Source organism: Staphylococcus sp. EG-SA-15 (genome assembly GCF_017151895.1).
In the GTDB taxonomy this organism is placed as follows: domain Bacteria; phylum Bacillota; class Bacilli; order Staphylococcales; family Staphylococcaceae; genus Staphylococcus; species Staphylococcus aureus.
The window spans coordinates 1-115,343 of sequence record NZ_JACVZN010000001.1 but is presented as its reverse complement, the minus strand read 5'-3'; the positions used below and the strand labels follow the sequence as shown (position 1 = coordinate 115,343).

General features: G+C 31.5%; 105 protein-coding genes, 2 tRNA genes, 1 pseudogene and 1 riboswitch. Of the genes and pseudogenes, 71 read left to right on the top strand and 37 right to left on the bottom strand.

From position 1 onward, the window contains the following. Positions 1-45 precede the first annotated feature (45 nt). The 3 genes from IDG64_RS00530 to IDG64_RS00520 all read right to left on the bottom strand — a co-directional run bounded on the left by IDG64_RS00530 (position 46) and on the right by IDG64_RS00520 (position 3,791). Complete coding sequence (locus tag IDG64_RS00530; RefSeq protein WP_000185316.1) at positions 46-975, bottom strand: glycerophosphodiester phosphodiesterase; 930 nt, start codon at positions 973-975, stop codon at positions 46-48. A 241-nt stretch (positions 976-1,216) separates the two neighbouring features. Further along, on the bottom strand, positions 1,217-2,596 hold the full coding sequence (gene argH / locus IDG64_RS00525) for an argininosuccinate lyase (protein WP_000066059.1): 1,380 nt from the start codon (positions 2,594-2,596) through the stop codon (positions 1,217-1,219). Next, positions 2,586-3,791, bottom strand: coding sequence for an argininosuccinate synthase (locus IDG64_RS00520; RefSeq protein WP_000660042.1), 1,206 nt, complete (start codon positions 3,789-3,791; stop codon positions 2,586-2,588). The genes argH and IDG64_RS00520 overlap by 11 nt, the downstream gene beginning before the upstream one ends. Before the next feature lie 350 nt (positions 3,792-4,141). On the opposite strand from IDG64_RS00520, the gene IDG64_RS00515 reads away from it, so the two are divergent. From IDG64_RS00515 to IDG64_RS00475, 9 genes and pseudogenes are all read left to right on the top strand, one after another. Continuing rightward, positions 4,142-5,473 (top strand): glucose-6-phosphate isomerase, encoded by a 1,332-nt coding sequence (locus IDG64_RS00515; protein WP_000148855.1) that lies wholly within the window; start codon positions 4,142-4,144, stop codon positions 5,471-5,473. A 324-nt stretch (positions 5,474-5,797) separates the two neighbouring features. After that, positions 5,798-6,373 carry a TVP38/TMEM64 family protein gene (locus IDG64_RS00510; protein WP_000007967.1) on the top strand — a complete coding sequence of 192 codons (576 nt, stop codon included), beginning with the start codon at positions 5,798-5,800 and terminating at the stop codon, positions 6,371-6,373. 4 nt (positions 6,374-6,377) lie between these two features. Beyond that, positions 6,378-6,902, top strand: coding sequence for a signal peptidase I (gene lepB / locus IDG64_RS00505; RefSeq protein WP_000758204.1), 525 nt, complete (start codon positions 6,378-6,380; stop codon positions 6,900-6,902). 15 nt (positions 6,903-6,917) lie between these two features. Further along, complete coding sequence (gene lepB, locus IDG64_RS00500; protein WP_000711893.1) at positions 6,918-7,493, top strand: signal peptidase I; 576 nt, start codon at positions 6,918-6,920, stop codon at positions 7,491-7,493. Between the two features lie 159 nt (positions 7,494-7,652). After that, entirely contained in the window at positions 7,653-11,129 is a 3,477-nt protein-coding gene (gene addB, locus IDG64_RS00495) for a helicase-exonuclease AddAB subunit AddB (RefSeq protein ID WP_000172372.1), read from the top strand. Further along, on the top strand, positions 11,130-14,783 hold the full coding sequence (gene addA / locus IDG64_RS00490; RefSeq protein WP_000154912.1) for a helicase-exonuclease AddAB subunit AddA: 3,654 nt from the start codon (positions 11,130-11,132) through the stop codon (positions 14,781-14,783). A 165-nt stretch (positions 14,784-14,948) separates the two neighbouring features. Then, complete coding sequence (locus tag IDG64_RS00485; protein WP_000670752.1) at positions 14,949-15,851, top strand: fumarylacetoacetate hydrolase family protein; 903 nt, start codon at positions 14,949-14,951, stop codon at positions 15,849-15,851. 224 nt (positions 15,852-16,075) lie between these two features. After that, positions 16,076-16,357, top strand: a pseudogene (locus tag IDG64_RS00480) (transposase); the annotation flags it as partial. A gap of 314 nt (positions 16,358-16,671) precedes the next feature. After that, positions 16,672-17,061 (top strand): YisL family protein, encoded by a 390-nt coding sequence (locus tag IDG64_RS00475; protein ID WP_000902811.1) that lies wholly within the window; start codon positions 16,672-16,674, stop codon positions 17,059-17,061. A gap of 170 nt (positions 17,062-17,231) precedes the next feature. On the opposite strand, the gene IDG64_RS00470 is transcribed toward IDG64_RS00475, so the two are convergent. Together IDG64_RS00470 and IDG64_RS00465 are read right to left on the bottom strand one after the other, a co-directional pair. Further along, positions 17,232-18,548, bottom strand: coding sequence for a CoA-disulfide reductase (locus IDG64_RS00470; RefSeq protein WP_001124509.1), 1,317 nt, complete (start codon positions 18,546-18,548; stop codon positions 17,232-17,234). A gap of 51 nt (positions 18,549-18,599) precedes the next feature. Then, complete coding sequence (locus tag IDG64_RS00465) at positions 18,600-19,424, bottom strand: Cof-type HAD-IIB family hydrolase (protein ID WP_001182436.1); 825 nt, start codon at positions 19,422-19,424, stop codon at positions 18,600-18,602. A gap of 113 nt (positions 19,425-19,537) precedes the next feature. Between IDG64_RS00465 and IDG64_RS00460 the strand changes: the two genes are divergently transcribed. The 3 genes from IDG64_RS00460 (at position 19,538) to clpB (ending at position 25,020) form a co-directional block, all read left to right on the top strand. After that, on the top strand, positions 19,538-19,846 hold the full coding sequence (locus tag IDG64_RS00460) for a metal-sulfur cluster assembly factor (RefSeq protein WP_000390575.1): 309 nt from the start codon (positions 19,538-19,540) through the stop codon (positions 19,844-19,846). 547 nt (positions 19,847-20,393) lie between these two features. Further along, a complete protein-coding gene (locus IDG64_RS00455; protein ID WP_001044230.1) occupies positions 20,394-22,208 on the top strand; it encodes an acyltransferase family protein in 1,815 nt (604 codons plus the stop codon). Between the two features lie 202 nt (positions 22,209-22,410). Continuing rightward, positions 22,411-25,020, top strand: coding sequence for an ATP-dependent chaperone ClpB (clpB, locus tag IDG64_RS00450; RefSeq protein WP_000353947.1), 2,610 nt, complete (start codon positions 22,411-22,413; stop codon positions 25,018-25,020). Positions 25,021-25,078: 58 nt separating this feature from the next. On the opposite strand, the gene IDG64_RS00445 is transcribed toward clpB, so the two are convergent. Further along, positions 25,079-25,948, bottom strand: a complete 870-nt coding sequence (locus IDG64_RS00445; RefSeq protein ID WP_001047066.1) for a LysR family transcriptional regulator — start codon at positions 25,946-25,948, stop codon at positions 25,079-25,081. A gap of 109 nt (positions 25,949-26,057) precedes the next feature. Between IDG64_RS00445 and IDG64_RS00440 the strand changes: the two genes are divergently transcribed. The 5 genes from IDG64_RS00440 (at position 26,058) to IDG64_RS00420 (ending at position 30,183) form a co-directional block, all read left to right on the top strand. Next, on the top strand, positions 26,058-27,203 hold the full coding sequence (locus IDG64_RS00440) for a LeuA family protein (protein WP_000619363.1): 1,146 nt from the start codon (positions 26,058-26,060) through the stop codon (positions 27,201-27,203). Then, positions 27,187-27,828 carry an L-threonylcarbamoyladenylate synthase gene (locus IDG64_RS00435; protein ID WP_000404422.1) on the top strand — a complete coding sequence of 214 codons (642 nt, stop codon included), beginning with the start codon at positions 27,187-27,189 and terminating at the stop codon, positions 27,826-27,828. The genes IDG64_RS00440 and IDG64_RS00435 overlap by 17 nt, the downstream gene beginning before the upstream one ends. After that, entirely contained in the window at positions 27,821-28,939 is a 1,119-nt protein-coding gene (locus tag IDG64_RS00430; protein ID WP_001037444.1) for an MFS transporter, read from the top strand. Before IDG64_RS00435 ends, IDG64_RS00430 begins: the two co-directional genes overlap by 8 nt. Beyond that, entirely contained in the window at positions 28,923-29,438 is a 516-nt protein-coding gene (locus IDG64_RS00425) for a YbhB/YbcL family Raf kinase inhibitor-like protein (RefSeq protein ID WP_000695342.1), read from the top strand. Before IDG64_RS00430 ends, IDG64_RS00425 begins: the two co-directional genes overlap by 17 nt. Before the next feature lie 310 nt (positions 29,439-29,748). After that, entirely contained in the window at positions 29,749-30,183 is a 435-nt protein-coding gene (locus IDG64_RS00420; protein WP_000769689.1) for an MAP domain-containing protein, read from the top strand. 256 nt (positions 30,184-30,439) lie between these two features. Here the strand turns inward: IDG64_RS00420 and IDG64_RS00415 are convergent, their stop codons facing one another. Next, complete coding sequence (locus IDG64_RS00415) at positions 30,440-30,625, bottom strand: YjzD family protein (RefSeq protein ID WP_000682089.1); 186 nt, start codon at positions 30,623-30,625, stop codon at positions 30,440-30,442. A gap of 294 nt (positions 30,626-30,919) precedes the next feature. On the opposite strand from IDG64_RS00415, the gene IDG64_RS00410 reads away from it, so the two are divergent. After that, entirely contained in the window at positions 30,920-31,861 is a 942-nt protein-coding gene (locus tag IDG64_RS00410; protein ID WP_001100523.1) for a beta-ketoacyl-ACP synthase III, read from the top strand. An 11-nt stretch (positions 31,862-31,872) separates the two neighbouring features. After that, positions 31,873-33,117: a beta-ketoacyl-ACP synthase II gene (gene fabF / locus IDG64_RS00405; RefSeq protein ID WP_000081230.1), complete on the top strand. Its 1,245-nt coding sequence runs from the start codon at positions 31,873-31,875 to the stop codon at positions 33,115-33,117. 54 nt (positions 33,118-33,171) lie between these two features. Here the strand turns inward: fabF and IDG64_RS00400 are convergent, their stop codons facing one another. Continuing rightward, positions 33,172-33,543, bottom strand: a complete 372-nt coding sequence (locus IDG64_RS00400; RefSeq protein WP_000915155.1) for a DUF3899 domain-containing protein — start codon at positions 33,541-33,543, stop codon at positions 33,172-33,174. Positions 33,544-33,785: 242 nt separating this feature from the next. On the opposite strand from IDG64_RS00400, the gene opp3b reads away from it, so the two are divergent. The 10 genes from opp3b to opp4C all read left to right on the top strand — a co-directional run bounded on the left by opp3b (position 33,786) and on the right by opp4C (position 45,280). Beyond that, positions 33,786-34,712: an oligopeptide ABC transporter permease gene (gene opp3b, locus IDG64_RS00395; protein WP_000521533.1), complete on the top strand. Its 927-nt coding sequence runs from the start codon at positions 33,786-33,788 to the stop codon at positions 34,710-34,712. Next, positions 34,712-35,782: an oligopeptide ABC transporter permease gene (gene opp3C, locus IDG64_RS00390; protein WP_206171272.1), complete on the top strand. Its 1,071-nt coding sequence runs from the start codon at positions 34,712-34,714 to the stop codon at positions 35,780-35,782. Before opp3b ends, opp3C begins: the two co-directional genes overlap by 1 nt. Positions 35,783-35,797: 15 nt before the next feature. Next, positions 35,798-36,880, top strand: coding sequence for an ABC transporter ATP-binding protein (locus IDG64_RS00385; RefSeq protein ID WP_000140050.1), 1,083 nt, complete (start codon positions 35,798-35,800; stop codon positions 36,878-36,880). Continuing rightward, positions 36,870-37,811 (top strand): ABC transporter ATP-binding protein, encoded by a 942-nt coding sequence (locus IDG64_RS00380; RefSeq protein WP_000786733.1) that lies wholly within the window; start codon positions 36,870-36,872, stop codon positions 37,809-37,811. The genes IDG64_RS00385 and IDG64_RS00380 overlap by 11 nt, the downstream gene beginning before the upstream one ends. 18 nt (positions 37,812-37,829) lie before the next feature. Further along, complete coding sequence (locus tag IDG64_RS00375) at positions 37,830-39,485, top strand: peptide ABC transporter substrate-binding protein (protein WP_000197099.1); 1,656 nt, start codon at positions 37,830-37,832, stop codon at positions 39,483-39,485. Positions 39,486-39,696: 211 nt separating this feature from the next. Then, the gene (opp4A, locus tag IDG64_RS00370; protein ID WP_000517185.1) at positions 39,697-41,412 is read left to right on the top strand and encodes an oligopeptide ABC transporter substrate-binding protein; all 1,716 of its coding nucleotides are present in this window, start codon (positions 39,697-39,699) and stop codon (positions 41,410-41,412) included. 50 nt (positions 41,413-41,462) lie between these two features. Beyond that, positions 41,463-42,449, top strand: coding sequence for an ABC transporter ATP-binding protein (locus IDG64_RS00365; protein ID WP_001067042.1), 987 nt, complete (start codon positions 41,463-41,465; stop codon positions 42,447-42,449). A gap of 2 nt (positions 42,450-42,451) precedes the next feature. Further along, the gene (locus IDG64_RS00360; protein WP_000427769.1) at positions 42,452-43,432 is read left to right on the top strand and encodes an ABC transporter ATP-binding protein; all 981 of its coding nucleotides are present in this window, start codon (positions 42,452-42,454) and stop codon (positions 43,430-43,432) included. Then, the gene (opp4B, locus tag IDG64_RS00355; protein ID WP_000239820.1) at positions 43,425-44,387 is read left to right on the top strand and encodes an oligopeptide ABC transporter permease; all 963 of its coding nucleotides are present in this window, start codon (positions 43,425-43,427) and stop codon (positions 44,385-44,387) included. Before IDG64_RS00360 ends, opp4B begins: the two co-directional genes overlap by 8 nt. Before the next feature lie 11 nt (positions 44,388-44,398). Further along, the gene (gene opp4C / locus IDG64_RS00350; RefSeq protein WP_001180275.1) at positions 44,399-45,280 is read left to right on the top strand and encodes an oligopeptide ABC transporter permease; all 882 of its coding nucleotides are present in this window, start codon (positions 44,399-44,401) and stop codon (positions 45,278-45,280) included. A gap of 41 nt (positions 45,281-45,321) precedes the next feature. Here opp4C and trpS read toward each other — a convergent pair whose 3' ends face one another. Next, positions 45,322-46,311 carry a tryptophan--tRNA ligase gene (trpS, locus tag IDG64_RS00345; RefSeq protein WP_000448934.1) on the bottom strand — a complete coding sequence of 330 codons (990 nt, stop codon included), beginning with the start codon at positions 46,309-46,311 and terminating at the stop codon, positions 45,322-45,324. 294 nt (positions 46,312-46,605) lie between these two features. Here trpS and spxA point away from each other — a divergent pair, with 294 nt between their 5' ends. From spxA to pepF, 4 genes are all read left to right on the top strand, one after another. Next, positions 46,606-47,001: a transcriptional regulator SpxA gene (gene spxA, locus IDG64_RS00340; RefSeq protein WP_000258003.1), complete on the top strand. Its 396-nt coding sequence runs from the start codon at positions 46,606-46,608 to the stop codon at positions 46,999-47,001. Between the two features lie 370 nt (positions 47,002-47,371). Continuing rightward, positions 47,372-48,091, top strand: coding sequence for an adaptor protein MecA (gene mecA, locus IDG64_RS00335; protein WP_001217730.1), 720 nt, complete (start codon positions 47,372-47,374; stop codon positions 48,089-48,091). A gap of 120 nt (positions 48,092-48,211) precedes the next feature. Continuing rightward, positions 48,212-49,198 carry a competence protein CoiA gene (locus IDG64_RS00330; RefSeq protein WP_000959289.1) on the top strand — a complete coding sequence of 329 codons (987 nt, stop codon included), beginning with the start codon at positions 48,212-48,214 and terminating at the stop codon, positions 49,196-49,198. A 47-nt stretch (positions 49,199-49,245) separates the two neighbouring features. After that, positions 49,246-51,054 (top strand): oligoendopeptidase F, encoded by a 1,809-nt coding sequence (pepF, locus tag IDG64_RS00325; protein WP_000082731.1) that lies wholly within the window; start codon positions 49,246-49,248, stop codon positions 51,052-51,054. Positions 51,055-51,513: 459 nt separating this feature from the next. Here the strand turns inward: pepF and yjbH are convergent, their stop codons facing one another. From yjbH to IDG64_RS00310, 3 genes are all read right to left on the bottom strand, one after another. After that, the gene (gene yjbH / locus IDG64_RS00320; RefSeq protein WP_000896697.1) at positions 51,514-52,320 is read right to left on the bottom strand and encodes a protease adaptor protein YjbH; all 807 of its coding nucleotides are present in this window, start codon (positions 52,318-52,320) and stop codon (positions 51,514-51,516) included. Positions 52,321-52,342: 22 nt separating this feature from the next. After that, positions 52,343-52,708, bottom strand: a complete 366-nt coding sequence (locus IDG64_RS00315) for a truncated hemoglobin YjbI (protein ID WP_000214070.1) — start codon at positions 52,706-52,708, stop codon at positions 52,343-52,345. 103 nt (positions 52,709-52,811) lie between these two features. After that, the gene (locus tag IDG64_RS00310) at positions 52,812-53,405 is read right to left on the bottom strand and encodes a CYTH domain-containing protein (protein WP_000224619.1); all 594 of its coding nucleotides are present in this window, start codon (positions 53,403-53,405) and stop codon (positions 52,812-52,814) included. Between the two features lie 185 nt (positions 53,406-53,590). Between IDG64_RS00310 and IDG64_RS00305 the strand changes: the two genes are divergently transcribed. The 7 genes from IDG64_RS00305 to fabI all read left to right on the top strand — a co-directional run bounded on the left by IDG64_RS00305 (position 53,591) and on the right by fabI (position 60,575). Next, the gene (locus IDG64_RS00305) at positions 53,591-53,938 is read left to right on the top strand and encodes a UPF0738 family protein (protein WP_001242102.1); all 348 of its coding nucleotides are present in this window, start codon (positions 53,591-53,593) and stop codon (positions 53,936-53,938) included. Positions 53,939-53,954: 16 nt separating this feature from the next. After that, positions 53,955-54,590 carry a GTP diphosphokinase gene (yjbM, locus tag IDG64_RS00300; protein ID WP_001077683.1) on the top strand — a complete coding sequence of 212 codons (636 nt, stop codon included), beginning with the start codon at positions 53,955-53,957 and terminating at the stop codon, positions 54,588-54,590. 16 nt (positions 54,591-54,606) lie between these two features. Further along, positions 54,607-55,416, top strand: a complete 810-nt coding sequence (locus IDG64_RS00295) for an NAD kinase (protein WP_001270834.1) — start codon at positions 54,607-54,609, stop codon at positions 55,414-55,416. Then, entirely contained in the window at positions 55,413-56,267 is an 855-nt protein-coding gene (locus IDG64_RS00290) for an RluA family pseudouridine synthase (protein ID WP_000669940.1), read from the top strand. The genes IDG64_RS00295 and IDG64_RS00290 overlap by 4 nt, the downstream gene beginning before the upstream one ends. Before the next feature lie 20 nt (positions 56,268-56,287). After that, positions 56,288-57,673: a magnesium transporter gene (gene mgtE, locus IDG64_RS00285; protein WP_000062417.1), complete on the top strand. Its 1,386-nt coding sequence runs from the start codon at positions 56,288-56,290 to the stop codon at positions 57,671-57,673. 9 nt (positions 57,674-57,682) lie between these two features. Further along, complete coding sequence (locus tag IDG64_RS00280; protein WP_000395153.1) at positions 57,683-59,527, top strand: monovalent cation:proton antiporter family protein; 1,845 nt, start codon at positions 57,683-57,685, stop codon at positions 59,525-59,527. A 277-nt stretch (positions 59,528-59,804) separates the two neighbouring features. Next, the gene (fabI, locus tag IDG64_RS00275; RefSeq protein ID WP_000933195.1) at positions 59,805-60,575 is read left to right on the top strand and encodes an enoyl-ACP reductase FabI; all 771 of its coding nucleotides are present in this window, start codon (positions 59,805-59,807) and stop codon (positions 60,573-60,575) included. 194 nt (positions 60,576-60,769) lie between these two features. Here fabI and cozEa read toward each other — a convergent pair whose 3' ends face one another. Continuing rightward, on the bottom strand, positions 60,770-61,855 hold the full coding sequence (gene cozEa / locus IDG64_RS00270; RefSeq protein ID WP_000933105.1) for a lipoteichoic acid biosynthesis protein CozEa: 1,086 nt from the start codon (positions 61,853-61,855) through the stop codon (positions 60,770-60,772). A gap of 341 nt (positions 61,856-62,196) precedes the next feature. Between cozEa and IDG64_RS00265 the strand changes: the two genes are divergently transcribed. The 3 genes from IDG64_RS00265 (at position 62,197) to IDG64_RS00255 (ending at position 65,370) form a co-directional block, all read left to right on the top strand. Then, complete coding sequence (locus tag IDG64_RS00265; protein ID WP_000570688.1) at positions 62,197-63,765, top strand: alanine/glycine:cation symporter family protein; 1,569 nt, start codon at positions 62,197-62,199, stop codon at positions 63,763-63,765. Between the two features lie 143 nt (positions 63,766-63,908). Continuing rightward, entirely contained in the window at positions 63,909-64,667 is a 759-nt protein-coding gene (locus IDG64_RS00260) for an esterase family protein (protein ID WP_000889184.1), read from the top strand. 193 nt (positions 64,668-64,860) lie between these two features. After that, on the top strand, positions 64,861-65,370 hold the full coding sequence (locus IDG64_RS00255) for a YjcG family protein (protein ID WP_000600392.1): 510 nt from the start codon (positions 64,861-64,863) through the stop codon (positions 65,368-65,370). Between the two features lie 112 nt (positions 65,371-65,482). Here IDG64_RS00255 and ltaA read toward each other — a convergent pair whose 3' ends face one another. Together ltaA and IDG64_RS00245 are read right to left on the bottom strand one after the other, a co-directional pair. Then, complete coding sequence (gene ltaA, locus IDG64_RS00250) at positions 65,483-66,673, bottom strand: lipoteichoic acid biosynthesis MFS flippase LtaA (RefSeq protein WP_001154233.1); 1,191 nt, start codon at positions 66,671-66,673, stop codon at positions 65,483-65,485. Then, positions 66,651-67,826: a diglucosyl diacylglycerol synthase gene (locus IDG64_RS00245; protein WP_000258650.1), complete on the bottom strand. Its 1,176-nt coding sequence runs from the start codon at positions 67,824-67,826 to the stop codon at positions 66,651-66,653. Before IDG64_RS00245 ends, ltaA begins: the two co-directional genes overlap by 23 nt. 432 nt (positions 67,827-68,258) lie before the next feature. On the opposite strand from IDG64_RS00245, the gene IDG64_RS00240 reads away from it, so the two are divergent. The 7 genes from IDG64_RS00240 (at position 68,259) to IDG64_RS00210 (ending at position 78,219) form a co-directional block, all read left to right on the top strand. Then, on the top strand, positions 68,259-69,743 hold the full coding sequence (locus IDG64_RS00240) for a UDP-N-acetylmuramoyl-L-alanyl-D-glutamate--L-lysine ligase (protein WP_000340119.1): 1,485 nt from the start codon (positions 68,259-68,261) through the stop codon (positions 69,741-69,743). Further along, positions 69,733-69,984 carry a YueH family protein gene (locus IDG64_RS00235; protein ID WP_000608862.1) on the top strand — a complete coding sequence of 84 codons (252 nt, stop codon included), beginning with the start codon at positions 69,733-69,735 and terminating at the stop codon, positions 69,982-69,984. Before IDG64_RS00240 ends, IDG64_RS00235 begins: the two co-directional genes overlap by 11 nt. After that, the gene (locus IDG64_RS00230) at positions 69,984-71,546 is read left to right on the top strand and encodes a peptide chain release factor 3 (RefSeq protein ID WP_001049951.1); all 1,563 of its coding nucleotides are present in this window, start codon (positions 69,984-69,986) and stop codon (positions 71,544-71,546) included. The genes IDG64_RS00235 and IDG64_RS00230 overlap by 1 nt, the downstream gene beginning before the upstream one ends. Before the next feature lie 119 nt (positions 71,547-71,665). Then, a riboswitch (yybP-ykoY riboswitch) is annotated at positions 71,666-71,773 on the top strand. Between the two features lie 74 nt (positions 71,774-71,847). Continuing rightward, positions 71,848-72,651 (top strand): TerC family protein, encoded by an 804-nt coding sequence (locus IDG64_RS00225; RefSeq protein ID WP_000928413.1) that lies wholly within the window; start codon positions 71,848-71,850, stop codon positions 72,649-72,651. Between the two features lie 218 nt (positions 72,652-72,869). Further along, positions 72,870-75,194: a S1C family serine protease gene (locus tag IDG64_RS00220; RefSeq protein WP_016169326.1), complete on the top strand. Its 2,325-nt coding sequence runs from the start codon at positions 72,870-72,872 to the stop codon at positions 75,192-75,194. Between the two features lie 16 nt (positions 75,195-75,210). Beyond that, positions 75,211-76,569, top strand: a complete 1,359-nt coding sequence (locus tag IDG64_RS00215; RefSeq protein WP_000021864.1) for a TrkH family potassium uptake protein — start codon at positions 75,211-75,213, stop codon at positions 76,567-76,569. Positions 76,570-76,707: 138 nt separating this feature from the next. Further along, positions 76,708-78,219: a bifunctional metallophosphatase/5'-nucleotidase gene (locus tag IDG64_RS00210; RefSeq protein WP_000414178.1), complete on the top strand. Its 1,512-nt coding sequence runs from the start codon at positions 76,708-76,710 to the stop codon at positions 78,217-78,219. A 179-nt stretch (positions 78,220-78,398) separates the two neighbouring features. Here the strand turns inward: IDG64_RS00210 and IDG64_RS00205 are convergent. The 3 genes from IDG64_RS00205 to IDG64_RS00195 form a co-directional block, all read right to left on the bottom strand. After that, positions 78,399-78,487, bottom strand: a tRNA-Ser gene (locus IDG64_RS00205). A 2-nt stretch (positions 78,488-78,489) separates the two neighbouring features. Then, positions 78,490-78,564, bottom strand: a tRNA-Asn gene (locus IDG64_RS00200). Positions 78,565-78,705: 141 nt separating this feature from the next. Further along, complete coding sequence (locus IDG64_RS00195) at positions 78,706-79,275, bottom strand: competence protein ComK (protein ID WP_000287265.1); 570 nt, start codon at positions 79,273-79,275, stop codon at positions 78,706-78,708. 209 nt (positions 79,276-79,484) lie between these two features. On the opposite strand from IDG64_RS00195, the gene IDG64_RS00190 reads away from it, so the two are divergent. Beyond that, on the top strand, positions 79,485-79,703 hold the full coding sequence (locus IDG64_RS00190) for an IDEAL domain-containing protein (protein ID WP_000876826.1): 219 nt from the start codon (positions 79,485-79,487) through the stop codon (positions 79,701-79,703). An 80-nt stretch (positions 79,704-79,783) separates the two neighbouring features. Here IDG64_RS00190 and lplA read toward each other — a convergent pair whose 3' ends face one another. After that, complete coding sequence (gene lplA, locus IDG64_RS00185; protein WP_000668820.1) at positions 79,784-80,770, bottom strand: lipoate--protein ligase; 987 nt, start codon at positions 80,768-80,770, stop codon at positions 79,784-79,786. Positions 80,771-80,968: 198 nt separating this feature from the next. Between lplA and IDG64_RS00180 the strand changes: the two genes are divergently transcribed. From IDG64_RS00180 to IDG64_RS00145, 8 genes are all read left to right on the top strand, one after another. Continuing rightward, positions 80,969-81,145: a YkvS family protein gene (locus tag IDG64_RS00180; protein ID WP_000214898.1), complete on the top strand. Its 177-nt coding sequence runs from the start codon at positions 80,969-80,971 to the stop codon at positions 81,143-81,145. 14 nt (positions 81,146-81,159) lie between these two features. Then, positions 81,160-81,762, top strand: a complete 603-nt coding sequence (locus IDG64_RS00175) for a CPBP family glutamic-type intramembrane protease (protein WP_001033865.1) — start codon at positions 81,160-81,162, stop codon at positions 81,760-81,762. A 300-nt stretch (positions 81,763-82,062) separates the two neighbouring features. After that, positions 82,063-82,140, top strand: a complete 78-nt coding sequence (locus tag IDG64_RS15575; protein WP_099112139.1) for a putative holin-like toxin — start codon at positions 82,063-82,065, stop codon at positions 82,138-82,140. A 538-nt stretch (positions 82,141-82,678) separates the two neighbouring features. Further along, entirely contained in the window at positions 82,679-82,780 is a 102-nt protein-coding gene (locus IDG64_RS00165) for a hypothetical protein (protein ID WP_001790623.1), read from the top strand. Positions 82,781-82,789: 9 nt separating this feature from the next. Next, complete coding sequence (locus tag IDG64_RS00160; RefSeq protein ID WP_001790097.1) at positions 82,790-83,062, top strand: lactococcin 972 family bacteriocin; 273 nt, start codon at positions 82,790-82,792, stop codon at positions 83,060-83,062. Between the two features lie 43 nt (positions 83,063-83,105). Continuing rightward, positions 83,106-85,070, top strand: coding sequence for a bacteriocin-associated integral membrane family protein (locus IDG64_RS00155; protein ID WP_000870806.1), 1,965 nt, complete (start codon positions 83,106-83,108; stop codon positions 85,068-85,070). Positions 85,071-85,072: 2 nt separating this feature from the next. Further along, positions 85,073-85,393, top strand: coding sequence for a YxeA family protein (locus IDG64_RS00150; RefSeq protein WP_000668623.1), 321 nt, complete (start codon positions 85,073-85,075; stop codon positions 85,391-85,393). After that, positions 85,390-86,031: an ABC transporter ATP-binding protein gene (locus IDG64_RS00145; RefSeq protein WP_000571178.1), complete on the top strand. Its 642-nt coding sequence runs from the start codon at positions 85,390-85,392 to the stop codon at positions 86,029-86,031. The genes IDG64_RS00150 and IDG64_RS00145 overlap by 4 nt, the downstream gene beginning before the upstream one ends. Positions 86,032-86,118: 87 nt before the next feature. On the opposite strand, the gene IDG64_RS00140 is transcribed toward IDG64_RS00145, so the two are convergent. Continuing rightward, positions 86,119-86,385 (bottom strand): hypothetical protein, encoded by a 267-nt coding sequence (locus tag IDG64_RS00140; RefSeq protein WP_012840518.1) that lies wholly within the window; start codon positions 86,383-86,385, stop codon positions 86,119-86,121. 302 nt (positions 86,386-86,687) lie between these two features. On the opposite strand from IDG64_RS00140, the gene IDG64_RS00135 reads away from it, so the two are divergent. Further along, positions 86,688-86,975: a hypothetical protein gene (locus IDG64_RS00135; protein WP_000410720.1), complete on the top strand. Its 288-nt coding sequence runs from the start codon at positions 86,688-86,690 to the stop codon at positions 86,973-86,975. 5 nt (positions 86,976-86,980) lie between these two features. Then, positions 86,981-88,462 (top strand): glycosyltransferase, encoded by a 1,482-nt coding sequence (locus IDG64_RS00130; protein WP_000719182.1) that lies wholly within the window; start codon positions 86,981-86,983, stop codon positions 88,460-88,462. Between the two features lie 88 nt (positions 88,463-88,550). On the opposite strand, the gene IDG64_RS00125 is transcribed toward IDG64_RS00130, so the two are convergent. Further along, positions 88,551-88,907 (bottom strand): DoxX family protein, encoded by a 357-nt coding sequence (locus tag IDG64_RS00125; RefSeq protein ID WP_000766009.1) that lies wholly within the window; start codon positions 88,905-88,907, stop codon positions 88,551-88,553. Between the two features lie 487 nt (positions 88,908-89,394). Here IDG64_RS00125 and IDG64_RS00120 point away from each other — a divergent pair, with 487 nt between their 5' ends. Continuing rightward, positions 89,395-90,354, top strand: a complete 960-nt coding sequence (locus IDG64_RS00120) for an ABC transporter substrate-binding protein (protein WP_001081347.1) — start codon at positions 89,395-89,397, stop codon at positions 90,352-90,354. 45 nt (positions 90,355-90,399) lie between these two features. Here IDG64_RS00120 and IDG64_RS00115 read toward each other — a convergent pair whose 3' ends face one another. Both IDG64_RS00115 and IDG64_RS00110 read right to left on the bottom strand, forming a co-directional pair. Further along, entirely contained in the window at positions 90,400-90,531 is a 132-nt protein-coding gene (locus IDG64_RS00115) for an SAR1012 family small protein (protein ID WP_020978112.1), read from the bottom strand. Between the two features lie 63 nt (positions 90,532-90,594). Further along, positions 90,595-90,810 carry a TM2 domain-containing protein gene (locus IDG64_RS00110; protein WP_000867357.1) on the bottom strand — a complete coding sequence of 72 codons (216 nt, stop codon included), beginning with the start codon at positions 90,808-90,810 and terminating at the stop codon, positions 90,595-90,597. Between the two features lie 164 nt (positions 90,811-90,974). Here IDG64_RS00110 and IDG64_RS00105 point away from each other — a divergent pair, with 164 nt between their 5' ends. Next, entirely contained in the window at positions 90,975-91,526 is a 552-nt protein-coding gene (locus tag IDG64_RS00105; RefSeq protein WP_000620949.1) for a GNAT family N-acetyltransferase, read from the top strand. A gap of 51 nt (positions 91,527-91,577) precedes the next feature. Here IDG64_RS00105 and IDG64_RS00100 read toward each other — a convergent pair whose 3' ends face one another. Further along, positions 91,578-92,516: a 1,4-dihydroxy-2-naphthoate polyprenyltransferase gene (locus IDG64_RS00100; RefSeq protein ID WP_000070966.1), complete on the bottom strand. Its 939-nt coding sequence runs from the start codon at positions 92,514-92,516 to the stop codon at positions 91,578-91,580. A gap of 150 nt (positions 92,517-92,666) precedes the next feature. Here IDG64_RS00100 and IDG64_RS15100 point away from each other — a divergent pair, with 150 nt between their 5' ends. From IDG64_RS15100 to menB, 5 genes are read left to right on the top strand one after another with little or no spacing between them, the layout of a single operon-like run. Then, complete coding sequence (locus tag IDG64_RS15100; RefSeq protein WP_001791731.1) at positions 92,667-92,771, top strand: hypothetical protein; 105 nt, start codon at positions 92,667-92,669, stop codon at positions 92,769-92,771. Beyond that, positions 92,725-94,059, top strand: coding sequence for an isochorismate synthase (locus IDG64_RS00095; protein ID WP_223223665.1), 1,335 nt, complete (start codon positions 92,725-92,727; stop codon positions 94,057-94,059). The genes IDG64_RS15100 and IDG64_RS00095 overlap by 47 nt, the downstream gene beginning before the upstream one ends. Beyond that, a complete protein-coding gene (gene menD / locus IDG64_RS00090; RefSeq protein ID WP_000526687.1) occupies positions 94,046-95,719 on the top strand; it encodes a 2-succinyl-5-enolpyruvyl-6-hydroxy-3-cyclohexene-1-carboxylic-acid synthase in 1,674 nt (557 codons plus the stop codon). The genes IDG64_RS00095 and menD overlap by 14 nt, the downstream gene beginning before the upstream one ends. Continuing rightward, entirely contained in the window at positions 95,706-96,509 is an 804-nt protein-coding gene (menH, locus tag IDG64_RS00085) for a 2-succinyl-6-hydroxy-2,4-cyclohexadiene-1-carboxylate synthase (protein WP_000150199.1), read from the top strand. The genes menD and menH overlap by 14 nt, the downstream gene beginning before the upstream one ends. Further along, positions 96,502-97,323 (top strand): 1,4-dihydroxy-2-naphthoyl-CoA synthase, encoded by an 822-nt coding sequence (gene menB, locus IDG64_RS00080; protein WP_000184947.1) that lies wholly within the window; start codon positions 96,502-96,504, stop codon positions 97,321-97,323. The genes menH and menB overlap by 8 nt, the downstream gene beginning before the upstream one ends. A gap of 238 nt (positions 97,324-97,561) precedes the next feature. Here the strand turns inward: menB and sspC are convergent, their stop codons facing one another. The 5 genes from sspC to IDG64_RS00055 form a co-directional block, all read right to left on the bottom strand. Continuing rightward, positions 97,562-97,891, bottom strand: coding sequence for a staphostatin B (gene sspC / locus IDG64_RS00075; protein WP_000284457.1), 330 nt, complete (start codon positions 97,889-97,891; stop codon positions 97,562-97,564). 37 nt (positions 97,892-97,928) lie between these two features. Beyond that, on the bottom strand, positions 97,929-99,110 hold the full coding sequence (sspB, locus tag IDG64_RS00070) for a cysteine protease staphopain B (RefSeq protein WP_001088782.1): 1,182 nt from the start codon (positions 99,108-99,110) through the stop codon (positions 97,929-97,931). An 81-nt stretch (positions 99,111-99,191) separates the two neighbouring features. Continuing rightward, positions 99,192-100,202 (bottom strand): Glu-specific serine endopeptidase SspA, encoded by a 1,011-nt coding sequence (gene sspA, locus IDG64_RS00065; RefSeq protein WP_000676542.1) that lies wholly within the window; start codon positions 100,200-100,202, stop codon positions 99,192-99,194. Positions 100,203-100,729: 527 nt separating this feature from the next. Continuing rightward, the gene (locus IDG64_RS00060) at positions 100,730-101,884 is read right to left on the bottom strand and encodes an aminotransferase class I/II-fold pyridoxal phosphate-dependent enzyme (RefSeq protein ID WP_000777577.1); all 1,155 of its coding nucleotides are present in this window, start codon (positions 101,882-101,884) and stop codon (positions 100,730-100,732) included. A 195-nt stretch (positions 101,885-102,079) separates the two neighbouring features. After that, entirely contained in the window at positions 102,080-103,090 is a 1,011-nt protein-coding gene (locus tag IDG64_RS00055; RefSeq protein ID WP_000202439.1) for an acyltransferase family protein, read from the bottom strand. 152 nt (positions 103,091-103,242) lie between these two features. Here IDG64_RS00055 and IDG64_RS00050 point away from each other — a divergent pair, with 152 nt between their 5' ends. Then, positions 103,243-103,662 (top strand): MarR family transcriptional regulator, encoded by a 420-nt coding sequence (locus IDG64_RS00050; RefSeq protein ID WP_000278015.1) that lies wholly within the window; start codon positions 103,243-103,245, stop codon positions 103,660-103,662. Positions 103,663-103,712: 50 nt separating this feature from the next. Next, the gene (locus IDG64_RS00045) at positions 103,713-103,799 is read left to right on the top strand and encodes a hypothetical protein (protein ID WP_001803994.1); all 87 of its coding nucleotides are present in this window, start codon (positions 103,713-103,715) and stop codon (positions 103,797-103,799) included. Between the two features lie 69 nt (positions 103,800-103,868). Here the strand turns inward: IDG64_RS00045 and atl are convergent, their stop codons facing one another. The 4 genes from atl to IDG64_RS00025 form a co-directional block, all read right to left on the bottom strand. Then, a complete protein-coding gene (atl, locus tag IDG64_RS00040) occupies positions 103,869-107,639 on the bottom strand; it encodes a bifunctional autolysin (protein WP_001074563.1) in 3,771 nt (1,256 codons plus the stop codon). A gap of 227 nt (positions 107,640-107,866) precedes the next feature. Then, positions 107,867-108,301, bottom strand: a complete 435-nt coding sequence (locus tag IDG64_RS00035; RefSeq protein ID WP_000491986.1) for a GNAT family N-acetyltransferase — start codon at positions 108,299-108,301, stop codon at positions 107,867-107,869. 154 nt (positions 108,302-108,455) lie between these two features. Beyond that, a complete protein-coding gene (locus IDG64_RS00030; RefSeq protein ID WP_000088431.1) occupies positions 108,456-108,926 on the bottom strand; it encodes an osmotic stress response protein in 471 nt (156 codons plus the stop codon). A 47-nt stretch (positions 108,927-108,973) separates the two neighbouring features. Continuing rightward, positions 108,974-110,200 carry a polyisoprenyl-teichoic acid--peptidoglycan teichoic acid transferase gene (locus tag IDG64_RS00025; RefSeq protein ID WP_001031976.1) on the bottom strand — a complete coding sequence of 409 codons (1,227 nt, stop codon included), beginning with the start codon at positions 110,198-110,200 and terminating at the stop codon, positions 108,974-108,976. A 450-nt stretch (positions 110,201-110,650) separates the two neighbouring features. On the opposite strand from IDG64_RS00025, the gene fmtA reads away from it, so the two are divergent. Beyond that, positions 110,651-111,844 (top strand): teichoic acid D-Ala esterase FmtA, encoded by a 1,194-nt coding sequence (gene fmtA / locus IDG64_RS00020; protein WP_000671243.1) that lies wholly within the window; start codon positions 110,651-110,653, stop codon positions 111,842-111,844. A gap of 536 nt (positions 111,845-112,380) precedes the next feature. Here fmtA and qoxD read toward each other — a convergent pair. From qoxD to IDG64_RS15095, 4 genes are all read right to left on the bottom strand, one after another. After that, positions 112,381-112,659 (bottom strand): cytochrome aa3 quinol oxidase subunit IV, encoded by a 279-nt coding sequence (gene qoxD, locus IDG64_RS00015; RefSeq protein WP_001797236.1) that lies wholly within the window; start codon positions 112,657-112,659, stop codon positions 112,381-112,383. A gap of 8 nt (positions 112,660-112,667) precedes the next feature. Beyond that, positions 112,668-113,273: a cytochrome aa3 quinol oxidase subunit III gene (qoxC, locus tag IDG64_RS00010; RefSeq protein WP_000017736.1), complete on the bottom strand. Its 606-nt coding sequence runs from the start codon at positions 113,271-113,273 to the stop codon at positions 112,668-112,670. After that, positions 113,263-115,251: a cytochrome aa3 quinol oxidase subunit I gene (gene qoxB / locus IDG64_RS00005; RefSeq protein WP_001010762.1), complete on the bottom strand. Its 1,989-nt coding sequence runs from the start codon at positions 115,249-115,251 to the stop codon at positions 113,263-113,265. The genes qoxC and qoxB overlap by 11 nt, the downstream gene beginning before the upstream one ends. Continuing rightward, a partial coding sequence (locus tag IDG64_RS15095; protein WP_241012139.1) for a hypothetical protein occupies positions 115,251-115,343 on the bottom strand: 93 nt, incomplete at its 5' end. The genes IDG64_RS15095 and qoxB, both read right to left, overlap by 1 nt.

Sequence of the window (115,343 nt, the reverse complement as noted above, 5' to 3'; positions counted from 1 at the left end):
AGTAATAGCTATATTTTTGTATTTATGTTTTCTAGTTTAACAATACTACTTAATTACTTCTTTATATTTATCAGCGAAATTTGTAAAGACACCATCAACGCCATATTTATTTAATCGTAACATATCAGCTTGTTCATTCACTGTATAAGGATGTACTATAAATCCTAAGTCTTTTAAATGATGGGTATTTTGTTCAGTTAAATCTGTATAATCTGGACCTAATCCAATCGCATAAGAGCGTATCTCTTTTAAGCGTTGGTCGTTAAATTGTTGTAGTTCACCTTTATCAACTAATTTTACTAATGGCACATTCTTATTTTGACGATGAATTTTCTTTAAACTTTCGTCAGAAAATGATTGAATCATTACATGTCCATTTTTAAATTTATTGTTATTTAAAAGGTGATGCTTTTTCAATGAAGCTAATAATTGTTCTTCCATTCCTGGGTATACATCAGGTGACTTTGTTTCAATATAATAGTTTGCATTCGGACCATAACGTTCTAAAATTTCATCTAAAGTGGGTACTTTAGCATTTTTATAACTTGCTCTTGCGTATTTTGGATATTTTTTATTAAACCAACTTCCTGCATCTAACTGTTTTAATTCATCAAGGGTATAATCCTCAACTTTACCGTGTCCATTTGTTGTACGGTTAACAGTTTCATCATGCATAGCAACTAAATGGCCATCTTTGGTACGTTGTAAATCAATTTCGATATACGATGCTTTTAACTCATTATGACTCTTATCATATGCTTGAAACGTATGCTCGGGTGCATAGCCACTTGCGCCACGATGAGCGATAGTAGTGAATCGCTCATTCGTTAAATTTGTATGCCATTGAATAGCCTGAGGTTTATTTGCAATTTGATTTGTTTGTTCAGCGCCAGCAGTAGGTACTGATAAAAATCCCATAGTAAAAACAGCAGAAGCAGCCATAAATTTAGTGAAGCTTTTCGAAGAGTTAGTCATAGTCTTTATCCTTTCATCTCTTTATTTGTAGTCTAACAATTTTAAAATACTACAAAAACCTGCTTGTGAAAACGCTTTACACATTTCTTTTACAATTTATAACATTTCTGTAATATAAATTTAAAAGAATTATCAAACATTTTAGGAATCTTAAAAATGTGATGTTCAATAAGACGAAGAGAGCATTAAAATACCCACAATGTAATTTTCATAGACATTGTGGGTAGGTAGATTAACGTATTTATTGTGATAGTAATTGTTTAGCAACATCAAGTTGTTGTTTGACCGATGATTGACCTGTTGAACCGTAACTTTGACGTCGTTTTAAACAATTTTCAGGCTGCAAATAATCGTAAATATCGGCATCAATACTAGAATGATGTTGTTGATATGTTGCTAAAGGAACATCTAATAAATAATGACCTTGTTGTATACATTCTAAGACGATTTTTCCTACAATTTCATGTGCAGTTCTAAATGGAATATTTTTAGTTACTAAATAATCTGCTAGTTCCGTTGCATTTGAAAAATCTTCTTTAACAGTTTGATTGAGTCGTTCTTTATTAACTGTCATCGTTTGAATCATACCTTCGAAAATACGTAAAGAACCTTTAATTGTATGGACAGCATCGAATAAACCTTCTTTATCTTCCTGCATATCTTTGTTATATGCTAGAGGTAATCCTTTTAAAGTCATAAGCATGCTCATTAAATGACCAGTCGTTCGACCAACTTTACCTCTAATTAATTCTGCCATATCAGGATTTTTCTTTTGTGGCATAATAGATGAGCCAGTTGAAAATGCATCTGATAATGTAATGAATTTAGCTTCGTCTGTGGACCAGAAAATAATTTCCTCTGCAAAGCGTGATAAGTGAACCATCGTTAAAGAAATATTATGCAATGTTTCAATAATATAGTCTCTGTCACTAACAGCATCTAGGCTATTCTCATAGAGACTGCCAAAGTTCAACAATGCTGTTGTCTCGTGTCTATCGATAGGGTATGTGGTACCACTTAAGGCTGCTGCACCTAAAGGATTAATATCGATTCGTTTTAAACTATCTTCAAATCGTTGTTGGTCTCGTTGTAACATCCAAAAATAAGTCATAATATGATGTGCAAATGAAATTGGCTGTGCACGCTGTAAATGAGTATAACCAGGCATAATTGTATCAACATTATTGGAAGCGATGTCTACAATTACACTTTGTAACGACTTAATTAATGCGATGATATCTTGCACTTGTTTCTTAGTGTACAAGTGCATGTCTGTTGCAACTTGATCGTTTCTACTGCGTCCAGTATGCAACTTACCACCAGCATCACCAATACGTTTAATTAATTCATGTTCAATATTTAAATGAATATCTTCTAATGATGCACTAAATTGAATTTGATCTTGATGATAATCATGTTGAATAGATTTTAGTCCTTGTATAATTTGTTCGCTGTCTTGTTGACTAATAATGCCTTGATTCGCAAGCATAGTTGCATGTGCAATGCTGCCTTCGATATCTTGATCTATGAGCGTTTGATCAAAAGTAATGGATGCGTTAAAGTCGTCAACCCACTCTTCAGGTTGTACTTCAAATCTACCGCCCCAAGCTTTATTGCTCATTGCTATAGCCTCCATGCAACATCGCATTTACTTGAGTAGGTAAACCATAGATATCGATAAAGCCAACAGCAGCGTCTTGATTAAATGCATCTTCTTTTGTATAAGTTGCTAATTTTTCATCATATAATGTGTAAGGTGATTTTCTACCATTTACGATGGCATTACCTTTGAATAATTTAATTCTGACATCACCACTTACGTATTGCTGAGTACTATCAATAAATAATTTTAAGCTATCAGTTAAAGGTGAGAACCAAAGTCCATTGTATAGTTGTTCAGCAAATTGCTTCTCGATGATTGGTTTAAAGTGTGCGACATCTTTCGTTAACGTAATCGTTTCTAATGCTTTATGCGCTTTTAAAATAACTTCTGCAGCAGGTGCCTCATAAATTTCTCTTGATTTGATACCTACAAGTCTATTTTCTACATGGTCAATTCTTCCGATACCATGCTTACCAGCTAATGCATTCAACGTTAAAATTAAATCGTCTAATTCATATGTTTTGCCATCAATTTGAACTGGGATGCCTTTATCAAACGTTAAAATGATTTCATCAGCATCATCTGGTGTTTCTTCTAAAGCATTTGTTAGATCGAACGCATCCTCTGGTGGCGCAGCATAAGGATCTTCTAAAATACCACATTCATTCGCTCTGCCCCATAGATTTTGATCGATAGAATAAGGTGAATCATGGTTGATTGATACAGGGATATTATGTTTAATTGCATAATCGATTTCTTCTTCACGACTCCATGCCCACTCACGTACAGGTGCGAATGCTTTCAATGATGGGTTTAATGCTTTAATGGCAACTTCGAAACGTACTTGGTCATTCCCTTTACCAGTACAACCATGTGCAATACCTACTGAATTTGTTTTCTCAGCAATCTCTACTAATTTTTTAGCGATTAATGGTCTTGATAAAGCTGAAACTAATGGATATGCATTTTCATACATTAAATTTCCTTTGATTGCATAACTTACATACTCATCACTAAATTCTTTTGTTGCATCAATAATATGACATTCAACTGCTCCCATATCTAAAGCTTTTTTATAAACGATGTCTAAATCTTTACCTTCACCAACATCTAGGCAACAAGCTACAACGTCGTATCCTTTGTCGATAAGCCATTGAACGGCCACACTTGTATCTAGTCCTCCTGAATATGCTAAAACAATTTTCTCTTTCATAAAATTCACCTCATTGTAGTTATCTGAATATTTCGTATGAACACATGATAGCAAACTTTTAATGAAAATAAAACCATTATTTTACATATTTATTCATAAAATACGATAGAGATAGTTAGAGTTGTAAGTATAAATGCTTATTTATCAATGTTTAAAAGTATTTTAAAAAACATGCAAATTGTATAAAAAATGTTTGAGTGTTTGACGCCAGTTTGAAATGTTTGTTGAAAAATAGGTGTGAAACGTCACATAAATATCAATTTTATTGATTAAGTACAAACTTGTGAATTGAATCGCAAACGTAAACTTAGTAAAATTAAGATATTAAATGAAACAGGAGGCTTTTATAGATGACTCATATTCAATTAGATTTTAGTAAAACGTTAGAATTTTTCGGTGAACACGAATTAAAACAACAACAAGAAATTGTTAAATCAATTCACAAAACAATTCATGAAGGTACTGGTGCAGGTAGTGACTTCTTAGGCTGGGTTGATTTACCAGTTGATTACGACAAAGAAGAATTTTCAAGAATTGTTGAAGCATCAAAACGCATTAAAGAAAATTCTGATGTTTTAGTAGTCATCGGTATTGGTGGTTCTTACTTAGGTGCACGTGCAGCAATCGAAATGTTAACGTCATCATTTAGAAACAGCAATGAATACCCTGAAATTGTATTTGTTGGTAATCACTTATCATCAACATATACGAAAGAGTTAGTTGATTATTTAGCAGACAAAGATTTCTCTGTAAACGTTATTTCTAAATCTGGTACAACTACAGAACCAGCAGTTGCATTTAGATTGTTCAAACAATTAGTTGAAGAAAGATACGGTAAAGAAGAAGCACAAAAACGTATATTTGCAACAACGGATAAAGAAAAAGGTGCTTTAAAACAGTTGGCTACAAACGAAGGTTATGAAACGTTTATCGTACCTGATGATGTAGGTGGAAGATATTCTGTTTTAACAGCAGTAGGATTATTACCAATTGCAACAGCTGGAATTAACATCGAAGCTATGATGATTGGTGCTGCAAAAGCACGTGAAGAATTATCTTCAGATAAATTAGAAGAAAACATTGCATACCAATATGCGACAATTCGAAACATTTTATATGCAAAAGGTTATACAACAGAAATGTTGATTAACTATGAACCATCTATGCAATACTTTAATGAATGGTGGAAACAATTATTTGGTGAATCAGAAGGTAAAGACTTCAAAGGTATCTATCCTTCAAGTGCCAACTACACAACTGATTTACATTCTTTAGGTCAATATGTACAAGAAGGCCGTCGCTTCTTATTCGAAACAGTTGTAAAAGTAAATCATCCTAAATATGATATTACTATTGAAAAAGATAGTGATGATCTAGACGGATTAAATTATTTAGCTGGTAAAACAATCGACGAAGTTAACACAAAAGCATTCGAAGGTACATTATTAGCGCATACTGATGGTGGTGTTCCTAACATGGTAGTGAACATTCCACAATTAGATGAAGAAACTTTCGGTTACGTCGTATACTTCTTCGAACTTGCTTGTGCAATGAGTGGATACCAATTAGGCGTAAATCCATTTAACCAACCTGGTGTAGAAGCATATAAACAAAACATGTTCGCATTATTAGGTAAACCTGGTTTTGAAGACTTGAAAAAAGAATTAGAAGAACGTTTATAAAATACATTACTTCAAAGATTAGTGAAGTTTGAAAAGATAGAACTAGACGTTAACTATTTAAAGCATATTTTCGAGGTTGTCATTACAAATGTAAAAATGTAATGACAACCTCGTTTTTATTTATATGCAAGAACTAGGTTACTAGCTAATGTGACAAGATGTTAAGAGAAAATTAAAGATAAAATAATATCTGCCTTACAATAATATTGTTATACTACTAGAGACTGATTTATTAGCATGATTACATGTTAATGTTTCTTTACTTAGTAATTAACTTTATAATGTAAGAATAATTATCTTCAACCAAAGAAAGGGATTGATGATTTGTCGTTTCATCAAGTAGAAGAATGGTTTGAGATATTTCGACAGTTTGGTTATTTACCTGGATTTATATTGTTATATATTAGAGCTATAATTCCAGTATTTCCTTTAGCACTCTATATTTTAATTAACATTCAAGCTTATGGACCTATTTTAGGTATATTGATTAGTTGGCTTGGATTAATTTCTGGAACATTTACAGTCTATTTGATCTGTAAACGATTGGTGAACACTGAGAGGATGCAGCGAATTAAACAACGTACTGCTGTTCAACGCTTGATTAGTTTTATTGATCGCCAAGGATTAATCCCATTGTTTATTTTACTTTGTTTTCCTTTTACGCCAAATACATTAATAAATTTTGTAGCGAGTCTATCTCATATTAGACCTAAATATTATTTCATTGTTTTGGCATCATCAAAGTTAGTTTCAACAATTATTTTAGGTTATTTAGGTAAGGAAATTACTACAATTTTAACGCATCCTTTAAGAGGGATATTAATGTTAGTTGTGTTGGTTGTATTTTGGATTGTTGGAAAAAAGTTAGAACAGCATTTTATGGGGTCGAAAAAGGAGTGACATCGTGAAAAAAGTTGTAAAATATTTGATTTCATTGATACTTGCTATTATCATTGTACTGTTCGTACAAACTTTTGTAATAGTTGGTCATGTCATTCCGAATAATGATATGTCACCAAGCCTTAACAAAGGGGATCGTGTTATTGTAAATAAAATTAAAGTTACATTTAATCAATTGAATAATGGTGATATCATTACATATAGGCGTGGTAACGAGATATATACTAGTCGAATTATTGCCAAACCTGGTCAATCAATGGCGTTTCGTCAGGGACAATTATACCGTGATGACCGACCGGTTGACGCATCTTATGCCAAGAACAGAAAAATTAAAGATTTTAGTTTGCGCAATTTTAAAGAATTAGATGGAGATATTATACCGCCTAACAATTTTGTTGTGCTAAATGATCATGATAACAATCAACATGATTCTAGACAATTTGGTTTAATTGATAAAAAGGATATTATTGGTAATATAAGTTTGAGATATTATCCTTTTTCAAAATGGACGATTCAGTTCAAATCTTAAAAAGAGGTGTCAAAATTGAAAAAAGAATTATTGGAATGGATTATTTCAATTGCTATTGCGCTAGTTATATTTGCTATAATAGGTAAATTTATTGTTACACCATATACGATTAAAGGTGAATCAATGGATCCAACTTTGAAAGATGGCGAGCGAGTAGCTGTAAACATTATTGGATATAAAACAGGTGGTTTGGAAAAAGGTAATGTAGTTGTCTTCCATGCAAACAAAAATGATGACTATGTTAAACGTGTCATCGGTGTTCCTGGCGATAAAGTAGAATATAAAAATGATACATTATATGTCAATGGTAAAAAACAAGATGAACCATATTTAAACTACAATTTAAAACATAAACAAGGTGATTACATTACTGGGACTTTCCAAGTTAAAGATTTACCGAATGCGAATCCTAAATCAAATGTCATTCCAAAAGGTAAATATTTAGTGCTTGGAGATAATCGTGAAGTAAGTAAAGATAGCCGTGCGTTTGGCCTCATTGATGAAGACCAAATTGTTGGTAAAGTTTCATTTAGATTCTGGCCATTTAGTGAATTTAAACATAATTTCAATCCTGAAAACACTAAAAATTAATATGAAACAAATAAAACATCGTTTGTCGGTTTTAATACTGATAAACGATGTTTTATTTTGTTAGTACCACAATAAAAGCTAAGTTCGAAATGAACTTATAATAAATCAATCACAATCACTTTGTGTTAAAATATGTGTCAAAGGAAGTGAGGGTTTGTCATGACATTACATGCTTATTTAGGTAGAGCGGGAACAGGTAAGTCTACGAAAATGTTAACTGAAATAAAACAAAAAATGAAACAGGATCCACTCGGCGATCCAATCATTTTAATTGCGCCAACTCAAAGTACATTTCAATTAGAACAAGCCTTTGTCAATGATCCGGAATTAAATGGTAGTTTAAGAACAGAAGTGTTGCATTTTGAACGATTAAGTCATCGTATTTTCCAAGAAGTTGGTAGTTATAGCGAACAAAAGTTATCTAAAGCTGCAACGGAAATGATGATTTATAACATTGTTCAAGAACAACAAAAGTATTTAAAACTTTATCAATCACAAGCAAAATATTATGGGTTTAGTGAAAAATTAACAGAACAAATTCAAGATTTTAAAAAATATGCAGTAACGCCTGAACATTTAGAACACTTTATTGCTGATAAAAATATGCAAACTCGAACTAAAAATAAGTTAGAGGATATTGCTTTAATATACCGTGAGTTCGAACAACGCATTCAAAACGAGTTTATTACGGGTGAGGATTCATTACAATATTTTATTGATTGTATGCCGAAATCAGAGTGGCTAAAACGTGCTGATATATATATTGATGGTTTTCACAACTTTTCAACGATTGAGTATTTAATAATCAAAGGATTAATTAAATATGCGAAGAGTGTCACAATTATATTGACGACAGATGGTAACCACGATCAATTTAGTTTATTTAGAAAACCATCGGAAGTGTTACGACATATTGAAGAAATAGCAAATGAACTCAATATTTCTATTGAACGTCAATATTTCAAGCATTTATATCGCTTCAATAATCAAGATTTAAAGCATCTTGAACAAGAATTTGATGCACTTCAAATCAATCGAGTGGCATGTCAAGGTCATATCAATATTTTAGAATCTGCGACTATGAGAGAGGAAATAAATGAAATTGCGCGACGTATCATCGTTGATATTCGTGATAAGCAATTACGATATCAAGATATTGCAATTTTATATCGTGACGAGTCTTATGCTTATTTATTTGATTCCATATTACCGCTTTATAATATTCCTTATAACATTGATACAAAGCGTTCGATGACACATCATCCGGTCATGGAAATGATTCGTTCATTGATTGAAGTTATTCAATCTAATTGGCAAGTGAATCCAATGCTACGCTTATTGAAGACTGATGTGTTAACGGCATCATATCTAAAAAGTGCATACTTAGTTGATTTACTTGAAAATTTTGTACTTGAACGTGGTATATACGGTAAACGTTGGTTAGATGATGAGCTATTTAATGTCGAACATTTTAGCAAAATGGGGCGTAAAGCGCATAAACTGACCGAAGATGAACGTAACACATTTGAACAAGTCGTTAAGTTAAAGAAAGATGTCATTGATAAAATTTTACATTTTGAAAAGCAAATGTCACAAGCGGAAACTGTAAAAGATTTTGCAACTGCTTTTTATGAAAGTATGGAATATTTCGAACTGCCAAATCAATTGATGACAGAGCGAGATGAACTTGATTTAAATGGTAATCATGAAAAGGCGGAGGAAATTGATCAAATATGGAATGGCTTAATTCAAATCCTTGATGACTTAGTTCTAGTATTTGGAGATGAACCAATGTCGATGGAACGTTTCTTAGAAGTATTTGATATTGGTTTAGAACAATTAGAATTTGTTATGATTCCGCAAACATTGGACCAAGTAAGTATTGGTACGATGGATTTGGCTAAAGTCGATAATAAGCAACATGTTTACTTAGTAGGTATGAATGATGGTACGATGCCACAACCAGTAACTGCGTCAAGCTTGATTACAGATGAAGAAAAGAAATACTTTGAACAGCAGGCTAATGTCGAGTTAAGTCCAACATCAGATATTTTACAGATGGATGAAGCATTTGTTTGTTATGTTGCTATGACTAGAGCTAAGGGAGATGTTACATTTTCTTACAGTCTAATGGGATCAAGTGGTGATGATAAGGAGATCAGCCCATTTTTAAATCAAATTCAATCATTGTTCAACCAATTGGAAATTACTAACATTCCTCAATACCATGAAGTTAACCCATTGTCACTAATGCAACATGCTAAGCAAACCAAAATTACATTATTTGAAGCATTGCGTGCTTGGTTAGATGATGAAATTGTGGCTGATAGTTGGTTAGATGCTTATCAAGTAATTAGAGATAGCGATCATTTAAATCAAGGTTTAGATTATTTAATGTCAGCATTAACGTTTGACAATGAAACTGTAAAATTAGGTGAAACGTTGTCTAAAGATTTATATGGTAAGGAAATCAATGCCAGTGTATCTCGTTTTGAAGGTTATCAACAATGCCCATTTAAACACTATGCGTCACATGGTCTGAAACTAAATGAGCGAACGAAGTATGAACTTCAAAACTTTGATTTAGGTGATATTTTCCATTCTGTTTTAAAATATATATCTGAACGTATTAATGGCGATTTTAAACAATTAGACCTGAAAAAAATAAGACAATTAACGAATGAAGCATTGGAAGAAATTTTACCTAAAGTTCAGTTTAATTTATTAAATTCTTCAGCTTACTATCGTTATTTATCAAGACGCATTGGCGCTATTATAGAAACAACACTAAGCGCATTAAAATATCAAGGCACGTATTCAAAGTTTATGCCAAAACATTTTGAGACAAGTTTTAGAAGGAAACCAAGAACAAATGACGAATTAATTGCACAAACATTAACGACAACTCAAGGTATTCCAATTAATATTAGAGGGCAAATTGATCGTATCGATACGTATACAAAGAATGATACAAGTTTTGTTAATATCATTGACTATAAATCCTCTGAAGGTAGTGCGACACTTGATTTAACGAAAGTATATTATGGTATGCAAATGCAAATGATGACATACATGGATATCGTTTTACAAAATAAACAACGCCTTGGATTAACAGATATTGTGAAACCAGGTGGATTATTATACTTCCATGTACATGAACCTAGAATTAAATTTAAATCATGGTCTGATATTGATGAAGATAAACTAGAACAAGATTTAATTAAAAAGTTTAAGCTGAGTGGTTTAGTGAATGCAGACCAAACTGTTATTGATGCATTGGATATTCGTTTAGAACCTAAATTCACTTCAGATATTGTACCAGTTGGTTTGAATAAAGATGGCTCTTTGAGTAAACGAGGCAGCCAAGTGGCAGATGAGGCAACGATTTATAAATTCATCCAACATAACAAAGAGAATTTTATAGAAACAGCTTCAAATATTATGGATGGACATACTGAAGTTGCACCATTAAAGTACAAACAAAAATTGCCATGTGCTTTTTGTAGTTATCAATCGGTATGTCATGTAGATGGCATGATTGATAGTAAGCGATATCGAACTGTAGATGAAACAATAAATCCAATTGAAGCAATTCAAAATATTAACATTAATGATGAATTTGGGGGTGAGCAATAGATGACAATTCCAGAGAAACCACAAGGCGTGATTTGGACTGACGCGCAATGGCAAAGTATTTACGCAACTGGACAAGATGTACTTGTTGCAGCCGCGGCAGGTTCAGGTAAAACAGCTGTACTAGTTGAGCGTATTATCCAAAAGATTTTACGTGATGGCATTGATGTCGATCGACTTTTAGTCGTAACGTTTACAAACTTAAGCGCACGTGAAATGAAGCATCGTGTAGACCAACGTATTCAAGAGGCATCGATTGCTGATCCTGCAAATGCACACTTGAAAAACCAACGCATCAAAATTCATCAAGCACAAATATCTACACTTCATAGTTTTTGCTTGAAATTAATTCAACAGCATTATGATGTATTAAATATTGACCCGAACTTTAGAACAAGCAGTGAAGCTGAAAATATTTTATTATTAGAACAAACGATAGATGAGGTCATAGAACAACATTACGATATCCTTGATCCTGCTTTTATTGAATTAACAGAGCAATTGTCTTCAGATAGAAGTGATGATCAGTTTCGAATGATTATTAAACAATTGTATTTCTTTAGCGTTGCAAATCCAAATCCTATAAATTGGTTGGATCAATTGGTGACACCATACGAAGAAGAAGCACAACAAGCGCAACTTATTCAACTACTAACAGACTTATCTAAAGTATTTATCACAGCTGCCTATGATGCTTTAAATAAGGCGTATGATTTGTTTAGTATGATGGATAGCGTCGATAAACATTTAGCTGTTATAGAAGATGAACGACGTTTAATGGGGCGTGTTTTAGAAGGTGGCTTTATTGATATACCTTATTTAACTGGTCACGAATTTGGCGCGCGTTTGCCTAATGTAACAGCGAAAATTAAAGAAGCAAATGAAATGATGGTCGATGCCTTAGAAGATGCTAAACTTCAATATAAAAAATATAAATCATTAATTGATAAAGTGAAGAGTGATTACTTTTCAAGAGAAGCTGATGATTTGAAAGCTGATATGCAACAATTGGCGCCACGAGTAAAGTACCTTGCGCGTATTGTGAAAGATGTTATGTCAGAATTCAATCGAAAAAAGCGTAGCAAAAATATTTTGGATTTTTCTGATTATGAACATTTTGCATTACAAATTTTAACTAATGAGGATGGTTCGCCTTCAGAAATTGCCGAATCATACCGTCAACACTTCCAAGAAATATTGGTCGATGAGTATCAAGATACGAACCGAGTTCAAGAGAAAATACTATCTTGCATCAAAACGGGTGATGAACATAATGGTAATTTATTTATGGTTGGAGATGTTAAGCAATCCATTTATAAATTTAGACAAGCTGATCCAAGTTTATTTATTGAAAAGTATCAACGCTTTACTATAGATGGAGATGGCACTGGACGTCGAATTGATTTGTCGCAAAACTTCCGTTCTCGAAAAGAAGTACTGTCAACGACTAACTATATATTCAAACATATGATGGATGAACAAGTCGGTGAAGTAAAATATGATGAAGCGGCACAGTTGTATTATGGTGCACCATATGATGAATCGGACCATCCAGTAAACTTAAAAGTGCTTGTTGAAGCGGATCAAGAACATAGTGATTTAACTGGTAGTGAACAAGAAGCGCATTTTATAGTAGAACAAGTTAAAGATATCTTAGAACATCAAAAAGTTTATGACATGAAAACAGGAAGCTATAGAAGTGCGACATACAAAGATATCGTTATTCTAGAACGCAGCTTTGGACAAGCTCGCAATTTACAACAAGCATTTAAAAATGAAGATATTCCATTCCATGTGAATAGTCGTGAAGGTTACTTTGAACAAACAGAAGTCCGCTTAGTATTATCATTTTTAAGAGCGATAGATAATCCATTACAAGATATTTATTTAGTTGGGTTAATGCGCTCCGTTATATATCAGTTCAAAGAAGACGAATTAGCTCAAATTAGAATATTGAGTCCAAATGATGACTACTTCTATCAATCGATTGTAAATTACATTAATGACGAAGCAGCAGATGCTATTTTAGTTGATAAATTAAAAATGTTTTTATCAGATATTCAAAGTTACCAACAATATAGTAAAGATCATCCGGTGTATCAGTTAATTGATAAATTTTATAATGATCATTATGTTATTCAATACTTTAGTGGACTTATTGGTGGACGTGGACGACGTGCAAACCTTTATGGTTTATTTAATAAAGCTATCGAGTTTGAGAATTCAAGTTTTAGAGGTTTATATCAATTTATTCGTTTTATCGATGAATTGATTGAAAGAGGCAAAGATTTTGGTGAGGAAAATGTAGTTGGTCCAAACGATAATGTTGTTAGAATGATGACAATTCATAGTAGTAAAGGTCTAGAGTTTCCATTTGTCATTTATTCTGGATTGTCAAAAGATTTTAATAAACGTGATTTGAAACAACCAGTTATTTTAAATCAGCAATTTGGTCTCGGAATGGATTATTTTGATGTGGATAAAGAAATGGCATTTCCATCTTTAGCTTCGGTTGCATATAAAGCTGTTGCCGAAAAAGAACTTGTGTCAGAAGAAATGCGATTAGTCTATGTAGCATTAACAAGAGCGAAAGAACAACTTTATTTAATTGGTAGAGTGAAAAATGATAAATCGTTACTAGAACTAGAGCAATTGTCTATTTCTGGTGAGCACATTGCTGTCAATGAACGATTAACTTCACCAAATCCGTTCCATCTTATTTATAGTATTTTATCTAAACATCAATCTGCGTCAATTCCAGATGATTTAAAATTTGAAAAAGATATAGCACAAGTTGAAGATAGTAGTCGTCCGAATGTAAATATTTCAATTATATACTTTGAAGATGTGTCTACAGAAACCATTTTAGATAATAATGAATATCGTTCGGTTAATCAATTAGAAACTATGCAAAATGGTAATGAGGATGTTAAAGCACAAATTAAACACCAACTTGATTATCAATATCCATATGTAAATGATACTAAAAAGCCATCAAAACAATCTGTTTCTGAATTGAAAAGGCAATATGAAACAGAAGAAAGTGGCACAAGTTACGAACGAGTAAGACAATATCGTATCGGTTTTTCAACGTATGAACGACCTAAATTTCTAAGTGAACAAGGTAAACGAAAAGCGAATGAAATTGGTACGTTAATGCATACAGTGATGCAACATTTACCATTCAAAAAAGAACGCATATCTGAAGTTGAGTTACATCAGTATATCGATGGATTAATCGATAAACATATTATCGAAGCAGATGCGAAAAAAGATATCCGTATGGATGAATTAATGACATTTATCAATAGTGAGTTATATTCGATTATTGCTGAAGCAGAGCAAGTATATCGTGAATTACCGTTTGTAGTTAACCAAGCATTAGTTGACCAATTGCCACAAGGAGATGAAGACGTCTCAATTATTCAAGGTATGATTGACTTAATCTTTGTTAAAGATGGTGTGCATTATTTTGTAGACTATAAAACCGATGCATTTAATCGTCGTCGTGGGATGACAGATGAAGAAATTGGTACACAATTAAAAAATAAATATAAGATACAGATGAAATATTATCAAAATACGCTTCAAACGATTCTTAATAAAGAAGTTAAAGGTTATTTATACTTCTTCAAATTTGGTACATTGCAACTGTAGTATTTTGATTTTCAAAAGAATAAAAAATAATTTCGATTAAGTGCAAAGCCCATGTAGCAGAATGAACACAACTCATTTTCAAAATTGTCTTACTTATTTATTTGTTATTTGATAACGAAAAAAGTTATAATGTGAATTAAGATAAAGATGAGGAGTTGAGAATGAATGAAATTCTTATCATTCAAGTATAATGACAAAACTTCATATGGCGTTAAAGTAAAACGCGAAGATGCTGTATGGGATTTAACACAAGTATTTGCTGACTTTGCAGAAGGAGATTTCCATCCTAAAACATTGTTAGCTGGTTTACAACAAAATCATACTTTAGATTTTCAAGAACAAGTACGTAAAGCAGTTGTAGCAGCAGAAGATAGCGGCAAAGCTGAAGACTATAAAATTTCATTTAATGACATTGAATTCTTACCACCAGTAACACCTCCGAATAATGTGATTGCTTTTGGTAGAAATTACAAAGATCATGCGAACGAATTAAATCATGAAGTAGAAAAATTATATGTATTTACAAAAGCAGCGTCATCTTTAACAGGAGATAATGCAACAATTCCAAATCATAAAGATATTACTGATCAATTAGATTATGAAGGTGAATTAGGTATTGTTATTGGTAAGTCTGGTGAAAAGATTCCAAAAGCATTAGCTTTAGATTATGTTTACGGCTATACAATTATTAACGATATCACTGATCGCAAAGCACAAAGTGAACAAGATCAAGCATTTTTATCAAAAAGTTTAACTGGCGGTTGCCCAATGGGTCCTTATATCGTTACTAAAGACGAACTACCATTACCTGAAAATGTAAATATTGTTACAAAAGTTAACAATGAAATTAGACAAGATGGTAACACTGGCGAAATGATTCTTAAAATTGATGAATTAATAGAAGAAATTTCAAAATATGTTGCACTACATCCGGGAGATATTATTGCAACTGGTACACCAGCAGGCGTTGGTGCAGGTATGCAACCACCTAAATTTTTACAACCAGGTGATGAAGTTAAAGTGACTATTGATAATATTGGAACACTGACAACTTATATCGCTAAATAATTATCATTTAAAAAGCGAGGCTGGGACATAAATCCCTAAAAAACAGCAGTAAGATAATTTTCAATTAGAAAATATCTTACTGCTGTTCTCTATTTATACAATACTTCGTATTGAATGGCTTCGCTTTCCTAGGGTGCCGTCTCAGCCTCGGTCTTCGACTGGCACTGCTCCCTCAGGAGTCTCGCCATTAATACTACGTATTAACATGTAATTTTACTTTGAAATACTTTAATGCCCAAATTAATCAAAAGCTTTTTGAACCAGAAACGAAAAAAATCAATAGTCAAAGAAAAATTGATGTAGAGCCTGTTTTTGGATTTGTGAAGGCTATTTTGGGTTTCACTAGAATGTCAGTTCGAGGAATAAATAAAGTTAAACGAGAGCTAGGTTTTGTATTAATGGTACTTAATATAAGGAAAATAGCAGCTCAACGAGCTGTACATTATAAAATACATATCAAAAAAGCTGATTTCTATCAAATAATTAATAGAAAACAGCTTTTTTAAATTGCCTAAGAACTTAATGTCCCAGCCTGGTTTTTTCTTGCTTTTCTAAAAAGGTGTTAAAGATAATTGTTTATAATGTTACCATTTTGAGATGAAAGTGAAATATTGATATTAAGAAGTAGTTGATTATTTTACAGCAGATGCACAATATTCTAATAAGGAATAAAATGTCATGTTCTTCCTCTCAAATATAGAAGTGTGGTAGAATATATATTCGTGTATAATCAAATCATGATTAAATTACAAGCAAGTGGGTATTAATCCCAAGAAGCTTTAATTTAATAATATAAATTATTAAAGTGGGGGGAATCAGTATGTTACATTTACATATATTAAGTTGGGTATTAGCGATTATTTTATTTATCGCTACATACTTAAACATTTCAAAAAATCAAGGTGGTACGCCATATTTCAAACCGTTGCACATGATTTTACGCTTATTTATGCTGTTGACGTTAATTTCAGGATTTTGGATATTAATTCAGTCATTTATGAATGGCGGGGCAAATCATATGTTGCTTACATTGAAAATGCTGTGTGGTGTTGCAGTAGTTGGATTGATGGAAGTGTCGATTGCTAAAAGAAAGAGACATGAACAAAGTCACACAATGTTTTGGATAACAATTGCATTAATTATCATCACAATGGTATTAGGTGTCATTCTACCGTTAGGGCCTATATCAAAATTATTCGGTATTGGCTAATTGATAAGACATATAGTATATGACATAAGGCATGGACAATTATTAGTCCAAGACCTTATGTCTTTTTTGATTCTAAAAATGTTAAACATAAAAAATGGACTGGATAGTAGTACCAGTCCAACATAATTCTAACCTAGACAATTAAGATTAGATTGAATCGCATGATTCATTTATTTAGCTTTGTAACCAATCATATTGATTAAATCTTTAGGGTGGCTATATGGTGGTGCATAAGCCACTTCAAACTCAGTTAACTCATCTACAGTTAGCTGGTTCATCATTGCCATCGATAGTACATCAATACGTTTATCTGCACCTTCTTTTCCTACTGCAGCTGCTCTTAAAATCTGACGGTTTGAAGTGTCATAATATACCCTTAAGTGTAAAGGGGAATTTCCTGGGTAATAATTCGCGTGTGCACCTTGAGTGACTTCCACCATTTTATAGTCAAATTGCTTTAGTTCATTTGGTTTAACGCCGACACTCGCAAATGTATAATCAAAGAACTTCACAATATTGTTGCCTAAGAAGCCTTTGAATTCAATAGTGTCATTTCCAGCAATTTGTTCGGCAACAATACTTGCTGCACGGTGAGCGCCCCAAGCTAAAGGAACACTAGCCGGTAGATCGACATGTCGATAATGTGATGTTGCAATATCGCCTATTGCATAAATGTTTGGAACATTTGTTTCAAATTTATCGTTTACCGGTATGAAACCTTTTCGATCAAGTTTGATATTTGAACTTTCGATAAATTTTGAATTGGGGTGAGTACCGACACCTTCAATAATCATATCGTAATGTTCAACTTTTCCTGATTTAAATGTAATTTCATTTCCATTGATAGCATCAATTTCCTCATTTAAACGGTATGGAATCTCCAGCTTATCTAATTCATCAAGTATAGGTTGATTCATGTCAGCATCCATTAATTTATTTATCTTATCAGATCGATGAATTAAAGTAGGGTGTAAACCACGTTCGTAAAGATTTTCAAGAACTTCTAATGAAACATACCCTGCACCTACAACTAATACTTTATCAACTTGATTTGCTTTGATGAATTGATCGATAGCATCAGTGTCTTCTAAATTTCTAAGTGTAAATGTAATATCACTTTCAAAGCCAAGGCTATTTGCACTTGCACCAGGGCTTAAAATGAGTTTATCGTAAGATTCTTCAAATTGTTCGTTGGTCTTTCTATTTAATACAGTTACAGTTTGTCTTTCATCATTGATTGCAATAACTTCATGATAAGTTTTTACTGTAATTTGCTTTCTATCATAAAATTTTTCAGGTGTATACGCTAAAGCATATTTTCTATCTTCAACAACTTCGCCAATGACATAAGGCAATGCACAATTAGCAAAGCTCATATCACGATCTTTTTCAAAAATAATAATGTCACTTTCTTTATCTAAACGTCGAATTTGGCTGGCACATGTTGCACCGCCAGCGACTGCTCCGACTACGACTATTTTGGGCATCGTAACTTACCTCCTATTGTTTTAAAATATTATAAAATGATTAGTTATAAATTAACAGTAATATCTAATATTTAAATTAAAGAAATCATTTAAATATCGACCAATGCCATCTTCATTATTGTTGAATGTAATATTGTTCGCTACATCTTTAAGTTCTTGCAAACCATTTTCCATAGCAACACCATGGCGGGCGTACTCAATCATTTCAATATCATTATCTTCATCACCGAATGCAATAATATTATTTCGGTCAATATTTAAAAATTGTCTAACTTGCTCAATGCCTCTTGCTTTATTAATACCAAGTTTTACAATTTCAATGACAGGGAATGGTGCGCCCCAGCGTCGATGCTCAATATGATCGGCATAAAAATGAGTAAGCATATTTTTGATTTCAGGTATTTTACTTTCTTCGGCTTCAATTAAAATTGAGGTAGGGGATTCTTTCAAGTGGACAAGTAAATTACCAGTTTGAATTCTTGGATTACCCATTGAAAAACCTTCAAATAATCTTGGATCATGATTGTTAATGAAAACATAATCTTTCACTTCTGCTATAATATTCGATACTTGATATTGTTGTAATCCTTGAATAATGTTTTGTGCGATGCCTAAATCTAAAATTTCATGGCAAGTTTTGAAGTTTTTATCTTTAGGGTGATGTACGTAAGCGCCATTAAAATTAACAATTGGTGTCGTTAAATTTAATTCATGATAATACATTTGACTTGCACGATAAGGTCTGCCAGTCGCAATCATAATTTGGTGTCCACGTTGTTGTAATTCATTTAATACTTGTTTAGTATATGATGAAATTTCTTTGTTATCGTTTAATAATGTTCCGTCTAAGTCTAGACATATTAAATGTGGTTGCATATCTCTCTCCTCATAAGTTGCTTAGTTCATATAGATACATCATAGCATTTTATTGGCGTTTTGTCGGATATTTGATATATTATGAATAATATGACATTAAAGAGGTGATATGGATGGAAGAGGCATTGAAAGATAGTATCTTAGGTGCATTAGAAATGGTAATTGACCCTGAATTAGGAATTGATATCGTTAATTTAGGTTTAGTATACAAAGTGAATGTTGATGATGAAGGCGTATGTACAGTTGATATGACTTTAACATCAATGGGATGTCCAATGGGACCTCAAATTATTGATCAAGTTAAAACAGTATTAGCAGAGATTCCTGAAATACAGGATACTGAAGTGAATATCGTATGGAGTCCACCTTGGACAAAAGATATGATGTCACGTTACGCTAAGATTGCACTTGGTGTGAGCTAACATAAACGTGCATTGCCTGTAGAATTTCTTTTAGAAATTCTCTGTGTTGGGTCCCCGCAGTCAATATAACATTGTAGAGTATAATTCATTGTGAATAAGCTCCCTTCAAAGTAGACATTGAAAAATGAAAATTTTGAAGGGAGCCTTATTTATGTTCTAGGTTCTGATTTCATTTTGAAAATTTATATCTAACTTGTTTCAAAAAATATGAATTAAGACAGTGACTTGCACTTCTAAGAGTGCGCAATTCATTTTCTAGTTGAATATTTTCTTGAAAATTTTTATAATAAATTGAATTTATATTACAGTTATATTACAATACATAATACTTCATAGTTTTTAAGTTGCCGAGTTGCATTACAAATTGGATTTCGAAGTAAGAATCATCATTGGTAATTTTTTTAATTTAACAGTATTTTAGTCAATATGATTTTGATGATGTCGTAATTCAATAATATACATATGCATTTCAATATTCTTTTAAACAGCATAACTAAATTTAATTAAGCATCTAAGAAGAACAGTTTTAAAAGGGAAGAATGCAAAAATGAACAAAACAAAGGGTTTTACAAAGTATAAGAAAATGAGATATATGCCAGGGCTCGATGGTTTGAGGGCAATCGCTGTTCTAGGAATTATTATTTACCACTTAAACAAGCAATGGTTGACAGGTGGCTTTTTAGGTGTGGATACATTTTTTGTGATCTCTGGTTATTTAATTACAAGCTTATTACTCAAAGAGTATGATGACACAGGTATCATTAAATTGAAAAGCTTTTGGATACGTCGTTTAAAACGTTTATTACCAGCAGTCATAGTTTTATTAATGGTTGTAGGGACAGCAACCTTATTATTAAAATCAGATAATATCATTAGGGTTAAACATGATATTATTGCTGCGATATTTTATGTATCAAACTGGTGGTATATAGCAAAAGATGTTAATTATTTTGAGCAATTTTCATTTATGCCATTAAAGCATTTATGGTCTTTAGCAATTGAAGAACAGTTTTACATATTTTTCCCAGTTATTTTGGTTACATTATTGTTAACAATTAAAAAGCGATACAAAATAGGATTTATTTTTTGGGGAGTATCAATAATTTCTTTAGGGTTAATGATGTTTATCTACAGTATTAATGGGGATCATTCACGAGTGTATTTTGGTACAGATACTAGATTACAGACATTGTTACTGGGTGTTATTTTAGCTTTTTTATGGCCACCGTTTAAATTGAAAAATGATCCACCTAAAGTTGTAAAATATGTTATTGATAGCATAGGTAGTTTATCATTTATAGTACTTATATTATTATTTTTCATTATTAATGATGAGACGAATTGGATATATGATGGTGGTTTCTATTTAATATCCATATTAACGTTATTTATTATTGCCAGTGTCGTTCATCCATCTACATGGATAGCGAAGATATTTTCAAATCCAGTGTTAGTATTTATCGGGAAAAGGTCTTATAGTTTATATTTATGGCATTTTGCAGTAATTAGTTTCGTACATAGTTACTATGTAGATGGACAGATACCTGTATATGTGTACTTTATAGATATAAGTTTAACAATTATATTTGCAGAGCTATCATATCGCTTTATAGAAACTCCATTTAGAAAAGAAGGTATTAAAGCTTTAAATTGGCGACCTTCTTATATACCACAATTTATAAGAATGGCAATTGTAGTAACCTTGTTAATTCCATTTATGTTGATTTTAGTAGGTGCATTCAATAAATATGGTAAAGACATTATTGGAGAAAAAGCGAATAGCTTTGATACCACTATTGAAGATAATTATTTAATGCGGATAGCACCAATTGATAACATTCACATTGATGGCTTAGTAAGTGAGAAGAAAAAGGAATCTTCCGACGTATATAATAATATTAAACCTCTTTTAATCGGTGATTCAGTAATGGTTGATATCGGTGAGTCATTTAAGTCATCAGTTCCTAAGTCTAGAATTGATGGAAAAGTAGGGCGTCAATTGTATCAAACCTTACCTTTAGTTAAAGCGAATTATTCACAATATAAAAAATCATCTGATCAAGTCGTATTAGAATTAGGTACAAATGGCGACTTTACTGTCAAACAGCTCGACGATTTACTTAATCAATTTGGAAAAGCCAAGATTTATTTAGTTAATACACGTGTTCCAAGAATTTATGAGGCAAATGTAAATCGATTATTAGCTGACGCGGCGAAACGAAAGTCCAATGTCACATTAATTGATTGGAATAAGCGATCACAAGGACATAGTGAATATTTTGCACCAGACGGTGTACATTTAGAGTACAAAGGAGTCCTAGCTTTAAAAGATGAAATATTAAAAGCACTTAAAAAGAAATAACATATGTTTAATAAGTCTAGTTAATGTGTAACGTAACATTAGCTAGATTTTTTTATTCAAAAAAATATTTACAAATATTAGGAAATTTAAGTGTAAAAGAGTTGATAAATGATTATATTGGGACTATAATATAATTAAGGTCAAAGAAAGTCAAAGTCAAAAGTGCAACTTGACCAACTCTACAAATTAGAGGTGAAATTATATGGATATAAATAAAATGACATATGCTGTTCAAAGTGCTTTACAACAAGCAGTTGAACTGAGTCAGCAACATAAATTACAAAATATAGAAATTGAGGCAATTTTAAGCGCTGCCTTAAATGAAAGTGAAAGCTTATATAAAAGTATTTTAGAACGAGCAAATATTGAGGTAGATCAATTAAACAAAGCTTATGAAGACAAACTAAACACGTATGCATCTGTAGAAGGTGACAATATACAATATGGTCAATATATTAGCCAACAAGCAAACCAATTGATAACTAAGGCTGAATCATACATGAAAGAATATGAAGATGAATATATTTCAATGGAGCATATTTTACGTTCGGCAATGGACATTGATCAAACAACAAAACATTATATAAATAATAAAGTAGAAGTTATCAAAGAAATTATTAAAAAAGTAAGAGGGGGAAATCACGTGACATCACAAAATCCAGAAGTTAATTACGAAGCATTAGCTAAATATGGCCGCGACTTAGTAGAAGAAGTTAGACAAGGTAAAATGGATCCTGTTATAGGAAGAGATGAAGAAATTCGAAATACGATTCGTATTTTAAGTCGTAAAACTAAAAACAACCCTGTGCTCATTGGTGAACCAGGTGTTGGTAAAACTGCAATTGTTGAAGGATTAGCGCAACGTATAGTTAAGAAAGATGTGCCAGAATCATTATTAGATAAAACTGTTTTTGAGTTAGATTTAAGCGCATTAGTAGCGGGCGCTAAATATCGTGGTGAATTTGAAGAGAGATTAAAAGCAGTCCTAAAAGAAGTTAAAGAGTCTGATGGTAGAATTATATTATTTATTGATGAAATCCATATGCTTGTAGGTGCTGGTAAAACAGATGGTGCCATGGATGCAGGCAACATGCTAAAACCAATGTTAGCACGAGGAGAGTTACATTGTATTGGTGCAACAACTTTAAATGAATATCGAGAATATATTGAAAAAGATTCGGCATTAGAGCGTCGTTTCCAAAAAGTAGCAGTTAGTGAGCCTGATGTTGAAGATACAATTTCAATTTTACGTGGTTTAAAAGAACGATATGAAGTGTATCATGGTGTGCGTATTCAAGATAGAGCCTTAGTTGCTGCCGCTGAATTGTCTGATCGTTACATCACTGATCGTTTTTTACCAGATAAAGCGATTGATTTAGTTGACCAAGCATGTGCAACAATTCGTACGGAAATGGGATCAAATCCAACTGAATTGGATCAAGTTAATAGACGTGTCATGCAATTAGAAATTGAAGATAGCGCACTTAAAAATGAATCTGACAATGCGAGCAAACAGAGATTACAAGAACTACAAGAAGAGCTTGCCAATGAAAAAGAGAAACAAGCAGCACTTCAATCTCGTGTAGAATCAGAAAAAGAAAAAATAGCAAATTTACAAGAAAAACGTGCGCAACTAGATGAAAGTAGACAAGCGTTGGAAGATGCACAAACAAATAACAATTTAGAAAAAGCTGCTGAACTACAATATGGAACAATTCCTCAATTGGAAAAAGAACTTAGAGAATTAGAGGATAATTTCCAAGATGAGCAAGGTGAAGATACAGATCGAATGATTCGTGAAGTTGTAACAGACGAAGAAATTGGCGATATTGTCAGCCAATGGACAGGCATACCAGTTTCAAAATTAGTTGAAACAGAACGTGAAAAATTACTTCACTTAAGTGACATCTTGCATAAACGTGTTGTAGGTCAAGATAAAGCAGTTGACCTGGTTTCAGATGCAGTAGTTAGAGCAAGAGCAGGTATTAAAGATCCAAACAGACCTATTGGTAGTTTCTTATTCCTAGGTCCAACTGGAGTAGGTAAAACTGAATTAGCTAAATCATTAGCTGCATCATTATTTGATTCTGAAAAACATATGATTCGTATTGATATGAGTGAATATATGGAAAAACATGCAGTATCAAGATTGATAGGGGCACCTCCAGGATATATTGGACATGATGAAGGGGGTCAATTAACTGAAGCGGTTCGTCGTAATCCATACTCAGTTATTTTATTAGATGAGGTTGAAAAAGCGCATACTGACGTCTTTAATGTATTATTGCAAATTTTAGATGAAGGCCGTTTAACTGATTCTAAAGGACGTAGCGTTGATTTTAAAAATACTATTATTATTATGACAAGTAATATTGGATCTCAAGTTTTATTAGAAAACGTAAAAGAGACTGGTGAAATTACAGAATCAACAGAAAAAGCTGTTATGACAAGTTTAAATGCATATTTCAAACCAGAAATTTTGAATCGTATGGATGATATCGTATTATTTAAACCATTATCTATTGATGACATGAGTATGATTGTAGATAAAATCTTAACGCAATTAAATATAAGATTATTAGAACAACGAATCTCAATTGAAGTTTCTGATGATGCTAAAGCTTGGCTAGGTCAAGAAGCTTATGAACCTCAATACGGTGCAAGACCATTAAAACGTTTTGTACAACGCCAAATTGAAACACCATTAGCACGTATGATGATTAAAGAGGGATTCCCAGAAGGTACAACGATTAAAGTTAATTTAAATTCAGACAATAACTTAACGTTTAATGTTGAAAAAATTCATGAATAAAATTGAACCAAGAATGTGATGATTAATCGCATTCTTGGTTTTTTAGATTTGAAATTTATTATAATTGTTCATTGGCAATATACTTTTTAAATGATTTAATAAACACCAATATTTCTGGGCTTTCTTTTTTGCTGTATATATATGTAAATGAAATAGGTGCTTGTAAAATTTTCGTGTTAATAACCGAAATATTGTAATCACTATTTGTTGTTATATAAAGAGGCAGGAATGATATACCTTGATTCATTTCGATTAATTTAATTGAAGTATGCACATCATTGATAGATAGAAATTGTGCTTTTTCATAAATATTTAAAATATTATTTTTAAGTGATGACCAATATTCTGGATGGTTATCACTTATTATTTTGTATTTTTCAAATAAAGATGCCTCAGTTAGAAGATGATTATTCTCTTTATTGGGAGCAATCAATACAATTTTACCTTCGCATACTTTTTCAGAATGAACTTCTCTTAGTTTAGGTTGATTTCTGCTAATCCCGATGTCATACGTATGATTATTAATATCTTTTTCAATATTTTCATTTTTGACATGAAGAGAAACATCGATAAAAGGATGCTCGTTAAAGAAAGATTTTAAAAATTTGGGCATAATGAATGTCGCGATATATGAAGACACGACAACATTTAATTTCGATTGAAACATCGTTTTTTTAAGTTGGATATGTTTGATGCCACTTTCATATTGTTCAATAAAACTTTGCGCAATTGGAAGAAATGTATGACCATCTTCAGTCAAGATAATTTGATTTTTATAAGTTTCAAATAGTTTCACATTGAGATGCTGTTCTAAATTTTTAATTTGCTTATGTATAGAAGGTATAGTGAGATTAATTTCTTCACTAGCTAATCGATAGTTTAACGTCTTCGCTAAAATGACAAATGTATAGTACCAATCTAAATTCATGAACTTACCTCTTTCAAAAAAGTTAATAATTCATTAGATAATATTTAATTTTTATTGCATAAAAATAATATTAATATTATATCAGAGGTTATCGAGGGGGTGAAGTAATATGATTCGAATTCAAGATAATACAATAAGGGATGGTATGCAACAAAGTAATGTTCGAAAAAGTCTAATTATAAAAAAAGAAGTATTGAAACAAATTAACAAGTTAAATATAAATTCTGTTGAAGTAGGCATGTGTACAACTATCGAGGATGAATTTAATATTCATCAATTCAGAGACATTTTAAGTCCTGAAAAAGAATTAGTAGTATTGACTAGGCTTAATGAAAAAGAAATAAAAAAAATAGTCAAATTGAAAATTCATAATTTAGTGGTAAAAATACTATTGCCAATATCTGACTTGCATATAAAAGAAAAGCTTAATTTTTCAAATAAATATTATATTCAGAAAATCAAAGACTGCTTGGATATATTAAAGAAAGATAAAAAAGGAGTAGATATTTGTTTTGAAGATGCAACAAGGACTTCTAGAGAAAAATTGAAAGAATACATGGAAATTATTTCAAAATATCAAGTTAGAACAGTTACATTTGCGGACACTGTAGGATGTTCGACACCATTAGAATACGGAGATATTTTTAATTACTTTGTAAAAAAATATTCTAACATAATTTTTTCTGCTCATTGTCATAACGATCTAGGGTTGGCTACTGCAAATACATTAGCTGCAATTTTAAATGGTGCAAAGCAAATAGAAACTACATTTTTGGGAATTGGTGAGAGAGCGGGTAATGCTTCTATTGAGGAAATAATTACTATTTTGACAAAAAAACAAATAGAAAGTACGGAATTCACTTTACCCGACGTATATAAAACTAGTATTAATATTTCTAAAATTCTCGATTTTCAAATATCAGAAAACAAACCTATAATTGGTGAAAATATATTTAAACATGAATCAGGAATTCATCAAGATGGTTCTAAAAAAAATATAAATATGTATCAATATTTAGTTCCTAGTGATTTAGGATTGAAAAATTCACAAGTTGTTCAGTTTCCAATAAGTAATATTTCTAGTAAGAAAATCTTGCACAATAAATTTAAATCAATAGTTAACACTGAAGAAATTGATGAAAGTATTTCTTTCTATAAACTTGTGAACAAGTTTTCACCTGAAGTAGCACCTGAAGATACAGTGGATTTACTTCAGATAATAAAAAGGAGGAGTAAAGATGGAAATTTTAAATGATTCTGTAAAAAGTTTTGAAAAACTTTATTTACAATTACAAGATGGTTTTCCAGTGATTGTTCCTACTGATACTAATTATAATTTATGTAGTTTACCTAACAACGATCTTTGTATCGATAAAATATTTGAATATAAAAAGCGATCGAAAGATAAGCCATTATCATTATTTATTGATAAGCCAGAGGATTGGAAATTGTATGGAGATAATCAAAATACGGAAATAGTTGATAAACTAGTTGAAATATTTTGGCCTGGACCATTAAATATTATTTTAAAAAATAAAACAAGCTATAATTATATGCTCAATAATTCAGATAGTATAGCTATAGGATGTGTACAAAATAAAACGATGAGAAGATTTATTTCATATATTAATTCACCTATAGCAATTACTTCAGCAAATATATCTGGAACTGCCGATGATATTTTAATAACTGAAAATGAAGCAATTAAGCACATGGGCGAAAATGTAAGATATATGCTAAGAAGTCAAAATAAAACTAACTATAAAACATCTAGTACGATTATTAAAGTGACAGATAATAAAATTGAATTATTAAGAGAAGGAGATATAAAGTTTGAAGAAATAAAAGAAAGACTAGGTACAGGTATTATTTATGAATAAGTTAATACTTGGGATTTATTTATACCGAATTTTTTCACGAGCATACTTTTATTTACCGTTTTTATTAATTTACTTTTTGATTCAAGGTTATTCCATAATACAATTAGAAATATTAATGGCGTCTTATGGCATTGCAGCATTTTTATTCTCTCTATACAAAGAGAAGTGTTTTAAAATTTGTAACTTAAAAGATTCTAATAAATTAGTTGTTAGTGAAATATTCAAAATCATCGGTTTATTGTTGTTATTATATCAAAATCAATATTTAATTTTAGTAGTGGCACAAATATTATTAGGGTTAAGTTACTCAATGATGGCGGGTGTTGATACCGCAATAATTAAAAGAAATATAACAAATGAGAAATACGTACAAAATAAGTCAAATAGCTATATGTTCCTATCATTATTAATTTCAGGGATTATAGGTAGTTATCTTTATGGAATAAATATTAAATGGCCTATAATAATGACTAGTATATTTTCAATTCTAACAATTATAATTATTCGATGCACATTAGTTGAAAATAGGGAATTAAATTTAATAGGAGAAACAAAGGGAAAGATAAAGAAATTTCTACCAGAAGAGAAGTTTTGGATATTGCATTATTCTTTTTTAAGAGCGTTAATATTAGGATTTTTTATAGGATTTATTCCAATTAATATATATAATGATTTAAAACTGAATAATTTACAATTTATTTCAGTATTAACTTGTTACACAGTTATGGGTTTTGTATCTTCACGTTATTTAACTAAATACTTGAATTATAAGTTTGTGTCAGAAATTTGTTTAGTAATATTTTTAATAATATATACATATCAAAGTTTCATAGCAGTTACTATTTCTATGATATTTTTAGGTATTTCTTCAGGGTTAACTCGTCCACAAACTATAAATAAACTTTCTAGCAGTAGTAACTTAAGAGTGATGCTTAATTATGCAGAAACGTTATATTTTATTTTTAATATCGCATTTTTACTTATGGGTGGTTACTTATATACAATAGGAACTATTCAATACTTAATATTATTTATTTCGTTATTAATTTTTATATATTTAATAATAATATTTTATTTTACAAGGAGAGAGCAACATGAAAATAAAAACTGAATTTAAAGGGAACAATATACCATATGAATACGCAGCAGGTGCAGATGTGAGTGATTCTATTAACGGGAATCCAATTAAGTCATTTCCATTTGAAGTAATTGAATTACCGGAAGGGACTAAATATCTTGCTTGGTCTTTAATTGACTATGATGCAATTCCTGTGTGTGGCTTTGCATGGATTCATTGGAGTGTTGCTAATGTAAGTGTTAGTGGCAATTCAATTTCTATAAAAGCAGATTTATCAAGAACAAAGGGTGACTATGTACAAGGTAAAAATAGCTTTACTAGTGGGTTGTTGGCTGAAGATTTTTCAGAAATAGAAAATCACTATGTAGGACCTACACCACCTGATCAAGATCATCAATATGAATTAACAGTTTATGCGTTAGATCATTCTTTAAATTTGAAGAATGGGTTCTACTTGAATGAATTTTTAAAAGAAGTAAATCAACATAAAATTGATCAAACAAGTATTAACCTTATAGGAAGAAAAATTTAATACTAAATATCTCATCAATATAAAAATGTTCAATTAAAAGTACAAAGAAACAAAGGTTTTAATTTATATATTAGGTACGGCGTTCGCTATAATGCAAAGAAGTAATTAAATTTAAGAAATGTAAACTTAGTTATTGTAATGTGAATTTATTTGAAAAAATAGAAAGTATTAACAATTATAGCTTTTACATTAATTAAAATTTATTTTTAAAAACAAGTAAACAATTTACATACTTATAATTTTTGAAACTTTTCAATTTGTGTTATATTGATTTTGTAAGATACTTTAACTCACAAAGGAGAGAGATTATATGAAATTAAAATCATTTATAACTGTAACTTTGGCACTGGGCATGATCGCAACGACTGGCGCTACTGTGGCAGGTAATGAGGTATCTGCAGCAGAAAAGGACAAACTACCGGCAACTCAAAAAGCTAAAGAAATGCAAAATGTTCCATATACAATTGCAGTAGATGGCATTATGGCTTTCAATCAATCTTACTTAAATTTACCAAAAGATAGCCAATTATCATATTTAGATTTAGGAAATAAAGTTAAAGCTTTATTATATGATGAACGCGGTGTAACACCTGAGAAGATTCGAAATGCAAAATCTGCCGTTTACACGATTACTTGGAAAGATGGTAGTAAAAAAGAAGTGGATCTTAAGAAAGATAGCTACACAGCAAACTTGTTTGATTCAAATTCAATTAAACAAATTGATATTAATGTAAAAACTAAATAAACACTTAAAATTATCAAATTCAACATGAAGCATTTAATTTTACAGTGATGATTATAATATAATTGCCTTGATACAAAGATTACTCGTAAATGACATCTTTGTATTAAGGCTTTTTCTAAATTTAAAAGTGATGGGTTAGAGGTCATTGAGCTTTAAAATATTCAAAATACAAAACATTAATGGCCAAAAATAAAAGCCGCCTTTATCTGGGCAGCTTCAATAATAAGAAAGACATATTTCATTTTATACTAAATAGTTATTGTGATGAATCTTTCGGCGGTTTAATTACTGCAGCAAAAATTGCTGTGAAAATCGTGAACAATACTGCCATGATAATTGGATTCACTACATTTAAGCTGTCTCCACCTACTAGGCTATTAAGTACAAAGTTAACCATTTGCATTAATAATAATGCCCAAAAGAATGTTACGAGGTGTTTCATGTCATTCTACCTCCACTTTAATTATATATATTTTATTTTAAGTGAAAGTTAGAAATTTGTATAGTAACATCTCATATATTTTGACCATATTATACAGTTTAAATAAATGATTTTATCTGAAAGGCTATTCTAATTTAAGCGCATTAAAACCAATTTCATATTGAAATTTGACGATAATAAAGCATTAAAATTTTATTAACTAGTCAATATTCCTACCTCTGACTTGAGTTTAAAAAGTAATCTATGTTAAATTAATACCTGGTATTAAAAATTTTATTAAGAAGGTGTTCAACTATGAACGTGGGTATTAAAGGTTTTGGTGCATATGCACCAGAAAAGATTATTGACAATGCCTATTTTGAGCAATTTTTAGATACATCTGATGAATGGATTTCTAAGATGACTGGAATTAAAGAAAGACATTGGGCAGATGACGATCAAGATACTTCAGATTTAGCATATGAAGCAAGTATAAAAGCAATCGCTGACGCTGGTATTCAGCCCGAAGATATAGATATGATAATTGTTGCCACAGCAACTGGAGATATGCCATTTCCAACTGTCGCAAATATGTTGCAAGAACGTTTAGGGACGGGCAAAGTTGCCTCTATGGATCAACTTGCAGCATGTTCTGGATTTATGTATTCAATGATTACAGCTAAACAATATGTTCAATCTGGAGATTATCATAATATTTTAGTTGTCGGTGCAGATAAATTATCTAAAATAACAGATTTAACTGACCGTTCTACTGCAGTTCTATTTGGAGATGGTGCAGGTGCGGTTATCATCGGTGAAGTTTCAGAAGGCAGAGGTATTATAAGTTATGAAATGGGTTCTGATGGCACTGGTGGTAAACATTTATATTTAGATAAAGATACTGGTAAACTGAAAATGAATGGTCGAGAAGTATTTAAATTTGCTGTTAGAATTATGGGTGATGCATCAACACGTGTAGTTGAAAAAGCGAATTTAACATCAGATGATATAGATTTATTTATTCCTCATCAAGCTAATATTAGAATTATGGAATCAGCTAGAGAACGCTTAGGTATTTCAAAAGACAAAATGAGTGTTTCTGTAAATAAATATGGAAATACTTCAGCTGCGTCAATACCTTTAAGTATCGATCAAGAATTAAAAAATGGTAAACTCAAAGATGATGATACAATTGTTCTTGTCGGATTCGGTGGCGGCCTAACTTGGGGCGCAATGACAATAAAATGGGGAAAATAGGAGGATAACGAATGAGTCAAAATAAAAGAGTAGTTATTACAGGTATGGGAGCCCTTTCTCCAATCGGTAATGATGTCAAAACAACATGGGAGAATGCTCTAAAAGGCGTAAATGGTATCGATAAAATTACACGTATCGATACTGAACCTTATAGCGTTCACTTAGCAGGAGAACTTAAAAACTTTAATATTGAAGATCATATCGACAAAAAAGAAGCGCGTCGTATGGATAGATTTACTCAATATGCAATTGTAGCAGCTAGAGAGGCTGTTAAAGATGCGCAATTAGATATCAATGATAATACTGCAGATCGAATCGGTGTATGGATTGGTTCTGGTATCGGTGGTATGGAAACATTTGAAATTGCACATAAACAATTAATGGATAAAGGCCCAAGACGTGTGAGTCCATTTTTCGTACCAATGTTAATTCCTGATATGGCAACTGGGCAAGTATCAATTGACTTAGGTGCAAAAGGACCAAATGGTGCAACAGTTACAGCATGTGCAACAGGTACAAATTCAATCGGAGAAGCATTTAAAATTGTGCAACGCGGTGATGCAGATGCAATGATTACTGGTGGTACAGAAGCACCAATTACTCATATGGCAATTGCTGGTTTCAGTGCAAGTCGAGCGCTTTCTACAAATGATGACATTGAAACAGCATGTCGTCCATTCCAAGAAGGTAGAGACGGTTTTGTTATGGGTGAAGGTGCTGGTATTTTAGTAATTGAATCTTTAGAATCAGCACAAGCTCGAGGTGCCAATATTTATGCTGAGATAGTTGGCTATGGTACTACAGGTGATGCTTATCATATTACAGCGCCAGCTCCAGAAGGTGAAGGTGGTTCTAGAGCAATGCAAGCAGCTATGGATGATGCTGGTATTGAACCTAAAGATGTACAATACTTAAATGCCCATGGTACAAGTACTCCTGTTGGTGACTTAAATGAAGTTAAAGCTATTAAAAATACATTTGGTGAAGCAGCTAAACACTTAAAAGTTAGCTCAACAAAATCAATGACTGGTCACTTACTTGGTGCAACAGGTGGAATTGAAGCAATCTTCTCAGCGCTTTCAATTAAAGACTCTAAAGTCGCCCCGACAATTCATGCGGTAACACCAGATCTAGAATGTGATTTGGATATTGTTCCAAATGAAGCGCAAGACCTTGATATTACTTATGCAATGAGTAATAGCTTAGGATTCGGTGGACATAACGCAGTATTAGTATTCAAGAAATTTGAAGCATAACTATAAAAATCTTCAGTAACGTTGTTTTAGTTACTGAAGATTTTTTCAGTTTCTTTATACTAAGATGAGCGACAGCACAATCGTCATAATAAAATATAAAATATTTATTAATAATAAGGGGATTATCCATGTAGAAACAAAGTAATGCTCTTTTTTTACCTCTTGTGGGTTGAAAAATGGATCATCAGAGATAGACTTCTTCTTTTTCGAAGATGACATTTGATACTTTAATCTTCTAAAACCATAACTTGTCGCATCAAAAATGCCTTCTTGTACAAGTAAAATCAAAAATATGCTAATAAAAATAATTAATGAAACATAAAACAATATATTTAAATATGTAATGATAGTATGGCTATTAAAAAGCCATATAATAAACGTTAATATTGGCGTTATTAGTGCCATTCCAAGCCATTTTTTCAACATTTGATCACTCCCACTTATAGAAAACTCTTACGCATAGTTTACATTAAAATCAGACATTGAGGAATGATTTTTTAATTTCTTCAGCTTTATTGAAATTCTAAAATCAATCATTCTTCATTAGTTTAAAGCAAAAAAATATTGATATATAGTAAATATTGTATATATAATATTAGTTAAGATTTCAGAAAATTTTGAAGGGAATGGAAATTTAGAAATCGGAATTTGTTAGAGGAGGGGATTAGATGGGGAAATATATTTTCAAACGATTTATTTATATGCTTATTTCTTTATTTATTATTATTACAATTACATTTTTCTTAATGAAATTAATGCCAGGTTCGCCATTTAACGATGCTAAATTAAATGCTGAACAAAAAGAAATTTTAAATGAAAAATATGGATTAAATGATCCTGTAGCTACGCAGTATTTACATTATTTAAAAAATGTTGTTACAGGCGATTTTGGTAATTCATTCCAGTATCATAATCAACCTGTGTGGGATTTGATTAAACCGAGACTACTACCTTCTTTTGAAATGGGTCTTACAGCAATGTTCATCGGTGTGATACTGGGACTTATTTTAGGTGTTGCAGCAGCTACTAAACAAAATTCTTGGGTTGACTATACAACTACAGTTATTTCAGTTATTGCTGTATCTGTACCATCTTTTGTACTTGCTGTACTTTTACAATATGTATTTGCAGTTAAATTAAGATGGTTCCCAGTAGCTGGATGGGAAGGTTTTTCGACCGCGGTATTACCGTCACTTGCATTATCTGCAGCTGTTTTAGCAACTGTCGCCAGATACATAAGAGCAGAGATGATAGAGGTATTAAGTTCAGACTATATTTTATTAGCGAGAGCTAAAGGTAATTCGACAATGCGTGTACTTTTTGGACATGCACTTAGAAATGCTTTAATTCCAATTATTACAATTATCGTTCCCATGTTAGCAAGTATTTTAACAGGCACTTTAACAATTGAAAATATTTTTGGGGTTCCTGGATTAGGGGATCAATTCGTACGTTCAATTACAACAAATGATTTCTCAGTAATCATGGCAATCACACTATTATTTAGCACACTGTTTATCGTTTCTATTTTTATTGTAGATATTTTGTACGGTGTGATAGATCCACGAATTCGTGTTCAAGGAGGTAAAAAATAATGGCTGAAAATAAAAACAATTTGTCGATTAACGACGATCATTCTAATGCAGCTATGACGCATACCTCTGACGCTATCGCATCATCTGATTTTATTATTAGAGATTTAGATTTGAATCAGGAACCTGAAATGCAACGAGAAAGCAAAAACTTTTGGCAAGATGCTTGGGCTCAGTTAAAACGAAATAAGTTAGCTGTTGTCGGTATGATAGGTTTAATTATCATTGTAACATTTGCTTTTATCGGTCCAGTTATAAATAAACATGATTATGCTGAACAAAATGTAGAACATAGAAATCTTCCGGCAAAAATACCTGTATTAGACAAAGTTCCATTTTTACCTTTTGATGGTAAAGATGCAGATGGCAAGGATGCTTATAAAGCAGCAAATGCTAAAGAAAATTATTGGTTTGGTACTGATCAGTTGGGTCGAGATTTATGGACAAGAACATGGAAAGGTGCTCAAATTTCATTGTTTATCGGTGTTGTTGCAGCGATGTTAGATATTTTTATTGGCGTTGTATATGGTGCGATTTCTGGATTCTTCGGTGGACGTGTCGATACGATTATGCAACGTATACTTGAAGTCATAGCATCTATTCCGAATTTAATTGTCGTAATTTTATTTGTATTAATTTTTGAACCATCCATTTGGACAATTATATTGGCTATGTCTATCACAGGCTGGTTAGGCATGAGCAGAGTTGTACGTGGAGAATTTTTAAAATTAAAAAATCAAGAGTTTGTCATGGCTTCGAAAACATTGGGGGCTTCAAAATTCAAATTGATATTTAAGCATATTTTACCTAATACATTAGGTGCTATCGTGGTTACATCAATGTTTACAGTACCTAGTGCTATTTTCTTCGAAGCATTTTTAAGTTTCATTGGTATAGGTGTACCCGCACCTCAAACATCGTTAGGGTCATTAGTAAATGATGGGCGAGCAATGTTATTAATTTATCCACATGAATTATTTATACCAGCAATGATTTTAAGTTTATTAATTCTATTCTTTTACTTATTTAGTGATGGATTACGTGATGCATTTGATCCGAAAATGCGTAAATAAAAGGGGGCATAGCATATGACTGAAAGAATATTAGAAGTAAATGATTTGCATGTTTCCTTTGATATTACAGCAGGGGAAGTGCAGGCAGTGAGAGGTGTAGATTTTTATTTAAACAAGGGGGAAACATTGGCAATTGTTGGTGAATCAGGTTCAGGTAAATCTGTAACAACAAAAGCAATTACAAAATTATTCCAAGGGGACACAGGAAGAATTAAAAAGGGAGAAATTTTATTTTTAGGGGAAGATTTAGCAAAAAAACCTGAAAATGAGTTAATTAAATTACGTGGCAAAGATATTTCAATGATCTTTCAAGATCCAATGACATCTTTAAACCCAACTATGCAAATTGGTAAACAAGTCATGGAACCATTAATTAAGCACAAAAATTATAGTAAAGCACAAGCTAAAAAGCGCGCATTGGAAATACTAAATCTTGTAGGTTTACCAAATGCAGAAAAAAGATTTAAAGCATATCCACATCAATTTTCAGGTGGACAAAGGCAAAGAATTGTTATTGCAACCGCATTAGCTTGTGAACCTAAAGTGCTCATTGCTGATGAACCAACGACTGCATTAGACGTAACGATGCAGGCACAAATTTTAGATTTAATGAAAGAACTACAACAAAAAATCGATACAGCAATTATTTTTATAACGCATGATTTAGGGGTTGTTGCGAATATTGCTGATAGAGTGGCAGTTATGTATGGTGGTCAAATGGTTGAAACAGGAGATGTTAACGAAATATTTTATGATCCAAAGCATCCATATACATGGGGATTATTATCGTCAATGCCTGATTTATCAACAACAAATGACACACCATTACTAGCGATTCCTGGAGCGCCACCTGATTTATTACACCCACCTAAAGGTGATGCATTTGCGAGACGTAGTCAATATGCATTAGATATTGATTTTAAAGTAGAACCACCGTGGTTTAAAGTTTCACCGACACATTTTGTGAAATCTTGGTTATTAGACGCACGTGCACCAAAAGTTGAACTACCCGAGCTGGTAAAACAACGTATGAAACCGATGCCTAATAATTATGAAAAACCACTCAAGGTAGAAAGGGTGTCGTTCAATGAAAAATGATGAAGTGCTATTATCTATTAAAAATTTAAAGCAATATTTTAACGCAGGAAAGAAAAACGAAGTGAGAGCGATTGAAAATATTTCGTTTGATATATACAAAGGGGAAACATTAGGCTTAGTAGGAGAATCGGGGTGTGGTAAATCTACAACTGGTAAATCAATTATTAAACTTAATGATATTACAAGTGGAGAAATTTTGTATGAGGGTATTGATATACAAAAGATTCGTAAACGTAAAGATTTGCTTAAATTTAATAAAAAGATACAGATGATTTTTCAAGACCCATATGCGTCTTTAAATCCTAGGTTAAAAGTAATGGATATAGTAGCTGAAGGTATTGATATCCATCATTTAGCAACTGATAAACGTGACCGTAAAAAACGTGTCTATGATTTACTTGAAACTGTTGGATTAAGTAAAGAACATGCCAATCGTTATCCTCATGAATTTTCAGGCGGACAACGCCAACGTATTGGAATTGCCCGTGCATTAGCCGTTGAACCAGAATTTATTATAGCAGATGAACCTATTTCAGCATTGGATGTTTCGATTCAAGCTCAAGTAGTCAATTTGTTATTAAAATTACAGCGTGAAAAAGGTATTACATTCCTATTTATTGCACATGATTTATCAATGGTGAAGTATATCTCTGATCGAATTGCAGTCATGCATTTTGGGAAAATTGTAGAAATCGGACCAGCAGACGATATTTATCAATATCCATTACATGATTATACTAAGTCTTTATTGTCGGCAATTCCTCAACCGGATCCTGAATCGGAACGTAGTCGCAAACGATTTAGTTATATTGATGATGAAGCAAATAATCATTTAAGACAATTACATGAAATAAGACCACAGCATTTTGTCTTTAGTACTGAAGAAGAAGCGGAACGACTACGAAAAAATTTGTTGGTAACACAAGATTAAGGGGAAGGGGGAAATGAAATGACAAGAAAGTTAAAAACGCTGATTTTAATATTGGTTGCCACAATTGCATTAAGTGGTTGTGCTAATGATGATGGTATTTATTCAGATAAAGGTCAAGTATTCAGAAAAATTTTGTCAGCAGACTTAACATCCCTTGATACATCATTAATAACGGATGAAATATCTTCTGAAGTGACTGCGCAAACATTCGAAGGTTTATACACATTAGGAAAAGGTGACAAACCGGTGTTAGGTGTTGCGAAAGCTTTTCCTGAAAAGAGTAAAGATGGGAAAACTTTAAAGGTTAAATTAAGAAGCGATGCTAAATGGAGCAATGGTGACAAAGTGACTGCACAAGACTTTGTTTATGCTTGGAGAAAAACAGTTGACCCTAAAACTGGTTCTGAATTTGCATACATTATGGGGGACATTAAAAATGCGAGTGATATTAGTACTGGTAAGAAACCTGTAGAGCAATTAGGTATCAAAGCATTAGATGATGAAACATTACAAATTGAATTAGAAAAGCCGGTTCCATATATTAATCAATTATTAGCACTTAATACATTTGCACCTCAAAATGAAAAAGTTGCCAAAAAATATGGTAAAAATTATGGCACAGCAGCTGATAGAGCGGTATACAATGGTCCATTTAAAGTTGATGATTGGAAACAAGAAGATAAAACGTTACTATCTAAAAATCAGTATTATTGGGATAAAAAGAATGTAAAGTTAGATAAAGTGAATTATAAAGTTATTAAAGACTTACAAGCCGGTGCTTCATTGTATGATACTGAATCAGTAGATGACGCAATTATTACTGCGGATCAAGTGAATAAATATAAAGATAATAAAGGATTAAACTTTGTATTAACGACTGGGACATTTTTTTTGAAAATGAATGAAAAACAATATCCTGATTTTAAAAATAAAGAATTAAGACTTGCAATCGCGCAAGCAATAGATAAAAAAGGCTACGTTGATTCAGTGAAAAACAATGGCTCAATTCCTTCCGATACATTAACAGCCAAAGGCATTGCGAAAGCGCCTAATGGCAAAGATTATGCGAGTACCATGAATTCGCCTTTAAAATATAATCCTAAAGAAGCAAGAGCACACTGGGACAAAGCTAAAAAAGAGTTAGGTAAAAATGAATTGACATTTTCAATGAACACAGAAGATACACCAGATGCAAAAATATCTGCTGAATATATCAAATCGCAAGTTGAGAAAAATTTACCAGGAGTTACTTTGAAAATTAAGCAATTGCCGTTTAAACAAAAAGTATCACTAGAACTGAGTAACAATTTTGAAGCATCACTTAGTGGTTGGTCTGCAGATTACCCTGATCCTATGGCTTACTTAGAAACAATGACCACAGGCAGCGCACAAAATAATACAGACTGGGGTAATAAAGAATACGATCAATTACTTAAAGTAGCGAGAACCAAATTGGCACTTCAACCGAACGAACGATATGAAAATTTGAAAAAAGCAGAAGAAATGTTCCTAGGAGATGCACCGGTAGCACCAATTTATCAAAAAGGTGTTGCACATTTAACAAATCCTCAAGTAAAAGGATTAATTTACCATAAATTTGGTCCAAATAACTCACTTAAACATGTCTATATTGATAAATCGATAGATAAAGAAACAGGTAAGAAGAAAAAATAATATGCTTTGTAAATTAGGCTGGAGAACTTTCTCCAGTCTTTTTGTGTTGGATAAAAACTTTGGGAATAAAAATTTAAAATAAGTCGTTTTTTAAATTACTGAAATTGATTAAATGCATAAATAACTGAATATTCTAAAAATAAACTTGTAATAATTTTTTCTATGAGTAAACTAAAAAGAAAAAATTAGATTGAAAGTAGGAGGCATATGTATGGGGAAGCTAATTAAATATATTTCAATACTTCTTATTGTCGTTTTAGTGTTGAGTGCTTGCGGAAAAAGCAGTAATAAAGATGAAGGAGTAAAAGATGCTACTAAAACGGAAACCTCAAAACATAAAGGTGGTACTTTAAATGTAGCATTAACAGCACCGCCAAGTGGTGTTTATTCTTCGTTATTAAATAGTACACATGCAGATTCTGTAGTTGAAGGATATTTTAACGAAAGCTTATTAGCAACTGATAAAAAAATACGTCCTAAGGCATATATTGCTTCATGGAAGGACATCGAGCCGGCTAAGAAAATAGAATTTAAAATTAAAAAAGGTATTAAATGGCATGATGGTAATGAATTGAAAATTGATGATTGGATTTATTCAATTGAAGTCTTAGCTAACAAGGACTACGAAGGTGCTTATTATCCAAGTGTAGAAAATATCCAAGGTGCGAAAGATTATCATGAAGGAAAAACTGATCATATTAGCGGATTGAAGAAAATAGATGACTACACTATGCAGGTTACATTTGATAAAAAACAAGAAAATTACTTAACAGGATTTATTACTGGACCTTTATTAAGTAAAAAATATTTATCAGATGTACCAATTAAAGATTTAGCGAAATCAGATAAAATCCGAAAATATCCTATTGGTATTGGACCGTATAAAGTTAAGAAAATCGTTCCAGGTGAGGCTGTTCAACTCATTAAATTTGATGATTATTGGCAAGGTAAGCCTGCACTAGACAAAATCAATTTAAAAGTTATTGATCAAGCTCAAATTATTAAGGCAATGGAAAAAGGCGATATTGATGTTGCGAATGATGCTACCGGTGCAATGGCAAAAGATGCTAAGTCATCTAATGCTGGTCTCAAGGTATTATCTGCGCCAAGCTTAGACTACGGTTTAATAGGATTCGTATCTCATGATTACGATAAAAAAGCTAATAAAACTGGTAAAGTGAGACCAAAATATGAAGACAAAGAATTACGTAAAGCAATGCTTTATGCAATTGATAGAGAAAAATGGATTAAAGCGTTTTTCAATGGTTACGCTAGTGAAATCAATAGTTTTGTACCATCTATGCATTGGATAGCAGCCAATCCTAAGGACCTAAATGATTACAAATATGATCCTGAAAAAGCTAAAAAAATCTTAGATAAGTTAGGTTATAAAGATAGAGATGGTGACGGATTTAGAGAAGATCCTAAAGGTAATAAATTTGAGATTAACTTTAAACATTATTCAGGTTCAAATCCTACTTTTGAACCAAGAACTGCTGCGATAAAAGATTTCTGGGAAAAAGTTGGCTTGAAAACAAATGTGAAGTTAGTAGAATTCGGTAAATATAATGAAGACTTAGCAAATGCATCTAAAGATATGGAAGTGTACTTCAGATCATGGGCAGGAGGTACAGATCCAGATCCATCAGATTTATACCACACTGATAGACCTCAAAATGAAATGAGAACAGTTTTACCAAAATCAGATCAATATTTAGATGATGCATTAGACTTCGAAAAAGTAGGCATTGATGAAAAGAAACGTAAAGATATTTATGTTAAATGGCAAAAATATATGAATGATGAGTTACCTGGATTACCAATGTTCCAAGGTAAATCGATAACTATTGTTAACGATAAAGTACGAAACTTAGACATTGAAATTGGAACTGATCAAAGTTTATATAATTTAACTAAAGAAGCTTAGTAATGTAACCTCGACGATTTTGTCGAGGTTTACTTATATGGGGGGATGTTATGAATAATGTATTGTTAGAGGTTAAAGATTTAGAAACATCATTAAAAATAAATAATGAATGGTTAGCAACTGTTGAAAATATTTCTTTTGAATTATCTAAAGGAGAAGTTTTGGGTATAGTAGGGGAATCTGGTTGCGGTAAGTCCATATTAAGTAAGTCAATTATTAAATTATTACCAGAAAAGATATCTAAACTAAGTAATGGAGAAGTTATATTTGATGGTAAACGAATCGATACGCTCAATGAGAAGCAATTGCTAGATATTCGAGGAAATGATATTGCTATGATTTTTCAAGAACCTATGACTGCTTTAAATCCTGTATTTACCATAAAAAATCAACTTGTGGAATCTATAAAATCACATAAAAAAATTTCTAAAAAAGAAGCAAATAACTTAGCAAAAGATTTACTAAAAAAAGTTGGAATTGCTAGACAAGATGAAATATTAAATAGCTATCCTCATCAATTATCTGGTGGTATGAGACAAAGAGTAATGATTGCAATGGCCATTTCATGTTCTCCTAAATTATTAATTGCTGATGAACCTACAACAGCATTGGATGTCACGATTCAAGCGCAAATATTAGACTTATTAAAAGAATTGCAAAAGGAAACGCAAATGGCAATTATGATGATTACACATGATTTGAGTGTAGTTGCTGAGTTTTGCGATAAAGTCTTAGTTATGTATGCAGGTCAAATTGTAGAATTTGGAGGCATAAAAGAAATACTACACAATCCGAAACATCCTTATACCCAAAAATTATTATCAACAATTCCAAAACTTAAAGAAGAGCAGAAACGACTTGAAACGATAGAAGGAATTGTGCCATCAATCCAAGCATTTCACGTTAATAAGTGCAGATTTGCAAATAGATGTAACAAAAAAATGGATATTTGTAATAATCAATCTCCTAAAATGCATGTTTGTGAAGACGTCATTGTACGTTGTCATTTGTACAAAAATGAATATAAGGAGATATAAGAATGGAAAATATTTTAGAAGTCAACCAAATAAAAAAATACTACAAAATTAAAACTGGATTATTACAAAAAACTCAGTACGTTAAAGCTGTTGATGACGTATCGTTTTCAATAAAAAAAGGACAAACTTTTGGATTAGTAGGAGAATCGGGTTGTGGTAAGTCAACGTTAGGTAAAGTGATTATCAGGCTTGAAGATGCAACATCAGGCTCAATAATTGTTAATGGTGAAGATATAACAAGATTACAAGGTAAAAAACTCAGAAAATCACGACAACAATATCAGATGATATTTCAAGATCCGTATGCATCATTGAATCCGATGCAAATGGTTGGAGATATCATTTCAGAACCTATTTTAAATTATAAAAAATTGCCAAAAGAAGAAATAAAAAAAGAAGTACTATATTTATTAAAATGTGTTGGCCTAAGTGAAGATGCATATTATAAATATGCACATGAATTTTCAGGTGGACAGAGACAAAGAGTGGGAATTGCAAGAGCATTGGCTTTGCGTCCGAGTTTAATTGTTGCTGATGAGCCTGTAAGTGCATTAGATGTATCTGTTCAATCTCAAGTACTGAATTTATTAAAAGATTTACAAGAACAATTTAACTTAAGCTATTTATTTATCGCACATGATTTAAGTGTAGTAAAACATATAAGTGATGTCATTGGAGTTATGTATTTAGGTCATATAGTTGAAATCGCATCTGATAAAGAAATTTATGAAAATCCCAAACATCCATATACAAAAGCGTTGATTTCATCAATACCACAAATTGATAAACATAATAACAATAGAATTATATTAAAAGGAGAATTACCTTCGCCAAGTAATCCGCCGCAAGGTTGTCCTTTTCATACAAGATGTCCGATTGCAAAAGATAAATGTAAAGAAAATATACCACAATTAAAGGACATTGGTGATGAACATCAAGTTGCTTGTTTTTATGTAAATAAAGTAGGTGATTTAAATGGTTAAATTAATATTAAAGAGATTAGGTTTAATGATTCCGTTACTAATTTTAATTTCTATTGTTGTATTTTCATTAGCTATCATTCAACCAGGAGATCCATTTTCAGATTTACAAAACGGAAAAATAAAACAAGAAGCGATAAATGCACAAAGGGAAAAGTTAGGCCTCAACGACTCTATATCACATCAATACATTAGATGGGTCAATCATGTTATACATGGTGATTTAGGGGAGTCAATCAAATATAAAAGGCCGGTAATTGATGTTATTGAGGAAAGAATTCCAAATACAATATTACTCGGTGCTATGTCATTAATTATTACTTATATTATCTCATTTGCTTTAGGAATAACGTCAGGTAGATATTCTTACAGTTTGACTGATTATACTGTGCAAATATTTAATTATTTGATGTTAGCTATTCCATCTTTTATTGCGGGAGTATTTGCAATTTTTATTTTTTCTTTTGAATTACAATGGTTTCCGTTTCAAGGTTCTGTTGATATTAACCTTAAAGAAGGTACTTTTGAATATTATATGAGTAAAATTTATCATACATTTTTGCCTGCATTAACTTTAGGATTATTATCTACTGCTGGTTATATTCAATATTTACGTAATGATATTATTGAAAATTCTAAAAAAGATTATGTATTGACGGCAAGGTCAAAAGGATTATCTATGAATAAAATTTATAATAAACATATATTGAGAAATTCTTTAATACCTATTATTACATTTTTAGGTGCTGATATTGTAAGTATTTTAGGTGGAGCTGTGATTACTGAGACTATCTTTTCATATAACGGTATCGGTAAATTATTTTTAGAATCGGTAATAGGTCAAGACTATCCATTAATGATGGCATTAACGTTGTTTTTCTCATTTTTAGGTTTACTGGGTAATTTGATTTCTGATATTACTTATGGATTTATAGATCCAAGAATTAGAAGTAACTAGGGGGGATTGGAATGCAAAATAAGTCAAAATCGCCTTTTAAAATTGCATTGTCTAGATTTATTCATAATAAAATTGCAATGTTATCGATTATTTTTTTATTAATCATAACTATTATATCAATTATAGCGCCATTAATAGCTCCTCTTCCAGTGAACCAACAAGATTTATTAAATATAAAAGGTGAAATGACAGCACAAAACATTCTTGGTACAGACTCTGGTGGTAGGGATAACTTTAGTCGTTTGTTATATGCAGGTCGTATTTCATTATCCATTGGAATTACATCTACAATAGGAATGCTTTTGATTGGAATTACAGTTGGAGTGATTTCTGGTTATTTTGGAGGTATTGTTGATACATTATTAATGAGAATAACCGAATTTGTTATGTTATTTCCATTTTTAATATTTGCAATTGTATTAAATGCTGCACTTGGAGATAAAATTAAAAATCCTTATGGATCTGCCATAATTCTTGTTCTAGTTATTATCGTATTAAGTTGGGGAGGTATTGCAAGACTTGTTCGTGGTAAAGTACTTCAAGAAAAAGAAAATGAATACTTTTTGGCAGCAAAATCAATTGGTACACCCACATATAAAATTATTTTGAAACATCTTTTGCCGAATATATTAAGTGTAGTTATCGTACAAGCAACATTGTTATTTGCCGGTATGATTGTAGTGGAATCAGGATTGAGCTTTTTAGGATTCGGAATTAGTAAAGCAATACCATCTTGGGGTAATATGTTGAGTGATGCTCAAGAAGGGGATGTTATAAGTGGTAAACCGTGGATATGGATGCCACCTGCTATAATGATTACATTAACTATATTAAGTATAAACTTTGTAGGGGAAGGGCTTAAAGATGCTTTTAATCCTAGAGGTAGACGTTAAATAATAAAAGAGGCACTAGTTAATTCTAGTACCTCTTTATTTTATCTCTTACGTCCTAAACCCATCGCTTTTTCCATTTTTTTGACAGTTTTAAATGAAACTTTGTGTGCTTTATCTCTACCTTGATCTAAAATATCATCAAGTTTATCTGAGTTATAGAAACTTTCGTATTTTTCTTGGAATTCTACTAAAAATGCTTTAACTATTTCAGCAAGGTCACCTTTAAATTTACCATAACCTTCGCCCTCATATTTTGCCTCAATATCTTTAATTGGCATGTCTGTTAATCCAGCGTATATTGAAATTAAATTTGTTATACCTGGCTTGTTGTCACGATCAAATTTAATAATACCATCTGAATCAGTTACTGCGCTTTTAATTTTTTTAGCTGCAACATTCGGCTCGTCTAATAATGAAATGAAGTTTTTAGCATTATCATCACTCTTACTCATTTTTCTTGTTGGGTCTTGTAAACTCATGACACGTCCACCAACTTTAGGCATACGAATTTCAGGTTTCACAAGCACATCATTATAGCGACTATTAAATCTATCTACAAGGTTACGAGTCAATTCGATATGCTGCTTTTGGTCATCTCCAACTGGAACGATATTAGTATTGTAAAGAACAATATCAGCTGCCATTAAAGGTGGATATGTTAATAGACCAGCAGGTATACCTTCAACTGCTTTCTGAGCTTTATCTTTGTATTGCGTCATACGCTCTAATTCTCCAACAGAAGCAATCGTAGTTAACATCCATCCTGCTTGTACGTGTGCAGGGACTTCAGATTGTATGAACAATGTTGCTTTGTCTGGATCTATACCAGAAGCTAAATAAATCGCTGCTAATTGTCTGGTCTGTTTACGTAATTTTAAACGATCTTGTGGCATTGTAATTGCATGTTGATCTACGATACAGAAATAACAATCATAGTCATTTTGCACATCAACAAATTGTTTTAGTGCGCCAATATAATTTCCAATAGTAGGAATTCCACTAGGTTGGATGCCTGAAAATAATGTCTCCATTTAAATGCCTACTTTCTTAGTAATATTTTAATAATTATCATTATAACAGTATTTCTTAAAAATGTAAGATGTGTTAGAATATACGTATAACTTACTACTAACAAAGGGATTAATAATCTTTTTTATAAGTGTAGAAACTTATCTGAAAAATTAGGTTTTTCTCATTTAATTTTAATGTTAGATAGTTATAATAAATAGTAACGATTAAGAATTTTAGAAAAAAATGTTTTTTCTTGATCTATAACTAAATTTTAAGCAATGAATTTTATTCATTCAAATAGGAGAGTGAGATGTATGGTAACATTATTTACTTCACCAAGTTGCACATCTTGCCGTAAAGCGAAAGCATGGTTACAAGAACATGACATTCCGTATACGGAGCGTAATATTTTTTCTGAACATTTAACAATTGATGAAATTAAGCAAATATTAAAAATGACTGAAGACGGTACTGATGAAATCATTTCTACACGTTCTAAAACATACCAAAAATTAAATGTTGATATTGATTCACTACCATTACAAGACTTATATTCAATCATTCAAGATAATCCTGGCTTATTACGTCGTCCAATTATTTTAGATAATAAACGACTACAAGTTGGTTATAATGAGGACGAGATTCGACGTTTCTTACCTAGAAAAGTTCGTACGTTCCAATTACAAGAAGCACAACGTATGGTTGACTAATAACCATTTAACTATGTGTCATACTTTACTAAAAGATATGTCAAGCAACACTATTTCTATAGTGTTGCTTTTTTGGTTTTAATTTTACAATAATTGCTTAGTATCTTTTAAATCAAATGTGCAATTGTTAATATAGCTCTATATTAGAGTGTTTTGGATGAAACATTTGCTATGATAAGGTAAAATTAAATTAAGAAAGTGCTTTAATGCTTTAACTGTATAAATCATTTAAATAGTTTTGCTACAACGAATATGTTATTATAAGTTACCAAAATATTTTAGAGAAAGAAATCAAACAAATAAATTGTATTTTGTTTGATGCTTTAATACAATGTGGATACTATTCATCGACTGTAAGGAGTGAGATGATATGAGAATAGAACGAGTAGATGATACAACTGTAAAATTGTTTATAACATATAGCGATATCGAGGCCCGTGGATTTAGTCGTGAAGATTTATGGACAAATCGCAAACGTGGCGAAGAATTCTTTTGGTCAATGATGGATGAAATTAACGAAGAAGAAGATTTTGTTGTAGAAGGTCCATTATGGATTCAAGTACATGCCTTTGAAAAAGGTGTCGAAGTCACAATTTCTAAATCTAAAAATGAAGATATGATGAATATGTCTGATGATGATGCAACTGATCAATTTGATGAACAAGTTCAAGAATTGTTAGCTCAAACATTAGAAGGTGAAGATCAATTAGAAGAATTATTCGAGCAACGAACAAAAGAAAAAGAAGCTCAAGGTTCTAAACGTCAAAAGTCTTCAGCACGTAAAAATACAAGAACAATCATTGTGAAATTTAACGATTTAGAAGATGTTATTAATTATGCATATCATAGCAATCCAATAACTACAGAGTTTGAAGATTTGTTATATATGGTTGATGGTACTTATTATTATGCTGTATATTTTGATAGTCATGTTGATCAAGAAGTCATTAATGATAGTTACAGTCAATTGCTTGAATTTGCTTATCCAACAGACAGAACAGAAGTTTATTTAAATGACTATGCTAAAATAATTATGAGTCATAACGTAACAGCTCAAGTTCGACGTTATTTTCCAGAGACAACTGAATAACGATATTAATTAAGCAACGCACTATGAAAGGAGACTCTTTGGAGTCTCTTTTTTTATTGATTTCAAAAGCTGAAAAAGTAATAGTAGTTAAACTTACGTGTAATATTTTGAGGTGAAGATATGTTAGTAGCTTTAAATGAAGAAAAGGAACGTGTGTTAGCAACTACTGCATTGAGAAAGACACAATATTTTTGTCCGGTGTGTGGCAAGCAAGTTATTTTAAAGCGTGGGCTCAAAGTAATTAGTCATTTTGCACATAAACATTTAGCGGAACAAAAATGTTTTAATAATGAAACGATTAAACATTATAAAAGTAAATTGATTTTAGCACAGATGATACAGCAACAAGGATGTAAAGTAGAGATAGAGCCATTTTTAAAAGAAATAAAACAAATTCCGGATATTTTGATTAATAATAAATATGTTATTGAGCTACAGTATTCGCCAATTCCTTATAAACAGATTCTTCAACGAACGGAAGGTTTAAAGAAAATGGGATATAAAGTAAGTTGGTTATTAAATGATGTTGATTATTGTCATAATAAAGTGAAGTTCAATCATTTTCAAAGTATGTTTATTAATCCAATCACTCGAAAACTTCATACGTTCAATTTAGAGAAAAAACAAATAATGATGTTTCAACAAATACAATATTTAGGCGGGCACAAATATGTCGCTGAAAAAAGGAATGCCAAAATTAGTGAGTTGTTTAATGAGGCGCCTTGTGATTATCATGCTGTTTATAAATTATCAAAGTTCGCAATTAATCAATATATCAAATATTGTCGCTGGCAAAATTCTGTTTTAGAACCCACTTTAAGTGCAATATATCAATTACAGTTAACTGATCAAGAAGTAGTGCACAATTATGGTTATATTTTTCCAGAGCAAATTTATATTGAAAATCATCCAATTGAGTGGCAATTACAAGTTGATTTATGGTTAAAGAATGGAAAAAGCAAATTAGTAAGTGACAATCTTAATTATTTTAAACTGAAAAAGTTTATTGTTGGTCTAGAAAGTAAAACAGCAATTATAGAAAAACTTATTAACAATTATTTAAATATTTGTTCAGATAGAGGTAATGACGTGCAAATTTTGTTCTAAAATGAGAAAATTATATCAATTATATTTTATTAGGAGGTTTACTACATATGAGTCAACAATTATCTAGAGAAGAACAGGAACGTAAATATCCTGAATATACATGGGACTTAACAACAATTTTCAAAGATGATGAAGCTTTTGAGGCTGCATTTAAAGAAGTTGAAAATGAGTTAGGCAAAGAAGAACAATTTAAAGGACACATTGGTGATAGTGCTGAGACATTATACAATGCATTAGAATTAGAAGATACATTAGGTACTAAATTAGAAAAAGTATATGTATACGCGCACCTAAAACAAGACCAAGATACAACGAACGACAAGTATACTGGTATGGAGTCAAGAGCACATCAATTAATTATTAAATTTAGCTCGGCATGGAGTTTCTTAGTGCCAGAGATTTTACAAATTGATGAAGATAAAATTCAATCATTTGTAAATTCATATGATAAATTACAAAAATTCGCATTTGATTTGAAGTTGATTAATGAAAAACGTCCTCATATTTTAGATGCTGAAACTGAAAAGTTATTAACAGAAGCGCAGGACGCGTTATCAACGCCATCAAATGTATACGGTATGTTTAGCAACGCTGATTTAGTATTTGAAGATGCGATAGATAAAGATGGAAATGCACACCCGTTAACACAAGGTACATTTATTAAGTATTTAGAAACAGATGATCGCAAACTAAGAGAAAGTGCTTTTAGAAATGTATATAAAGCATATGGTGCTCATAATAATACGCTTGGCGCTACGCTAGCAGGTGAAGTGAAGAAAAATGTATTTAATGCTCGTACACACAATTACAAAACTGCAAGAGAAAAAGCATTGAGTAATAATCATATTCCAGAAAATGTATATGACAATCTAGTAAAAACTGTACATAAATATTTACCATTGCTACATAGATATACTGAATTGCGCAAAGAATTGCTAGGTTTAGATGACTTGAAAATGTATGATTTATATACACCATTAATTAAAGATATTAAGTTTGAAATGCCTTATGAAGAAGCTAAAGAGTGGATGTTAAAAGCTTTAGAACCAATGGGTGAAGAATATTTAAATGTAGTTAAAGAAGGCTTAAACAATCGTTGGGTCGATGTCTATGAGAATAAAGGTAAACGTTCAGGTGGCTATTCATCAGGTGCACATTTAACTAATCCATTTATTCTACTTAACTGGTCTAATACTATTTCAGACTTATACACATTAGTTCATGAATTTGGGCATTCAGCACATAGTTACTTCAGTAGAAAATTCCAACCGTCAAATTCTAGTGACTACACTATTTTTGTCGCTGAAGTTGCATCAACTTGTAACGAAGCACTTTTAAGTGATTATATGGATAAACATCTTGATGATGAAAAACGCTTATTATTATTAAACCAAGAATTAGAACGTTTCAGAGCTACATTATTCCGACAAACAATGTTCGCAGAATTTGAGCATAAAATTCATGCAATTGAAGAAGCAGGTGAACCATTAACGCCAACTAGAATGAATGAAGAATATGCCAAATTAAATAAATTATACTTCGGTGATTCTGTAGAAACTGATGAAGATATTAGTAAGGAATGGTCACGTATTCCACACTTCTATATGAATTATTATGTATATCAATACGCAACTGGTTACAGTGCAGCTCAAAGCTTAAGTCATCAAATTTTAACAGAAGGTAAGCCAGCAGTAGATAGATATATTAATGAATTCTTGAAAAAAGGTAGCTCAAATTATCCAATTGAGATATTAAAAAATGCTGGTGTAGATATGACAACACCTGAACCAATTGAACAAGCTTGTGAAGTTTTTGAACAAAAATTGAACGCTTTTGAAAAATTAATGAAAGCTTAGTACTATTGTATTCGCTTACATTATGAACAGATTGTGACAATTTAAATTAAGTACTATTAAAAGGTTGAAATGGTAGAGATAGCATGTTATATTATGAACATGAAATTAATCACATAACAAACATACCCCTTTGTTTGAAGTGAAAAATTTCTCCCATCCCCTTTGTTTAGCGTCGTGTATTCAGACACGACGTTTTTTTATGTTCTTTTTTAATAAGAGGGAAGTGAAGTTGTATAAAAATGTATTAAATATGCACTTTTTATACATTAACGATTAATATAAGTCTATTTTGTACCAAATTTATAATTTGTATAATTTTCGAACTGGTTAAATTCGGAAAATATCACTAATATATTTAGATCGATGTGTAACATTACGTTCTAATAATTTAATGTTGCAAAATTAAGAGTCAGTAAAAAGACCTCGTTACATTTATGGTGTACGAGGTCTTTAATTTATTTATTTTGATTTGATTTTAGGCATTTTAGATTTCCAGAAATCGCCATCTGGATATTTAAGTTTTTCAATTTTTTGTTGAATGGCTAACTTCTTTAACTCTTTGTTTAAAAGTTTTTCTGGCCATTCATAAATAGTAAGTAATTCTTCCATCGTTACAAGTTGTTGTTGCTGTATATAAGTTTCTAATTTAGGAGGAAGATTCTTTTCGATAGGTTTACCCATCAATTCATTAATTATATAAGTATAGATGTGATATGGGTATAATCCTTCGACTTTTAAACCTTCTTCATGAACATCTTCACTAAAGAAAACGAGAGAAGGGGCTTGTTCGATTTCCATTTCTCTTGCAATATGCAAATCAATTTTCAAGCTTTCGGTTAGTTTACTTTTTTGTAAGTCGTCTTTAAATACTTCTAAATCAATACCTGCATTTTGAATACAGTCACAAATCATTGATTCTGTAATAATATCTCTTTTAGGTATGATTTCATTTTGCATTAAATGTATAAATCGTTCGGCACGTACACGACCTTGTAACTCAGCTGCTTTATAAGCTAGGGCGATGTTATCAAAGTTGGATGTACTTTGAGCTTGGCATTTCGTTAATACTTTTAACGAAGGATTTAATATATGTCTGATACGTATATATTGATTATATTCAATTCTTAATTTGGATAAGATTGCTGATAATTTGAAGCAATCGGAGCTAAATGGATCGAAAAATGAATAAATTTCGATTTTACTTACAGGTGATAGATTAATATCTTCACGACTCTTATTTTCCATTATTCGTAATTCTCCAGCCATGTTTATTCACCTACAATTAATTTTAGGAATTCACCATATGATTAGCAGTTAATCTTAAGCGCTCAAATAAATAATCTCCAACACCTTGTGGAAACGCAGCGCGATTAATTGCTGTCTGCATATTTTCTAACCATGCATCTCTTTCAAATTCAGTGATTGTAAAATCCATATGTCTTTTTCTTAGCATAGGATGTCCGTGTTCTTCGGTATAAATGTTTGGACCGCCCAAAAACTGTGTTAAAAATTGTTTTTGTTTACGACTTGTTTCTGCAAAATCTCCTGGAAACAGGTGATTAAGTCGTTCATCTTTTTCTACAAGGGTGTAAAAATAATCAATCATATCGTATAACGCTTCTTTACCAATGATGTCATATGGTGTTGTTGTCATTTAATCACCCATTTTCAAAAATTTACTATTACGAACTTAAGTTAATATATAACTAATATAACATGATTTTAAACATTTGAAAGAAATATGCATATTTGCCAATTTAATTTATATTGTTTGAAAGTGTTTCTTTTTTCTTGAAAAAACGTTGAACTTTATTTAAAGGTTGATGATGTTCGAGGTTTAGTTCGTTTAATAAAGATTGGAACTTTTGTAAACCTTGATTATAGTCTTTAACTTCGAACTCTAACTCATAATCCGCAGTATCGAAATACTCACTTTTATCTAAAACGAGTAAATCACCTTTATATTTAGTTTCTTGGCGATATGTCGTTAATGCACCAAGTATTGATAAAGTTGTATCTTTTACACCAAACTGTTCAACTATAATTTGACGAATGTCATCTGGAAGATTGTCGTTTGAAATAATCAAGTTCATCTCTGGTTTAATGTCGACGATATAGTTGTATTCTAATAGACCAACCTTTGCTGGTGTCTTTAAAGTCATTTCATATTGATTGTCTTTAACTCTTATGCGTAGTGCAGAGCGATGTTCCTTTAATTTGAAATCGGGTGTATCAATATAGTAATTGACTTGCTTAAAAAGCACACTGTCTTTAAAATATTTCTCTTGCAATTTATTATAGATTGATGCAGTTATCATTTGTTTAAATTCTATTTCATGATTTGTTGCCATGATATGTATACACCTCGTATCAAATTCAATTTATCTTAACTATATTATGAATGACAAAGTTGAATTTTAAAAGTAATTTCCTTTATCTATTATCAATGTTAATTTGACCATTAAAAATAGTGTTCGTAAGTGTTTTGTATTATTGAATTGTGTTAAAATGTTATGGAATAAGAGGAGGATTAAGCATGCGTTTATATATTAATGAAATTAAAATTAAAGATGACATACTTTATTGTTATACAGAAGATTCTATTAAAGGATTATCTGAAGTAGGACAAATGCTCGTTGATAGTGATAATTATGCCTTTGCGTATACATTAGATGATGGTAAAGCGTATGCTTATCTCATTTTCGTACAAGAAACATGGACGATGTTGCATGAAAACATGACTAAAAAAATTATTATCAATGATGAACTAGAATTGACTGAATTCCACCAAGAACTTACTTATATTTTAGACAACATAAAAGGGAATAATAATTATGGTAAGGAATTTGTTGCAACCGTTGAAGAAACATTCGACATTGAATAAAGCGGGGTGAAGCACTATGAATCAATGGGATCAGTTCTTAACACCTTATAAGCAAGCGGTTGATGAGTTGAAAGTGAAACTTAAAGGCATGCGCAAACAATATGAAGTTGGTGAACAAGCGTCGCCAATAGAATTTGTTACTGGTCGTGTTAAACCAATCGCTAGTATTATAGATAAGGCAAACAAACGACAAATACCATTTGATAGGTTAAGAGAAGAAATGTACGATATCGCTGGTTTAAGAATGATGTGCCAATTTGTTGAAGATATTGATGTTGTCGTCAATATTTTAAGACAAAGAAAAGATTTTAAAGTAATTGAAGAACGAGATTATATTCGTAACACTAAAGAAAGTGGTTACCGCTCGTATCATGTCATTATTGAATATCCAATTGAAACATTACAAGGCCAAAAATTTATATTGGCTGAGATTCAGATTCGTACATTAGCAATGAATTTCTGGGCAACGATTGAACATACTTTACGATATAAATATGATGGTGCTTATCCGGATGAAATTCAACATCGTTTGGAAAGAGCGGCAGAAGCAGCGTATTTACTTGATGAAGAGATGTCTGAAATTAAAGATGAAATTCAGGAAGCTCAAAAATATTACACGCAAAAACGTTCTAAAAAACATGAAAATGATTAACGAGGTGTTATAAATCATGCGTTATACAATTTTAACTAAAGGTGACTCCAAGTCTAATGCCTTAAAGCATAAAATGATGAACTATATGAAAGATTTTCGCATGATTGAGGATAGTGAAAATCCTGAAATTGTTATTTCAGTTGGTGGTGACGGTACATTACTACAAGCATTCCATCAGTATAGCCACATGTTATCAAAAGTGGCATTTGTTGGAGTTCATACAGGTCATTTAGGATTTTATGCGGATTGGTTACCTCATGAAGTTGAAAAATTAATCATCGAAATTAATAATTCAGAGTTTCAGGTCATTGAATATCCATTGCTTGAAATTATTATGAGATACAACGACAACGGCTATGAAACAAGGTATTTAGCATTAAATGAAGCAACGATGAAAACTGAAAATGGCTCAACACTTGTTGTGGATGTTAACTTAAGAGGGAAACACTTTGAGCGATTTAGAGGCGATGGATTATGTGTATCAACACCTTCGGGTTCAACGGCTTATAACAAAGCGCTAGGTGGCGCACTGATACATCCTTCACTTGAAGCAATGCAAATTACAGAAATTGCCTCGATAAATAATCGTGTGTTTAGAACGGTAGGATCACCACTTGTATTACCAAAGCATCATACATGTTTAATATCACCAGTTAATCATGATACCATTAGAATGACGATAGATCATGTTAGTATCAAACATAAAAATGTTAATTCAATACAATACCGTGTAGCAAATGAAAAAGTGAGGTTTGCACGTTTTAGACCATTCCCATTCTGGAAACGTGTGCACGATTCTTTCATATCAAGTGATGAAGAACGATGAAATTTAAGTATCATATATCACAACAAGAAACTGTTAAAACTTTTTTAGCACGACATGATTTTTCTAAGAAGACAGTGAGCGCCATTAAAAATAATGGCGCTTTAATTGTTAATGATGAACCAGTCACAGTGCGTAAGCAATTAATGACAAATGATATATTAGAAATTCATTTACCGCGAGAAATACCGAGTGTTAATTTAATACCTTATGCTCGTAAGCTAGAAGTATTGTATGAAGATGCTTTTATCATCATAGTTACTAAACCAAACAATCAAAATTGTACGCCTTCGAGAGAACATCCTCATGAAAGTTTAATCGAACAAGTACTATATCATTGTCAGGAACATGGTGAAAATATTAACCCACATATTGTTACGCGTCTAGATCGTAATACAACTGGTATTGTGATATTCGCTAAATATGGACATATCCATCATTTATTTTCTAAAGTAAACTTGAAAAAAATATATACTTGCCTTGTATATGGTAAAACCCATACATCTGGTATTATTGAAGCTAATATTAGACGGTCAAAGGATAGTATTATAACTAGAGAAGTTGCCTTGGATGGTAAATACGCTAAAACATCTTATGAAGTAATAAATCAGAATGATAAATACAGTTTATGCAAAGTTCATTTGCATACGGGACGTACACATCAAATTCGTGTACATTTTCAACATATTGGGCATCCAATTGTGGGAGATTCTTTGTATGATGGTTTTCATGACAAAATTCATGGTCAAGTACTGCAATGTACGCAAATATATTTTGTTCATCCAATCAATAAGAACAATATTTATATTACAATTGATTATAAGCAATTACTTAAATTATTCAATCAACTCTAATTCACACAGGGGGTGTAAGTATGTCAATGAACACAGATGAAAAAGAGCGTGTTCAAGAGGAATTATACGACCAAACTTTATTAGATCAATATTTAGAAAATGATGATATTGATCAATTTAGAGATGAATTTCTAGCATTACACACATATGAACAAAGTGAGTATTTTGAAGATACTACCGATGAAAATAGACAAAAGATTTTTCAATATTTATCACCTGAAGAAGTTGCAAATTTCTTTGATCAATTAGATATTGATGACGATGAATATGAGTTGCTATTTGATAAGATGAATGCGACATACGCAAGTCACATATTAGAAGAAATGTCATACGACAATGCAGTAGATATTTTAAATGAGTTGACTAAACCAAAAGTTGCTAGTCTTTTAACATTGATGAATAAAGATGACGCGAATGAAATCAAAGCATTACTTCACTATGATGAGGATACGGCCGGCGGTATTATGACGACGGAGTATTTATCACTTAAAGCGCATACGCCTGTTAAAGAAGCATTATTATTGGTCAAAGCGCAAGCACCAGACGCAGAAACAATATATGTTATATTTGTCGTTGATGATGATGGTAAATTAGTAGGTGTTTTATCGCTAAGAGATTTAATTGTAGCTGAAAATGATGCTTATATTGAAGATATTATGAATGAACGTGTCATTAGTGTGAATGTAGCAGACGACCAAGAAGATGTTGCTCAAGTTATGAGAGACTATGATTTCATGGCTGTACCTGTTATAGATTACCAAGAACATTTGCTTGGTATCATCACGATTGATGATATTTTAGACGTTATGGATGAAGAGGCTAGTGAAGACTACTCTCGTTTAGCCGGGGTATCAGATATCGATTCGACTAATGATTCAATCATTAAAACAGCATTAAAACGTTTACCATGGTTGATTATTTTAACATTTTTAGGAATGATTACTGCGACAATTTTAGGGAGATTCGAAAAAACATTAGAAAATGTAGCGCTACTCGCAGCGTTTATTCCTATTATTAGTGGTATGTCAGGAAATTCAGGTACACAATCTTTAGCCGTTTCAGTTCGTAACATTACGACAGGGGAAATTAATGAGCAAAGTAAATTTAGAATTGCATTAAGAGAAGCAGGAAGTGGTGTATTATCGGGTGTTGTATGTTCAACAATATTATTTACAATTATTGTTGCAATATATCATCAGCCACTTTTAGCATTAATCGTTGCAGGAAGTTTAACTTGTGCGATGACGGTGGGGACGTTTGTAGGTTCGATGATTCCATTATTGATGAATAAATTAAATATCGATCCAGCAGTGGCTAGTGGACCATTTATTACAACAATTAATGATATTATTAGTATGTTGATTTATTTTGGTTTAGCTACATCATTTATGGCTTACTTAATTTAAGGAGGAGTTATGGAGTTTTTATCTTTAGTTATTGTTGTTTTAGCAGCGTTTTTAACTCCAATAATTGTCAATCGATTAAATATTAATTTCTTGCCAGTTGTTGTTGCAGAAATTTTGATGGGGATTGTGATTGGAAATTCATTTCTAAATATAGTAGAAAGGGATTCAATTCTAAATATTTTATCAACGTTAGGCTTTATCTTTTTAATGTTTTTAAGTGGTTTAGAAATTGATTTTAAAGCTTTTAAAAAAGATAAACGCGCACGTCAAGGACAAAATGATGATGAATCCTCAATTCCAGGGCATCTTAATCTAGCGTTAACTGTATTTGCATTTATTATGATTATTTCGATTCTTTTAGCGTATGTATTTAAATGGCTTGGATTAGTGGATGATGTGTTATTAATGGTCATTATCATTTCAACTATTTCCTTAGGCGTAGTTGTTCCAACTTTAAAAGAAATGAATATTATGAGAACAACTATAGGGCAATTTATCCTATTAGTAGCAGTACTTGCGGACTTAGTAACTATGATTTTATTAACGGTCTATGGCGCAATCAATGGTCAAGGCGGCAGTACAATATGGTTAATAGGTATATTAGTTGTTTTCACAGCAATTTCATATATTTTAGGTGTTCAATTTAAAAGAATGTCATTTTTACAAAAATTGATGGATGGTACGACGCAAATCGGTATTCGTGCGGTATTTGCATTAATAATATTATTAGTAGCCCTAGCAGAGGGAGTTGGCGCAGAAAATATATTAGGTGCATTCTTAGCAGGTGTCGTTGTTTCATTATTAAATCCAGATGAAGAAATGGTTGAAAAGTTAGACTCATTTGGTTATGGGTTCTTTATTCCTATTTTCTTTATAATGGTTGGTGTAGATTTAAACATACCTTCATTAATTAAAGAACCGAAATTACTAATTATCATACCGATTTTAATCGTTGCATTTATCATTTCAAAATTAATTCCAGTCATGTTTATTCGACGTTGGTTTGATATGAAAACAACGATTGCATCAGCATTTTTATTAACATCAACATTATCGCTCGTGATAGCTGCAGCCAAAATTTCAGAAAGATTAAATGCTATTTCAGCTGAAACGTCAGGTATATTAATTTTAAGCGCAGTCATTACATGTGTATTCGTTCCGATTATTTTCAAAAAACTGTTTCCAGTTCCAGATGAGTTTAACCGTAAAATTGAAGTTAGTTTAATTGGTAAAAATCAATTAACGATTCCTATAGCGCAAAATTTAACATCTCAGTTATATGACGTGACATTATATTATCGCAAAGACTTGAGTGATCGTCGTCAATTGTCAGATGATATCACGATGATAGAAATTGCTGATTATGAACAAGATGTTTTAGAACGACTAGGTCTGTTTGACCGAGACATAGTTGTTTGTGCTACGAATGACGATGATATTAACCGAAAAGTTGCTAAATTAGCCAAAGCACATCAAGTTGAGCGTGTCATTTGCAGACTTGAAAGCACAACGGACGATACAGAGTTAGTTGATTCAGGTATTGAAATTTTCAGTAGCTACTTAAGTAATAAAATCTTATTAAAAGGTTTAATTGAAACACCTAACATGTTGAATTTATTAAGTAATGTTGAAACGTCACTATATGAAATTCAAATGTTAAATTATAAATATGAAAATATTCAATTACGTAATTTCCCATTCGGAGGAGACATCATCTTCGTGCGTATTATCCGTAATAATGAGTCGATTGTTCCGCATGGAGATACACAATTGCGATATGGAGATCGCTTAATTGTTACCGGTGCTAAAGAATACGTTGATGAATTGAAGCAAGAGTTAGAATTTTATTTTTAACAATAATGATATTAAAATGCAGACGTATTTTAGTACGACGTAAAATTAATGATTTTAAAATGCTAGTATGTATATGATTTTGATAAATAAATGCTTTTTACGTAAATCAAGTTTGATACAGAAAGGACTAAATCAAACATTTATCGTTGTAATACGTTTAAATAACTTTATTAAAAAGTCATAATAGTGTTAAAATGTATTGACGAATAAAAAGTTAGTTAAAACTGGGATTAGATATTCTATCCGTTAAATTAATTATTATAAGGAGTTATCTTACATGTTAAATCTTGAAAACAAAACATATGTCATCATGGGAATCGCTAATAAGCGTAGTATTGCTTTTGGTGTCGCTAAAGTTTTAGATCAATTAGGTGCTAAATTAGTATTTACTTACCGTAAAGAACGTAGCCGTAAAGAGCTTGAAAAATTATTAGAACAATTAAATCAACCAGAAGCGCACTTATATCAAATTGATGTTCAAAGCGATGAAGAGGTTATTAATGGTTTTGAGCAAATTGGTAAAGATGTTGGCAATATTGATGGTGTATATCATTCAATCGCATTTGCTAATATGGAAGACTTACGCGGACGCTTTTCTGAAACTTCACGTGAAGGTTTCTTGTTAGCTCAAGACATTAGTTCTTACTCACTAACTATCGTTGCTCATGAAGCTAAAAAATTAATGCCAGAAGGTGGTAGCATTGTTGCAACAACATATTTAGGTGGCGAATTCGCAGTTCAAAACTATAATGTGATGGGTGTTGCTAAAGCGAGCTTAGAAGCAAATGTTAAATATTTAGCATTAGACTTAGGTCCAGATAATATTCGCGTTAATGCAATTTCAGCTGGTCCAATCCGTACATTAAGTGCAAAAGGTGTGGGTGGTTTCAATACAATTCTTAAAGAAATCGAAGAGCGTGCACCTTTAAAACGTAATGTTGATCAAGTAGAAGTAGGTAAAACTGCGGCTTACTTATTAAGTGATTTATCAAGTGGCGTTACAGGTGAAAATATTCATGTAGATAGCGGATTCCACGCAATTAAATAATATCATTCAACAGCTTTGTTCACGTTATTATATATGTGAGCAAAGCTTTTTTGCTTTTATAATAATCGGACTGATGGAAAATTATTTGATATTTCATTTGACTGATTTTTTATGCACAAAAAAATCGCCTCAAAAGCTGTAGTTTCAACTTTTGATGCGATAGTATCTTATATTCTTAAAAGACATCCACAGAATTAGTCCTTAACATTACTGTTTGCTTTATCAATAATGCGTTGGCGGTATTTGAAAATATTACTAACAACCGTTTTAAGTACAGCATATAATGGCACTGCAATCAGAACTAATGTAAAGCCACCTAAATCTCCTGCTGCTAAAATAACAACGATAATTGTTAAAGGATGGATACTTAAAGATTTACCCATTACATTTGGTGTAATGATATTACCTTCAAGTTGATGTGCAATTAATGTAATGATACAAACCCATATAAATGTAGTAGGACTATCTATAATACCGAGTATTGCTGCAGGTGCAAATGATAACCATGAACCTAAGAAAGGAATTAAGTTTGCGACACCAGCAAATAGTACTAATAAAGGAATATATGGTAAGTCAATAATTGAATAACCGATATATAAGAATATACCTAAAATAACACTGACAGTTACTTGACCTTGAATGTAAGATTTTAATGTAAAGTTTAAATCAGTTAATAAATCTACGAAAAATACTTTACGTTCACCTTTGAAAAATTTAGCAACAGCTGGGATAAATTTTTCATGGTCTTTTAACATATAAATTAAGAAGAATGGAACCATAATCAATAAGAAGATGGTTGAAATTAATGATGTAATGTACTGTAATGAATTAGATAAAATATTAGTAACGCCATCACCCATTGATTTAACCATATTTGTAATTCTACTTGTTACATCTTCAGGTAATTTATCCATTTGAGCTAGTGCGAATTTAATAATTTGCTCTGCTTCTTTTTGTAGGGCAGGTGTCTGACTAATTAAATTGTTGATATTTGAAATGATGATTGGTGCAACAAACGCAACAATTAAGCCGATAATAGCAAACAAAGCTAACATGATTGTTGTTATACTAGCCCATCTTGGAAAACCGACTTTTTCAAGTAAGTTTTGAAAAGGTAGACAGATATAAAATAAAAAACCACTAATTAAAAATGGAAGAAATACAGAACCGATGATTGTAGCTATTGGAGTAAATACTTCGTGCACTTCCATAAATAGTTTGATGAGAATGAACAGCATAATAAGAGCGATGCCAGTTCGGAACCAAACCTTGTTTAACATAAACGATGTTCCTCCTATTTTTCTAAACTTAGTTATTATTTAGTATATCCTAAATAGCAGTGCTTAAAAAGGTTAATATTTTTTAAATATACTTAAATTAACCATTCACTTTCTATTTTAAGATATTTACTTTCAATAGTTTGTGAGACTTTTCAATGACTCGTAAGTCTGCAATTGGATCAAACAGCACCAGTTTATATGAATAACTTATTTTAATATTAAACGTGTTTAAATAATGAAATGATCATATTAATATTTATAAGAATATTCTGAAAAATATATTGAAGTGTCTCGTGCTTAATCGTATAATATTTTTATGTTTAAACAATAGGGGGAATCTTATGATTGAAAAATTAGTAACCTTTTTAAATGAGGTTGTTTGGAGTAAGCCATTAGTTTATGGTTTGCTAATTACTGGTGTGCTATTTACATTGCGTATGCGATTTTTTCAAGTTAGACATTTTAAAGAAATGATTCGATTAATGTTTCAAGGAGAGAAGTCTCCTAATGGTATTTCAAGTTTTCAAGCGATAGCCATGTCTTTAGCAGGCAGGGTTGGTACAGGTAATATTGTCGGTGTATCTACTGCAATATTTATAGGAGGACCTGGTGCAGTATTTTGGATGTGGATTACTGCGTTTTTAGGTGCAAGTAGTGCTTTTATTGAATCTACACTTGGTCAAATATTCAAGAGAGTTGAAAATAATGAATACCGTGGTGGACCAGCGTATTATATTGAATATGGTATTGGTGGTAAATTTGGTAAAATTTACGGAATTATCTTTGCTATTGTTACGATTATCTCAGTAGGTCTATTGCTTCCTGGTGTGCAATCTAACGCTATAGCAAGTTCTATGCATAATGCGATTCATGTTCCACAATGGTTAATGGGTGCTATTGTTGTAGTTATTTTGGGATTAATTATTTTTGGTGGTGTACGTAGTATTGCCAATGTTGCAACAGCCGTTGTACCATTTATGGCAATTATTTACATACTGATGGCTGTCATTATCATTTGTATCAATATACAAGAAGTGCCAGCGTTATTTGCATTAATTTTCAAATCAGCATTTGGATTACAATCTGCTTTTGGTGGTATCGTTGGCGCAATGATAGAGATTGGTGTTAAACGTGGATTATACTCAAATGAGGCTGGTCAAGGTACAGGTCCACACGCAGCAGCGGCAGCAGAAGTATCACATCCAAGTAAACAAGGTCTAGTACAAGCATTTTCAGTTTATATTGATACATTATTTGTATGTACTGCAACTGCTCTGATTATACTTATTTCTGGTACATATAATGTGACTGATGGTACGGTTAATGCGAATGGCACACCGCATTTAATTAAAGATGGCGGTATTTATGTTGAAAATGCAACAGGTAAAGATTATTCAGGTACTGCGATGTATGCACAAGCCGGCATTGATAAAGCGTTCCATGGCAGTGGTTATCAATTTGATCCTACTTTCTCTGGCGTAGGTTCATACTTTATTGCATTTGCTTTATTCTTCTTTGCATTTACTACTATTTTGTCGTACTACTACATTACAGAAACAAATGTTGCTTATTTAACGCGTAATCAAAATAATCAAGTTTCATCGATATTTATTAATATTGCTCGTGTGATTATTTTGTTCGCTACATTTTACGGTGCAGTTAAAACAGCTGATGTAGCATGGGCATTCGGTGATTTAGGTGTAGGTCTAATGGCTTGGTTAAATATCATTGCGATTTGGATTTTACATAAGCCTGCCGTAAATGCTTTAAAAGATTATGAAATTCAAAAGAAACGTTTAGGCAACGGTTATAATGCAGTTTATCAACCTGATCCGAATAAATTACCTAATGCTGTCTTTTGGTTGAAGACGTATCCAGAACGTTTAAAACAAGCACGTACCAAAAAGTAATCTACTTTTGTTTATAGTATATGTAGTGATCATTTGATAAAAAAAGAAACAGCATTGATAATTTTAGGTGCTCAGAAATTTGAATTTTAAAATATAGTGTCTCTTGGTACAATAATAATACAATTACTAGGGGGCACTTTTTTATGTTGGAATTTAAAGCTGGAAAGATTAATAAACTTGTTTTATATAGTGATATTTTAAATAGAGATGTCACACTAAGTATTTATTTACCAGAATCTTATAATCAACTTGTTAAATATAATGTCATTCTTTGCTTTGACGGATTAGATTTTTTGCGTTTCGGGAGAATACAACGTACATATGAATCGTTAATCAAAGAAGCGCGTATTGATGATGCGATCATTGTCGGATTCCATTATGAAGACGTTGATAAGCGTAGGGAGGAATTTCATCCACAAGGAAGTCGTTCTCATTTAACTATTCAATCAGTCGGTAAAGAAATATTGCCATTTATTGACTCGACGTTTTCTACACTGAAAGTAGGTAATGCAAGGTTATTAGTAGGGGATAGTTTAGCGGGTAGTATTGCCTTATTAACGGCGTTGACCTATCCAACGATTTTTAGTCGTGTAGCAATGTTAAGTCCACATTCAGATGACAAAGTATTAGATAAGCTAAATCAATGTGCAAATAAAGAACAATTGACAATTTGGCATGTCATTGGTCTAGATGAAAAAGATTTTACTTTACCAACAAATGGTAAGCGTGCCGATTTCTTAACACCGAATAGAGAATTAGCTGAACAAATTAAGAAATATAATATAACTTATTATTACGATGAATTTGATGGTGGTCACCAATGGAAAGATTGGAAACCATTGCTGTCAGATATATTATTGTATTTTTTAAGTAAAAACACAGATGATCAACTTTATGAATAATTTACATTAGTAGATTTAGTATGAATTGTCTTCATATAGTCTGGTCTATAATATAATTTATAAAAGATTTTACTGTTTAATTTAATTTAAATTTGACGAAATTGCAAAAGATGTATAATGAATTATTTTTAATGTAACGGTTTTCAAAGAAATTTGATATAATAGCAATAGGTTAAACAAAGGAGGAATTCAGATGATTTTAGGATTAGCATTAATTCCATCAAAGTCATTTCAAGAAGCGGTGGATTCTTACCGTAAAAGATATGATAAACAGTATTCACGAATTAAACCACATGTGACAATTAAAGCGCCATTTGAAATTAAAGATGGTGATTTAGATTCTGTCATTGAACAGGTTAGAGCTCGTATTAATGGTATACCAGCAGTAGAAGTTCATGCTACAAAAGCTTCTAGCTTCAAACCAACGAACAATGTGATTTACTTTAAAGTTGCGAAGACGGACGACTTAGAAGAATTGTTTAATCGCTTTAATGGAGAAGATTTCTATGGAGAAGCTGAACATGTTTTTGTGCCACACTTTACAATAGCACAAGGACTATCTAGCCAAGAATTCGAAGATATTTTTGGTCAAGTAGCATTAGCTGGGGTAGACCATAAAGAAATTATCGATGAATTAACTTTGTTACGTTTTGACGATGACGAAGATAAATGGAAAGTTATTGAAACGTTTAAATTAGCTTAAGTAACATAATAGTATTGTTAATCGTAGTATGTTTGAATTAATAAGAAAATGGTCATTTTTATTGAATGTAATAAAAATGACCATTTTCTTTATTTTAAAATACGTTTTAACCTTACTTAGCTTTTTCTCTATTTACTATAAAGTAGCTTCCATAAAATACAGCTAAGACTAAAAAGATTAATGCCGAGAAATAAAATGTATTGTTTAAATTGTTGGTAAATTGTGTAATTAATCCGCCAAATAATGGCCCTATCATTGAGCCGAATCCTTGGATACTATTAAAAACACCCCAAGTTTCTTCTTGTTCATCTGATTTGATAAATCGTGCCATAAAGGTATTCCATGCTGGTAATAAGATGCCATACATTAGACCGATAGCTAAAGCGATAATCCACAAGATGTGAATATTAACAATCATAGATAGAGTAAAAATTAATATCATGTATAAAATAAATCCGCTTAGAATAACACCATACATAAAGTTTCTGCTGCGGTTATCTATTAGTTTCGATAAAAATAGCATCGAAACTGCACAGCCGATACCACCAATAATGATTGCAACAGTATATTCAATTGTGCTTACGTTAATAACCTTAGTAGCATATGTTGGTAATATAGGAACTAGGGCAGCAATTGCGGCACCTTGTAAAAGAATACCAGGGAACAACAATAAATGGCGCTTTGTCACATCAACAATTTGTCTCAATTGAGCTTTAACTGGACGAGTATTATAATTTGTTAACTTTACATCGACAAAATAATATAATATCCATGCAATTAAAACGACTAAAGACATCATGAAGGCAAAGCGTGTTGGGTGCACTTTGATAAGTAGATTCATAAAAACCATACCTACCAATAGGCCTAACAACCATGAAAAATAAACATAGCCCATTTGTTTGCCACGTTTATCTTCTTCAACACTGGATAACATAATGACCCAAATAGGACTAACTGCAATACCGAGCATCATAGCACTAAATATGATTACAAAAGGTGATGCTGGAAACCAAATAACTAAAAATAAACTTGTAAATGCTAAAATAAATCCAGTCGTTAAAACGATTTTTGTGCCGAATTTTTTCAGTAAAAATCCTATAACAAAGTTTGTAGATGCATCAGCAATAAAATGTATTGAAAATGCTAGAGACGTTATTGCTACAGCAATGGTTGTAACTGTTGGCAAGAAATTAATATAGCTTAGGATATACATGCCTCTCGCAAATTCCATTAAAAATAAGATAATAAGCATTAAAATGAAATTTTTATGATTAGCGTAATTATTTAACGAAGAATCTTGCATATAAAGGAACCTTTCCATAAATCTCTTGTGGTTGTGATGAATGACCGATTAAATCAAGTAAGTCTCGACATATTGTCTGTGTAGCATACTTAATTTTATCTTGTTCCATTGTACTAATCATGTTAGTTAATTGCTCATTACCGTTAGTTAAACTTGCTACAATTTTTATTGCTTCTTCTGGAGTATCAGCGATTTTACCAAAACCTTTTTCTTCAAAGTAAAGGGCATTTTCAAGCTCTTGACCAGGTGCAGGATTTAGGAAAATCATTGGAATACAACGGGCGAAACCTTCAGTTATTGTGATACCACCAGGTTTCGTAATCATAAGTTGACTTGATGCCATCCATTCATTCATGTGTTTGGTATAACCTAGAATCAATACATTCTCGTTAGATTTAAACTTAGCTGTTAAAGAACGCTTTAGCTCTTTGCTCTTACCACAAATCATAACTACTTGTGCATTTGCACTTTTCGCTAATATATCAGTAATCATCGTGTCAAAACCTTTAGATACACCAAATGCACCAGCTGACATTAAAATAGTTTGCTTATCTGGATCTAAGTTGTTGTCTATTAACCACTGCTTTTGATTAATAGGCGTTTCAAATTTGTTATCAATAGGAATACCTGTCACTTTAACTGTTGAAGGATCAATACCTACGTCTATGAAGTCTTGTTTCGTTTCTTTTGTTGCCACATAATATCTTGTTGAATACGGCGTAATCCAGTTTTTATGTAAGCGATAGTCTGTCATCACTGTAGCAACTGGAATATTAATGTTAAATTGCTCAGTTAGTACCGACATAACTGGTGTAGGAAACGTTAATAATATTAAATCTGGCTTTTCTTTTATCAATAAATTAATTAACTTATTAAGTCCATAGTATTTGTAAAAACATTTGTCTAGTTTATCTGGGCGGCTGTAATAAAACCCTTTGTACATATTTCTAAAATATTTAAAGCTATTGATATACCATTTTTTACAAATAGAAGTCAAAATTGGATGAGCTTCCATAAATAAATCGTGCTCAATGACGCTTAAATGGTCTAGATTCATATCATTAAGTTGATTAACGATACTCTGTGTAACTTGCATATGACCGTTACCGAATGAGCCAGTAATAATCAATATCTTTTTATTTTGAGTAACCATTAATAGCCACCCTCCGTTAGTTTGAAAATTTTATTTAAGTGTAACTTATTTTACGGCATTATAAAAGAAATAAAGACGCAAAGTCGTTACATTTATAGCAATTTTAATCAATAGATGAATTGATACAAAATAAAACGTTATTTTATAAAGCAATTTATTGTTCTATGTTTTATTTGTATATTTAAAATTATCCAGTATACAATTATAGCATATTTTTGGAAACAATTATGATATTATACCATGTTACAAGATGGTTTTAATAATTTAAGATGAGCCATAATTGTAAAACTAATTCATAATACCGTATGTTTTATTTTTAATAGTAGAAATTAGAAAATGCTGATTAGTAGGATATAACAGTGAAATTATAAATTTATTAACATCAACAAAACGTGTATAATAAACATATTGTAGAAAAAGGAGCGGTTCAGTTTGGATGCAAGTACGTTGTTTAAGAAAGTAAAAGTAAAGCGTGTATTGGGTTCTTTAGAACAACAAATAGATGATATCACTACTGATTCACGTACAGCGAGAGAAGGTAGCATTTTTGTCGCTTCAGTTGGATATACTGTAGACAGTCATAAGTTCTGTCAAAATGTAGCTGATCAAGGGTGTAAGTTGGTAGTGGTCAATAAAGAACAATCATTACCAGCTAACGTAACACAAGTGGTTGTGCCGGACACATTAAGAGTAGCTAGTATTCTAGCACACACATTATATGATTATCCGAGTCATCAGTTAGTGACATTTGGTGTAACGGGTACAAATGGTAAAACTTCTATTGCGACGATGATTCATTTAATTCAAAGAAAGTTACAAAAAAATAGTGCATATTTAGGAACTAATGGTTTCCAAATTAATGAAACAAAGACAAAAGGTGCAAATACGACACCAGAAACAGTTTCTTTAACTAAGAAAATTAAAGAAGCAGTTGATGCAGGCGCTGAATCTATGACATTAGAAGTATCAAGCCATGGCTTAGTATTAGGACGACTGCGAGGCGTTGAATTTGACGTTGCAATATTTTCAAATTTAACACAAGACCATTTAGATTTTCATGGCACAATGGAAGCATACGGACACGCGAAGTCTTTATTGTTTAGTCAATTAGGTGAAGATTTGTCGAAAGAAAAGTATGTCGTGTTAAACAATGACGATTCATTTTCTGAGTATTTAAGAACAGTGACGCCTTATGAAGTATTTAGTTATGGAATTGATGAGGAAGCCCAATTTATGGCTAAAAATATTCAAGAATCTTTACAAGGTGTCAGCTTTGATTTTGTAACGCCTTTTGGAACTTACCCAGTAAAATCGCCTTATGTTGGTAAGTTTAATATTTCTAATATTATGGCGGCAATGATTGCGGTGTGGAGTAAAGGTACATCTTTAGAAACGATTATTAAAGCTGTTGAAAATTTAGAACCTGTTGAAGGGCGATTAGAAGTTTTAGATCCTTCGTTACCTATTGATTTAATTATCGATTATGCACATACAGCTGATGGTATGAACAAATTAATCGATGCAGTACAGCCTTTTGTAAAGCAAAAGTTGATATTTTTAGTTGGTATGGCAGGCGAACGTGATTTAACTAAAACGCCTGAAATGGGGCGAGTTGCCTGTCGTGCAGATTATGTCATTTTCACACCGGATAATCCGGCAAATGATGACCCGAAAATGTTAACGGCAGAATTAGCCAAAGGTGCAACACATCAAAACTATATTGAATTTGATGATCGTGCAGAAGGGATAAAACATGCAATTGACATAGCTGAGCCTGGGGATACTGTCGTTTTAGCATCAAAAGGAAGAGAACCATATCAAATCATGCCAGGGCATATTAAGGTGCCACATCGAGATGATTTAATTGGCCTTGAAGCAGCTTACAAAAAGTTCGGTGGTGGCCCTGTTGATCAATAAAAGATTTATTGATGAAGGTAAAACTATTGATGTTTATTTATTCGAAGCATTAAATAACCAGATAATCATTGCTATACCAGATTGGTTTTGGTCATATCAGATGGCAATGACATTAGATGAAGAAACTTGTTTTGAAGCAATACTCATGCAATTGTTTGTTTTTAAAGAAGAGGAAGAGGCAGAATCGATTGCATCACAACTAACAGATTGGATAGAAACATATAAAAAGGAGAAAGACTAATGAACTTAAAGCAAGAAGTTGAGTCTAGAAAGACTTTTGCGATTATTTCACATCCCGATGCAGGGAAAACAACGTTAACTGAAAAACTATTGTACTTCAGTGGTGCTATTCGTGAAGCGGGTACAGTTAAAGGGAAGAAGACTGGTAAATTTGCGACAAGTGACTGGATGAAAGTTGAACAAGAGCGTGGTATTTCTGTAACTAGTTCAGTAATGCAATTTGATTACGATGATTATAAAATCAATATCTTAGATACACCAGGACATGAAGACTTTTCAGAAGATACGTATAGAACATTAATGGCAGTTGACAGTGCTGTCATGGTCATAGACTGTGCAAAAGGTATTGAACCACAAACATTGAAGTTATTTAAAGTTTGTAAAATGCGTGGTATTCCAATCTTTACATTCATTAATAAATTAGACCGAGTAGGTAAAGAACCATTTGAATTATTAGATGAAATCGAAGAGACATTAAATATTGAAACATACCCTATGAATTGGCCAATTGGTATGGGACAAAGTTTCTTTGGCATCATTGATAGAAAGTCTAAAACAATTGAACCATTTAGAGATGAAGAAAATATATTACATTTGAATGATGATTTTGAGTTGGAAGAAGATCATGCAATTACAAATGATAGTGCTTTTGAACAAGCGATTGAAGAATTAATGTTGGTTGAAGAAGCGGGTGAAGCCTTTGATAATGACGCGCTGTTGAGTGGAGACTTAACACCTGTATTTTTCGGTTCAGCTTTAGCTAACTTTGGTGTACAAAATTTCTTAAATGCATATGTTGATTTTGCGCCAATGCCAAATGCGAGACAAACAAAAGAAGACGTTGAAGTAAGCCCGTTTGATGATTCATTTTCAGGATTTATCTTTAAAATTCAAGCCAACATGGACCCTAAACACCGTGATAGAATTGCCTTTATGCGTGTCGTTAGTGGTGCATTTGAACGTGGTATGGATGTTACTTTGCAACGTACTAATAAAAAGCAAAAGATCACACGTTCAACGTCATTTATGGCAGACGATAAAGAAACTGTGAATCATGCTGTAGCAGGCGATATCATTGGACTATATGATACTGGTAATTATCAAATTGGAGATACTTTAGTTGGTGGAAAACAAACCTACAGTTTCCAAGATTTACCACAATTTACGCCAGAAATTTTTATGAAAGTTTCTGCTAAAAACGTCATGAAACAGAAGCATTTCCATAAAGGTATTGAACAATTAGTACAAGAAGGTGCGATTCAATACTATAAAACATTACACACAAACCAAATTATTTTAGGTGCTGTTGGTCAGTTACAATTTGAAGTTTTCGAACATAGAATGAAAAACGAATATAATGTTGATGTTGTTATGGAGCCAGTAGGCCGTAAAATTGCACGTTGGATTGAAAATGAAGACCAAATTACAGATAAGATGAACACATCAAGATCGATTTTAGTGAAAGATAGATATGACGATTTAGTATTCTTATTTGAAAATGAATTTGCAACAAGATGGTTTGAAGAGAAATTCCCTGAAATTAAATTGTATAGTTTACTTTAACAGCTCAATTGTATAATCGAATTTGTTACATTAAAAATAATTGTTTCGTTGAAGAAAAATAAATTGTATATTTTAAAAGAAAAAGGTATACTATGATGTATCAAATGAATAACCTATGGCATTTTGTCAGAGGGGAGTAACTTAAGAATCATGACCGTATAAATGATTCGACACTTTATCGTCATTACGAAGATATCTTCCGGTAAAGTGGGCAATTTAAATTGCTTAGTGAGACCTTTGCTATTTATTTAGCATAGGTCTTTTTGTTTGTACTTAACTTATTTATTTAAAGGAGTTGTACATGTTAATGGATCCAAGTTTGATCTTACCTTATTTATGGGTACTTGTCGTTTTAGTATTTTTAGAAGGCTTATTAGCAGCAGATAACGCGATTGTTATGGCTGTAATGGTTAAGCACTTACCACCCGAACAACGTAAAAAAGCTTTGTTTTACGGTTTGTTAGGTGCATTTGTATTTAGATTTTTAGCATTATTCTTAATTAGTATTATCGCGAACTTTTGGTTTATTCAAGCTGCAGGAGCGGTTTACTTAATTTATATGTCAATCAAAAATCTGTGGCAGTTCTTTAAACACCCAGAAATTGAAAGTCCTGAAGCTGGAGATGATCATCATTATGATGAATCTGGTGAAGAGATTAAAGCAAGTAACAAATCATTCTGGGGAACTGTGTTGAAAATAGAATTTGCAGATATCGCATTTGCCATTGATTCTATGCTTGCTGCTTTAGCTATTGCTGTAACACTTCCTAAAGTTGGTATTCACTTTGGTGGTATGGACTTAGGTCAGTTCGTAGTCATGTTCCTAGGTGGAATGATTGGTGTTATTCTAATGCGTTATGCAGCAACATGGTTTGTAGAGCTATTAAACAAATATCCAGGACTTGAAGGTGCAGCCTTCGCGATCGTTGGTTGGGTAGGTGTTAAATTAGTTGTCATGGTATTAGCGCACCCAGACATCGCTGTATTGCCTGAGCACTTCCCACATGGCGTATTATGGCAATCTATTTTCTGGACAGTACTAATTGGATTAGTAATTATCGGTTGGTTAGGTTCAGTTGTTAAAAATAAAAAATCGCATAAATAATTGATGTGAAGCGGACAATCTTAATTTAGTTTAAGGTTGTCCTTTTTCATTTAATTGAGTGATTTATGAAAAATGGATTTTGAAGAATGTGAATCAAAAGATGCGATATAGTATTAAGAAAATGTGCCTTTTATATTTAGCATTTTTTCAATAGAAATTATATAGATTTTAAAGCAAATTAGGTGTTAATGTGTCATAATGATAAGTGATTTTATTGAATGGAGTGGACATTAGTGGATATTGGTAAAAAACATGTAATTCCTAAAAGTCAGTACCGACGTAAGCGTCGTGAATTCTTCCACAACGAAGACAGAGAAGAAAATTTAAATCAACATCAAGATAAACAAAATATAGATAATACAACATCAAAAAAAGCAGATAAGCAAATACATAAAGATTCAATTGATAAGCACGAACGTTTTAAAAATAGTTTATCATCGCATTTAGAACAGAGAAACCGTGATGTTAATGAGAATAAAGCTGAAGAAAGTAAAAGTAATCAGGATAGTAAGTCAGCATATAACAGAGATCATTATTTAACAGACGATGTATCTAAAAAACAAAATTCATTAGATTCAGTGGACCAAGATACAGAGAAATCAAAATATTATGAGCAAAATTCTGAAGCGACTTTATCAACTAAATCAACCGATAAAGTAGAATCAACTGAAATGAGAAAGCTAAGTTCAGATAAAAACAAAGTTGGTCATGAAGAGCAACATGTACTTTCTAAACCTTCAGAACATGATAAAGAGACTAGAATTGATTCTGAGTCTTCAAGAACTGATTCAGACAGCTCGATGCAGACAGAGAAAATAAAAAAAGACAGTTCAGATGGAAATAAAAGTAGTAATCTGAAATCTGAAGTAATATCAGACAAATCAAATACAGTACCAAAATTGTCGGAATCTGATGATGAAGTAAATAATCAGAAGCCATTAACTTTACCGGAAGAACAGAAATTGAAAAGACAGCAAAGTCAAAATGAGCAAACAAAAACCTATACATATGGTGATAGCGAACAAAATGACAAGTCTAATCATGAAAATGATTTAAGTCATCATATACCATCGATAAGTGATGATAAAGATAACGTCATGAGAGAAAATCATATTGTTGACGATAATCCTGATAATGATATCAATACACCATCATTATCAAAAACAGATGACGATCGAAAACTTGATGAAAAAATTCATGTTGAAGATAAACATAAACAAAATGCAGACTCGTCTGAAACGGTGGGATATCAAAGTCAGTCAACTGCATCTCATCGTAGCACTGAAAAAAGAAATATTTCTATTAATGACCATGATAAATTAAACGGTCAAAAAACAAATACAAAGACATCGGCAAATAATAATCAAAAAAAGGCTACATCAAAATTGAACAAAGGGCGCGCTACGAATAATAATTATAGTGACATTTTGAAAAAGTTTTGGATGATGTATTGGCCTAAATTAGTTATTCTAATGGGTATTATTATTCTAATTGTTATTTTGAATGCCATTTTTAATAATGTGAACAAAAATGATCGCATGAATGATAATAATGATGCAGATGCTCAAAAATATACGACAACGATGAAAAATGCCAATAACACAGTTAAATCGGTCGTTACAGTTGAAAATGAAACATCAAAAGATTCATCATTACCTAAAGATAAAGCATCTCAAGACGAAGTGGGATCAGGTGTTGTATATAAAAAATCTGGAGATACGTTATATATTGTTACGAATGCACACGTTGTCGGTGATAAAGAAAATCAAAAAATAACTTTCTCGAATAATAAAAGTGTTGTTGGGAAAGTGCTTGGTAAAGATAAATGGTCAGATTTAGCTGTTGTTAAAGCAACTTCTTCAGACAGTTCAGTGAAAGAGATAGCTATTGGAGATTCAAATAATTTAGTGTTAGGAGAGCCAATATTAGTCGTAGGTAATCCACTTGGTGTAGACTTTAAAGGCACTGTGACAGAAGGTATTATTTCAGGTCTGAACAGAAATGTTCCTATTGATTTCGATAAAGATAATAAATATGATATGTTGATGAAAGCTTTCCAAATTGATGCATCAGTAAATCCAGGTAACTCGGGTGGTGCTGTCGTCAATAGAGAAGGAAAATTAATAGGTGTAGTTGCAGCTAAAATTAGTATGCCAAACGTTGAAAATATGTCATTTGCAATACCTGTTAATGAAGTACAAAAGATTGTAAAAGATTTAGAAACAAAAGGTAAAATTGACTATCCCGATGTAGGTGTTAAAATGAAGAATATTGCCAGTCTAAATAGTTTTGAAAGACAAGCAGTTAAATTGCCAGGAAAAGTTAAGAACGGTGTTGTTGTAGATCAAGTTGACAACAATGGTTTAGCAGATCAATCTGGTCTGAAAAAAGGTGATGTAATTACTGAATTAGATGGCAAACTTTTAGAAGATGATTTACGCTTTAGGCAGATTATATTTAGTCATAAAGATGACTTGAAATCAATTACAGCGAAGATTTATAGAGATGGTAAAGAGAAAAAAATTAATATTAAACTAAAATAATGTTGAGGTGAACAACGTGTCAATTTTTAGCCAGTTTTTAAAAAGATCAAGCCCTCAACAAGGTATTGTATTGTACTATATCGTCGCAATTGTCATTGCATTTTTATTATTAAACTTACCGTATGTTCATAAACCAGGTGTAGAAGTAAATCCAATTGACACATTATTTGTTGCCGTATCCGGAATTAGTGTTACTGGATTGTCTCCGATAAGTATTGTCGATACCTATTCTACATTTGGACAATTAATTATCCTCGTGATATTAAATATTGGTGGAATTGGCGTCATGGCAATTGGTACGATGTTATGGGTGGTACTAGGTAAACATATTGGAATTAGAGAACGTCAGTTAATTATGTTAGATAATAACAAAAACACTATGAGTGGTACCGTCAAATTGATTATTGATATTGTAAAATCAATATTTGTAATCGAACTCGTAGGAGCCATGTTATTAGCATTTTACTTTTATCGAGATAATCCAGATTTAAAATATGCAATCATGCAAGGTGTTTTTGTTTCTATTTCTGCCACTACCAATGGTGGATTAGATATTACAGGTAAGTCATTAATTCCTTATGCACATGATTATTTTGTACAAGCGATAGTTATATTTTTAATAATTTTAGGATCAATCGGCTTCCCAGTATTATTAGAAGTTAAAGCTTATATTCAAAATAGGGTTACTAATTTTAGATTTTCATTATTTACTAAAATTACGACATCAACATATTTATTCCTATTTATTGTTGGGGTATTAGCCATTCTATTATTTGAACATAACCATGCGTTCAAAGGTTTAAGTTGGCATCAATCGTTATTCTATTCGCTGTTTCAATCAGCGACTACAAGAAGTGCGGGTCTTCAAACAATTGATGTGACAACACTAAGTGACCCCACTAATATTATCATGGGTATTTTAATGTTTATAGGATCTTCGCCAAGTTCGGTTGGTGGCGGTATTCGTACAACAACTTTCGCTATTTTAATTTTGTTTTTAATTAACTTTAGTAATAATGCCGATAAAACATCCATTAAAGTTTACAATAGAGAAGTACACATTATGGATATTCAACGTTCATTTGCAGTATTTACAATGGCGACAATTTTAACATTTTTAGGAATGCTAATTATATCAGCTACTGAAAATGGTAAGCTTACATTTTTACAAGTATTTTTTGAAGTCATGTCTGCATTTGGAACTTGTGGACTATCGCTTGGTGTCACAAGTGATATTAGTGATATTTCTAAGGTCGTACTAATGATACTCATGTTTATAGGACGTGTTGGCTTAATATCATTTATCATTATGATAGCAGGACGTCGAGAACCAGATAAATTCCATTATCCAAAAGAACGTATTCAAATAGGATAATATAATAGCAATCTAAGTTTAGTTAATGTAGATTTTAACTGGAACTTAGATTGCTTTTTTAGTTTGTATTTTTAACTTATTTTATAAGACGATTGGTTTCGAAAATGGTAAACTAGTAACAATGAGAGGTGTAACATGATGGAAAAAAATGAAAACATTAATGTAGAGATTTTAACTACGTCAGATATGCATAGTCATTTCTTAAATGGTGATTATGGTTCAAATATTTATAGAGCTGGTACTTATGTTAACCAAGTAAGAGCACAAAATCATCGCGTCATTTTATTAGATAGTGGCGGAAGTTTAGCTGGCTCGTTAGCGGCCTATTATTATGCTATTGTTGCACCTTATAAACGACATCCAATGATAAAGTTAATGAACAGAATGCATTATGATGCTAGCGGTGTGAGTCCAAGTGAATTCAAGTTTGGTTTATCATTTTTAACTCGTTCAATTGCTTTGGCACGTTTTCCATGGTTATCAGCAAATATTGAATACAATGTTACTAAGGAGCCTTATTTTTCAACTCCATATTGTATTAAACATTTTGGTGACTTAAAAATTGCTATCGTAGGCGTCACAGCAGATGGTTTAATGGAAAATGAGTATTCTGAAATGGAGCAAGATGTATCTATTGAAAAGACATTAGTGGCATCAAAACGTTGGATTAGATATATCCATGAAGTTGAAGAGCCAGATTTTTTGATTGTAATTTATCATGGTGGATTGAATAAAATTAGTAATAGTACGAAAAATAAAAAGGCAAGTTCGAATGAAGCTGAAAAATTAATGGAAGAACTCGGTGTTATAGATTTAATGATTACAGCTCATCAGCATCAAACAATAGTAGGTCAAGATCATGAAACGTATTATGTTCAGGCTGGTCAAGATGCCAAAGAGCTTGTACATCTTTCGATTAATTTTAAAAAGAGAACAACAACTTATGATGTTGAAAGCATTGATTCTAAAGTGATTGACTTAAATGAGTATGAAGAGGATCAAGAATTATTAGATTTAACATTCTATGATAGAAAAGCAGTGGCTTATTGGTCACAGGAAATCATAAGTGATAAAGGTTTGATGTTATCAGTAAATGGGTTACAAGATTTAGTCTGTCAAACACATCCATTTTCGCAATTATTACATGATGCAATTCACCTTGCATTTGATAATGATATAACATGTGTCCACGTGCCTATGAACGGAGAGAAGGGGTTGAGTGGACAGATTCGAAATGAAGATTTGTATCATGCATACCCATATCCAGATAAGCCAATGGATATGACAATTAGTGGTCAAAATATCAAAGATATATTGGAGTATAGTTATTCACATTTAGATTTTGTTAACGAGCAATTAAGCTTAACAATTATTGATGAAACGTTATGTACAATGTGGCAAGGATTCAATTATGAGATTGATATGAATCAAGAACCTGGGCAACGAGTAATGTTAGATCAAATTGATTTGACTAAGAGTTATAGAGTTACAATGACTGACTATTGTTATCGTAACTACAAGAATTATTTGAAAAATGCTATTATACATGAATCATACGATGAAACAATGAGTACATTAATTGCAGAGAAGTTAAGAGATCCGAATTATCGTATTTCATGTAGTGATAATTTTGTAGTTAAAAACAGGTAAATATTGCTATGTAATAAATTAATTATAAGTTTAACAAGTATAAAAACCTTTCTTAGAGAAGATTATCTAGGAAAGGTTTTTAGAATTTTAAAATTGATATAAAAGAACAGTGAAATTCTCATTCATTATATATAAGTAAACAAAAAAGCTTAAATGGTATATACCATTTAAGCAAGTAACGGAAACGGAGGGATTCGAACCCTCGCGCCGCTTTCGCGACCTACACCCTTAGCAGGGGCGCCTCTTCAGCCAACTTGAGTACGTTTCCAATGGCTCCACAGGTAGGACTCGAACCTACGACCGATCGGTTAACAGCCGATAGCTCTACCACTGAGCTACTGTGGATTAATTTGTATGTGTTTGAATATCAAGCACAAATATTATTATAACAAGATTAAGTTAATTTGCAATAGATACCTTAAAAAAATATGCAGAACATTTACACTATATTTATAAAACATTCCGCATATTTTAAAAATAAACAATTTATTTATCTTCAAATAAAGAATAGCGTGTCAATGCTTCAAACACATTCAATGTGGCTTTATTATAATCTATTGGTTGGTCGGGATTTTTTGATATCATGCGAGATTGTTTATCTACCATGTAATAGTAAAAAATGGAATTGTTATATTGATGCCATAAACTGTGGTATGAAACATGAAGAATGATAGATTCATTATTAATAAATGTCACTTTACATTTACGATTTTTTAATTCTTTAATACTTTCGATATAATGCATATTTAACCAAATATTTTCATTTTGTCTGTCAGAATGTGTTGGGAAAAAATAAGTTGGAAATAATGGTGTTAGTAAAATAGGTGGTTTACTAGAAATGCCAGTAATGCGGTTTGTCTCTGCTTTCTTGCCAAGATAAGTATTACCATAAAATTTGCAAGAGCGTTCAATGATTTTCTGGACTTTAAAAGGATTTTGAATACGCGTTTTGTCAAACCGAATTATTTCACTACCGTTTCTTTGATCGTCATCATCAAATGCTGGTCGAATAACCATGTCTCCTTTGCGTATCACATAAATATTTTGAGAATACATAAGCAAAACCTCGCTTTATTAAGTTTTAAACCATTAATATAAAAATACAATTAATGATATAAAGATATTTTATAATAAAATTCTGAGTTGTCAAGTTATTATTTTGGTGAAAATGTACAATAATTTTTAACTAATAGTCAGAATATTCATTGATTTCAAAATTAGAAAAATGTATACTTATTATAAATTAAAGAAAGGTAGTGGTTTCTATGAAATACAATACTAATGTTAAACATACAACTTTAGAAGCGTTTGTCACAACTGTCAATGATTTGGGTATTGAATTAATTATCAATGAAGCACTTCGAGAGGTAAGAAAACGACAGCTCATAGAACTTATAGATGACGCACTCGTCAATAAAGATGAAGCAGCATTTAATCAATATACGGCAGAATACAAAAATTTGGAGGCATTTCTCGGTGAATAACATTGATTCGAATTCCATAACGCAATCATAAAAGGACTATTCTTAACATCTCATACATGTAAGAATAGTCCTTTAATCGTTTATGACATTAATCTAATTAATTCATGTCTATCTATGTCACCGAAATAATGATATAAATCATATTCTGATAGTGCTTCTTCTATGTGCTCAAAGTCGTGTAGACAGCCAACTAATGCATTTTCAAGATCAGTGACATCTCCGACACCAAAGAAATCACCGAAAATTTTTGCATGTTCGATTTTACCTCGTTTAACATCAAACTTAATTTGTACAAATCCTTTTTCAAATTTTTCCTCGCGTTCAAAGTTATATTTAGGGTTTCTACCATAATTCCATTCCCAAGTTCTATATTTGTCGTTACTTAACTTTTCAATATTTTCCCAATCTTCATCCGTTAATTTATATTCTTCTACTTCAGTTTCTCCAAAGATAGTTTTCAAGATGATTTTTTTAAATTCTTCAATTTCTAAAGGGTCATTTAAAAATTCTTGAATGTTTGCTACTCGTTTACGAACAGATTTAATACCTTTTGATTTAATCTTAGCTGGATTAACTTTTAGTGCATTCTGAACTTCGTCTAAATCACTATTTAACATCAACGTACCATGACTAAACATTCTATTTTTAACTTTAACCATAGCATTCCCTGAGATTTTCGCTTGTCCAACTTGAATATCGTTACGACCAGTTAATTCAGCATTTACGCCTAAAGATTGTAATGCTTGAACAATTGGTTCAGTGAATTTTTGGAAATTGTGGAAACTGTTACCATCATCATCTGTTATAAAACTAAAGTTTAAATTGCCAGTATCATGATAAACAGCGCCACCACCAGAAATTCTTCTAACTACATCGATGTTATGAGCATCTATATATGTCTGATTTACTTCCTCTATCGTATTTTGATTCTTTCCAACAATGATAGATGGTCTATTTATGTAAAATAAAAAGTAACTTTCTTCTGCTGGTAAATTTTTTAAAACATATTCTTCCATTGCTAAGTTTAAAGTTGGATCTGTAATATTATTATTACTAATGAATTTCATTACAATCTCTCCCTTATATCTATATATATTCTCTACTTATTTATGCCTTAACTTTGCTCAAAATGCCAATTATATACTCACAAATCATTCTAAATATCGGCTTAAAGTTACATTTTATTATTTTTGATTGTTAATAGTTTATTTGTTAAGTGAATTTTAGTACAATATAATTTAGTTATGATTTAAGGAGGACTTAAAATGACTGTTGCAGAAGTGGGTAACATTGTTGAGTTTATGGATGGATTAAGAGGTCGTGTTGAAAAAATCAACGATAACTCTGTTATTGTTGACTTAACAATTATGGAAAATTTTAATGACCTTGATTTACCGGAAAAAACTGTTATCAATCATAAACGATATAAGATTGTTGAATAAGAAGGTAAGTTTTAATGAATAAAATCTCGAAGGCTTTAACTTGGTTTATTATAAGTTTCATTATATTTCATCTCATATTATTTATTATGTGGGGCGAACACCAAGAATACTGGTATTTATATACAGGTATAATGCTAATTGCTGGTATCAGTTATGTATTTTATCAAAGAGATATTGAATCTAAGCGATTGCTTACATCAATTGGTGTTGGTATTATTACGGCAATTATTTTAATTATGCTTCAACTTTTATTCTCACTTATAACTTCTAATTTAAGTTATAGTTCATTAATTAAAGAATTAGCAAGAACAGGTGTCAATTGGAAGTGGCAAATGTTAGTAACTTTACTTTTTGTCATTCCATGTCACGAGTTATATATGAGAACTGTTTTACAAAAAGAATTAACACATTTTTCAATACCGAAATGGATAGCTATATTAATAACTGCAATTTGTTCTAGTTCATTATTTATTTATTTAGATAATTGGTGGATAGTAACATTTATATTTGTTGCACAAGTGATATTATCATTAAGTTATGAGTATACTCGACGCATAGCAACAACATCCGTTGCGCAAATTGTTGCTATTATATTGTTATTAATTTTTAATGCTTAAATAAGCTTTTCTTAGACGTATGTGTTCTAAGAAAAGCTTTTTTGCTTAAGAATAGCAATACGAAGATTCGAGTCATGCTTCATTATAGTGGTAATATTTTTTAACAGCAAGCGGTTATTATTGAGATTAGGTTTTAGTCAGTTTTTATTACTAAATATTTTATAAAAATGGTATAATATTTTTGAGCAAGTTGAATTGATGGTGGCTATCTGAGTAAAGGGGGGTGGTGCCTATGGCATTACTTAACACTTTTGAAAGGAAAAGCCTATTGTGATATCTATTGCAAACGCATTACATTTAATGTTAAGTTTCGGTATGTTTATCGTCACTTTCATTGGTATAGTAGTAGCAATAATAAATTTAAGCAATAAAAAATAACCATCATTTCAAAACTTTGACATAGAATGATGGTTAAAGAAAATCTCATTTAGTCACCGTCTTTTTAACGGGCTCATTAGGCGACATGTTCCTGCATGTCGTCTTTTTACATTTTTATAGTAACATATCTTTTATTTAATTGTCTATTTTTATTAGATGTGTAACAAAATTTTGAAGTATTTTCCGTATATTGCCTGCTAAACATGTCAGATTTGAAAGGAAAATCATACTGTGGTAGAAATCAATTATGATTATATGGTAGTACTTATAAATAAGTGATTTCTATTGAATATGTAATGAAGTTCATATATTAATATAACTTTCATTGATATAGAAGTCGCAATGATTAATTTAAACAATAAAAAACAACCATCATTTCCAAACTTTGACAACGAATGATGGTTAAAGAAAATCTCATTTAGTCACCGTCTTTTTAACGGGCTCAATAGGCGACATGTTCCTGCATATCGTCTATTTATACACTGCACAATTTAATAATAATACAATTATACTTTGATGTCCATTTAACATAAAGTGGTTGAAATTTGCAGCAAATAAATTAACCTTGACTATTTTCAGAAAATTCTGTATAAATAACGAAAAAGAGATATGGATTAAATATGAAGAGGTGTTTTTATAGAAGAATAAAATTTTTGGCACTATATTATATTTAACTTTAGCACTTGGATTATCAACAGCAGCTTATGCATCTACAGAATACGCAGAAGGAGGCACTTGGAGTCATGGTGTCGGCAGTAAGTATGTTTGGTCGTATTATTATCATGGTCATAAAGGACATGGTGCAACAGCTATTGGAAAATATAGATCATTTAGTGGTTATACAAGAGCTGGTGTAAAAGCAAAAGCATCAGCTACTAAACATAATTGGTGGGTCAATAGAGCGTATTATAACATTTATTAAATACTAAAAAATCATAGAAAATAAACAACGCAAAAGGTACAACATGAAATGGTTCAAATTAATACTTGATGTTACAATCTTCATTCTGATTGCTATATTGTTATTTGTTTATACATATAAAGAAAACGAAGAAATATTGCCTGATACTAAATACCCTATAGCGGTAACTGACTGGAATAAAAAATATAGTAAAAATGAGATTTATAAACGTATAGATCAATTCGCTAAAAATGAGAACGTAGCAATCTATAAATCAACTTCAAATTATACAAACAAAAACGTAGATAAAGATATATATGTATTTAATAAATCAAAAGCAGCAACTATCACTCCTTTTAATGCTAAATATAACATTCATTATTTAAGTGACGACGAAGTATTAAAAAAAGATATCAAAGGGAGTTATTTTGTAAAAGACAAAAATTTTGACGTGTCTAAATTCATAAATTTTTTAAAAGAATATGGTGTTACTGCTGAATCATACAAAATAGATCATATGATGATTGCCGTTGGTGTCATTAAACAAATGAATATAGTAGTTCCATTATCCTCACTTTTAATCGTTTATTTTATTTATTATATTTTCGAAAAGAACATTAATTTCAAAGCGTATGCGATTAAGTATTTAAATGGTTTTACATTAAGAAAAATAATTTTCGAAAATTTTTCAAAGAAATGCACGTATTGGGTAACGTTAATCATAACTCAAATTCTTTTAACTACAAGTGTACTTTGGATATTAAATTACACGGGTAATTTAGATTTATTCATATTAAGAATAGTTCTGCTTTCATGTCTTTTCATTTTAACGATTAGTGTTATTAATTTATGGACTTTCTTAATGTTACTAAATTTAAATATTGCAAATATGATTAAAGGTAAGCAGCACTTTAAAACAATTCGTTTTATTAATACAGTTTGTAAAAGTATTCTCTTAGTACTAATAGCTAATGTAATGATAGAAAATACTAGTGTTATTAAAGATTTGAATAAAATAAAAGAAACTGAGAAATATTGGAATGTATTAGATGATTATTACACGATTGAATTTGCACCTTATCACGAAACAAAACAAAGTTTGATTGATAATATGGTGCGATCAGAACAATTAGTAAAGGCTAGTGAAGCAGAAAATAATGCGATTTTATTCAAACCAAAGGGTGACTCCGTTGACAATGACAACTTTTCGCCTGATGAGGGGAATGTAATATTAGTAAATAATCAGTTCTGGTCGATTTATTACAAGCAGTTTCAACCTGATATTCCGATAAAAAATCAAAAAAATAATGTCGAAGTAATTATTCCACAAAAGTTTCATGCAATGCGTAATGAAATCAATCAAGCATATCATTCATGGTTTGAATTTGTACAAAATAAAAATAATAAAGAGAATAAGTTATCTATACAGTTTATCAACAAAAATGATTGTCGAATTTTTTCATTTGATGCACGAGATAGTCGCCATTTGTCATTTATAGAGGCGCCAATCATTGTGAATGTTCAGGCATCAGATTTATCGAATGATTTTTATTATGCCATGATCAGTCAAGGCGGGTATTTATTCAAAAATTATGACGCGCTAGTAAAAAATATTGAAAAGTATCATCTTGATGGGGAAATCAGTGGAATAACCAATTATAAAGATAGCGTGATGGAAATGTATCATGAAAACAATTTGAAATTAACAGTACTCAACTTTTCACAAATCATTATCGCAATCATTTTAATAATTATTATTTTATTTGATGTGAAATATTATTTTGAACAGCATCGAAAATTACTCGTAATCAAAAAGCTATATGGTTATTCAACATTAAGAGCCAATTACCAATACTTATTAATAAATAATATAGTTGTTATTTTTATTGGAATATTGACGAATGTAATTTTACATTCTCACTATATAATGATGTTATTTGCAACGATTCTTGTCGTTCAAATATTATTGCAGATTTGCAGCCTATACTATCATGGCCGACGTTTTAATGAAGTTATCAAGGAGTTTTAACTATGAAATTTATCATTGCAATATTATTAGGATTAATATTATCCATTACTATTGCTTTTACAATCATACATCATCCTATACTTGATCGTTTTAATCCTTTCTTAAAAACGGAGTATAGTTATGCCAAAGTGCCAAAAGGTACGCAACAATATGTTAATATTACGGCTTATAGTGAAAGAGGGGAAAAGCTTGATTATAAATTAACATTTAATGGATTTTCACCTAGTAGAACGTATGTCGAAATAAAGCATAAAGGGCAATATGTCATATCGATCACATATGTTGAAAAAGAGGATACACCAAAAGAGGTAAGACAAGAATGATAGAATTAAAAGATTTAACCATACAAAAAGGTAATACACATATTTTGAAGAAACTTAATTTGAAATTTCAATGTGGAAAATCATATGCACTTATTGGTAAAAGTGGATGCGGTAAATCTACATTATTAAATACTATTGCTGGACTTGAAAAAACAGGAAAACAATATGTCTATTTTAATGGTCAATTAGAACAATTTAAATCTAATTTTTACAGAGATAAATTAGGATATTTATTTCAAAATTATGGATTAATCGATAATTTGACAGTAAATGAAAATTTAGATATTGGATTAGCATATAAAAAAATAAGTAAGAAAGAAAAAGAACAAATAAAGATACGTTATATAGAACAGTTTGGTCTGTCAAACAGTTTAAAAAGAAAAGTTCATACGCTAAGTGGAGGTGAACAACAACGTGTCGCTTTAATTAGAATGATGTTAAAAGATCCGATTGTTATGTTAGCTGATGAACCAACGGGTGCGTTAGATCCTAAAACAGGACAGATGATTATTCAATCATTATTTGGTTTGGTCGATGAAAATAAAGTGCTGATTTTAGCAACACATGATATGGCTATTGCAAATCAATGTGACGAAATAATAGATTTAGAACAGTATAGAAAAGTAGCATCTATGTGATATCCAAAAGATAAAATTAAAAGCCAATCAATGGGAAATGTTGACTTCAACACTCCGTTTGATTGGCTTTTATACTGTGTTACTAAGTTATGAAAGTAACAACGGCAAACTGAAAAAAAGCAATATAATAATATTTAATACGATTAGTAATAAATGTAATTGATTTTTCGTTTTAATATAGCAAAAAACAATGACTAAAGATAACAACAATATCATGATTGCACCTGGGAAGAACCATAATGCTGAAGCTGTGTACCAAATCATTGGTAACGCCATAATAATAAAAGATATAAGACAAGAAAGGATACCAATAATATTATAAGTTCTAGTCAAAATTACACCTCCAATTTTCACTTTAAAATGACATGCGTAAAAAAATCATTTTAAATACATCATACAATAAAATTAAATTGTGCGGTAGAAGAATTTGAAATTAAATTGAATTGTTTTTGGTAGTTGGTATATTTATAACACTCTGCAAAAGAATGTAGCAAAATTAGATAAATTAGATTATTTAAAATTATGCGTGATATTATTATTTTTATCATGCAAATAATTATAATAACAATATTTAATTATTGTATTTACAGTTGATTAATAGGGTTGTGAAGTATAAAATTATTTTGTAAAACAATTTTGTTATTAAGAGGTGCGCTATGGAAAAGGGGATTTTCAATTACGATAATGCGAATGTATTAAAATTAGATACTAATCAGTTAAATGAAAACATAAAAGTCATTGACGATATATTTAAAAATTATGAGCAGATAGAGCCAACTATAGAAGTCGAAAATGGAAATACAAAATTAAAATTAAATGGATATTTTATTGCGTCAATTATAAGCCCATTAAATTTAAATAAACTTAATAATTTATATGTTGAAGAAGAATTTTATCATACATATAACGAATTAATTGTTAAATATACTGAGGTAAAGGAATAATTATAATGAAAAAAATATTTATGATGGTACATGAGTTAGATGTGAATAAAGGTGGTATGACCTCTTCGATGTTCAATAGAAGTAAAGAGTTTTATGATGCGGACATACCTGCTGATATTGTTACTTTCGATTACAAAGGAAACTATGATGAAATTATTAAAGCTTTGAAAAAACAAGGTAAAATGGATCGAAGAACGAAAATGTATAATGTATTTGAGTATTTTAAACAAATTTCAAATAATAAACATTTTAAGTCTAATAAATTGTTATATAAACATATTTCAGAAAGACTAAAAAATACGATTGAAATTGAAGAGAGTAAAGGTATTTCAAGATATTTTGATATAACGACTGGTACATATATTGCCTACATTAGAAAAAGTAAATCTGAAAAAGTGATTGATTTCTTTAAAGATAATAAACGAATTGAACGGTTTAGTTTTATAGATAATAAAGTGCATATGAAGGAAACATTTAATGTAGATAATAAAGTTTGTTATCAAGTATTTTATGATGAAAAGGGATACCCATATATTTCAAGGAATATTAATGCTAATAATGGTGCTGTAGGTAAAACTTATGTGTTAGTTAATAAAAAAGAATTTAAAAACAATTTAGCACTGTGTGTTTACTATTTAGAAAAACTAATAAAAGATTCTAAAGATAGTATTATGATTTGTGATGGACCAGGGAGTTTTCCAAAAATGTTTAATACAAATCATAAAAATGCTCAGAAATATGGCGTTATTCATGTTAATCATCATGAAAATTTCGATGATACGGGTGCATTTAAAAAAAGTGAGAAATATATTATTGAGAATGCGAATAAAATTAACGGTGTAATTGTATTAACAGAGGCACAAAGATTAGATATTCTTAATCAATTTGATGTAGAAAATATTTTCACTATTAGCAATTTTGTTAAGATACATAATGCTCCAAAACATTTTCAAACTGAAAAAATCGTAGGTCATATTTCTAGAATGGTACCAACGAAGCGAATTGATTTGCTTATTGAAGTGGCTGAGTTAGTCGTAAAAAAAGATAATGCTGTTAAATTTCATATATATGGAGAAGGATCTGTCAAAGATAAAATAGCTAAAATGATTGAAGATAAAAATTTAGAAAGAAATGTTTTTCTTAAAGGATATACAACAACTCCACAAAAATGCTTGGAAGATTTTAAATTAGTCGTTTCTACATCTCAATATGAAGGTCAAGGGTTAAGTATGATAGAAGCAATGATTTCTAAAAGGCCTGTTGTTGCCTTTGATATCAAATACGGGCCAAGTGATTTTATAGAAGATAATAAAAATGGTTATTTAATAGAAAACCATAATATTAACGACATGGCTGATAAAATATTAAAGCTTGTTAATAATGATGTTTTAGCAGCGGAGTTTGGTTCGAAAGCGAGAGAAAACATTATAGAAAAATATTCAACGGAATCAATATTAGAAAAATGGTTAAATCTTTTCAATAGCTAAATGAAAAAATCCTAGGTATTCATGAGTACCTAGGATTTTTACGCATGATATATACAAAAAAAGAGAGGATAGTCCTCTCAAATAATAGTTAATAAAATTGTAGCCATTTCTTCCAGCTGTAACTACTAATACAAGCTAAGTTCATTACGATATGTATGATTTCAAATTCATAACCACTTACATATCCTCTTGTAAGTTTAAGTGTGAAGATTGAGCCTAACATAACACAAATATAAAAAACATTAACATAAGGCGTTAAAAAGCCGATAATAAGTGCTAAACCTCCAACAACTTCACCAATTGACATCAATACTGCGATGGTAGGTGGTAAACCTAAAGAGCCTAAGAAGTGAATTGTTCCATCTAAATCAACAAATTTCAAAGTACCATGCACTAAGAATGATGTTGCTAACATCCATCTAATTAAAAGCATACCTAATTTCATCATGTCACCTCCAACATTCGTATTTTTAAAACATAGTCCAAATTATATTTGTAAACATGTGGAAAGTAAAGATTTTTTATAAGATTAATTATTAAATATTTATTAAATATTCTATTGTATTGAACAATTGTTGTAGAAAGATGTTTAAGTTATCAGTTACTTTTTGTATTTATAAATAAAGATTAGTACATCATAGTGCAAAGATTATAGGGAAATGAATTAACAATTGCATCGCTATTTATGAATCGTAAACACTATTATGAAATTGCGAGAGTAGTATGGACAATTAGAATGATGGTTTGAGATAAATGAGTGTTATTAACCAGTGCGTCATTTTCAAAATTAGATGCCATTTGCTGTTTATAATAAGAAGATTTGATAATTAACTATGATAAGAAAAAATAATAATCCCCTAAATACATTATAAACAAATTAAATGCTAAAATAATAATATAGATTTCTACTAAAGTTGTTTGGAGGTAAATGTGTGAATAGGAATATCGTTAAACTAGTTGTGTTTATGCTAATTTTAGTTGTAGCAGTAGCGGGTTGTGGTCAAAAAGATACTGAAGAGAAAACTGAAATGACGACAATAAAAGATGAATTAGGAACTGAAAAAATTAAGAAAAATCCTAAACGTGTTGTTGTATTAGAATATAGTTTTGCTGATTATTTAGCGGCATTAGATATGAAACCTGTTGGTATTGCAGATGATGGCAGCACTAAAAATATAACAAAGTCAGTAAGAGATAAGATTGGGGCATATGAATCGGTTGGATCTAGACCGCAACCGAATATGGAAGTGATAAGTAAATTAAAACCGGATTTGATCATTGCAGATGTTAGCAGACATAAGAAAATCAAATCAGAATTGAGCAAAATTGCTCCGACAATCATGTTAGTTAGCGGTACGGGAGATTATAATGCAAATATTGAAGCATTTAAAACAGTCGCTAAAGCAGTAGGCAAAGAGAAAGAAGGCGAGAAGCGTCTGGAAAAGCATGATAAAATATTAGCGGAGATTAGAAAGAAAATTGAACAGAGTACGTTAAAATCTGCATTTGCATTCGGTATCTCAAGAGCAGGTATGTTTATTAATAATGAAGATACATTTATGGGACAATTCTTAATTAAAATGGGTATTCAACCTGAAGTCACAAAAGACAAAACTACGCATATTGGTAAACGCAAGGGTGGTCCTTATATATATTTAAATAATGAAGAACTTGCCAATATCAATCCAAAAGTTATGATTTTAGCCACTGACGGAAAAACGGACAAAAATAGAACGAAATTCATTGATCCTGCAGTTTGGAAATCATTAAAAGCTGTGAAAGATAACAAAGTTTATGACGTTGACCGAAATAAGTGGTTGAAATCAAGGGGGATTATCGCAAGTGAAAGTATGGCAGAAGATTTAGAAAAAATTGCAGAAAAAGCAAAATAAAAATACAGCGCTACTCGTAAATCATATAAGAGTGGCGCTGTATTTTTAATTATGTTTATTATCTGTCGGATGTGATGATTTACCTGAAAGTTTATTTCGAATAAATTTAATTACATAACCGACAAGGATTGTTTTAACAATTCTTTTAATGAATTGGCGCATCGTTACATACCTCATTTCTCTATATCTTACGAACTATATACCCATTCATATATGCTTTTTAAACGTCATTGTCACAATTTAATTTTTAGGGAATATAATATAACCATCTTTATCTGCTTTTTTAGTAAAAATGACAAAAATTGCATGTATTATTGAGATGATGGTAGGGATACCTGTCCAGAAAAATAATAAGTGAAAAAGACCTTGTCCAAATTTATCAGCATAAAATTTATGAATACCTAAACCTCCAAGAAATAATGCAACAATAACATAAATGGCTTTATTGACTTTCATTTGTAAATCCTCCTTAACTATAATTCTACTTAAATTCGTTGTGAAAACCAATATTTCTAACTTTAGAATTTTCAAACTTTCTAAAATTATAAGTATATCTTTTTAAAATAAGCTAGAATTTCTATATAATAAATGTTAATAACGTAAAAGGGAATGATGACATAGTGATACGTCAAGCACGTCCAGAGGACCGATTTGATATTGCGAAGTTAGTTTATATGGTTTGGGATGATATGGAATTAGAATTGGTAAAGCATCTACCTAAAGACATGGTATTAGATGCAATTGAAAAAAGCTGTGTTGATGCAACATATCGAACTTTTTATCAGCATATTTTAGTTTATGAAGTAGAAAATAAAGTAGCAGGTTGTATTATTAGCTATAGTGGTGAAAATGAATTGAAATACGAAAAAGCATGGGAACTACTTGACTTGCCAGAAGAAATAAAACAATATGGCACGCCATTACCTGTAAAAGAAGCTAAAGACGATGAGTATTATATAGAAACAATTGCGACATTTGCAGCATATAGAGGTAGAGGCATCGCGACAAAGTTATTAACGTCATTACTTGAATCAAATACACATGTTAAATGGAGTTTGAATTGCGATATTAATAATGAAGCAGCATTAAAGTTATATAAAAAAGTAGGCTTTATATCTGATGGACAGATTGAATTATACAAGCACATGTATCATCATTTAATTGTTAAATAAAAAAACTCGACAGTTCGATGTAAGTCGATTGCCGAGTAGTATCATTTTCTATTAAATGCCTGCAAATAATGCACTAATATAAATACCTAATGCATATAATAAACCGAAAAATGTATTTGTTTTACCAGCAGCAGCCATTGCTGGCATCATTGTAGGCGGTGTATCATTCTTCTTGAAACGTCTGATAACTTTAACAGGCATTGGGAATGATAACAACGCAAGTAAGTAAAATAATGAGCCACCAGGTTTAATAATGATCGTAAGTACAATAAAGGCATAAGCGATAAAGTACATGATTGCCATAAATGTTAAAGAAGCATTTTTACCTAATAGAATGGGTAAAGTTTTGCGACCACTTGCTTTATCTTTGACACGGTCGCGAATATTGTTAGCCATATTAATTAAACCGATAGTGATTACTATAGGTACACTTAACCAAATTACATAACTTTGAATATTGCCAGTTTGAATAAAGAATGCAATAACGATAATAAACATACCCATAAATACGCCTGAGAATAATTCACCGAAAGGCGTCCATGAAATAGGGAAAGGGCCACCTGTATATAGGTAACCAACAGCCATACATACTAATCCAACTGGTAATAACCAAAATGAAGAGTTAGCAGCTAAAAACAAACCTAATATTGCTGCTAAGATGTAAAATGCAATGGCTAATCGTAGCACAAGCTCTGGGCTCATACCGTTGCGAACAATGGCACCACCAATGCCTACAGATTCATGATCATCAAGGCCTTTTTTATAATCATAGTATTCATTAAACATATTAGTTGCTGCTTGAATAAGTAAGCATGCTAGTAACATGGCAATGAATAGGCTGATTTTAATATGATCTTCGCTACCAAGAAAATATATTTTAGATGCTGCTGTACCAACTAAAACGGGTACTACGGAAGCAGTTAATGTATGAGGACGCATTAAATGCCAATATTTCTTAACTGTAGAATATTGCTGATATTGATTACTCATTGAATACAAAACCTCTTTAAATCATATTTTTTATAACAAAGATATTTTAATAGAAAGTAGCATAAAGGTCAATTGACGTGAAAAATTGCAAGATAAGTTTAAGCAATTCTTGTAACACAATTATCCAAAAATGATACAATATAATAATGAGTGAAAAAAGACGAAGAAAGAAGTGAAATGGATGGCTACGGGCGTATTAGAGGACGATATTGTCAAAGAGATATATGGCAGCTCAAAGGAATGGGTTTCAGTTGAAGTGAAATTATCACAGTCACTAGACCCGAGCACATTATTTCATCTCACTGACAATGAGGCAGGAGATCGCTTTTATATGCGTTTGAATGATAATCGAACGTCATATTTTGGCTACAAAGCAATTCAATTATTCAAAAATAATTCTAAAAATAAACAATCTATTTTTAAAGACTGGGAAAAATTAAAACATAACATCACATTTATACATCCGCAATCTGAGAAACATCATCTTCGAGTTGTTGGAGGGTTCCAATTTTCAAGTCATAAATCAGATGATGAATGGCGAGAGTTTGGACTAAATCATTTTGTATTACCTGAAGTTTTAATTTCAACTGATAAAAATGGGACATTTTTAACTTATACAGTTAAAAGGGAAAGTTTTACTGTTGAGGCATTGAACGATTTAATGGATTTGTTCAACAATATATCGGACATAGATGTGGACGAGCAAATTGGGGGAATTACTAGAAATGAAGATATTTATAAAGATGACTGGCGTCAACTTGTAGTAGAAGCTATAGAATCTATTAATAATGAAGAAAAAATTGTACTAGCACGTAGACGGTTAATAAAGTTCGATAAAGATATCAGTATTCCATATATTCTAAAGCAAGCATATTCTAAAGAAAAAAACAGTTATATATTCTTGTTAGAATCACAAGATTCTATATTCTTTTCACAAACACCTGAACAATTAATAAAGGTCAATAATAAAATACTATCGACTAAAGCTGTAGCAGGTACAATTAAACGTTCACAAGATGAGGACGAAGATACAAAAAATGTTGAAGCATTTTTAAAAGATAATAAAAACTTAATCGAACATCGATTTGTTGTTGACAGTATTTTACATGATATTAAACCTTATATCACTGAATTACATTATGATAAGACGCCTAAAATTCTAAAAAATGATCATTTATATCACTTGTACACTGAAATAAAGGCGCCACTGAAGGATGATTCGTATATTAGTTTAATTGATAATTTACATCCAACACCTGCTTTAGGTGGCTATCCAAAAGAATTTGCGATGGATTTTATTGAACAGAAAGAATTTGGTACACGAGGATTATATGGTGCGCCGGTTGGCTATATAGATATATATGATGATTGTGAATTTATTGTTGCAATTCGTTCGATGCTTATTAAGAAAGCACAAGCAACTTTATTTGCTGGGTGTGGCATTGTTAAAGATTCTGATCCAGATAGTGAATTGGCAGAAACGAACCTTAAGTTCACACCTATGATGAATGCATTAGGAGTCGATATGAATGGGAAATCATAAAGCAGCTTTAACGAAGCAAGTTTTTACATTTGCATCTGAGTTATATGCGTACGGCGTAAGGGAAGTAGTTATCAGTCCGGGATCACGCTCAACGCCACTTGCACTTGCATTTGAAGCACATCCAAATATTAAAACATGGATACACCCCGATGAGCGAAGTGCAGCGTTTTTTGCAGTTGGGTTAATTAAAGGTAGTGAAAGACCTGTCGCTATATTATGTACGTCAGGTACAGCAGCAGCGAATTATACGCCTGCAATTGCTGAAAGCCAAATTAGTAGAATTCCATTAATCGTTTTAACAAGTGACCGTCCGCATGAATTAAGAAGTGTAGGCGCACCACAAGCGATTAATCAAGTAAATATGTTTAATAATTATGTAAGTTATGAGTTCGATATGCCTATTGCGGATGATAGTAAAGAGACCATTGATGCAATTTACTATCAAATGCAAATTGCTAGTCAATATTTATATGGACCACATAAAGGGCCAATTCATTTTAACTTGCCATTTAGAGATCCGTTAACACCTGATTTGAATGCAACAGAATTGTTAACTTCTGAGATGAAGATTTTACCGCACTATCAAAAAAGTATAGATGCATCGGCATTAAGACACATTTTAAATAAGAAAAAAGGTTTAATTATTGTAGGGGATATGCAGCACCAAGAAGTTGATCAAATACTAACGTATTCAACGATATATGATTTGCCTATTTTAGCTGATCCTTTAAGTCATTTAAGAAAATTTGATCATCCGAATGTTATCTGTACATATGATTTGCTGTTTAGAAGCGGCTTAGACTTAAATGTGGATTTCGTAATTCGTGTTGGGAAACCAGTGATTTCTAAAAAGTTGAATCAATGGTTAAAGAAAACTGATGCATTTCAAATATTAGTGCAAAACAATGATAAGATTGATGTCTTTCCAATAGCACCAGATATTTCATATGAGATTTCTGCGAATGATTTCTTTAGGTCATTAATGGAAGACACGACAGTTAATCGCGTAAGTTGGTTAGAAAAATGGCAATGCTTAGAGAAAAAAGGGCGTAAAGAAATTAAATGTTATTTGGAACAAGCTACAGATGAGAGTGCATTCGTTGGTGAATTGATTAAGAAAACATCTGAAAAAGATGCGTTATTTATTAGTAATAGTATGCCTATCAGAGATGTAGATAACTTGTTATTGAATAAAAATATAGATGTCTATGCGAATCGTGGTGCGAATGGTATTGATGGTATCGTTTCAACTGCACTGGGTATGGCTGTGCATAAACGAATAACATTATTGATAGGTGATTTGTCATTTTATCATGATATGAATGGACTATTAATGTCAAAATTAAATAATATTCAGATGAATATTGTATTATTGAACAACGATGGTGGCGGTATTTTTTCATATTTACCACAAAAAGAAAGTGCAACCGACTATTTTGAACGGTTGTTTGGCACACCGACGGGATTGGATTTCGAGTATACAGCTAAGTTATATCAATTCGATTTTAAACGTTTTAACAGTGTTTCAGAATTTAAAAATGCCACATTATTATCTGAAACTTCGACGATTTATGAATTGATAACGAATCGCGAAGATAACTTTAAACAGCATCAAATTTTATATCAGAAATTGAGTGAAATGATTCATGACACATTATAAATACTATGAAGCAAACGTTGAGACCAATCAAGTTTTAGTATTACTGCATGGTTTTCTTAGCGACAGTCGTACTTATTATAATCACATCGATAAATATACTGATATCTGTCATGTCATCACTATAGACTTACCAGGACATGGCGAAGATCAGTCTTCAATGGATGAAACGTGGAATTTTGATTATATTACGACGTTGTTAGACCGAATTTTAGATAAATATAAAGATAAATCAATAACATTGTTTGGATATTCAATGGGTGGGCGTGTTGCATTATATTATGCAATTAATGGTCACATCCCTATATCTAATTTGATATTAGAAAGTACGTCACCAGGTATTAAAGAAGAAGCAAATCAATTGGAACGCCGTCTTGTTGATGATGCACGTGCTAAAGTATTAGACATAGCAGGTATTGAATTATTTGTTAATGATTGGGAAAAGTTGCCATTATTTCAATCGCAACTAGAATTACCAGTTGAAATACAACATCAAATAAGACAACAACGATTGTCTCAATCGCCACATAAAATGGCCAAAGCATTAAGAGATTATGGTACAGGTCAAATGCCAAACTTATGGCCGCGCCTGAAAGAAATTAAAGTACCAACATTAATATTAGCTGGAGAATATGATGAAAAATTTGTACAGATTGCGAAAAAAATGGCAAATTTAATTCCTAATAGTAAATGTAAATTAATTTCTGCTACAGGTCATACAATTCATGTGGAAGATAGTGATGAATTTGATACAATGATATTAGGATTTTTAAAGGAGGAGCAAAATGACTAACAGACAATGGGAAACACTTAGAGAATATGATGAAATCAAATATGAATTTTACGAAGGGATTGCTAAGGTAACAATAAATCGCCCTGAAGTACGCAATGCGTTTACACCTAAAACAGTTGCTGAAATGATTGACGCATTTTCACGTGCACGTGATGATCAAAACGTTTCAGTTATCGTATTAACTGGTGAAGGTGATTTAGCATTCTGTTCTGGTGGTGACCAGAAGAAACGTGGACATGGTGGTTATGTAGGTGAAGACCAAATCCCTCGCTTAAATGTATTAGATTTACAGCGTTTAATTCGTATTATTCCAAAACCGGTTATCGCGATGGTAAAAGGTTATGCTGTAGGTGGCGGTAATGTACTAAATGTTGTTTGTGACTTAACGATTGCTGCTGATAATGCTATTTTTGGACAAACTGGTCCTAAAGTAGGTTCATTTGATGCGGGTTATGGTTCAGGATATTTAGCACGTATCGTTGGACATAAGAAAGCACGTGAAATTTGGTACTTATGTCGTCAATACAATGCACAAGAAGCTTTAGATATGGGTCTAGTAAATACAGTGGTACCTTTAGAGAAAGTTGAAGATGAAACTGTGCAATGGTGTAAAGAGATTATGAAACACTCACCAACAGCGTTACGATTCCTTAAAGCAGCTATGAATGCTGACACAGATGGTTTAGCTGGTTTACAACAAATGGCTGGGGATGCAACATTGCTTTATTACACAACTGATGAAGCGAAAGAAGGCCGTGATGCGTTTAAAGAAAAACGTGATCCTGACTTCGATCAATTCCCTAAATTCCCATAAGTTATTTTGAATATGATATTAAGTCACTTGCGTCGTTTATTAGCGACGATAGGTGGCTTTTTTATTTTATAAGAATTTAAAAGGGCATTTTAATTAATTATCATAAAGATAAGATAGTTTGAGAAAAATTAATAGAGAAAGAATAAATGTTAAAGATTATTATTACAATGAAAAAACGAGCTGGTGAGAAATTGAATTCTCGCCAACCCGCTTTATGAAGTGAAATCATTTAAATTAGTTATACTAAGCGCTCATAAACGATTGGTCGCGAAGTGCCAATACCTTGTTTGGATGACGTTTGCATGAGGATATGCTGTGTATCATCATAATCAAGAATATAAATGATTTCTTCATTATCAATAGATGAAAATTTAATGCGTTGATGTGCCGTATCTATAAAAAGAATATGATATTGATTGTGACTTGTATCATCGCCATGACGTATACAAATTGATTTTTGTAATTGATGATTACTCCAATTACCAATGAATAAATTGATATTGGTTTGTTCTAGATGTGTGAGTTTGGTTGTGTCGTAAACTAAATTTATAAATTGTAGTTGATACATAGTTTTACCTGCCTTTAATCAATATCTATATTACTTTTTAGTAACCTATCATTGAACCATACCAGTTATAATCACGATTGAATGATAAATGTAATAGGCTTGAATCTGCATCTTGGATTGATAATTCTGTATCCCAAGGATTCCAGTAAATAAGTTTTTCTTGGTCATTAATTTTAGCATTACCAACAACTGCTAGCGCATGTCCTAAATGTGGGTCATTAGGGTTTTGAGATACACTTTGTGCAAGGATCATAATTCCTACATTATCTTTTGTAAGTTGATCAACTTGTTCATATGATGGTACGCCTTCTTGATAATGAATATCTCTGCCTTGTGATTTACCGTATTCAATCATTTGATTAGGGAATGTTGCACAATTAGGAAGGTCTTGCTCACTTACTTCAGGGTATAATGTACGCATAATATCATGTGCATTATAAGTGTCTGTATTTTTAGTTGCATTTAATAATGCTGCCATACTGAATCCTGCACACCATGAGTTATCGAATTGTTGTTCTCTAATTTTGAAGTTTTTTAATGTATTTTCATATTGAACTTGATCTTCTTGTATCGCTTCGTTTTCTTCAACTTTAGTAGGTGTTACTGTATTTTTTAACTCTTGTTTCAATTTTGCTGAAACTGTTTTAGCACTTTCTTTTTCTTTTACATTACCAGGTAGAGGCGTAGCTTTTACTAATCTAACTTTGCCATCTTCTTCAAAATAAAACCCTTTTTCATCAGTAAGAACAGTGATATTTGAATTTTTATCTTTAATTTGGTCTAAATCTTTAGCGATGAAGTTTGAAATTTTAACACTGTAATTCATGTCTTCTTTTGATTTGTTTAAATCATCTTTATTTTTAGGGCTAAGTGTTAAAGTATAAACAATTTTACCGTCTTTTATAACTGGATAATAGTAACTATTATCTTCTTCACCATTAAATTTATAAATTTTAAAAGCTTCGCCAAGTTCATATTTACCAGTTTTTGCATTACTTTGTTTATCTAATGCTTTAGCATAACCAGCAAATTGTTGTTGTGCTAGATCTTTTACTTTTTGAGGTACTTTGTCACTCTTAACATTAATTTCTAGCTGTTTAGAGTGTGTATCGGCTTTGGCTTTATTGTTATTAGCAAATGCGCCTAGTGATAAAATAAGCATTGAAACCATTATGATGCTTATAATATTGAATACTCTAGATTTACATGAACTATTCATATAATACCCTCCATTTAAATCAAAATATTTTACGTTGCTAAGACTTTGCTTCTATTTACTAAATCTAAATTAAGATGAAGTTTATGCAGCGTCAGGGTTGTCTGAATTATTGTTATCGCTATTGTCTGGATTATCAGGGTTGTTAGGGTTGTCAGGGTTATTTGGTTCATCTGGGTTGTTAGGGTTATCAGGATTGTTAGGGTTATCAGGATTATCTGGGTTATTAGGTTGGTCATCGTTGGCAAAATGGATATCTTCAATATTTTGTTTTAAGAAGTTGCGTACATTTTCATTAATAAATACCGCACCATTAAATTCATTTGGTACACCGCCCCAATGAATTCCGATCACTTCATTTTTTTCATTAAATACAGGTGAACCTGAGTTACCACCAGTTGTACTTAAATCATATTGCATAGCTTCGCCTTTGAGGTAAGTGATTTTTCCTTTACTTTCCCACATTGTTGCTACAGGTTTATCACCAGGATATCCTGTTACAGTAATATTTTGGTTAACTTGTGTTTCAGCATTATTACTCATTGTTGCTGGTTTAACTACTTCACCAATATGTTTGTTTTGTTCATTAGGGGAGAATTTAACTATTGCTAAATCACCTTCGCCTGAATATTTAGTGATTTGTTCAGCAGTGAAACCACCATTTGGATAATTGTCTTGGTTAATTGCAGAAGGGAATGCTTTTAAAGCATGAGGATCACCGTGCGTAGCATCTACGACGTGTTTATTTGTTAAAAGAGTATCTTTACCTACAACTACACCGGAAGCAATAAATGTACCAGTAGGTGCTTCAACTTGAATATAAGTTACGGGTGCATAATGACCATTCATTGTATCTGTGATTTGGTGACGATCATTATTTGGTAATATAACATTTGCGTGTTCACGTTGTTCTAATGGTTTAAGGTTACCGCCTTTTTGAATCTTAGGTGTTTGCTGTTTGCTTGACTGCGTTTGTTGTGGATGATTGTCCATAGCCTTTGATGATAACGCGTTTGCTGCTGGAGAACTCACAAGTGTCGCTGTTGTCAAAGTTGCAACGAATAAAGAACTAACTTTTAAAAATTTACCTTTCATCTAAAAACCTCCAAAAAATTTATTTACAAGTTAAATATAACACTAAAAATTTTTAAGTCAATAAGAATATATAAATAAATTAAAAAGTTTTTGTAAAGATTAGAGTTTACAAAAACATTAAGGGGATTAAAATTGAATTGTATTATACTTTATTCAATTGAGTTAAATTGATAAGATCGTCAATTGTTTGCATTTATCTAAAAGAATAAATAAGAAAGGAATTGAGAGCGAATGGAAAGTATTTGTTTATAATAATAAATAGTAACTTTTGAATAATAATTGTTTGGCCAAAGGTAGATTAATATGAATGGTGATATATTATTTGAGTGCTTAAGTTTCGAAGAACAATTATAAGTTAGCATATTAAAACCTTTTGATAGAATCATTTTGAGTGAGGTGTTTAAAGGAGAGGAATATAACTCGGTAGTATTTACAGTCTCTATAGAGTATTATTTAAAACTTATAGAATATAAAAAACTGAACGTACTATGAATTTAGTTCACGACGTCCAGTTCAACATATCATTTTTATTTAGTATTTAAATATTTAGCAAGTCTCTTCATACCTTCTTTTAAAACATCCATTTCATAAGCATAGGAAATCCTTACAAATCCTTTACCGAATTCTGTAAAGGATGAGCCTGGAACGATTGCTAAATGTGTTGATTCAAGTAAATCGACACAAAATTCGAAATCGTCATCGGTGATATGTTTAATACTTGGGAAAATATAAAACGCGCCTTCAGGTTGAGCGGTAATCTCAAAACCTAATTTAGTTAATTCAGATACTAAATAATTTCTTCGTTCTACATAAGCTTCGTTCATATATTTAGGAGCTTCTAATCCTTCGTTAAGTGCTGTTATACATGCTATTTGAGCTGGAACATTGGCACAAATACAATTATAGGCGTGCATAAATGTTAATTTATCAATCAAATATTGAGGTCCTAATAGAAAACCAATTCTTATTCCGGTTGCTGAGTGTGATTTACTTAAACCACCAATTAATATTAATTGATCACGAATGTCTTCAAATTCAGCGAAGGATACATGTTTACCACTAAATGTATTTTCAGCATAAATCTCATCGCTAATAATAAATATCGGATATTTTTTTAATACATTTACGATATTTAAAACTTCATTTCTTTTTAAAACTACGCCAGTTGGATTAGTCGGATAATTTAACAAGACAGCTTTTGTCTTTGGAGAAATATGACTTTCTAATGCATCAGGTGTAATTTTAAATTGTGTTGCTGTTGTATCAATATAAATTGGTTTACCACCTAGTACTTCGATGAGTGGTATGTAGCCTGCATAAATTGGTCCCGGTATTATAATTTCATCTCCAGGCTCTATGATAGAACGTAACGTTGTGTCTATTGCTTCACTTGCTCCATTTGTCACAATAATTTCTTCAGGATCATAGGAAAAATGATAACGATTTTTGAAGTATTGACTAATTGCTTCGCGAGTTTCTAATAACCCTTTATTGTGAGAGTATGATGTCTTGTCATTGTTAATAGCATCAATATATGCCTTTTTCACAACATCAGGCATCGGGAAGTCTGGTTGGCCAATAGTTAAATTAACACAATCATCCAAATTATTCATACGATTTGAAAATTGGCGAATACTTGGTGCTCTTAAATATTTAGAATTAGAATTTAAAGAAAGTTTCATTTGTGACACCTCAAATATAAATCAAATATTGTCTAAAAATTTAGAAATTAATAATATCATAACATACTTTTAAAGCAAAAAAGGGTAAATTACTTAAGCTTTATTTGAAAAACGAAAAATGTCTAAATACACTGTAGTAACTACTTTTCAAAATGAATAAAGTGGTTACAGTTAATGTACTTAGACAGTATAAAATTATGAATCTTTAAACTGTGATGGTCTTTGTAAATTAATTATTGGATTTGTCCATTTACAAACAAAGTTTGTAGATAATACATATACGATGATTACAGATATACTTATTAAATAAAGATAAGTCATTAATGATATAGGATTATCGAATGGGTACCATTCAAATCCTCTAACAATGCCAATAATTAAACCATGTAATAAATATACGTATAGCGTACGACTACCAATATAAGTATATAATTTTTTCTTTGTTGACATTAAATTTAGAAACGCAGTCATTGCGATTAATATAATTCCATATAATATAAGTCGTTTAAAAGGACTGAATATACTCTGTCCTTCATTTTCAAGTGAAGTATATGGTGAACTTCCCAATAACCAATCTGCATTGATAGGATGAATCACGTAAACGATAAAAAACAAAATAAAGGTAATGATAGATACTGGTATTAGTTTTTTATTTTTAAAAATAGCCGTATGTTTTTTGGTGAAAATGTAACCTAGATAAAATATTGGGAAAAATACGATTGTCCTTGAAATGCTTAAGTAGCTATCGATGTTATCTGAAAAACCTGCTCCAATAGATATAATAATTGAAACTGATAGCACTTTATATGGATTAAATCTTCTAACTATTACTAAAATGACATGAAAGAAAAATAGCGTGATCAAAAACCATAACGCAAATACTGGGTTAAAAGGATCAAGTTGTAATTCGTCACTTTTACCTGTTAAGAAATAATAAATTGAAAAGAATGCAAAAAATATCATATAAGGTACTATCAAACGTTTTGAAATTTTTTCTAAATAGTATGGTTTATCAATATTTTTCGCGAAATAACCAGATATAAACAAAAATGTTGGCATATGGAAACTATAAATAACTAGGTATAATGCTGATAAATATTTATCGCCACTAGTGTAGGGTTGTAACATATGTCCAAATACGACTAATAATATTAAAATTGCTCTTGCGTTGTCAAAAAAATAATCTCTCTCTTTTAATGAAGTCATATTTTATCTCCTTTATGTCCATAAGACTCTTACTAATTTATTATATTTTGTATTAGTTATGCAACAAATTTGTCTATTGTGTCGAATAGTATTGTAAAAATTATAAAAAAAGCATATAATATTATAAATAATATGTAGTGGAGTAGAACAACATGTATAAACAACTTGAAAAACTTATTACACTGACTAACAATGACTTAAACTTAGTGAATAGAAGATTTGGACAACGCACGGATATCACATCTGAACAGCTAGAACTTCTCCGTATTTTATTTAATTACGATCGCTTATCACAGTATGATTTGACGATGAAGATTAGCAGGGAACAATCTATAGTTTCAAGGTGGATTAAGAAATTAGTTTTGAAAGGGTACATCACAAGTCAACAATCTAGCGAAGATTTAAGATGTAAAGAATTAATTTTGACTGATCAAGCACGTACATTAATTTCACAAATAAATAATGCACGTTGCGAATTGATTGAAGCAAGATGTCAATGTTTATCGGAAGTCGAATTAGACAATTTAAATCAATTACTTGATAAGTTAAATCAACGACGCATATCGTTGTAACACGACAATAGCAAACACATAATTTAGTGTCATTGTGCACACAATAAAAATTGAATCATGAATTACAAGCAAAAGTAGCGGTGATTGTTAAAATTGATGGTAAACAATCACCGCTATTTTTGCTTGTGTATGTATAAAAAAGGGATCAAAGGTCATCCCCCATGATTGATAGTGGGGGATGACTTTTGATCCTATGTTCATGTTGCTTATTTATATTGTGGGATGTCGAAGTATTTGCCGACTTCGCCAATTTTATCATAGTAGCCTTTGATGATTTTAGCATTGATGTTAGCCCAATCTACATCTGTAGCATATTGGTGTGTTCCTGGATGTGCAGGATTCCATCTCATTTTGTAAAGTGTATTTTGACCAGCTTTTACATATGAGTTGCCGATGAATTTAGCACCACCAACGATTGCTTTTGATACTGTGTCCCAACCAGCTTGTTTAGCATATTTAATACCTTCACGTAAAGGATCGTTATCATATGCAGCAATACCAAATACGTTATGGTATTTCGTGTTTGAGTTAGTTACAACTTTGTTGTTCACTACATCTGCACCTTTCGCTAATTGAGAAGTACCGTTACCTGTTTCTAATAGGGCATGTGAGATAAGATAAACTTCATTAATGCCATACATTTGAGCAGCTTTGTTAAATGCAGCACCTTGGTTTTCTAATACACCTTTACCTTTTAAGAATTGATTAATTTTATCAATAGAAATATTTTGTGGTTGGTCTAAGCGTAAGAATTGATATTTTAATGCTGGATCTTGAGCTAAACGCTTCGTATCCATTGCATGCTTAACATCATTAAAGTTAGCATCTGTCCACTTACCTGGTACACGTTGTACTTGTGGTTTATATTGTAAACCAGCTTGTATTTGAGCAACTTGGTTTAATGTCATACCTGTTTGATTATACTTAATTAATTCTTTAGCTAAATCAGTTGATTTAATCCATGCTAATTTACCGTTAGATAATTTACCATAGTACCAAGTTTGTCCATTAATGACTTGTTCTTTAACAACTGCGAATGGTTGTTCATTAAATGCTTTTAATGAGTATTTAGCTGTATCAGAATTTGGTGTTACATAGTAATAACCATTACCATTTTTAATTACATAAGTGTAGTTATAATCTTTGGCAGCTGATGTAGTTGGTTTCACAGCAGTTGGTGCAGTTAAATCTTTTGCATTTACCCAACCAGTGCGGTTATTAATAGTACCGTATAAATAAACATCTTTGCCTACAGATACTTGTTTCGTTGCATTAAATGTACCTTGAGCAATGTTATTGCCTGTTAAAATGACTTGGTTTTTAGTACCCCAAGGAACCATTGATAAGCCGTTATTTGATTTATTAACAGTATATTTTTGAGTCGTTTTAACTTCTTTGCCTAAGTTTTGAACATTTAAGTCTTTTACATTGAACCAACCTAATGGGATGTTATGGCTTGTATTGTTTAATAATACATACGTTTCATTACCATGAGCACGCTCTTTTGTTACATAGAACGTACGGTCTGCATATTTCGCACCGTTTTTCGCTGTTTTTTCATAAACAGAAGCACGAATACCAGTGTTGTTTGGTTTAACTTGAGCAATCTTGCTAACTGTTTGAGTCGTTTGTGGTTTAGTAACAGTATAAGCTTTTACAGCTGTTTTTGGTTGTGCTACTGCTTTTTTAGGTGCAGCAGGTACAGCTAAATATGCTTTACTAACCCAACCAGATTTACCATTTACAGTTCCAAATAAATAGATAGATTTATCAATTTGTTGTTGCTTAGTCGCTTTAAAAGTTTGGTTACCTGTACCAGAAACCGCACCAGCTTCTTGTTTATAAGTGCCCCAAGGTACTGAATATAATTTAGTGCCTGGTTTTACTGTATATGTTTGCATTACATTTACAGGTGATTTTGCATTGTTATAAATAACGTCACCTTGTTTAACCCAACCAATTAAAGTTGGACTATTGTAATCTTTAACTAAGTAGAATTTGTTTCCACCTAGACTTGCTTCTTTTGTTACAGCAAATGTTTTTTGAACTTCTTTCGTTGGCTTACCAGTTTTGTCATAAACTGTAGTGAATAAGCCATTGTTTTTAGCATTAATTTGAGCAACACCGTTTAATGATGAAACTGTTAATTTATTATTTGTTGTAGGTGTTGATGGCTTAGGTGTTGGTGTAGGCGTAGGTTTAGCAGTATCAACTAAATATGCTTTACTTACCCAACCAGATTTACCATTCACAGAGCCATATAAATAAATTGATTTATCAATTTGTTGTTGCTTTGAAGCCTTAAATGTTTGGTTTCCAGAGCCAGACACGCTACCAGCAACTTGTTTAGATGTACCCCAAGGTACTGTATAAAGTTTCGTACCAGGTTTGATTGAATATGATTGATTTACATTTACAGGTGATTTAGCTGTGTTGTAAACCACATCGCCTTCTTTAACCCAACCAAATTTATTACCAGAATTGTAATCTTGAACAAGATAGAATTTTTGATTACCTAATGTAGCTGTTTTAGATACAGCAAATGTTTTTTGAACTTCATTAGTTGCTTTACCAGTTTTGTCGTAAACAGTAGTATATAAACCACTATTTGTTGGTTTGATTTGTGCGACACCATTGTTTGCTGCAACTGTTAATTTACCAGTTGATGGTTTCGACGGTGTTGTTGGTTTTGATGGTGTAGTAGGGGTAGTTGAAGATTGCGTACCCCATGGCGCCACTTTACCCATTTTTATTAAATATTTTTCATTAATTAAGTCATATAATTGATCATAACTATAATTATGACTTCTTAAATATCCATGTGGATCGGCATGGTCCGTACCACCTAAATATTTACTTACAGCGTAGTGAGTCCATACTGTACCATTTCCATCATACTCAGCACTGTCTGGTTTTAAACCATAATATTGTAATTGTGTAGCTGCATAGTCAGCATAGTTATTCATTGAACGTGCAAATGAAGCATAGTCGTGTGTGTGTACGATTTCAACATTGATGAATCTAGGGTTACCGACTGCACCGACACCCCAAGATAAGTAATCCGTTGGTGCTGTTTCGATTATACGATCCCCATCAACAAATGCATGTACGAATGCGTTTTGATAGTTATTTTTCATATAACTAATTTCACCATTTATCGTCGAACGATCATTAGCTGTATCATGAACTACGATACCTTCAGGACGGCCAACACCGTTACGGTATGCGTATTTAGGGAAGTAAGATGTGTAATCTTCTTCGATTTTAGGTGCTTTTAAATTATTTTTACGAATATAATCATTAATTGATGAATTTACCTGAGGTTTATATTTAGGTAAAGACGTCTTTGGTGCTGCAGCAGCTGATCTTGGTTGTGCTGAAGCGCTAAAAGTAGTTACTTTAGGTGTCGCTTCAGTTTTAGCTTTAGGTGCTGATGTAGTTGCAGCTTTAGGTGCTGCGGCTTTATATTGCGTTTCAAGAGCTGCAGGTTTAGCAGCTGATTTAATTAATTCTGGATTAATTTGATTTTCTGAATTATCATCTTCATCATCAACTAAACTATAACCAGCATTTGTAACATTAGTGTTAGTTTTAGGTGCTGTAGTGCTTGTTGACTTTGTAACAGGCTGCGTATTATTTGTAGTCGCTGATTGATTAGCACGAGTGTCACCATTTACTTGTGCAGTATCAACTTTTTGACTTACTTGAGCATTGCCTGTTTTGTTATTTGCTGTTTTTGGTTGGACAATAGCAGGGTCTTGATATACTTGAGTGCCAGAAATGTTTTGCGTTGGATTTTTTACCTCAGCTTTTGCTTGTTCAGTAGTTGCTTTAACTTTATTACTATCTAAAACGTTTTTATTAGTAGTTTGATCTTGTGTCGTCTCAGCTGCTTGAACTTGATGTGCAGTGACTGCTGAACCTACAAGCGTTAATGCAACCATTGATGGTAGTTTGTAATTGAATTTTTTCGCCATTCTATTTATTACTCCTAACATTTATTAATTATTACTAACATTATAGTACCTGTTTTATATACCTGTGCGTATTTAACCAATTTGTAATATACTCTTAATTTACATTTTCACTGTAAAAAAATGAAAAAAATTTTGAATCTCAATGGTGACGTGACAAATCAAATAGAATTGATGTCAATTTAAGAATTGGTTTATTACAAATGTTTCTAAAATAGATACAACTTTTTTTAATTAAGCGAGGTTAACTTTTTTGTCATTTCAATATGCTCGATGCCTTCCTCAAGAAATATATTACCTCTCATTTTAAAGTTTAAACTTTCATAAAATGGGATAGCATGACATTGGGCATTCATAGTAGCTACGTAAAAACCTTCATCTTTAGCTAATGATTCTACAGCTTGCATAAGCATTCTACCCATTCCTTGTCCACGATGTGATTTCATCACAGCTACTCGTTCTATTTTGACAGTTGTTTCATTAATAGGGCGTATTCGAGCAGTGGCAACTGGCTGTCCATTATCATATCCAATGAGGTGAATAGATTCAGATTCATATTCATCAATTTCACTTTCCTCAGGGACGCCTTGTTCTTCTACAAACACTTTCTTTCTTATATAGAAGCAATCTTCTAACATCTTTTGATTGTTTACTTTTGAAAACATAAAATTCCTCCACATCCTAACAAAATCATTTACATTTAATTTACTAATAATAACATAGAATAACGATTGTTATTTTCCTCAAAAATAATTAGACATAAAAAAGCTATAAAGATGTTTGTTGTGAATCATCTTTATAGCTAATTAATTATTAATGTTATAGTGCTTCTTTTCTAATAATTGCTGTATATTGCCAAAAGATTCGCATTTGAGCAATATTCCAATTATTCATTCCCATTGTAAATCCTGAAGGCTTAAATATATTCACATCAGTTACTTCTAAAGCTGCTGCAACTAAATATTGTAATGGAATGCTAAGTGATTTCATTGTTTCGGTAATGCCATTTTCATCATATACCCATGAAAATGGTAACTCTGATTCGAAAACATCAACACTATTGAAAATTTCAGGTAGGGCTAAAATATAACATGCACCATCTACAATAGGATTGTCGATACTATTTTTGTAATAAATTAGGAGTGCTTCATAGTTTTCTCGATGCTCATGATTGACGTAAAAAAATTCACTTCTAAAATGAGCCATATCTTGGCTATGAATGATTTGTTGTTCTAACATATTAAACATGCCATTTATATTTGCAATCTTTTCGTATGTTTTTCTACTCATGTATGATGCTCCTTTCATAAATAGTAAATGTTAATCGTCATATAATATTAATTTACAACACCATTTTGGTTATTTGAAGCTTGTGGCGTTTGTTGAATATTACCTTGATCTTGGTTAGTGTTTTGACCCGTAGTAGGTTGTTGCTGATTATTGACACCATTGTTGTTATTACTATTATTACTGTCGTCAGTATTATTCGAAGATTTATCTTTATCTGTCGTATCATTTTGTTCTTTTCTCAATAAACTACTATCTAAAGGCGTTAACGGTATTAATGAACCATAATGATTAATGACACGTTGATCTAAGAAATCATTTTTATCATTAATAGGTGATAATTCTAAGTCTTTACGAAGTAAGTTTGCATATTTTTGAATGCTTTCAACACTTGGATGATAATAGTAAATACCATTTAACATATCATCTTTACCTTTTAATTGCGCAGTTTTAATTTCAACATCATTTGTTAAGTACATTTTTGCTAAAGCTTTAATTTCAGAGTTAGTTAAATTATGCTTTGCATTTTTACCTACAATTTGAATCACGTTATCAAGTTTATCAATAGAATCAACTTCCTGTGCTTTTTGGAATAAAATCTTAATTAATTCCATTTGACGTTGTCCACGTTTTAAGTCTGAATCATGATGTCTAGTTCTAGCAACTGCTAAAGCCTCATCACCATTTAATTTTTGGTACCCTTTTTTAATTTTAATCTTACCAGTATCATCTGTGTTAGGTTCATTTAAGTCGTATGGCACATCATAGTATATGCCACCAAGCTCATTTACAGCCTCGACAAATGCTTTCATATTGACTCTCACATAATAATCAACAGGTACATTCATGGTAGCTTCTACCGAATCCATTGCGGCAATTGGACCACCATATGCATGTGCGTGGGTAATCTTATCGTAATAGCCAACTTTAGGAATGTAGCTGATAGTATCACGTGGAATACTAAGCATTCTAATTTGATGTTTTGATTGATTAAAAGTAGTTAAAATCATAGCGTCTGATCTAGAGTGTTCAGCATCCTGTCCTTTTTTTCTTCTTCCATCGTTATCATCGATACCTAAGAAAAGAATAGAGATAGGTTGTTCTTCGGGATTGACTTTATTATCTCTTAAGTTGGATTGACGATTAGCATTTTTGCTGTCTTGAGAAGATTCGAATGCATCTTGGGACGTTTTAAAAAGTAACGTAGCGAAGACTATTGGAACAACAATGAGAACCAATGCTAGAAGGATCAAAAAGTATTTTAAAAATTTATTCATGATTGATGCTCCTATATTAAATTTTTGTTAAATCATAATCATAATTTTAAAATATAATTAGTTGAACGATATTTATACAACTTCATTACTAATACATTATAGCCTTAAATTGTAGTACTTTATAGTAAAAAATACAAATGTTATGTCAAAGTTCCTTGTAATTTGAATGTTTTGTTAAAATCAAAAAGCATTTTTAAAAATATAATGCGACTTTAGTATGATGTCTTAAAAAATTTAAAGGCGTAATATAAATTCGAGTGATTTATACAAAGTGATAAGGTATAATTAATTTTGTTGTATAGATAACATATTAGAAAAACTTATTACTATGTAGCGTAAAGCATAAATGAATGATAAGTTAATTTTTGTAAGTTGTATTATTAGGCATCTAGATTCAAATTTTTAACGATTTAAATATATAAAATGAATACATTGTGAGGCAATTATCAAATGAAATTTAATAAAGTAAAACTAGTTATACATGCGTGTGTACTATTATTTATCATTATTTCTATAGCGTTAATTTTTCATCGATTACAGACGAAGACACATTCTATAGACCCAATACATAAGGAAACAAAATTATCAGACAATGAAAAATATTTAGTGGATCGTAATAAGGAAAAGGTTGCGCCGTCTAAACTAAAAGAGGTATATAATAGCAAGGATCCTAAATATAAGAAAATTGACAAGTATTTACAAAGTTCATTATTTAACGGTTCAGTAGCTATATATGAAAATGGCAAATTGAAAATGAGTAAAGGTTATGGATATCAAGATTTTGAAAAAGGTATTAAAAACACACCGAATACGATGTTTTTAATAGGTTCAGCTCAAAAATTTTCAACAGGGTTACTGTTAAAACAGTTAGAAGAAGAACATAAAATAAATATCAATGATCCAGTAAGTAAATACCTTCCATGGTTTAAAACATCTAAGCCTATCCCATTGAAAGATTTAATGTTGCATCAAAGTGGATTATATAAATATAAATCCTCAAAAGATTATAAAAATTTAGATCAAGCAGTTAAAGCGATTCAAAAACGTGGTATTGATCCTAAGAAATACAAAAAGCATATGTATAACGATGGGAATTATTTAGTACTTGCGAAAGTAATTGAAGAAGTTACAGGTAAATCTTATGCTGAGAATTATTATACAAAAATAGGAGATCCTTTAAAACTTCAGCACACAGCATTTTATGATGAACAACCTTTTAAAAAATATCTAGCAAAAGGTTATGCTTATAATAGTACAGGACTTTCATTCTTAAGACCTAATATTTTGGACCAATACTATGGTGCAGGTAATTTATATATGACACCAACAGATATGGGTAAATTAATTACTCAAATACAACAATATAAATTATTCAGTCCTAAAATAACCAATCCATTATTACATGAGTTTGGTACGAAAAAGTATCCAGATGAATATCGATATGGTTTCTATGCTAAGCCAACATTGAATAGACTTAACGGGGGATTCTTTGGACAAGTCTTTACTGTTTACTATAATGATAAGTATGTAGTTGTACTTGCATTAAATGTAAAAGGAAACAATGAAGTTCGAATCAAACATATTTATAATGATATTTTAAAACAAAATAAACCTTACAATACGAAGGGTGTTATTGTTCAATAATTAATATAGAAGATATAACATGTATATGGCATTAAGGCATCGACCTTATCTGACCAGTATACGAGTTATATCTTCTTTTTTATAGTGGTAAAAAGTTTAAAGTATAAGGTTGAAGAAGGATGAGTTTAAAAATATGTGTTAACTGATAAAAGGGGAAATCATTTGGTGAGTTGGCATCAGACTAAAATGAATGAAGACGAATACGTTGGTCCATGCGTGGTGTGAATGTTTTCTAAATCTAACTGGAAATGATAATTTAATAATGTACACTTTTGATTGTTTAAACATGTACAATTTTTAAAAACCTAGGGATAATTTTATTGACGTGAACAACATTGAGATTATCTTTAGACATAAATATGGATTTTGAAGTTACTATATTTATTAGTTGTGGTTGTTAATGTATTAATTGAATTGATTATAATGATTGTCTTATAAGATATAGAAGGGGACTTAACCATTTAAAAATTGAAGGAAAATAAAAACCAGCTAACAAAAGTGTTAGCTGGTTAAACTTTACATTATTAAAATGTTGTTTATAAGTGTGAAGAGTGACCGCCTTGCATAACCCAATATGTTCCGACAACGAAACAAAGTGTAATTACAAGAGCAAAGATAACTTTGAATGTTTGTAAACGTCCATCTTTACCTTCAGTTAAATGCATGAACATTAATAATTGAAGTCCTGCTTGGACGAATGCAAAGCCAAAGATAATTGTCAACTTCGCGTGGAATGTTAATGACGTGTATAGTGTTACGTATACTGCTAAAAGCGTTAATACGATAGATGCGATAAATCCTACAGTATGTTTCATTATTGTACTCATCCGCTATACACCATCCCTATCATATATACGGCAGTAAAGATGAAAACCCAAACAACATCTAAGAAGTGCCAGTATAAACTTACTATAAATAATTTTGGCGCATTATATTTGTCTAATCCGCGTCGTTGGATTTGGATTAATAAACAAATGGCCCAAACGATACCTAGCGATACGTGACAACCATGCGTTCCTAATAGGATAAAGAAACTAGACCAGTAAGAACCAATTGTTGGGTTAACGCCTTCTGATGCATAGTGTGCGAATTCATAAATTTCGAATCCAACAAAGACTAAACCTAAAAGTAACGTAATGATCATCCAAAACATCATTAACTTTTGTTTTTCTTGGCGCATGTAGTAAATAGCAATACCACATGTGTAAGAACTGAATAATAATGCAAACGTCATTATTAAAACAAGAGGCAATTCAAATAACTCAGTAGTCATTTTACCTGCATAATCGCCACCATGTTGCAAAGTTAATAGTGTCGCAAATAGGGTACCGAATAACGCAAATTCGGCTGTAATGAAAATCCAAAAGCCAAGCTTATTTAATTCGCCTTCATGTGTGCGTGAATCAATAGTGTTTGTATCATGACTCATGACTTACAGCCTCCCTTTCTTTAATACGCGCTTCTCTTAATCTAGCTTCAGTTTCAGCAACTTCAGCAGCAGGGATATGATATCCGTGATCGATTTGGAAACTGCGATAAATCATAGTACCAAAAATACCGAATAAACAAATTAATGCTGGAATTACAGTTTCGAAAATTAAGAAGAAACCGCCGATAGTCATAAAGATACCAATCCAGAATCCAACAGGAGTATTGTTTGGCATATGAATGTCTTTGTAATTATGGTTGTCTAAGTAATGACGACCATGTTCTTTCATATCAACAAATGTGTCGTAGTCATTCCAATCTGGTGTAATGGCAAAGTTGTATTTAGGTGGAATTGCTGATGCAGTAGTCCACTCTAGAGTACGACCAAGGCCATCCCAGTTATCTCCAGTTGCTTCACGTGGAGATTTGAAGTGACTGTATACGATACTAACAACAAGGAATAAGAATCCGATTGCCATTAATAATGCACCGATAGTTGAAATTAAGTTTAATAAGAACCAACCATCTGATGGCATATAAGTGTATAAACGACGTGGCATACCATCTAATCCAAGAATGAATTGTGGTAAGAAACAAACGTTAAATCCGATCATGAAGAACCAGAAGCACCATTTGTTTAATGTTTCGTTTAATTTGTAACCCATCATCTTTGGATACCAGAAGATTAAACCAGCTAAGCAGGCAAATACAACACCAGTAACCAATGTATAGTGGAAGTGAGCTACTAAGAAGTACGTATTGTGATATTGATAGTCAGCTGATGCCATTGCTAACATTACACCCGTAACACCACCTAAAAGGAAGTTAGGGATAAATGCTAATGAGAATAGCATTGGTGACTCAAATGTAATACGTCCTTTATATAATGTTAATAACCAGTTAAACAATTTCACACCAGTTGGAATACCAATCAGCATTGTTGAAATTGAGAAGAATGAGTTGATTAACGCACCATTACCCATTGTGAAGAAATGGTGAACCCAAACTAAGAAACTAAGGAACGCGATACCGGCAGTTGCCCATACCATACTTTGATGTCCGAATAAACGCTTACGAGCGAATGTCGGGATAATTTCTGAGTAAATACCAAATGCTGGAAGGATAACGATATAAACTTCAGGGTGCCCCCATACCCAGAAGAAGTTAGCCCAAAGCATTGGCATACCGCCATGTGCAACTGTGAAGAATGCTGTGTCAAATATTCTATCAGTTGTCATTAATGCTAACGCTACTGTTAAAGGAGGGAAAGCAAGAATAACAATTAATGTAGTAATAAATGTTGTTACTGTAAACATTGGCATTTGCATAAACTTCATAGTTGGTGTTTTACATCTTAAAATTGTTACAAAGAAGTTGATACCTGTAGCTAAGGTACCAAGCCCTGAAATTTGTATAGCTATTAAGTAATAGTTAACACCCGGACCAGGACTGAATTCACCTGCTAGTGGCGCATAGTTTGTCCAACCAGCTGCTGGTGAACCACCAATAATAAATGACAGGTTGAATAAAATCATACCTGCAAAGAATAGCCAGAAACTTACGTTGTTTAATACTGGGAATGCAACATCACGTGCTCCAATTTGTAATGGAACAACGATATTCCATAAACCAAAGATAAATGGCATTGCCATGAAGATAATCATGATTACACCATGTGTACTAAAAATTTCGTTATAGTGGTTAGATTCTAAAAATTTGTTATCAGGTACTGTTAATTGCGCACGAATAAGTAACGCATCAATACCACCACGGACGAACATTAATACGGCACAGATTAAATACATAATACCGATTTTCTTATGGTCTACAGATGTGAACCATTCTTTGTAAAGATATTTCCATAATTTAAAGTAAGTAATTACTGCGATTAAACCAATAACTAAGAATGGGGCACCAATTTGTGCCATTGTAATCATCCAGTTACCTTTAACTAGTAATTGATCCCATGGAAAATTCATTAATGTCCACCTCCATGATCATCATTGTCTTGATCTTGCGCATCTTTTGAAATTTTCTTCATTTCTTTCGCATTTTTCGATTCATCTTTCTT

What these genes read in the sequence shown, in the direction of transcription:
- fabF (WP_000081230.1), top strand. Translation starts at nt 31,873, where the DNA reads ATGAGTCAAAATAAAAGAGTAGTTATTACAGGTATGGGAGCCCTTTCT.
- IDG64_RS00515 (WP_000148855.1), top strand. Translation starts at nt 4,142, where the DNA reads ATGACTCATATTCAATTAGATTTTAGTAAAACGTTAGAATTTTTCGGT.
- sspC (WP_000284457.1), bottom strand. Translation starts at nt 97,891, where the DNA reads ATGTATCAACTACAATTTATAAATTTAGTTTACGACACAACCAAACTC.
- IDG64_RS00100 (WP_000070966.1), bottom strand. Translation starts at nt 92,516, where the DNA reads ATGAGTAATCAATATCAGCAATATTCTACAGTTAAGAAATATTGGCAT.
- IDG64_RS00315 (WP_000214070.1), bottom strand. Translation starts at nt 52,708, where the DNA reads ATGACAACAACACCATATGACATCATTGGTAAAGAAGCGTTATACGAT.
- IDG64_RS00220 (WP_016169326.1), top strand. Translation starts at nt 72,870, where the DNA reads ATGGAGTGGACATTAGTGGATATTGGTAAAAAACATGTAATTCCTAAA.
- IDG64_RS00145 (WP_000571178.1), top strand. Translation starts at nt 85,390, where the DNA reads ATGATAGAATTAAAAGATTTAACCATACAAAAAGGTAATACACATATT.
- IDG64_RS00050 (WP_000278015.1), top strand. Translation starts at nt 103,243, where the DNA reads ATGTATAAACAACTTGAAAAACTTATTACACTGACTAACAATGACTTA.
- cozEa (WP_000933105.1), bottom strand. Translation starts at nt 61,855, where the DNA reads ATGTTAAACAAGGTTTGGTTCCGAACTGGCATCGCTCTTATTATGCTG.
- IDG64_RS00360 (WP_000427769.1), top strand. Translation starts at nt 42,452, where the DNA reads ATGGAAAATATTTTAGAAGTCAACCAAATAAAAAAATACTACAAAATT.
- IDG64_RS00410 (WP_001100523.1), top strand. Translation starts at nt 30,920, where the DNA reads ATGAACGTGGGTATTAAAGGTTTTGGTGCATATGCACCAGAAAAGATT.
- sspA (WP_000676542.1), bottom strand. Translation starts at nt 100,202, where the DNA reads ATGAAAGGTAAATTTTTAAAAGTTAGTTCTTTATTCGTTGCAACTTTG.
- IDG64_RS00225 (WP_000928413.1), top strand. Translation starts at nt 71,848, where the DNA reads ATGTTAATGGATCCAAGTTTGATCTTACCTTATTTATGGGTACTTGTC.
- opp4A (WP_000517185.1), top strand. Translation starts at nt 39,697, where the DNA reads ATGGGGAAGCTAATTAAATATATTTCAATACTTCTTATTGTCGTTTTA.
- atl (WP_001074563.1), bottom strand. Translation starts at nt 107,639, where the DNA reads ATGGCGAAAAAATTCAATTACAAACTACCATCAATGGTTGCATTAACG.
- opp3C (WP_206171272.1), top strand. Translation starts at nt 34,712, where the DNA reads ATGGCTGAAAATAAAAACAATTTGTCGATTAACGACGATCATTCTAAT.
- IDG64_RS00305 (WP_001242102.1), top strand. Translation starts at nt 53,591, where the DNA reads ATGCGTTTATATATTAATGAAATTAAAATTAAAGATGACATACTTTAT.
- IDG64_RS00260 (WP_000889184.1), top strand. Translation starts at nt 63,909, where the DNA reads ATGTTGGAATTTAAAGCTGGAAAGATTAATAAACTTGTTTTATATAGT.
- IDG64_RS00400 (WP_000915155.1), bottom strand. Translation starts at nt 33,543, where the DNA reads ATGTTGAAAAAATGGCTTGGAATGGCACTAATAACGCCAATATTAACG.
- IDG64_RS00265 (WP_000570688.1), top strand. Translation starts at nt 62,197, where the DNA reads ATGATTGAAAAATTAGTAACCTTTTTAAATGAGGTTGTTTGGAGTAAG.
- IDG64_RS00520 (WP_000660042.1), bottom strand. Translation starts at nt 3,791, where the DNA reads ATGAAAGAGAAAATTGTTTTAGCATATTCAGGAGGACTAGATACAAGT.
- yjbH (WP_000896697.1), bottom strand. Translation starts at nt 52,320, where the DNA reads ATGGCTGGAGAATTACGAATAATGGAAAATAAGAGTCGTGAAGATATT.
- IDG64_RS00375 (WP_000197099.1), top strand. Translation starts at nt 37,830, where the DNA reads ATGACAAGAAAGTTAAAAACGCTGATTTTAATATTGGTTGCCACAATT.
- IDG64_RS00255 (WP_000600392.1), top strand. Translation starts at nt 64,861, where the DNA reads ATGATTTTAGGATTAGCATTAATTCCATCAAAGTCATTTCAAGAAGCG.
- IDG64_RS00435 (WP_000404422.1), top strand. Translation starts at nt 27,187, where the DNA reads ATGGAAATTTTAAATGATTCTGTAAAAAGTTTTGAAAAACTTTATTTA.
- IDG64_RS00155 (WP_000870806.1), top strand. Translation starts at nt 83,106, where the DNA reads ATGAAATGGTTCAAATTAATACTTGATGTTACAATCTTCATTCTGATT.
- IDG64_RS00380 (WP_000786733.1), top strand. Translation starts at nt 36,870, where the DNA reads ATGAAAAATGATGAAGTGCTATTATCTATTAAAAATTTAAAGCAATAT.
- IDG64_RS00415 (WP_000682089.1), bottom strand. Translation starts at nt 30,625, where the DNA reads ATGAAACACCTCGTAACATTCTTTTGGGCATTATTATTAATGCAAATG.
- fabI (WP_000933195.1), top strand. Translation starts at nt 59,805, where the DNA reads ATGTTAAATCTTGAAAACAAAACATATGTCATCATGGGAATCGCTAAT.
- IDG64_RS00280 (WP_000395153.1), top strand. Translation starts at nt 57,683, where the DNA reads ATGGAGTTTTTATCTTTAGTTATTGTTGTTTTAGCAGCGTTTTTAACT.
- IDG64_RS00330 (WP_000959289.1), top strand. Translation starts at nt 48,212, where the DNA reads ATGTTAGTAGCTTTAAATGAAGAAAAGGAACGTGTGTTAGCAACTACT.
- IDG64_RS00125 (WP_000766009.1), bottom strand. Translation starts at nt 88,907, where the DNA reads ATGAAATTAGGTATGCTTTTAATTAGATGGATGTTAGCAACATCATTC.
- IDG64_RS00385 (WP_000140050.1), top strand. Translation starts at nt 35,798, where the DNA reads ATGACTGAAAGAATATTAGAAGTAAATGATTTGCATGTTTCCTTTGAT.
- IDG64_RS00135 (WP_000410720.1), top strand. Translation starts at nt 86,688, where the DNA reads ATGGAAAAGGGGATTTTCAATTACGATAATGCGAATGTATTAAAATTA.
- menB (WP_000184947.1), top strand. Translation starts at nt 96,502, where the DNA reads ATGACTAACAGACAATGGGAAACACTTAGAGAATATGATGAAATCAAA.
- IDG64_RS00130 (WP_000719182.1), top strand. Translation starts at nt 86,981, where the DNA reads ATGAAAAAAATATTTATGATGGTACATGAGTTAGATGTGAATAAAGGT.
- addA (WP_000154912.1), top strand. Translation starts at nt 11,130, where the DNA reads ATGACAATTCCAGAGAAACCACAAGGCGTGATTTGGACTGACGCGCAA.
- opp3b (WP_000521533.1), top strand. Translation starts at nt 33,786, where the DNA reads ATGGGGAAATATATTTTCAAACGATTTATTTATATGCTTATTTCTTTA.
- IDG64_RS00245 (WP_000258650.1), bottom strand. Translation starts at nt 67,826, where the DNA reads ATGGTTACTCAAAATAAAAAGATATTGATTATTACTGGCTCATTCGGT.
- mecA (WP_001217730.1), top strand. Translation starts at nt 47,372, where the DNA reads ATGAGAATAGAACGAGTAGATGATACAACTGTAAAATTGTTTATAACA.
- ltaA (WP_001154233.1), bottom strand. Translation starts at nt 66,673, where the DNA reads ATGCAAGATTCTTCGTTAAATAATTACGCTAATCATAAAAATTTCATT.
- IDG64_RS00420 (WP_000769689.1), top strand. Translation starts at nt 29,749, where the DNA reads ATGAAATTAAAATCATTTATAACTGTAACTTTGGCACTGGGCATGATC.
- trpS (WP_000448934.1), bottom strand. Translation starts at nt 46,311, where the DNA reads ATGGAGACATTATTTTCAGGCATCCAACCTAGTGGAATTCCTACTATT.
- IDG64_RS00475 (WP_000902811.1), top strand. Translation starts at nt 16,672, where the DNA reads ATGTTACATTTACATATATTAAGTTGGGTATTAGCGATTATTTTATTT.
- IDG64_RS00460 (WP_000390575.1), top strand. Translation starts at nt 19,538, where the DNA reads ATGGAAGAGGCATTGAAAGATAGTATCTTAGGTGCATTAGAAATGGTA.
- addB (WP_000172372.1), top strand. Translation starts at nt 7,653, where the DNA reads ATGACATTACATGCTTATTTAGGTAGAGCGGGAACAGGTAAGTCTACG.
- IDG64_RS00060 (WP_000777577.1), bottom strand. Translation starts at nt 101,884, where the DNA reads ATGAAACTTTCTTTAAATTCTAATTCTAAATATTTAAGAGCACCAAGT.
- yjbM (WP_001077683.1), top strand. Translation starts at nt 53,955, where the DNA reads ATGAATCAATGGGATCAGTTCTTAACACCTTATAAGCAAGCGGTTGAT.
- IDG64_RS00465 (WP_001182436.1), bottom strand. Translation starts at nt 19,424, where the DNA reads ATGCAACCACATTTAATATGTCTAGACTTAGACGGAACATTATTAAAC.
- IDG64_RS00030 (WP_000088431.1), bottom strand. Translation starts at nt 108,926, where the DNA reads ATGAGTAGAAAAACATACGAAAAGATTGCAAATATAAATGGCATGTTT.
- IDG64_RS00470 (WP_001124509.1), bottom strand. Translation starts at nt 18,548, where the DNA reads ATGCCCAAAATAGTCGTAGTCGGAGCAGTCGCTGGCGGTGCAACATGT.
- menH (WP_000150199.1), top strand. Translation starts at nt 95,706, where the DNA reads ATGACACATTATAAATACTATGAAGCAAACGTTGAGACCAATCAAGTT.
- IDG64_RS15575 (WP_099112139.1), top strand. Translation starts at nt 82,063, where the DNA reads ATGTTAAGTTTCGGTATGTTTATCGTCACTTTCATTGGTATAGTAGTA.
- IDG64_RS00365 (WP_001067042.1), top strand. Translation starts at nt 41,463, where the DNA reads ATGAATAATGTATTGTTAGAGGTTAAAGATTTAGAAACATCATTAAAA.
- IDG64_RS00055 (WP_000202439.1), bottom strand. Translation starts at nt 103,090, where the DNA reads ATGACTTCATTAAAAGAGAGAGATTATTTTTTTGACAACGCAAGAGCA.
- IDG64_RS00180 (WP_000214898.1), top strand. Translation starts at nt 80,969, where the DNA reads ATGACTGTTGCAGAAGTGGGTAACATTGTTGAGTTTATGGATGGATTA.
- opp4C (WP_001180275.1), top strand. Translation starts at nt 44,399, where the DNA reads ATGCAAAATAAGTCAAAATCGCCTTTTAAAATTGCATTGTCTAGATTT.
- spxA (WP_000258003.1), top strand. Translation starts at nt 46,606, where the DNA reads ATGGTAACATTATTTACTTCACCAAGTTGCACATCTTGCCGTAAAGCG.
- IDG64_RS00150 (WP_000668623.1), top strand. Translation starts at nt 85,073, where the DNA reads ATGAAATTTATCATTGCAATATTATTAGGATTAATATTATCCATTACT.
- fmtA (WP_000671243.1), top strand. Translation starts at nt 110,651, where the DNA reads ATGAAATTTAATAAAGTAAAACTAGTTATACATGCGTGTGTACTATTA.
- argH (WP_000066059.1), bottom strand. Translation starts at nt 2,596, where the DNA reads ATGAGCAATAAAGCTTGGGGCGGTAGATTTGAAGTACAACCTGAAGAG.
- IDG64_RS00295 (WP_001270834.1), top strand. Translation starts at nt 54,607, where the DNA reads ATGCGTTATACAATTTTAACTAAAGGTGACTCCAAGTCTAATGCCTTA.
- IDG64_RS00115 (WP_020978112.1), bottom strand. Translation starts at nt 90,531, where the DNA reads ATGAGGTATGTAACGATGCGCCAATTCATTAAAAGAATTGTTAAAACA.
- IDG64_RS00530 (WP_000185316.1), bottom strand. Translation starts at nt 975, where the DNA reads ATGACTAACTCTTCGAAAAGCTTCACTAAATTTATGGCTGCTTCTGCT.
- IDG64_RS00290 (WP_000669940.1), top strand. Translation starts at nt 55,413, where the DNA reads ATGAAATTTAAGTATCATATATCACAACAAGAAACTGTTAAAACTTTT.
- IDG64_RS00110 (WP_000867357.1), bottom strand. Translation starts at nt 90,810, where the DNA reads ATGAAAGTCAATAAAGCCATTTATGTTATTGTTGCATTATTTCTTGGA.
- qoxD (WP_001797236.1), bottom strand. Translation starts at nt 112,659, where the DNA reads ATGAAACATACTGTAGGATTTATCGCATCTATCGTATTAACGCTTTTA.
- IDG64_RS00310 (WP_000224619.1), bottom strand. Translation starts at nt 53,405, where the DNA reads ATGGCAACAAATCATGAAATAGAATTTAAACAAATGATAACTGCATCA.
- IDG64_RS00230 (WP_001049951.1), top strand. Translation starts at nt 69,984, where the DNA reads ATGAACTTAAAGCAAGAAGTTGAGTCTAGAAAGACTTTTGCGATTATT.
- IDG64_RS00425 (WP_000695342.1), top strand. Translation starts at nt 28,923, where the DNA reads ATGAAAATAAAAACTGAATTTAAAGGGAACAATATACCATATGAATAC.
- lplA (WP_000668820.1), bottom strand. Translation starts at nt 80,770, where the DNA reads ATGAAATTCATTAGTAATAATAATATTACAGATCCAACTTTAAACTTA.
- mgtE (WP_000062417.1), top strand. Translation starts at nt 56,288, where the DNA reads ATGTCAATGAACACAGATGAAAAAGAGCGTGTTCAAGAGGAATTATAC.
- clpB (WP_000353947.1), top strand. Translation starts at nt 22,411, where the DNA reads ATGGATATAAATAAAATGACATATGCTGTTCAAAGTGCTTTACAACAA.
- sspB (WP_001088782.1), bottom strand. Translation starts at nt 99,110, where the DNA reads ATGAATAGTTCATGTAAATCTAGAGTATTCAATATTATAAGCATCATA.
- menD (WP_000526687.1), top strand. Translation starts at nt 94,046, where the DNA reads ATGGGAAATCATAAAGCAGCTTTAACGAAGCAAGTTTTTACATTTGCA.
- IDG64_RS00455 (WP_001044230.1), top strand. Translation starts at nt 20,394, where the DNA reads ATGAACAAAACAAAGGGTTTTACAAAGTATAAGAAAATGAGATATATG.
- opp4B (WP_000239820.1), top strand. Translation starts at nt 43,425, where the DNA reads ATGGTTAAATTAATATTAAAGAGATTAGGTTTAATGATTCCGTTACTA.
- qoxB (WP_001010762.1), bottom strand. Translation starts at nt 115,251, where the DNA reads ATGAATTTTCCATGGGATCAATTACTAGTTAAAGGTAACTGGATGATT.
- pepF (WP_000082731.1), top strand. Translation starts at nt 49,246, where the DNA reads ATGAGTCAACAATTATCTAGAGAAGAACAGGAACGTAAATATCCTGAA.
- IDG64_RS00430 (WP_001037444.1), top strand. Translation starts at nt 27,821, where the DNA reads ATGAATAAGTTAATACTTGGGATTTATTTATACCGAATTTTTTCACGA.
- IDG64_RS00195 (WP_000287265.1), bottom strand. Translation starts at nt 79,275, where the DNA reads ATGTATTCTCAAAATATTTATGTGATACGCAAAGGAGACATGGTTATT.
- IDG64_RS00190 (WP_000876826.1), top strand. Translation starts at nt 79,485, where the DNA reads ATGAAATACAATACTAATGTTAAACATACAACTTTAGAAGCGTTTGTC.
- qoxC (WP_000017736.1), bottom strand. Translation starts at nt 113,273, where the DNA reads ATGAGTCATGATACAAACACTATTGATTCACGCACACATGAAGGCGAA.
- IDG64_RS00445 (WP_001047066.1), bottom strand. Translation starts at nt 25,948, where the DNA reads ATGAATTTAGATTGGTACTATACATTTGTCATTTTAGCGAAGACGTTA.
- IDG64_RS00440 (WP_000619363.1), top strand. Translation starts at nt 26,058, where the DNA reads ATGATTCGAATTCAAGATAATACAATAAGGGATGGTATGCAACAAAGT.
- IDG64_RS00035 (WP_000491986.1), bottom strand. Translation starts at nt 108,301, where the DNA reads ATGTTTTCAAAAGTAAACAATCAAAAGATGTTAGAAGATTGCTTCTAT.
- IDG64_RS00210 (WP_000414178.1), top strand. Translation starts at nt 76,708, where the DNA reads ATGGAAAAAAATGAAAACATTAATGTAGAGATTTTAACTACGTCAGAT.
- IDG64_RS00025 (WP_001031976.1), bottom strand. Translation starts at nt 110,200, where the DNA reads ATGAATAAATTTTTAAAATACTTTTTGATCCTTCTAGCATTGGTTCTC.
- IDG64_RS00485 (WP_000670752.1), top strand. Translation starts at nt 14,949, where the DNA reads ATGAAATTCTTATCATTCAAGTATAATGACAAAACTTCATATGGCGTT.
- IDG64_RS00175 (WP_001033865.1), top strand. Translation starts at nt 81,160, where the DNA reads ATGAATAAAATCTCGAAGGCTTTAACTTGGTTTATTATAAGTTTCATT.